The sequence below is a fragment of the Nocardioides massiliensis genome, from assembly GCF_030811215.1.
Classification (GTDB): Bacteria; Actinomycetota; Actinomycetes; order Propionibacteriales; family Nocardioidaceae; genus Nocardioides_A; species Nocardioides_A massiliensis.
This window is the reverse complement of sequence record NZ_JAUSQM010000001.1, coordinates 3,967,165-4,082,221: the sequence shown is the minus strand read 5'-3', so window position 1 is coordinate 4,082,221 and position 115,057 is coordinate 3,967,165. Positions and strand designations below refer to the sequence as shown.

Genomic DNA, 115,057 nt, shown 5'->3' with positions numbered 1-115,057 from the left:
CTCCATGCCCGCGACGCTAACCGGCGGACCCCAGCGCGCGGACGGCCGCGGCGACCGCGTCGGGGCGCTCCTGCGGGACGAAGTGCCCGGCGCCCGCGACGATCTCGCCGAGGCCGGTGACGAGGTCGGGTCCCATGCAGCCGTCGTCGGCGCCGTGGAGGTAGCGGTAGGGGCCGCGGGGCACGCCGGTCCAGGTCCGGGCCCAGGTGCGGTACGCCGCCGGCACCCGCCAGGGTCGGGTGAGGCCGCGGTAGGTCTCGATCGCGGCCCGCTGCCTCGCCGGGGTGTCGAGCGCGGCGCGCACGTGGGCGAGGTCGTCGGTCGCGTCGAAGCCCGGCGACCACCGCGCCCACAGGCCCGGCACGCGCTGGTGCAGGGTGCGCTCGGGCAGGACCGGGAGCTGGTGGAAGGCGATGTAGCGGCTGCGCCACGCCTGCCGCGCCAGGGCGGCGGGACCCGGTGTCGGCATGGCGCCGATCGGGGGCACGGACAGGGCCACCGTGGCGGCGTACGGCGTGTCGGGGTGGGCCGCGAGGCCGTTGGCCGTGATCGCGCCCCAGTCGTGGCCGACCAGGACGGCGTCGGTGCCGGCATCGACCGCGGCGTGAACCGCGACGGCGTCGGCCATCAGCGCGGGGACGTCGAAGCACCCGTCGGCCGGCAGCTCGCTGGGCGCGTAGCCGCGGGCGAACGGCGCCACCACGCGCCACCCCTCGGCCGCGAGCAGCGGACCGACCTCACGCCAGGCCCAGGCGGTGTCGGGGAACCCGTGCAGGGCGACGACCACCGGGGCGCCCGGGTCTCCCCACGCCAGTGCCGCGGCACGGTGCGTGGGGAGCTCCAGGGTGAGCTGTGCGGGTTCAGCCACGCGCGGCGATGGCCTCGTGGAAGGCGAGGATGCGCTGGGCGTCGCGGACGTGCAGGTTCTCGATCATCTTGCCGTTGTAGGTCGCGACACCCTTGCCCTCGGCCTGGGCCTCCTCGAAGGCGGCGATCATGCCCTGGGCGGTCTCGACGTCCTTGGCCGACGGGGCGAACGCCTCGTTGGCCGGGTCGATCTGGCCGGGGTGGATGATCGTCTTGCCGTCGAAGCCCATCTCGCGGCCCTGGCGGGCCTCGGCGGCGAAGCCCTCGAGGTCCTTCACGTCGTTGTAGACGCCATCGAGGATGCTCAGGCCGTGGGCCCGGGCCGCGAGCAGCGCCCAGGTCAGCGACGGGATCAGCGGCGCCCGGCCCGGCACGTGCAGGGCGTAGGACTCGTTGACCAGGTCGTTGGTGCCCATGACGAAGACGGCGAGCCGGTCGGAGGCGGCGGCGATCTCCTCGACGTGCAGGATCGCGATCGGGGTCTCGATCATGGCCCAGAGCTTCGTCTTCTCCGGCGCCCCGGCCTTCTCGATCGCGGCGACCAGCGCGCGGACCTCGTCGGCGGAGTTGACCTTCGGGACCACGATCCCGTCGGGACCGGCCTTCGCGGCACGCGCCAGGTCGGCGTCGTGCCACGGCGTACCGATGCCGTTGACCCGGATCGTCAGCTCACGGTGGCCGTACTCCCCGGACTCCACGGCGGTGGCGACCCGCTCGCGGGCGTCGGACTTGGCGTCGGGGGCGACGGAGTCCTCGAGGTCGAGGATGAGCGCGTCGACGTCGAGGGTCTTGGCCTTCTCCAGCGCCCGCTCGTTGGCGCCGGGCATGTAGAGCACCGAGCGGCGCGGGCGCGGGCGCAGGTCGGGGCTGGTCTGGGGCGTGCTCACAGGTCGTACAGCTCCTTCAGCTCGGGGTCGCGCTCGGCCAGGGCCTGGGCCAGGTCGAGCATCACCAGGCACTGCTTGCAGGACGCGTCGTCCTCCATCTTCCCGTCGATCATCACCGCACCCGAGCCGTCGCCCATGGCCTCGACGACGCGCTTGGCGTGCGCCACGTCCTCCGGGGTGGGGGAGAAGACCCGCTTGGCGATGTCGATCTGCACCGGGTGCAGGCTCCACGCGCCGACGCAGCCGAGGAGGAAGGCGTTGCGGAACTGGTCCTCGCAGGCCACCACGTCCTTGATGTCACCGAACGGACCGTAGAACGGGAGGATGTCGTTGGCCGTGCAGGCGTCGACCATGCGCGCGATCGTGTAGTGCCACAGATCCTGCTGGTACGTCGTGCGCCCCTCGGTGAGGTCCTCGCCGACGGGGTCGGTGCGCACGAGGTAGCCGGGGTGGCCGCCTCCGACGCGGGTGGTCTTCATCCGGCGGCTGGCGGCGAGGTCGGCGGGGCCCAGCGAGATGCCCTGCATGCGGGGGCTGGCGGCGGCGATCTCCTCGACGTTGGCGACGCCGGCGGCGGTCTCGAGGATCGCGTGCACGAGGATCGGGCGGTCGAGGCCGGCGCGCGCCTCGAGCTGCGCGAGCAGCCGGTCGACGTAGTGGATGTCCTCGGCTCCCTCGACTTTGGGCACCATGATCACGTCGAGCTTGTGGCCGATCTCGGTGACGAGGGTGATGAAGTCGTCGAGCACCCAGGGCGAGTCGAGGCTGTTGACCCGGGTCCACAGCTGGGTCTGCCCGAAGTCGGTTGCCTGGGCGATCTCCACCAGGCCCTGGCGTGCGGCCTCCTTCTTGTCGGTCTTCACCGCGTCCTCGAGGTTGCCGAGGATGATGTCGACCTTGGCCGCGATATCGGGCACCTTGGCCTTCATCTTCTCGTTGCTCGGGTCGAAGAAGTGGATCATCCGGCTGGGCCGGAACGGGATCTCCGCAGCGGGCGTCGGGGCGCCGACGGCGAGCGGGCGGAGGAACGCACGAGGGTTGCGCACGGGCTCTCACTTCCTGGGGTGCGGGGGTGCGGCTCGGTCAGTCCGGGTCAGTATGTCGAGGGTCGCTACCGCCGGGTAGTGCGTGCGGCCTTTCTCACCTGCGTGGCAGTGTGGGCGTCATGTCGACGACACCGGTTGAGCTCGAGGCCATCCACGGCGCGCACAACTACCACCCGCTGCCCGTCGCCGTCTCTCACGGCGAGGGCAGCTGGGTCACCGACGCCGAGGGCAATCGCTACCTGGACTTCCTGGCGGCGTACTCCGCCCTCAACTTCGGGCACCGCCACCCGGAGCTGGTCGCGGCCGCCCACGAGCAGCTGGACCGGCTGACGCTGACCAGCCGTGCCTTCCACCACGACCAGCTGGGGCCGTTCTGCGCGGAGCTCGCCGCGCTGACGGGCAAGCAGAACGTGCTGCCGATGAACTCCGGTGCCGAGGGCGTCGAGACGGCGCTGAAAATCGCGCGCCGCTGGGGTTACGAGATCAAGGGTGTGCCCGAGGGGCAGGCGCGGATCATCGTGATGAACGACAACTTCCACGGCCGCACGATCAGCATCGTCAGCTTCTCCGGCGACCACGTCGCCCGCGCCCACTACGGGCCCTACACGCCGGGGTTCACCTCCGTGCCGTACGGCGACACCGCGGCGCTGGAAGCCGCCTTCGACGAGACCGTCGTCGCGGTGCTGGTCGAGCCGGTGCAGGGCGAGGCCGGCGTGATCCTGCCGCCCGAGGGCTACCTGGCCGACGTACGCCGCCTGTGCCACGAGCACCGCGCGCTGATGATCGCCGACGAGGTGCAGGCGGGGCTCGGCCGCACGGGGTTCACGCTCGCTTGCGAGCGCGACGAGGTCGTGCCGGACATGTATGTGCTGGGCAAGGCGCTCGGCGGCGGCATCCTGCCGCTGTCCGCTGTCGCGGCCGACCGCGACGTGATGGGCGTGCTGACCCCCGGCAGCCACGGCAGCACCTTCGGCGGCAACCCGCTCGCCTGCGCCGTCGGACGCGCAGTCGTCCGGCTCCTCGACCAGGGCGATGCGCAGGCCAACGCGCGTGCACTCGAGGACCACCTGCGCACGCGGCTGGAGAAGCACCTCGGGGCCGGGCTGGTCGGCGTACGAGTGCGGGGGTTGTGGGCGGGTGTGGACCTGGACCCGGCGCTCGGGTCGGGACGCGACCTGTGCGAGGCACTCCTGGCGCGCGGGGTCCTGGCCAAGGACACCCACGGCTCGACGATCCGGATCTCGCCGCCGCTGACCATCTCGCGCGAGGACCTCGACGACGGGCTGGACCGCTTCGCCGCCGCACTGGGCGACCTGGGCGCCGGCGCTGCGTAGCCCTGTCTAGGGTCGGGGCGTGAGCGAGGACTGGTTCGCACGGCGTACCCACCATTGGGACGAGCTGTCCCTGGACGAGCTCCTCGACCGCAAGCGCGCCACCGGCAACACCGTCAGCCTGGTCGTGCCCGCGCGTGACGAGGCGGCCACGATCGGCCCCATCGTCACGCGTTCGCGCGAGCTGCTGATGGACACCGCGCAGCTCGTCGACGAGGTGGTGGTCATCGACTCCGACTCCTCGGACGCGACCTTCGATGTCGCCGCCGACGCCGGGGCGGTGGTGCACCGGTGCAGCGACGTCCGGCCCGACCTCGGCACGGTGCCCGGCAAGGGTGAGGCGATGTGGAAGGCGCAGTTCGTCACCCGTGGTGACGTGCTCGTCTTCATGGACGCCGACCTGGTCGAGTGGGACACCCACTTCGTGCCGGGCCTGCTCGGGCCGTTGCTGACGACGCCCGAGGTGCAATTGGTGAAGGGCTTCTATGAGCGGCCGATGCTGGCTTCGGGCGGAGGTGGACCGTACGACGGCGGTCGTGTCACCGAGCTCGTCGCGCGGCCGCTGATCGCGCTCGACTGGCCCGACCTCGCGGGGCTGGTGCAGCCGCTGGCCGGGGAGTGGGCCGTGCGGCGCGACCACTTCGCGCAGCTGGCGGTGCCGACCGGGTACGCCGTCGAGCTCGCCGCGCTCATCGACACGCTCGAACGGCGTGGGGTCGACGCGATCGCGCAGGTCGACCTGGGTCGGCGCGCGCACAAGCACCAGACGTTGCACGACCTCGGCGCGATGGCGGTGCAGCTGCTGGCCGCGGCGCAGCGTCGGCGTACTGGTGGTGATGGTGGTGGCGCGGGCGCGTTGGACGACGTCGTGGCGCTGCGGCAGTACTCCGGCGCGGAGCGCGGGTTGCGGGTGCACGAGCGCACCGTGCGCACGGGGGAGCGGCCGCCGGCCGTGGCCGTGCCCGACGAGGAGGTGGCGTGATGCTGCGACTGGGGCGGCACAGCTTCGCCGGCGACGCGACCCTGATGATGGCGATCGTCAACCGCACCCCCGACTCCTTCTACGACCAGGGTGCGACCTGGGTGGAGGACAAGGCGTTCGAGCGGGTCGTCGAGGTGGTCGAGCAGGGCGCCGAGATCGTCGACATCGGCGGGATTAAGGCCGCACCTGGTGCCGAGATCGGCGTCGAGGAGGAGAAGGAGCGGGTGGTCGCCTTCGTCGCGCGGGTGCGCGAGGCGTTCCCCGACGTGGTGATCAGCGTGGACACCTGGCGGGCCGAGGTCGGTCGCGCGGTGTGCGAGGCCGGGGCCGACCTGCTCAACGATGCGTGGGGCGGCAACGACCCGGGGCTGGCCGAGGTGGCGGCGGAGTTCGACGCGGCACTCGTGTGCACGCACGTCGGCGGCGCCCGACCGCGGACCCGGCCCCACCGGGTGGCCTACGACGACGTGGTCGCCTCGGCGATCTCCCACACCGTCGGGGAGGCGGAGCGTGCTGTCGGGCTCGGCGTCGCCCGCGAGAGCGTGCTCATCGACCCTGCCCACGACTTCGGCAAGACCACGCGGCACTCGCTCGAGGTGACCCGCCGGCTCGACGAGATGGTGGCCACCGGCTGGCCGGTGCTGGTGTCACTGTCCAACAAGGACTTCGTCGGCGAGACGCTCGACCTCCCTGTCGGGGAGCGATTGACCGGCACGCTGGCGGCGACGGCGATCGCGGCCTGGCACGGGGCGCGGGTGTTTCGGGTGCATCAGGTGGTCGAGACAAGGCAGGTGGTCGATATGGTCGCCTCGATCGCCGGCACGCGTGCTCCGGTGCGGTCCGTGCGGGGGCTGGCATGAGCGGGCTCGTGCTGGCGCCGTCGGTGACCCAGGTCGTCGTCGTGCCTGCCGCGCCGCTGCTGCTGCCCGAGCACGCGGGCCAGGTCGACGCCGTACCCGACCTGCGGGCCGCGATCCGTGACGTGTTGTCGGGCCTGCCGTCCGACGAGGTGGCCCTCGTGCCCGAGCCGGCCTGGGGGCGCCGGGTCGGCGAGCACCTACTGGCGAACGCCGGGCTCGGCGCTGCCGCCGACGTGTTGTCGGCGCACGCGCTGGTGGTCGTCGGCGACGGCTCCGCCCGGCGTACCGAGAAGGCGCCCGGCTACCTCGACGACCGCGCCGCCGACTTCGACGCCGCGACCGAGGGCGCCCTAGCGGACGGGGACGCTGCTGCGCTGGCGAAGGTGGACATCGAGCTGGGCGTCGAGTTGCTGGCCGCCGGCGCCGGCGTGCTGCGCGAGGTCGGCGCCGCTGTCGTCGCCTCCGGCCGCGCGGTCACCCAGGCGGAGCTGGCGTACGCCGACGACCCGTTCGGCGTGCGGTACTGGGTCGCGCACTGGCAGCTCGGCTGAGGATCTGCCTGCAGGCATGCCTGTACGCCCGCCGGGTCCTCTGGACTCGAGTTGGTCGAGTCTGTCGAGACCCGCGCGGGCGGCGGTGCGGGGTAGCTAGGTCGGTGGGTCGGTGCCGCCGGGTCCGGCGTAGGTGATGAGGAAGTCGTGGAGGTAGATCTCGATGGCTGAGGTCGTTGTCGATCGAGCGACGTCGAGATCTGGTGCGTCGCCGTCTCGAACGGGCCGTCCCCACCGGTCCCACCATTGATAGCTGCCATCCGACCGGCGCTGGTAGCTCCACCCCATGTGGGTCTTGAGCCGGTGATGCGAACGGCAGAGCGGAGCCAGGTTCGCCAGTGACGTCTGGCCGGGTGGGCCGCCTTCGTCCATCGGGATGTACGGGTCGATGTGGTCGGCGTCGCAGGCGCGGGCGGTGGTGGTGCACCCGGGGAACACGCAGACCTCGTCGCGCAGGAGCATCGCCTCGCGCATCCACTGCGGAGGGTCGTGCTGGTCGACTGCTTGGTCGGTGTTGGTGTCGATCACCGGCCGGACGTTGATGCGTCCTGATCCGACGCCGCCGGGGCGGGTGAGCCACTCGCTCATCCGCGTCAGCGTGATGGGTCCGAGCTTCTCGATGCTCGCGCCGTGGTCGACCCCGGCGCTGGTCATGGTCGCGAGATCACTCAGTGAGCAGTGGACGTAGACGTTCGCGACCCGGCTCGTCGTCCCCGACGCCTTCGACTTCGTGGCTGTCCCGCACTGGTCCGGGAGCGTGCCGTTGAGGAAGTCCATCGCCAGTTGCGGATCGAGCAGCGTCCCGACCGCCTTGGCACGCCGCGCCTGGTGGTCGTCGGTGTCGCCGGCGGCCTTCAACCCTGCGGCGATGGTGTCGAGGGTCCGATCGAGCAACTCGGCGTCGGGTGCGTCCAGGGTCATGTGCACCCCACGCAACAGGCCTTGGCAGGTATCGGGATCCAGCCAGACCCCGCGGCCGTCCTGGCGGCGCTGCTCGCGCTGCGCGAACAACTCGGTGTCGAAACGCTTGATCGCCTCATCGACGAGCTGCGGGGCGGCGTTGTTGGGCTTGCGCTTCTGCGCCGCATGCACGAGCTGGGCATCGACCCAGGCGGCGGCTTCGAAACTCAGTGTGCGGGTCTCCTTGGCCACGGCCCGCACCCGCCACGCCTCGGTCTTCCCCTCAACCATCTGTTGCCACAGACGAGGCAGCCGGTGGGCGATCTCGATCGCGTCCCCCAACAGCTGCCGTGCGGACTGCAGTGGCATCCGCAGGTGGCCGGAGAGCTCGCTGGCGGCGTACTCGCTCACGATCGGTGCGCCCTCGCCCGCCAGGGCGACCATCCGTTCGGGGTCGTGACGGAACGCCTTCGTGGCCTCGGCCAGGGTGCCGGCTTCGTACAGGCCCGCGAGGTGGTTGGCGATGAGCAGGTCGTCGACGTCGAGGCGGTCGCGCATGGCGCGGTTCGAGCGCAGCGTCTCCCAGGCTTCGGCCTTGCCGAAGTTCTCCAGGTCGCCTCGATCGAGCATGGTCATAGTCTCCCAGGGCCCACCGACACTCGCCGGTCGTGAAGGTTCGTCGAGTGCCCCGAACGAAGTAAGGGGTATATCGAGACGGCCGCGGTTGACAGCGAAAGTCCCGCAGCGATGCGGTCGTGGTCGTGGTGGTTGGGCATGTTCAGATCATCCCAGCGAGGACCGACAGTCCCCGGTCGTGAAGGTTCGTCGAGTGCCCCGAACGGAGTGAGGGGTGTATCGAGACGGGCGTGGTTGACAGCGAAAGTCCCGCAGCGATGCGGTCGTGGTCGTGGTGGTTGGGCATGCTCAGATCATCCCAGCCAGGACCGACAGTCCCGGGCCGTCCTGGTTCGTCGAGTGCCCCGAACGGAGTGAGGGGTGTATCGAGACGGGTGGTTGACAGTGAAAGTCCCGGGTCTGGTCTCGATACACCGGTCTCGGCTAGCGCCTCGCCCGGCACACGACCACCATCACCAGCCCCGCGCACGGCATGTTCAGATCGTTCAGCGAGGACCGACAGTCCCGGGTCGTGAAGGTTCGTCGAGTGCCCCGAACGGAGTGAGGGGTGTATCGAGACGGGTGGTTGACAGGGAAAGTCCCGGGTCTGGTCTCGATACACCGGTCTCGGCTAGCGCCTCGTCCGGCACTCGACCACCCCCACGACGGCGCGCACGTGAAGGTTCGTCGAGTGCGCCGAACGGAGTGAGGGGTGTATCGAGACGGGTGTGGTTGACAGGGAAACCCCCGGTTCGGGCCTCGATACGCCGGTCTCGGCTAGCGCCTCGCCCGGCACTCGACCACCAACATCGCGGCACGCACAGTCCCGGGTCGTGAAGGTTCGTCGAGTGCCCCGAACGGAGTGAGGGGTGTATCGAGACGAGCGTGGTTGACAACGAAAGTCCCGGCTCTGGTCTCGATACACCGGTCTCGGCTAGCGCCTCGCCCGGCACTCGACCACCAACATCGCGGCACGCACAGTCCCGGGTCGTCCTGGTTCGTCGAGTGCCCCGAACGAAGTGGGGGGTGTATCGAGACGGGTGTGGTTGACAGGGAAAATCTCGGTTGTGGTCTCGATACACCGGTCTCGGCTAGCGCCTCGCCCGGCACGCGACCACCAACACCAGCCCCGCGCTCGGCTAGCGCCTCGCCCGGCACTCGACCACCGGGGCGCCGTTCGGCACTCGACCGCCGGAGTCGTGCCGTCAGCCGAAGATCTCCGGGAGGTCGGAGGCGGAGCCGGTGAAGCGGGGCGCGCGCTTCTCGAGGAAGGCGGCGACGCCCTCCTTGCCGTCACCGATGCTCGTGTAGAACATCGCGAGCGAGTCCGAGAGGTGCGCGTCGAGCGGGTGCGGGGCGGCGCTGTTGCGGTAGGCCAGCTGCTTGGTGAGGGCGACGGCGGCGGGGGAGCGGTCGCGGGTGAACTTCCGCGCCAGCTCGTACGCCGCACCCAACAGCTCGTCGGGCTCGTGGACCGAGCGGACGAGGCCATGGCCCAGCGCGGTGTCGGCGTCGAGGATGTCGGCGGAGTAGAGCAGCTCCAGGGCGGTGGGCAGCCCGACGATCCGCGGCAGGAACCAGGTGGAGCAGGCCTCGGGGACGATCCCGAGCTTGCCGAAGACGAACCCGATCCGCGCCTTCGTCGACGCCATCCGCACGTCCATCGCGAGCGTCATCGTCGCGCCGATGCCGACCGCGGGCCCGTTGATGGCCGCGATGACCGGCTTCGGGCACGCGTGGATCGCCAGCGTGACCCGGCCGCCGGTGTCGCGGACGCCGTCACGGATCTCGGGCTCGTCGAAGCGCTCGCGCACGTCGGCCGGGGTCGGGCGCTGTGTCTCGTCGAGCCCGAAGACGTTGCCCGGCGCGTTCAGGTCCATGCCGGCGCAGAACGCCCGACCACTGCCTGTCACCACGACGGCGCGCACGGCGTCGTCGGTCGCCGCCTGGACGAACGCCGCCTCGAGCTCGTCGGCCATCGTCACGGTGAACGCGTTGAGCTCGTCGGGACGGTGCAACGTGATCGTCGCGATCCCGTCGGCGTCCACGTGCCACTGCAGGGTCTCGTACGACGGCTCGCTCACCAAGGGTCCTCTCGGGGGTCTTCTCACGGTGGTCAGTCGGCCAGGCCGGACGGGCGGCACAGCCGGTTGGGGATCTCGTCGGTGCGGTCCTCGGCGATCAGCCGGAACAGCTGCTGGCTGCGCTCGGGGTCCCAGTTGACCGCCAGGTCGCGGATCGGCATCGAGCAGGTCAGCCCGCTCTCCCCATCGACCCGCGTCATCGCCCAGGCGAACCGCGCGGTGTTGATCGGTCCGGTGTCCTCACCCACGACCAGGAAGTCGGCCGCGGCATTGGCCAGGCGGTAGTAGCGCACCGGGTTGATGAACGACCACGGCGAGGCAGCCTCGCGACCCACGGCGCTGACCACCTCGCGCTGGCGCCGCGCGCGGTCGATGTCGCCGAGGTTGGACAGCTTGCGCGAGCGGGCGTAGCCCAACGCCTTGCGCCCCCCGGCCTCCTGGCAGCCGGCCTTGATGTCGAGGTTCGCCAGTGGGTCGCGCATATCCGTCTCGGGGCAGATCTCGATGCCGCCGACGGCGTTGACGAGCCCGACGAACCCGGCGAACCCGATCTCGACGTAGTTGTCGACCCGGATCCCGGTGGCCCGCTCGAGGGTTTCCACCAGCAGGGGTGCACCACCGAAGGCGTACGCCGCGTTGATCTTGGTGGTGCCGTAGCCAGGCACCTCCACGATCGAGTCGCGCGGGATCGACAGCAGCAGGTTGGGTCCGCTGCCGACGTGCAGCAGCATGATCGTGTCCGTACGCCGACCCACGTCGTCGCCGGTGCCGAAGCGCCGCCGCTGCCGTGCGGTGAGTCCCTCGCGGCTGTCGCTGCCGACGAGGAGGTACGTCGTCCCGGGCTGCTTGTCGGGGCGGTCGCCGGCGGAGGTCGCGTCGACCTTCTCCACCGACTGCCACGCCAGCAACGGCACCACGACCAGGAAGACGACCCACAGCGCCAGCACCGCGACGAGCACGCGCAGCCACCGCGGTCGGCGCCGACCCCCGCGGCCGCGACCGCGGGGTGCGGGCGCGGCGGGTGGGAGCCTGCGCGGGGGAGGGGGCGGCTGCTCGGCGCCGCGGCGCGGCTGCACCGGCAGCACGCGCGTCGGGTCCGGGTCACCCGGCGGCCCGTCCGCGCCGTACAACCAGTCGTAGTCCGGCGGCTCCTTGCCCATGAGCACGGACGGTACCGGCTGCGACTACTCGCGTCCGTTCCGGCGCGCCTGTCCCGCCGCCGGCCGCGTCGTGGTGATACTCGCCCAGACGACAGACGTCCCAAGAGAGGCCCGTCGATGCCGCCCGTCACTTCCCCCGGGTCGCGCGACGCTCGGATCAGGTTCCGCCGAGCCGTCACGTTGATGGTGATGACCCTCCTCATGCCCGGATCAGCCCAGCTGGTCGCCGGCAACCGCCGTGTCGGCCGCATCGCGCTGCGCACGTGGGCCGCCCTGTGGGGCGCCGCGCTCTTCACCGCGCTGCTCGTGTGGCTGTGGCCCGGACTCGCCTTCTGGGCCGCCTCCAGCACCGGCATCCTCGGCGTGATCCGTCTGCTGCTCATCGTGCTGGCGCTGGGCTGGGCCTACCTCTTCATCGACGCCTGGCGCCTCGGCGAGCCCCTGGAGCTGCGCCGCCAGCACCGGCTGGTGATCGTGGGCATCAACGGCGCGCTGTGCTTCTCGATGGCCGGCGCGCTGCTCTTCGGCGCCCACCTGGTCAACACCCAGCGCGACTTCGTCCTGACGATGTTCGGCGACACGATCGTGCGCGACGCCTTCGACGGCCGCTACAACGTGCTGCTGCTCGGCGGCGACGCCGGCGACGACCGCTGGGGCCTGCGACCCGACAGCCTCACCGTCGCCAGCATCGATGAGGAGACCGGCCAGACCGTGCTGTTCGGCCTCCCGCGCAACCTCCAGGACTTCCCCTTCCCGGACGGGTCCGTCATGCACGAGCAGTTCCCCGACGGCTACGACTGCGACGACTGCTACCTCAACTCCCTCGCGACCTGGGCGCGCGACCACGAGCAGCTCTTCGACGAGTACGACGACCCCGGCATCGAGGCCACGATCGAGGCCGTCGAGGGCATCACGGGCCTGCGCATCAACTACTTCGCCATGGTGAACCTGGCCGGCTTCAGCCGGATGGTCGACGCCGTCGGCGGCGTCGAGCTCAACGTTCGTGACCGGATCCCGATCGGTGGCATCGGGGCGCCCGTCACCGGCTACATCGAGCCCGGCCAGCGCAAGCTGAACGGCTTCGAGACCCTGTGGTTCGCCCGGTCCCGGGTCGAGGCCGACGACTACTCGCGCATGGCCCGGCAGAAGTGCGTCATGAACGCGATGCTCGCCCAGCTCAGTCCGACCAAGGTGTTGCGCAAGTTCGAGGCGATCACCAAGGCGAGCTCCGACCTGATCACCACCGACCTGCCCGCCTCGGAGCTCGACACCTTCGCGCAGCTGGCGCTGAAGGCCAAGGACCGGCCGATGCGCACCGTGTCGTTCGTGCCGCCGACGATCAACACCTCCGACCCCGACATCGACGCGATCCACGACCGGGTCCGCAAGGCCCTGGAGCGTTCCCGGGGCGAGAAGCCGGCGAAGCAGTCCGGCACCGCGCCGCAGAAGCAGGCACCGGCCCAGCCCCCCACCGCCGTCACCACAGGTGGCGCGGTCGGCAGCCTGGCCGAGGGGTACGCCGCCAACGACACCGACGACCTCGACGCGGTCTGCTGACGCGTGTCTCGGCCCGAGTAGGGTCGTCCGGTGCTCCCTGATCGGCCTGTCGCACCGGGCGACGACACCCGCGTCGTCGCGGTCGTGGTGACCTGGAACCGGCGCGCGCTGCTCGCCGAGTCGCTGGCAGCGGTCCGGAGCCAGTCGCACGCTCCCGTCACCGTCGTGGTCGTCGACAACGCCTCCGACGACGGGACGCCTGCGGACCTCGAGGCGCTCCGCGCCGACCCGGGCCCGCCCCTCGACGTGCTCCGCCTCGACGCCAACATCGGGGGCGCCGGTGGGTTCGCGGCCGGCATCCAGCGGGCGCTCACCCACCGCCCCGACCTGCTGTGGCTGCTCGACGACGACACGGTGCCCGAGCCGCCGGCACTCGCCGCCCTCGTCGCTGCCTGGAGGGGGTACGCCGACCAGCACGGCGAGCGTCCGCGCGCCGTCGCCAGCCGGGTCGTCTGGACCGACGGCCGCGACCACCCGATGAACACCCCGCGCCCGAAGCCGGGGGCCACCCCGGCCGAGCGCGACCGGGCACGGACCCTCGACTGCGTGCCGATCCGCTCGGCCAGCTTCGTCTCGGTCGCGTTCGACGCCGAGGTGGTGCGCGAGCGGGGCGTGCCGCTGGCCGACTACTTCCTGTGGAACGACGACTTCGAGTACTCCACCCGCCTCATCCGCGGGGGCGTCGGCCTCTACAGCCCCGCCAGCGTCGTGGTCCACAAGACCCGCACCTTCGGCTCCACCGACGCCGACCCCGGCGACCGGTTCTTCTACGAGGTGCGCAACAAGCTGTGGATGTTCACGCGCAGCCGTTCCCTGGCCCCCGTCGAGAAGCTCGTGTACGGCGCAGCGACCCTGCGTCGCTGGATGCGCACCGTCGCGGGCTCCTCGGACCGGGGCCGGCTGGCCCGCGCCGCCGTACGCGGGGTGCGGGCGGGGCTGCGCGGTCCGCGTCCGACCCCGGCCGTGCTGGCGGCCGCCGGCTGGTCCCCGCAGGGTGCCGAGCGCGCTCCCGAGCAGCGCGACCTCCCCTTCAGCCTCCTCATCAGCACCTACGCCGGCGACCGGCCCGACTACCTGCACCGCGCGTTCGTCTCCAGCGTCCAGGAGCAGACCCGCCCACCGGCCGAGGTGGTGCTGGTGCAGGACGGCCCCGTGCCCCCCGAGCTGGAGGCGGAGATCGCCACGTTGGCCGCCGAGAGCCCCGTGCCGGTGCGCCACGTCGTCTGCCCCGAGAACCTCGGTCTCGGGCCGGCGCTCGACCGCGGCCTGGCCGCGGCGTCCCACGAGGTCGTCGCCCGGATGGACGCCGACGACATCAGCCTGCCCGAGCGGTTCGCCCGCCAGCTGCCCGTCATCGAGGCGGGCGCCGACATCGTGGGGTCGGGACTGTGGGAGTTCACCGAGGACCCCGACCGCCCCGGCGACGTCGTGGGCCGGCGTACGCCCCCGGTCGACCCGGGTGAGATCCGGCGCGTGATCGGCTTCCGCGACCCGTTCAACCACCCGACGGTGGTCTATCGCCGTTCGGCGGTCCTGGCCGCGGGCGGCTACACCCACCTCGCGCTGATGGAGGACTACCTCCTCTTCGCGCGGATGGTGGCCAACGGCGCGGCGCCGGCCAACCTCGCCGACCCCCTGGTCTACTACCGGGTCGGCGACGGTGCCTACGCGCGGCGCGGGGGAGCGGCGCTGCTGCGCTCCGAGCTGGCGCTCCAACGCCGCTTCCGCAGCCTGGGCATCACCACCCGGCGCCAGTACGTCCGCAACGTCGTCGTGCGCGGCGGCTACCGCCTGGTGCCGGAGGGTGTGAGGAAGGTCGCCTACCGTGCATTGCTGGCGAACCGCTCGAGCGGCGCGGGCGCCGTACCTCCGCGCGGTTAGACTCGCCGCGGTCCGAACCGCCTAGCCGAGGAGTGTGCGTGAAGCCCGATCTCGTGGTTGTCGGGTCCGGGTTCTTCGGACTCACCATCGCCGAACGCTGTGCCGAGGAGCTCGGGCTGGAGGTGTTGGTCCTCGAGCGCCGCTCCCACCTGGGCGGCAACGCCTACTCCGAGAAGGACCCGGAGACCGGCATCGAGGTGCACAAGTACGGCGCGCACCTGTTCCACACCTCCAACGAGAAGGTGTGGGAGTACGTCAACCGGTTCACCAGCTTCACCGACTACAAGCACCGGGTCTTCGGCAAGTACCAGGGCCAGGTCTACTCGCTGCCGATGAACCTGGGTCTCATCAACCAGTTCTTCGGTCGTAGCCACACCCCCGACGAGGCCCGTGCCCTGATCAAGGAGCAGGCCAGCGAGATCGCGACCGAGGACGCCTCCAACCTGGAGGAGAAGGCGATCAGCCTCATCGGCCGACCGCTCTACGAGGCGTTCATCAAGGGCTACACCGCCAAGCAGTGGCAGACCGACCCCACCGAGCTGAGCCCGGACATCATCACGCGGCTGCCGGTCCGCTACACCTTCGAGAACCGGTGGTTCAACGACACCCACGAGGGTCTGCCGGTCGACGGCTACACCGCCTGGCTCGAGCGGATGGCCGACCACCCGAGGATCACGGTGCAGCTGGAGACCGACTTCTTCGACGTCGCCGAGGAGTTCAAGGGCAAGGTGCCGATCGTCTACACCGGTCCCGTCGACGAGTACTTCAACAACTCCGAGGGCCGGCTCTCGTGGCGCACGGTGGACCTCGAGGAGAGCGTCGTGGACGTCGACGACTTCCAGGGCACCGGGGTGATCAACTACAACGACCAGGACGTGCCCTACACCCGGATCATCGAGTTCAAGCACTTCCACCCCGAGCGGGAGAAGACCCACCTGCCCGGCAAGACGGTGATCGTCCACGAGTACTCCCGCTTCGCGCAGGAGGGCGACGAGCCCTACTACCCGATCAACACCGCCGAGGACCGGGCGAAGCTGCTGAAGTACCGCGAGCTGGCCAAGGCCGAGCCGATGGTGCTCTTCGGCGGCCGCCTCGGCACCTACAAGTACCTCGACATGCACATGGCGATCGGATCGGCGCTGTCGATGTTCAACAACGTGCTCACGCCGCACTTCACCGAGGGCGCGGAGCTGACCAGCGGGGGGATCGACGCGTGACCCAGTCCACGACCCAGACGCTCGAGCTGGGGGACACCACCCGCCGGCTGCTGCAGCGCCAGATCATGCCGGTCGACGGCGACACCGAGACGCTGCCGTTGTACGTCGACCCGGAGCCGGCGATCCTGGACGCCGACAAGTACGAGGTCGGCTCCAACCGCAACGCCAAGGCGATCAACGCCGTCTCGATGCGGCAGAAGGTCGGCAACAACGTCCGCGTGCACCCCGACCAGATCGTCGACCGGCACGCGTTCCGGGTCCCGTCGGGCGAGTCGCTGTCGTTCGGCACCTACTTCAACGCCTTCCCCGCGGCGTACTGGCGGCGGTGGACCGTGGTCGACCGCGTGCGCCTGACCATCGCGGTCGAGGGCGCGGGCGCTGACGTCACCGTCTACAAGTCGATGGCCAACGGGCGCTCCCAGCGCATCGAGTCCGCCTCGACGGGCGAGCAGGAGCAGGGGACCTTCGCGTTCGAGCTGTCCCTCACCCCGTTCGCCGACGGCGGCTGGTACTGGTACGACGTCGTGGCCGGTGATCAGGACGCGGTCGTCCGCTCGGCCGAGTGGAGTGCCGAGGTGCCGGCCGACCGGGCCGAGCACGGCACCGTGACCATCGGCATCACGACGATGAACCGTCCCGAGTTCTGCTCCGAGCTGCTCGCGCAGATCGGCAACGACGAGGACCTGCGCCCCTACCTCGACGAGGTGCTCGTCATGGAGCAGGGCAAGCAGAAGGTCGTCGACGCCGAGGCGTTCCCCGCCGCCCAGGAGGCCCTGGGCGCCACGCTGCGGGTGATCGAGCAGGGCAACCTCGGTGGCTCCGGCGGCTACGCCCGCGGCCAGTGGGAGACGCTGCGCAAGGGCAGCGCGACGTACTTCATGTGCATGGACGACGACGTCGTCTGCGAGCCCGAGGGCATCATCCGCGCCGTCACCTTCGGCGACCTCGCACGCCGTCCCACGATCGTGGGCGGCCACATGTTCAGCCTCTACGCGCGCTCGCGGATGCACAGCTTCGGCGAGATCGTCCACCCCTGGCGCTTCTGGTGGCAGTCCGCGCCGGGTGTGTTCACCGACTGGGACTTCGCCCACCGCAACCTGCGCTCCGCGCGCTGGCTGCACCGCCGCGTCGACGTCGACTTCAACGGCTGGTTCATGTGCCTCATCCCGCGGGTCGTGCTGGAGGAGGTCGGGCTGTCGCTGCCGCTGTTCATCAAGTGGGACGACTCGGAGTTCGGCCTGCGCGCGAAGGAGGCCGGCTACCCGACGGTGACCTTCCCGGGCGCCGCGGTCTGGCACGTGCCGTGGACCGACAAGAACGACGCGCTCGACTGGCAGGCCTACTTCCACCAGCGCAACCGGTTCGTCGCGGCGCTGCTGCACTCGGTCTACGAGCGCGGCGGCCGGATGGTGCAGGAGAGCTTCAACCACCAGGTGAAGCACCTGGTCTCCATGCAGTACTCCACCGTCGCGCTGCGCCACCAGGCGCTGCAGGACATCCTCGACGGGCCGCACGCGCTGCACGAGTCCCTCGGGACGCGGCTGGCCGAGGTCAACGCGTTCCGCAAGGAGTTCAGCGACGCCCAGCTGCAGGCCGACCCCGACGCCTTCCCGCCCGTACGCCGCACGAAGCCGCCGCGCAAGGGCCGCAGTGACGACGAGGTGCCGGGCCGGCTCTCCGTGCTGGCCCAGGCCGTGCTCGCACCCGTGCGTCAGCTGCGCCCGGTGAAGCCGTTGGCGAAGGAGCACCCCGAGGCTGCCATCCCCGCGATGGACGCCGCGTGGTACCGGATCACGAAGTACGACGCCGCGGTGGTCTCCATGCCCGACGGGACCTCGGCGGCGCTCTACCAGCGCGACCCGGACCTGTTCCGCGAGATGATGGCGCAGACCGTCGAGATCCACCTGCGGCTGCGTCGGGAGTGGCCGCGCCTGGCCCGGGAGTACCGCGAGGCGCTGGCTCACATCACCTCGCCGGACGAGTGGGCCAAGCAGTGGCAGAGCTGACGACCTTCCGGCCGGATCCCGACGAGTGGCCACTCAGCTCGCCGGCACCCAAGGGTGGCCTGGCCGAGGTCTTCCGACGTCGCTACCTGCTCAAGCTGGTGGTGAAGCGGCAGCTGGCGCAGCAGTACTCCGCCTCGGTGCTGGGGTTCATGTGGTCCTACGTCCAGCCGGCGATCCGGTTCCTGGTCTACTACTTCGCCGTCGGCATGGTGCTGAAGGCGCACGTGGACACGCCGTACTTCGCGATCCACCTGTTCACCGGACTGATCATGGTCCAGTTCTTCAACCAGATGGTCGGTGCCGGCACCCGCTCGGTGTGGGGCAGCCGGCGGCTGGTGAAGAAGATGGCGCTGCCGCGGGAGGTCTTCCCGGTCGCCTCGGTGCTGGTGGCAGGGTTCCACACCCTCCCGCAGGTCGGCATCCTGGCCTTCGCCTGCCTGATCATCGGCTTCAGCGTCGATGCGACCGGGCTGCTCGCCGGGGTGCTCGGCTACGTGATGCTGACGGTGTTCGGCGTGGCGTTCGCGCTGCTGTTCAGCGCGCTCAACGTGATGGTTCGTGACCTGCAGAACCTCGTCGGCACGATCACCTCGTTCATGCACTTCATGGTGCCGATGATCTACAGCTACGACCGCATCGCCGACAGCGCGATCGGCGGCACGATCTGGGAGGAGGTCTACCTCGCGAACCCCGTCGCGACCGCGGTGTTGCTGTTCCAGCGCTGCTTCTGGTCCGGGGTGGTGGACGACCCGTCCCAGACGCTCTACCCCGACCACCTGATGCTGCGCGGGCTGATCATGCTGGCCATCGGGCTGGTCTTCCTGGTGGTGTCCCAGCGGGTCTTCCGCCGGCTCGAGAGCAAGTTCCCGGAGCGCCTGTGACCGAGTCGATCGTGGTGGACAACGTCACCAAGAACTTCACCATGCGCTACCACCGCACCCTGAAGCAGATGGCGGTGGCGTCGGTGCGCGGCCAGCAGATCTCCGACACCTTCCGGGCCCTCGACGGGGTCAGCTTCACCGTGGAGCAGGGTGAGTCCATCGGGCTGATGGGGCTCAACGGATCGGGCAAGTCGACGCTGCTGAAGCTGATCAACGGAGTGATGCGGCCCGACGCGGGACAGGTCCTGACCCGTGGTCGGATCGCCGGTCTGATCGCCACGGGAGCGGGCTTCCACCAGCAGCTGAGCGGCCGCGACAACATCTACCTCAACGCCGCGATCCTGGGTATGACCGAGGCGGAGACGCGGCGCAAGTTCGACGACATCGTGGAGTTCGCCGACATCGGCCGCTTCCTCGACACCCCCGTGGCGGCGTACTCCTCGGGCATGAGCGCCCGCCTGGGCTTCGCCGTCGCCATCCACGTCGACTCCCACATCTTCCTCGCCGACGAGGTGCTGGCGGTGGGGGACCGGCCCTTCAAGCGCAAGTGCATGGAGCGCATGCAGCAGATCCGCAAGGAGGGGCGCACGCTGTTCTATGTCAGCCACGCCCCCGGGTCGGTGCGCAAGATGTGTGACCGCGTGATCGTCCTGGAGAAGGGCCGCGTCGGCTTCGACGGCGGCGTCAACGAGGGCATCCAGTACCTGAAGTACGACGCCGACGCGCCGGGCGACGAACCCAACGACGACGACCTCGGCGCCGATATCTGATAAACGCCGCGCCCCACAAACGCAGCGTTCGCATTTAAATACAACCGTGTAATTCACCGAATTACACGTGTGTATTTCTTGTCGCCGACTTGCCAGAATGCCTGTTACTGGTGTGAAAATTGAGCACTCGTGTGAATTCCTTCCCCTGGAGTGCCCCTGATGACGGCGTGGATCGATCGTTTCGTGACCGCGTGCCAGCAGTCCCTGGCGCTCGGTGTCGTGCTCGCTGTCGGCATCTCCGCGGCGGCGGTGACGTCGCTGGAGCTCGTCGAGCCCGGCGCCACGTCCGGAGCCTCGCCCAGCGTCACGCGGGCAGGTACGGAGGTCGCACTCGTGGCGTCCGCACCGACCCAGGCGAAGGTCTCCGAGCGGGCGCTCGATGCCCCCACCGTCCGTCTGCGTCCTGCTGAGGCCGCCCGCTCGCTCGTGGTCACCGGGGTCGACCACGAGCACGACCACGAGCACGGCGAGCAGCCGCAGGCGAAGGCACGGGGCATGCGCACCCAGGCGGTGCCGGCAGGGAAGGCCGGCACCGCCACCACCAGCACCCCTGCCGTCGAGCGGGTCGTGAGCGACCCGGAGCCGGCAAGCGGGTACGCCGCCGTGGGCGTCACCTGGTCGCCGCGCGACGCCGGCACCGAGGCGGTCTCGATCGAGGTGCGCACTCGCACCGACGGCGTCTGGACCGACTGGGAGCCGGTGCACTACGACGCCGACCACCAGCCCGACCCGGGCAGCGCCGACGCCGCACAGGCCCGACCGGGCACCGACGCGATCCTCGTCGGCGAGGTCGACGCGGTGCAGGTGCGCGCCGATGCGCCGGCGGGCCGGCTGCCGCGCGACCTGCGGGTCGCGGTGGTCGACCCGGGCGAGACGGTCGACCCGGTCCAGCAGACGCCGGCGATCGACACCGGCACCCTGGAGTCCGAGGGCGACGGGTACGAGGGCGACGCTGCGTCGCTGAGCAGCGCCGAGCCCGTCGCGCCGGTCGAGGCGGTGCCCGCGGCCTCGGCCACGCCGCGTCCGCAGATCTTCAGTCGCGCCCAGTGGGGAGCCGACGAGTCGATGCGCCGCTCGGCGCCGTCGTTCTTCGAGGTCCACGCCGGCTTCGTGCACCACACCGTCAACACCAACGACTACACCCGCGCCCAGGTGCCGGCGCTGCTGCGCAGCATCTACGCCTACCACACGCGCTCGCGGGGCTGGAGCGACGTCGGCTACAACTTCATCGTCGACAAGTTCGGACGCATCTGGGAGGGCCGTTACGGCGGCGTCGACCGTCCGGTCGTGGGGGCGCACACCTCGGGCTACAACGAGCGCTCGTTCGCAGGCTCCGCGCTGGGCAACTTCGAGACCGCGAAGCCGTCGCAGGCCGTGATCGACGCGTTCGGTGACCTCTTCGCCTGGAAGCTGGCGCTGCACGGCGTCGACGCCGCCTCGAGCGCGCAGCGGGTCGGCTCGCGTACCTTCCGCGCCATCAACGGGCACCGCGACGCGGGCTCCACCGCCTGCCCCGGTGCGCACCTCTATGCCCGGTTGGCCGACATCCGCACCGCCGCGAGCCTCGCCCAGGCCGGCTGGGGCGGACGCGACCGGCGTACCTCCCTCACCGGCGACGACCAGCCATCGTTCATGGTGCGCGACGCCACGACCAAGGAGCTGTTCTCGGTGACCACGGGCGGGGGTCAGCTGTCGTGGATCTCGCCGAAGGGCCTGCCGCACTACTTCACCGGCGCGCACGCGTTCGTTAGCCCGGTGGGCGACCTCAACGGTGACGGGTACGCCGACCTGATCGCCCGCAAGGTGGGGGAGAAGCGCTCCAGCCAGTACCTGGGCAACGGCAAGGGCTTCACCCGCGCGAAGAACCGTCCGACGCGCTTCGCGAAGGCCGACATGGTGGTGGGCGTCGGCGACGTCAACCGCGACGGCCACAACGACGTCGTCGCCCGCAACGGCAGCAACGGACGGCTCTTCCTCCTCCGCGGCAAGGGCAACGGCACCTTCGCCAACCCGGTGCTGATGGCGACGGGCTGGGATGCCTACAACGCGACCGTCGGCATCGGCGACCTCGACGGTGACGGGCGTCCCGACCTCGCCGCCCGCGACTCCGCCGGCCGGCTGTGGCTGTTCCCCGGCACCGGGACGGCCGCGCTCGGAGCCCGCGTGCAGCTGCCCGGTGGCTGGTCCGGCTTCGACGTCCTCACCTCCGGTGGCGACGTCACCGGCGACGGGCTCCCGGACCTCGTGGCCCGCAGCCGGGCGACGAAGCAGACTTATCTCTACCCCGGCGACGGCGCCGGGGGCTTCCAGGCCCGGCTCGGCCCGTACGCCGCCCCGCGCAAGCTGGTCGGGTTCATGGTCGCTGGCGACGTCCGGCGTACGGCGCACCCCGACCTCGTCGGGCTCGGTCCCCAAGGCCGGCTCGTCGTCGTCGCGCACCGGGGCACCACCGCCGGCGTCTCGATCAAGCCCACGGGCATCGAGATGCCGGGCACCCGCCTGATGACGATCGGCGACTGGGACAACGACGGTCGCGGCGACATCCTGCACGGCCCGCGGAACGGGCGGCTCTACCTGCGGCCCGGGCGCGGCGACGGCACCTTCGGCGAACCCGTGCTCATGGGGTCGGGCTTCCAGAGCGTCACCAACCTCGCAGCGGTCGGCGACATGACCGGCGACGGGATGCCCGACCTGCTCGGCCTACCCGCCAGCGGCGGCTACCGGCTCTACCCGAGCAACGGTGCCACCGGCTTCGGCGCGAGCTACGTCGCCCGCTCGCGGTTCACCGCACGCGACCACGTCGGGCTCGGGCTGTGGGACAGCGACGGTGCACCCGACAGCGCGTTCCGGGTCGGCAACTCGCTGGTGCTCTACCGGGGCAACGGTCCGGGCGGGCTGATCAAGGGCGCGACGATCGCGACGGGGCTGGCGCCGTACGACTGGCTGCTCAGCGTCGGTGACCTCAACGGCGATCGGCGTCCCGACCTGCTCGCGCGCGAGAAGGCCACCGGTCAGCTGTGGTTGCTGCCGGGCACCTCCTCGGGCTTCGGCGCCCCCCAGCTGTTCGCCGACGGGTTCGACCGCTTCGACCTCGCCGGCTGAGCCCGGCGGCGAGGCTCAGGCGCGCTCGACGCGGGCCGCGCGCTCCTGAGAGGCGCCTGACTCGCGCCACCGGGGTGTGTCACTAAGCGTCGATGCCGAGCGCGTCGATGATCGCCTCGGCGGCCGGGGTGATCGGGTCGGCGGCGATGTGTTCGTGGCCGGCGATCTGCACGCTGATCTGCTGGATCGGTCGCAGGGCCTGGACGATCTTCTTGATGCTCAGTCCGGTGAGGTTCTGCAGGTCGCGCGCGATCGCGAGGGCTGCGAACACGATGGTGAGGTGGGCCTCGATCGCGTCGCGGGTGTGGTGGAACATCGGTCGTGCTGCGAGGTCGGTCTTGGACATCCGGAAGGACTGCTCGACGTGCCACAGGTCGTGGTAGTTCGCGATCACCTCTCCCGCGGGCATGAGGGCGGCCTCGATGTTGGTGACGTAGCCCTTGAGCCCGACGAGGTCACGTGCTCTGGCCAGTGAGGTCTCGTCGAGCTCGGTGGCGCCGTTGCGGGTCTTGACGAACCGCGGCGTGCGGGCGGCCTTCTCGCCGGCGACGACGGCACGGGCCTTGCTCTCCTGCAACGTCAGCGTCTTGTTGTCCCGCGCTGCTCGCTTGGCCGAGTACGCCCACACCGCTCGCCACGACTTGGCATGCACCTTCGGATCCCACACGGGTTCGGCGCGTCGATGCGGGTCGCTGGACTTCACCGCGGTGCCGCGCTGATCGCGCGGGGTGATGGTGTCGATGACCTGGGCGTCGGTGAACGCGTTCCCGTGCCAACGGAAGTGCGACTCCAGATCCTTGGGGGCTTTGGTCACCCGGGACCCGACGATGAACCGCAGCCCGGCGTCGTCGAGCTCGCGCAGGTTGCCCGCGGACAACATCCCGGCGTCGGCGACCACGACCATGTCCGCGATGCCGTGGCGCTGCGCGAACTGTTTGACGATCGGGATGATCGTGGTGGTCTCGGCTTTGTTGCCCTCGAAGCAGCCGATCTCGAGGGGGAACCCGCGTCGATCCACCAACAGGCCCACGACGATCTGGGGGTCGACGCGGCGTTCCTTGGAGTAGCCGACCTTGCGGAGCTCGTCCTCGTTCTCGGCTTCGAAGTAGAGCGTGGTGACGTCGTAGAGCACCAGCGACACGTCCCCACTGGTCACGGCGTGGGTGAAGCAGGCGTCTGCGATCTGGCCCCGGTAATCAAGTTGCTGGGCGCGTTGCAGCGCACGGAACATCGTGCGCAACGACGCTGGCGCGACGCCGATCTCGTTCAACACGCGCACCGAGTCGGCCTTCGAGGTCGGCTCGACGATCCGCGCCAGCACGAGCTGGGCGAACGCGTCGTCATCGATGACGTCGAACCCGAGCCTGGAGTATGCCTCGGTCAGGACCTGCCACAGCAGCGCGGAGCGCTTGCTGGTGATCAGGCCAGGGCGTTGCGGCACGCCCTCATCTTCGAGCCCGACACCGTCGAGGTCGAGAGCCTCCTGACCCTCGTGCAGACGCCGGCGTGCTTGCGCCATCAGCACCGCTAACTCGGCATCGGTGCGAGCCGTGCCGACGTGCTCGAGGACCACGTCGCGTCCATCGTGGCGTTCGGCGAGCTGGACCTTCGTGCTGCCCGAGCGCCCCTGCGCCTTCCGCACGAACACCACCAGCGAAGGCTATCGAGCCCCGGGGTGTGTCAATCACGGCGTCCGCAAGCCCCTGACCTGCACAAACGGAGACGAGGTCAGCGATCTCCGCTCAAGTGGCACGAGTCAGGTCAACGGCGATCGGCGTCCCGACCTGCTCGCGCGCGAGAAGGCCACCGGTCAGCTGTGGTTGCTGCCGGGCACCTCCTCGGGCTTCGGCGCCCCCCAGCTGTTCGCCGACGGGTTCGACCGCTTCGACCTCGCCGGCTGAGCCCGGCGGCGAGGCTCAGGCGCGCTCGACGCGGGCCGCGCGCTCCTGAGAGGCGCGCGGCTCCCAGCCGGCGACGTCGGGGTGGCGCACCCACACCGTCGAGCCGCCGTGGGCGACGGCGCCGAGCAGCAGAGCCAGACCGCGGTCACTGGTGGGTGACAGGTCCGTAAGGACCCGCTCGGCGCTGGCGTCGCCCGCCTGCGCGAGGTCGGCGTGGGTGCGCGTGCCGTCGGCGGCCGCGAACGCGGGGTCCTCGGCGCTCGGCGGATCGGAGGGGATGAACGCGTCGGGCTGACCCGGGACGGCGATCGCGAAGTCCAGCACCCCGGGCGGCAGCGGTTCGGCGAACGGACCGCCGAGCGGGCGCAGGGACACCCCGATGACCTGTGCGCTGCCCGCGGACGCGGCCGCATGGTCGGCCAGCCGGTCCGGGCCGCTGACCACGACGACCGGGTCGGCACCCGCATCGGTGCCCGGCACGGCGACGACCGCGCCCACCGTCCAGCAGGCCAGGAGCCACACGGGGGTGAGCCAGTGGGTGGGGAGGTCCACCAACACCGTGTCGCCGCGCTCGACGTCGAGCTCCTCGACCAGCAGGCTCGCGGTCTTGGCGACCCAGTTGGCGGTCGTGACGACCGAGAGCTCCACCCGCTCGCCGGTCGCGTCGTCGTAGAAGGTCACCAGCGGCCGGGCGGGGTCGCGGCGCTGGGCCTCGGCGAGCAGGGCGGGCACGGTCGCGGCGGCGGGGAGCGGGCTCACGGCGGCCAGCGTACGGCGGCTGCTTGGATGTGCGGTCATGGAGACCACGAGGAACAGCGGGTTCGAGGCCGTCATCGTCGCCGGTGGTTTCGGCACCCGGTTGCTGCCGCTGACGAAGCACCGCCCCAAGCACCTCCTCGAGGTCGCCGGCGTGCCGTTCCTCGAGCACCAGATCGCCCGGCTGGCCCAGGCCGGTGCCGACCACGTCGTGCTGGCGACCAGCTACCACGCCGACCTGTTCGAGCCCATCCTCGGCGACGGCAGCCGCTGGGGGCTGCGGCTGAGCTACGTCCTCGAGGACGAGCCGCTCGGCACGGGCGGAGCGATCCGCAACGTCGCCGCCGCGCTGCGGCCCGACCCGGACGCGCCGATCGTCATCCTCAACGGTGACGTCCTGTCGGGCCACGACCTGGGCGGCCAGCTGGCCGACTTCGCCCGGCCGCGTGACGGCCGCCCGGTCGAGGTGTCGCTGCACCTGGTCGAGGTCACCGACGCGCGCGCGTTCGGGTGCGTCCCGACCGACGGGGCCGGGCGCGTCACCGCGTTCGTCGAGAAGTCCGACGACCCGGTCACCAACCAGGTCAACGCGGGGTGCTACGTCTTCCGTCGCGCCGTGATCGACACGATCCCCGCTGGTCGCGTCGTCTCGGTCGAGCGCGAGACCTTCCCCGGCCTGGTCGCCGACGGCCACGTGGTGGTCGGCTTCGTCGAGACGGCGTACTGGCGCGACGTGGGCACGCCCGAGGCACTTGTGGCAGCCTCCGCCGAGCTGGTCCGTGGCGTCGGTACGAGCCCGGCGACGCCGTCGTCCGACGGGGACCGCTGGGTCGCGACGGACGCCGACGTCGCGGGCGACGCAGTCGTCGACGGCGGCTCGACCGTCTGCGGCGGCGCCCGGGTCGGCGCGGGCGCCCTGGTGCGCGGCACGGTGCTGATGCCGGGTGCCGTGGTCGAGGACGGTGCGCAGCTGACCGACGCGGTGGTCGGCCCCGGTGCTCGGGTCGGAGCCGGTGCCCGGCTGGACCGGGTCACGGTGGGCGACGGGGTCGAGGTCCCCGCGGACGCTAGGCGGGAGGCGGGGTCCCGCCTGGAGTGACGCGGGGCGCCACGGCGAGCTCCACGGCGTTGTAGATCCCGGCGTCCACGAGCGTCGGGGCCCCCTGGGGCAGCCAGCCGCACGCGCGCAGCCAGGCGTCGCACGCACCGGCCACCTGGCCCAGCACGAACGCGTCGGGGATCGGTCCGGGCCCCGGCTCGACGCGCAAGCGCACGCGCCCGCTCCCGACCCAGCGGACCGTCCACTCACTCGGCCCGGGCAGCAGCCGGTGCAGCAGCTCGGTCACGACGGCGGTGGCCTCGGCCGGCAGGTCCTCGGGCGCGAGTGGGGCGCCGTACCCGACGAGGTCGTCGTCGCGGGTCGCCGCGGCTCGCACCGCGTCGCGCGCGCCGAAGCCGAACAGGTCCTGGTCCGGTTCGCGCACCAGCGCGCGAGCGCCAGGACCGTCCTCGCCGACCGGCAGGACCCGGTCGGCCAGGCCGCGCACGAGCGCGAACGGCCGACCGCTCAGCTTGCCCTTGACCAGGTCGCCCACAGCCGCGAGCTCGTCGGGCACGGCCGGGGCGGTGACCGCGAGCGTGTTGCCGTGGGCATCGGTCAGCCCGGCGTGGTCGTCGTACGGCGCGAGCCCGGCCATGCCGATCGCGATGTCGGTCTGGCCGTGGCGCCACGCGCGGCCCGCGGTGTCGGTGACGATCACCGCGACCCGGCGGCCCGTGCGCTCGGCGAGCGCGGCGCGCAGCACGCGTGCCGAGGCATCGGGGGCGACCGGCAGCAGCAGGACGCTGCCGGCGTCGGTGTTGGAGCTGTCGATGCCGGCGCCGGCCATCACCAGCCCGTGGCGGGTCCGCACGATCGTCGTCGGGCCACGGCGCGCGACCACGCGGACGGTCTCGTCGGCGAGCACCTCGTCGCGCCCACCGGAGCGCTGACGGTCCTCCGCCTTGGAGACCACCTTGCTCGTCACCAGCACGACGTCATCGTCGAGGAGGCGCTCGCCGTTCGCCTCCAGCGCGGTGAGCAGCAGATCGACCAGGTCGTCGCCGGGTCTGACCTCGCCGACGCCCTCGGGGGCGAACGCGGTCAGTCGGGTGGGCGGCGCAGGAAGGGGCACACCCCCAGTCTCCCCGGTGCTCAGCCGCGGGGTGCGGCCAGGTCCACGGCGGCCTGCACCATCGCGGCCGTCGCGACCGGGTCGGTCATCATCAGCGGCACTGCCGCCGCGCGGATGCCACCGTCCTCGAGCGCCGCGACCTCGGCCGCGTCGCGCTCGTCGACGAGCCACCCGTCGAGATGGCCGGCCGGGCGGGCGCCGTAGTGCAGCCCCACGCCCGCGGCCGAGACCGGGATCCCCCGCGCCTCGAGCAGCTGCTGGGCCATCCCGCGCACGTGTCGTCCGCCGACGATGGGGGAGAGCCCGACCACGGGTGCCGGCGTGCGTCGGACTGCCTCGCCCAGACCGGGCACGCCGAGGATCGTGCCGACCGACACGATTGGGTTGGACGGCGGGAGGAGCACCAGGTCCGCGCCCTCGATCGCCTCGACCACACCGGGGCCGGGCGTCGCGTCCTCGACGCCGACCGGCACCACGGCGAGCGCGGGCACGGCCGCCTGGAGCCGGATCCAGTACTCCTGGAAGTGCACGACGCGCTGTCCCGAGGGGGCCTGGTCGTCGGGGACGGCGACGTGGGTCTCCACCCGGTCGTCGGTCATGGGCAGCAGCCGCACCCCGGGCTGCCAGCGCCGGCACAGCGCCTCGGTGACCGCCGAGAGCGGGTAGCCCGCCTCGAGCATCTGGGTGCGCACCAGGTGGGTGGCGAGGTCGCGGTCGCCGAGGCCGAACCAGGTCGGCTCCACGCCGTACGCCTTCAGCTCCTCGACCGCGTGCCAGGTCTCGTCGACCCGGCCCCAGCCGCGCTCGGCGTCGATCCCGCCGCCGAGGGTGTACATCACCGTGTCGAGGTCGGGACACACCTTGAGCCCGTGCACCCACATGTCGTCGGCGGTGTTGGCCACGACGGTGACCTCGGCAGGCGTCCCGCCGGCCTCGACGCGGGCGGCCGACCAGTGCAGCAGTCCTTGGAGGAAGCGGGCACCGCCGACCCCGCCGGAGAGCACGGTGATGCGGGTGGGCGAGGCGGAAGCGGGCACGACGACTGCTCCTCGGTCGGGGATGCGGCGGGCGATTTCGTCCGGTATCGGTCTACCAGTCCGGTACGGATCCTCGTTCAGGGGGAGCCATTACCAGACATGGGCTTGACTCAGCGGCATTGACAGGCATGTAATTTCATCCATGTCCTTCGAGAACGGAGGACACATGATGGGGCCCGCAAGGGTCTCACGGGTCGAAGGGGCGATGGCCGTGCGAGAGCTCTATGTGCTCGACGGAGACGCCGAGGAGCTGGGTTGGCAGGAGCGCGCGCTGTGCGCGCAGACCGACCCCGAGGCGTTCTTTCCGGAGAAGGGCGGCTCCACGCGGGAGGCCAAGAGGGTCTGCCTGACGTGCGAGGTGCGTGATGACTGTCTCGAGTACGCCTTGATGAACGATGAACGATTCGGCATCTGGGGCGGACTGTCCGAGCGCGAGCGGAGGAAGCTGAAGAAGCGCGCTGTCTGACCGTTCACGGGGACCCTTAGGGTTGCTCCCCGTGACCGTGACCGCCGTGCTTGTCAGCCATGACGGCGAGCGATGGCTCCCGCGTGTGCTGGCCGGTCTGGCGCGCCAGACCCGGCGCCCCGACGCGACCTGGGCGGTCGACACCGGCAGCGCGGATGCCTCGCCGGCTCTGCTCCGCGACGCGGTGGGGGCTGACCGGCTCCTCGTCGAGGCCCCGACCACGCCGTACGCCGCAGCGGTGCGCGCCGCGCTGGACGCCGATGCCGCGACGACCGGCGCGGACGGGGACGACTGGATCTGGCTGCTGCACGACGACAGTGCCCCGGCCCCCGACGCGCTCGAGGCCCTGCTCGCGGCGGCCGAGCGGTACCCCGACGCCAGCCTGCTCACCCCGAAGCTGCGCGAGTGGCCGTCGTTGCGCCGGCTGCTCGAGATCGGGGTGACGGTCAGCGGGACGGCCAAGCGCGAGACGGGGTTGGAGCGCGGGGAGTACGACCAGGGCCAGCACGACCGGGTCCGTGAGGTCCTGGCCGGCAACACCGCGGGACTCCTGGTCCGCCGCCGCGTCCTCGACGAGATCGGGCTCGACCCCGCGCTGGGAGTCTTCGCCGCCGACCTCGACCTCGGTTGGCGGGCCGCCCACGCCGGCCTGCGGACCCTGGCGGTGCCCGCAGCGGTGGTCTTCCACGCCGAGGCGGCCCACCGCGGCCAGCGCACGGGTCCGTGGACGGCTCGTCCCCGGCGCGCGGAGCGGACCGGCCAGATCCGGACCGTCCTGGCCAACTGCTCCCCGGCGGCGCTCCCGTTCGTCTACCTGCGGCTCGTGCTCGGCACGTTGCTGCGCGCGCTCGGCTTCCTCCTGGTCCGCGCGCCCGGTGACGCCTGGGACGAGGCGGCCGCCGCGCTGGGCGTCGGACTGCGGCCCTGGCGCGTCGTGGCGAGCCGGCGGCGGCGCCGACGCACCCGTACGGTGTCGGCGCGCGAGGTCCGGCCGCTGCTGCCGTCGCTGTGGCTGCCGTACCGCCGCGGCTGGGACTCCCTGGGTGACCTCGTCTCCGAGCTGTGGCACCTCGCCCGCGAGGGGCTCGCGCGGCGCTCGCAGGAACGGTCGTGGGCCTGGGGGCTGGTCGCCGGCGTCGCACTGCTCGCCGCGGCGGCGCTCGCCGGGCGCGACCTGCTCGCCGGCGCGCTGACAGGCGGAGTCGTCGCGGGCGGTGCGCTGCTGCCCGCACCGGCCGACGTCGGCACCTGGTGGTCGGCGATCGGACAGCAGCCGGTCGCCGCCTGGCTGCTGCCCGCCGCCGCGGTGGCCACGCTGCTCCTGGGCAGTCCGGGACTGCTGGTGCACCTGGTGCTGGTGCTGGCCGTGCCGCTGGCGACGTTCGCCGCGCTGCGGTTCTTCCGCCAGCTCCTCGGGCCCGGGGTCGCCTGGTGGGCGGCGCTCGCCTACGGACTCACCCTCGGGGTGTCCGGTGCGGTCGGATCCGGCCAGCTCGGGACGCTGGTCGCCGGCATCGTGCTCCCGCTGCTCGGGCGTAGCGCGCTCGGGATGCTGCCCTTCGCCGCGCCCGAGCAGCGTCGCCGTGCGGTCTGGCGGGTCGCGGCCTGGCTCGCCCTGACGACGGCCTTCGCCCCGTCGGCCTGGCTGCTCGCCGTCCTCGTGACCCTGGTCGCGCTCGGGATCGGGCTGCGGCACGGCGCGGTGCGCGCGGTGCTCCCGGTCCTCGTGCCCGTCGTCATGACGCCGCTGCTGCTCCTGCCCTGGGTCGGGACCCGCCTCGAGACCCCCGGTCTGCTCCTGCTCGAGGCCGGCCTGCCCACGCCGTACGCCGGGCTCGACGCGCTGGAGGTGCTGACCGGTCGGGTGGGCGACGGAGCGCCGGCGTGGTGGGGCCTCGGCATCGCCGTCGCCGCACTCGTCGTGCTGCTGCGCGCCGACACCCGCGTCTACGTGGCCTGGTGCTGGGCCTTCGGCGGCCTGGCGCTCGTGCTGGCCGGCGTGCTCACCCGGGTCGCCGTGACGGTGCCCGGCACCGGGGAGACCCTCGTCCCGACGCCGACGTACCCGCTGCTGGTCGCGCAGGCGGCCCTGATCTGCGCCGCCGCTCTCGGTGGCGACGGCGCGCGGCGGCAGATCACCGGGGCGAGCTTCGGCTGGCGCCAGCCGGTGGCGGCCGTCATCGTCCTCGGTGCCGTCGCGAGCCCGCTGGCTGCGGCGGTGTGGTGGGTCTCCGGCCAGGCGACCGAGGACCTGCGGATCGACCCCCGCGACCCGGTGCCGGCGTACATGACCCAGATCTCCCAGGCCCAGGACGGCTACGACGTCCTCGTCCTGCATCCCGTCGACGAGTCGGGCGTGGGCTGGACGGTGCGGCGGGGGGCCGGCGTGCGGCTCGGGCTGGAGTCGGCCGCGCTCGCGACGCCGTACGACACCGGGACGGCCCGCGCCGTCGTCGACCTGCTGACCGACGGAGGCCCGGACGCGGTCGGCGCACTCGTCGCGCAAGGCGTGGGCTACGTGTACGCCGCCCCGCCCGCCCCGCGGCGCGTGGTCGCGACCCTCGACGCCACCAGCGGCCTGGCGCCGGCCTCCGCGCCCCAGCGGCGCGCCGCCGCCTGGCAGCTCGAGGGCGCCGGCACGGCGGAGCGCCCGCACGAACGGGTCCCGGAGCTGCCGTGGCTGCTGCTCGGGCAGGGGCTGGCAGTCGTCGCCGTCGTCGTGCTCGCCGCGCCCGGCCGGCGGTCGGCGTCGACGGAGACGGAGACGGCCCGATGAGCCCCCGTCGTGGCACGCGGTCCGTACGCGGCCTCCTCGTCGCGCTGGTCGGCGTCCTCGGCGTCGCCGCCGGCACCTGGCTGACCGCCGACGCCCCGCCCGGGCTGTCCGAGCGCGACGACGTCGCCAGCGCTGCGGTGGCCCCCGCGAGCGTGGTCTGCCCCGCTCCGGGGGAGGCCGGCCGGCTGTCGGCGGCGGCGCTTGCACTCACCACGGACGCGCCGACCGCCACGCTGCGGGTCGCGCAGAGCTCCGCGAGCGCGGCTGACGGGGTCCTCCAGGTGCCCGGCGAGGAGCTTGCCGAGGACCTGTCGGTGGTGACCGCCGATCCGGTCACCCCCGACCTGGCGGCGACCGTCGACCGCACCCGACCGCGACTCAGCGCCACCGCCTGCGTCGTGGCCGGCGGACGCGTCTGGTTCACCGGCGTCGGGGCCGAGATCGACCACGCGGCGACCCTGGAGCTCGTCAACCCCGAGAGCGGCCCGGCCGTCGTCCGCGTGCGGGTTCTCGGCCCCGAGGGCCCGGTGGAGACCGTCGACCTGCGCGAGGTGAGCGTCCCGGCGGGGGAGCGGGTCACCGTCGACCTCGCCGACGCCGCCCCGGCGATCGGTGAGGTCGCACTCGAGGTCCGCACCACCCGCGGGCGGGTCGCCGCCTTCGTCACCGATCGCGTCGGGACCCTCGGGGCGGGCCGTCCGGCGACGGAGTCGGTCCCGTCGCAGACCACGCCCCGGCGCCAGGTGGTGCTCGGCGGACTGCCGGCCCGGGCGGACGGCCACGTCCTGGTCGTCGCCAACCCCGGCGAGTTCGAGGCGTTGGGCACCCTGGCGGTGCTCGGCCCCGATGGCACCTTCGTGCCCGAGGCCGACGCCGAGCTGCGGGTCCCCCCGGGCGGGACCGTCGCGGTCGACGTCAGCGAGGCGGTCGGCACCGCGGCTGCTGCGATCCGGGTGACGGCCGACAGCGCCGTGACCGCGGTGGTGCGCTCGCAGGTGGGAGCGGACATGACGTACGCCGGTCCGGTACGCCCGCTCGGCGCGGCCTCCGGTGCCGTGCTGCCGGCCGGGGTGCGGTCCGTCGTGCAGCTGTCCAGCGACGGCGACGCCCGTGAGCTGACCGTGCAGCCGTACGCCGCGGACGGGCGTGTCCTGGAGGCGCAGCAGGTCACGGTGCCGGTGGCGGGGACCGTGGCGGTCACCCTGCCCGAGCGCGCCCGGTCGGTCGTGGTGCGCGACGGTGGCTCCGGCGTACGCGGGGCGGTGGTGCTGCGCAGCGACGCGGGTGTCGCGGTGCTCCCGTTGCGGCCGGGTGCGGCACGTGCCCCGGCGCCGGTGGTCGTCCCGGTCGTCCGCTAGGCGCTCAGTCGTCGCCGTAGCGGGGGTCGATCTCCTCGACCGGCACGCCGAGCAGCTCCGCGATCTGCTCGACCAACACCGCGTGCACCAGCGCCGCCAGGTCGACCGGGCCGTCGGCGCGGTGCTCGAGCGGGCGGCGGAACAGCACGATCCGGGTGGGCGTCGTCGGGGTCGCCGGGGCCAGCGCCGCCAGCGGCACCACGTCACTGGCCCAATCGTCGGGCAGCCACGGGGTCTCCTCGACCGCGAACTGCGCACCACCCAGGTGCTCACCCCAGCGCTGCTCGAGCTCCGCGGCCACGGACCCGACGATGCGGTCGAAGCGCTCGCGGCGCGACCGGTCGGCGGGCACCCCCGCCGGGGTCAGGGGTCCCGGCAGGAAGGCCGGTCCCCGCGGGCCGCGGCCCCGGCGCTCACGCACGGATCCACGACGCGGTTCGGGCAGGGGGGCGGGCACGACCGCGAGCCTACGACGCGCTGTCGGGGCCAGGCGGTACCGTCTGCGCCGTGAGTTCGAGCCGTCGTTGTTCGCGGACCGCTTGCGCGCGCCCGGCGGTCACCACGTTGACCTACGTCTACGCCGACCAGACCGCCGTCCTCGGCCCGCTGGCGACCTTCGCCGAGCCCCACGCCTACGACCTCTGCGAGGCCCACAGCGAGCGGCTGAGCGCGCCGCGGGGCTGGGAGGTCCTGCGGCTCGCGCCCGACCCCGACGCCGCCGGCCCCTCCAGCGACGACCTGCTCGCCCTGGCCGACGCGGTGCGCGAGGCGGCCCGACCGGTGCCCGACGCCGCCCCAGGCGGCTACGTCACCGAGCCCGCCGGCGAGACCGGGCGCGAGGTCGGCCGCCGCGGCCACCTGCGGGTGCTGCGCTACCCCGCCGACGACTGATCGCCCACGATCGCGCGCGGGCTCTACGCTGACGCCATGAGCGCCAGCCCTCGGAGCACCGACGCCGCCAACCTCGCCGCCATCTTCAAGGCCTACGACGTGCGGGGGACCGTCCCCGACCAGATCGACGAGGACCTCGCCCGCGCGGTGGGCAGCGCCTTCGTCCCGGTGACCGGCGCCACGACCGTGGTCGTCGGTCACGACATGCGCCCGTCCTCGCCCGGCATGGCGGCGGCGTTCGCGGACGGCGCGGCCGCCGCCGGCGCCGACGTGGTCCTGATCGGCCTGGCCTCCACCGACCAGCTCTACTACGCCTCCGGCGCGCTCGGGCACCCCGGCGCGATGTTCACCGCCAGCCACAACCCCGCGCAATACAACGGCATCAAGATGTGCCGGGCACACGCCGTGCCCCTCGGTGCCGAGTCGGGCCTGATGGAGGTCCGGGACCGGGTCGCCGCCGGTGAGACCCCGACCGCCGAGCGGCGCGGCACCATCACCGAGCGCGACGTGCTCGCTGACTACGCCGCGCACCTGCGCAGCCTCGCCCCGGTGAGCGGGCGCCGCCTCAAGGTCGTCGTCGACGCCGGCAACGGCATGGCGGGCCACACCGCTCCGGCCGTCCTCGACCCGCTCGACCTCGACGTCGTGGCGATGTACTACGAGCTCGACGGCACCTTCCCGAACCACGAGGCCAACCCGATCGATGCGGCGACCCTCGTCGACCTGCAGGCTCGGGTGCGCGCCGAGGGCGCCGACGTCGGGCTCGCCTTCGACGGCGACGCCGACCGGTGCTTCCTCGTCGACGAGCGCGGCGAGCTGGTGAACCCCTCGGTGCTCACCGCCCTGATCGCCGCCCGGGAGCTGGCCAAGGAGCCGGGCGCGACCATCATCCACAACCTGATCACGTCGAAGGCCGTCCCGGCGATCGTCACCGAGCTCGGTGGCACCCCGGTCCGCACCCGCGTGGGCCACTCGTTCATCAAGGCGACGATGGCGGAGACCGGAGCGATCTTCGGGGGCGAGCACTCCGGGCACTTCTACTTCCGCGACTTCTGGCGCGCCGACTCCGGGATGCTGGCCGCCCTCCACGCCCTGGCAGCCCTCGCGGAGCAGGGGGGCACGCTGAGCGAGCTGCTCGCGGAGTACTCCCGCTTCGTGTCCTCCGGCGAGATCAACTCGACCGTCGACGACCAGCAGGCCGTCCTCGCCCGGCTGCGCGAGCAGTACGCCGGGAGCGACGGCGTGGAGGTCGACGAGCTCGACGGCCTGACCGTCACGCACGCCGACTGGTGGTTCAATGTGCGCGCCTCCAACACCGAGCCGCTGCTGCGGCTCAACGCCGAGGGCGCGGACGAGGCCACGATGGCGCGGGTCCGTGACGAGGTCCTCGCGGTGATCCGCGGCTGATGCCGCACAATGCAGTCATGTCCGACCACGAATCCGCCTCCGGTCCCGCCAGCGACCTCGGTCTCGACCCGCTGCTGCTCGAGCTGGTGGCGTGTCCCGACTGCCACGGGAGCCTGGCCGTCGACACGGACGCCTCCGAGCTCGTCTGCACCGCGTGCGGCCTGGCCTACCCCGTGCGCGACCGCATCCCCGTCCTCCTCGTCGACGAAGCCCGCCGGCCGAGCTGAGCCCTCGGCCGATGTTCGACGACAGCCTCCTCGACGACGCCGCGGCCCTCGCCCGGGCCGACCGCTTCCTACGGCCCCTGGCCGAGGCCGGCCCGCGGGTCCGGCAGGAGGCTGCCCAGTCCACCGAGGCCTGTGACGCGGCGGTGGCCGCGGCCGCCGGACAGGGACGGCCCCGGGCGGTCATCGCCGCCGGCCCCGACTCCCGGCTGCTGCGCGCGGTCCTCGAGCCGTGGTGCCCGGTCCCGTTCGTCGCCTGGCCGAGCGCCGGCCTGCCCGGCTGGGCGGGCGGGCTCGACCTCGTCGTCGTGCTGGCCCCCGAGGGCAACGACCGGGAGGCGGCGTCGAGCGTCGCCGAGGGCGTACGCCGGGGCTGCCAGCTGCTCGTCGCCTGCCCGGAGGGCTCCCTGGTGGCCGACCACGCGGCCGGCCGCTACACCTCGATCGTCCCGACCGTCACCCGCGACCAGCTCGCCGTCGCGGTGGCGGTGCTCGACGTCCTGCACCGCTGGGGCCTGGGGCCGCTGACCGAGCCCGAGCGCGTCGCCGACGCCCTCGACGCCGTGGCGATCGCGTGCGCCCCACACCGCGACATCAGCGTCAACCCGGCCAAGGAGATCGCGCTCAACCTCGCCGACGCGCTCCCGCTCGTGTGGGGCGGCAGCCCGCTGGCTGCGCACGCCGCCCGCCGCGTCAGCGAGGCGTTGCGCACCGTCACCGGTCGCCCGTCACTCGCCGGTGACGTCGACCACCTCGTCCCCGTGCTCGAGGCCGCTCCGAGACGCGACCTCTTCGCCGACCCCTTCGACGACACCGGCGGCCACGACCCGGTCCCGGCGCTGCTGATGCTCGACGACGGCTCGACCGACGCGGCCGTCCGCACCCGGCGCAGCGAGCTGCTGGCGTCCGCCGAACGCGCCGGGGTCCGGGTGCACACGGTCGACGGCGGCGGCGACCCGGACTCGGCGCCGACGGCGGCGTCGGAGCTCGCGCGCTACGCAGCGCTGCTGGCCACCGGCCGCTGGGCTGCGGCCTATCTCGCACTCGCCTCGGGGAGATGGACATGAGCGCCGGACTGTTCGGCCTGTTGGACGACGTGGCCGCACTGGCCCGGCTAGCGGCCGCCTCGGTGGACGACATCGGCGCCGCCGCGGGACGCGCGAGCCTGAAGGCCGCGGGTGTCGTCGTGGACGACACGGCCGTCACCCCGCAGTACGTCCAGGGCGTCGCCGCCGAGCGCGAGCTGCCGATCGTGCGGCGCATCGCCACGGGCTCGCTGCGCAACAAGATGCTCTTCATCCTCCCGGCTGCGCTGCTGCTCAGCGAGTTCCTGCCGTGGGTGCTCACCCCGCTGTTGATGATCGGCGGGGCCTACCTCTGCTACGAGGGTGCCCACAAGGTCTGGGCCGTGCTGCCCTGGAGCGGCGGCCACGGGCACGGGGCCGGTGACACTGACGCCCACGGCGCACCCGCTGCCGACGAGGGCACCGTCGTGTCCGGGGCGATCCGCACCGACTTCATCCTCTCGGCCGAGATCATGGTGATCGCGCTCAACGAGGTGGCCGACGAGCCGTTCGTGAGCCGCGCGCTCATCCTGATCGTGGTGGCCCTCGGCATCACCGCGCTCGTCTACGGCGTCGTCGCGCTGATCGTGAAGATGGACGACATCGGCCTCTCGCTCGCGCAGCGCACGTCGAAGGCCGCCCAGCGGGTCGGGCGCGGCCTGGTGCGGGCGATGCCGCACCTGCTGATCGTGATCACGGTCGTCGGCACCGCCGCGATGCTCTGGGTGGGAGGTCACATCGTCCTCGTGGGCGCCGACGAGCTCGGCTGGCACGCGCCGTACGACGCCGTCCACCACCTCGAGGTCGCGGTCCACGACGCCACCGGCGCCGCGGGTGGCACGCTCGGCTGGCTGGTCAACACCGCGGGGTCGGCGCTGGCCGGTGCGGTGCTCGGCGGGCTGCTGCTTCCCGTCGTCGCCGCAGCCCGTCGACTGCGCCGCTAGGCTGGGTCACTGTCCGCGGGAGATCCCACCGAGCGCAGAGGCGCTGCGGACCCTGACTGCACGTGCACGTATTTGAGGACACACATGGACTTCAAGGTCGCCGACCTGACCCTGGCCGACTTCGGACGCACCGAGATCACCCTGGCCGAGCACGAGATGCCGGGCCTGATGGCGATGCGCGAGCGCTACGCCGACGCGCAGCCGCTGGCCGGGGCCCGCATCGCCGGATCCCTGCACATGACCATCCAGACCGCGGTGCTGATCGAGACGCTGATCGCGCTGGGCGCGGAGGTCCGCTGGGCCTCCTGCAACATCTTCTCCACCCAGGACCACGCCGCCGCCGCGATCGTCGTCGGCCCCGACGGCACTCCCGACAACCCCGCCGGCGCCCCCGTCTTCGCCTGGAAGGGCGAGACGCTGGAGGAGTACTGGTGGTGCACCCAGCAGATCCTGCAGTGGCCCGACGGCCCGGACGGCGAGAAGCGCTTCGCCAACATGATCCTCGACGACGGCGGCGACGCCACGCTGCTCGTCCACCTCGGCGTCGAGGCCGAGAAGAGTGGCCAGGCGCCCGACCCGGCCACCGCCACGAGCGCGGAGCAGAAGGTCGTCTTCGAGGTGCTCCAGGCCTCGCTCGCGGAGTCGTCGGACCGCTGGACCCAGATCGGGGCCGAGATCCGCGGCGTGACCGAGGAGACCACCACCGGCGTCCTGCGCCTCTACGACATGATGAAGGCCGGCTCGCTGCTCTTCCCGGCGATCAACGTCAACGACTCGGTCACGAAGTCGAAGTTCGACAACAAGTACGGCTGCCGGCACTCGCTCATCGACGGCATCAACCGCGCCACCGACGTGCTCATCGGCGGCAAGGTCGCGGTGGTCTGCGGGTACGGCGACGTCGGCAAGGGCTGCGCGGAGTCGCTGCGCGGCCAGGGCGCCCGCGTCATCGTCACCGAGATCGACCCGATCTGCGCACTGCAGGCGGCCATGGACGGCTACCAGGTCACGACGCTGGAGGAGGTCCTGCCGATCGCCGACATCGTGATCACGGCCACCGGCAACAAGGACGTCGTCACCCTCGACCACATGCGGTCCATGAAGCACCAGGCGATCGTGGCTAACATCGGTCACTTCGACAACGAGATCGACATGGCCGGCCTCGAGGCGCCCGGGGTCGCGGAGTGCAAGAACGTCAAGCCGCAGGTCGACGTGTGGACCTTCCCCACCGGCAACTCGATCATCGTGCTCTCCGAGGGTCGCTTGATGAACCTCGGCAACGCGACCGGTCACCCGTCGTTCGTGATGTCGAACTCCTTCACCAACCAGGTGCTGGCCCAGATCGAGATCTTCACGAAGCCCGCGGAGTACCCCGTCGGCGTCTACGTGCTCCCCAAGCACCTCGACGAGGAGGTCGCCCGCCTGCACCTGGACGCCCTCGGCGTGAAGCTCACCGAGCTGTCGACCGACCAGGCGTCCTACCTCGGCATCCCGGTCGAGGGGCCCTACAAGTCCGACCACTACCGGTACTGATCCCGGACCCGGCAGCCTGACAGCCCCGCGAGAGCGCTCCCGTGACCACACCCGAAGCACCGCGCGCCAAGGTGCTCGTCGTCGACGACGACGCGTCCCTGGCGGAGATGCTGACCCTGGTGCTGCGCACCGAGGGGTTCGACTCGCGGGTGTGCCCGACCGGTGACAACGCGCTCGCGCAGCTGCGGGACTACCGCCCGGACGTCGTGCTCCTCGACGTCATGCTGCCGGGCAAGGACGGCATCGAGGTGTGCAAGGAGATCCGCGCCGAGTCCGGCGTACCGATCGTCATGCTCACCGCACGCAGCGACACCGTCGACGTGATCGTCGGCCTCGAGTCCGGGGCCGACGACTACGTCGTCAAGCCGTTCAAACCGAAGGAGCTCGTCGCCCGGATCCGCGCGCGCGTACGCCGCTTCGAGGAGCCGGCCCCGGAGATGATCACCGTCGGCGACCTGGTCATCGACGTCGCCGGCCACCAGGTGACCCGCGACGGCCGGCCGATCGCGCTGACCCCGCTGGAGTTCGACCTGCTGCTGTGCCTGGCGCGCAAGCCCTGGCAGGTCTTCACCCGCGAGGTGCTCCTCGAGCAGGTGTGGGGCTACCGGCACGCCGCCGACACCCGCTTGGTCAACGTCCACGTCCAGCGCCTGCGGTCGAAGGTCGAGCACGACCCCGAGAGTCCCGAGATCGTGGTCACGGTGCGCGGCGTGGGCTACAAGGCCGGCTCGTCCTGAGGACGCCGGTGAGGTGCCGCAGATGACCCGCCGCCCGGTCCGCCGCGCCCTCACCGTGTGGCGCCGGTCGATCCAGGCACGCGTCGTGGTCAGCACGATGGTGCTCGCGGCGCTGGTCGTCGGGGTGGTGGGCTGGCTGCTCCTGCATCAGATCGCCGACGGGCTCCTCGACGACCACGTCGCGGCGTCGCAGGCGGAGGCGCGCAACGAGACCACGTCCGCGCTCGTGCGCCTGAGCGCCGCCACCGGCGGCGAGACCGACGCCGCCGGCCAGGTGGCGCAGCTCGCCGAGAGCCTGGTGCTGCGCGGCGACGCGCGCGGGTTCCAGGTCGCGGTCACCGGACCTGTCGGCGGCAGCGGACCCGCCGCGGTCGGCACGCGGTCCACCCCGGGGCTGGACACCCAGAGTGTCCCGCGCCGGCTGCGCGAGGAGATCGAGTCCGGCGCCGGCTTCGCCTGGACCTTCGCGCCGGTGCGCTACCTGCCCGAGACGGGCCAGGAGTCCGCCCCCGCCGTGGTCGCGGGGGCCAGCCTGCTCCTGCCCGCCGACGGCAGCACATACGCCGTCTACTACCTCTTCCCGATGGTCGAGGAGGCCGAGACGCTCTCGGTGGTCCAGCGTGCCCTCCTCACCGGTGGTGCCCTGCTGCTCGTGATGGTCGGTGGGGTCACCTGGCTCGTCACCCGGCAGGTCGTCGTGCCGGTCCGGATCGCGCGTCGGGTGGCCGAGCGGCTGGCCAGCGGCCGGCTGCAGGAGCGGATGCACGTCTCCGGTGAGGACGACCTGGCTCGCCTGGCCACCTCGTTCAACCAGATGGCCACGAGCCTGCAGCAGCAGATCCGCCAGCTCGAGGAGCTGTCCCGGGTGCAGCGCCGGTTCGTCTCCGACGTGTCCCACGAGCTGCGCACACCGCTGACGACCGTGCGCATGGCCGGGGACGTGCTCCACGAGGCACGCGACGACTTCGACCCCGTCACCCGGCGGTCGGCCGAGCTGCTGCAGACCGAGCTCGACCGGTTCGAGGTGCTGCTCGCCGACCTGCTCGAGATCAGCCGCTTCGACGCCGGTGCGGCCGTTCTCGACCTGGAGGACATCAACCTCGTCGACCTGGCGCACCGCGTCGTCGAGGCCGTCCGCCCGGTCGCGGAGGCCCACGGGACCCACCTGGTCGTCCGCGCCGTCGGGCCCTGCATCGCCGAGGTCGACCCGCGCCGCGTCGAGCGGATCGTGCGCAACCTCGTGCTCAACGCCATCGACCACGCCGAGGACCGCGAGGTCGTCGTCCAGCTCGCCCGCGACGACCAGGCCGTGGCGCTCGCGGTCCGCGACTACGGCGTCGGTCTGGCCCGTGGTGAGGCGGCGATGGTCTTCAACCGGTTCTGGCGCGCCGACCCGGCGCGCGCCCGCAGCTCCGGCGGCACGGGTCTCGGCCTGGCCATCGCGCTCGAGGACGCCCGGCTGCACGGCGGGTGGCTGCAGGCCTGGGGCGAGCCCGGGGGCGGCGCGCAGTTCCGGCTCACGCTGCCCCGCCGGGCCGGGGGAGCCCTCACCCGCAGCCCCATCCCGCTGGTGCCGCCGGACGCCTCGCGTCGGGGCCGGGTCGCCGGTGCGCGGCTGGGTGTGGCCGGGACGGGAGGGACGCCGTGAGGATGCCCGCGTTCCTTGCCGGGGTCGTGGCGGCGCTGGCCTCGCTCGTGTGCGCCGGCTGCGTCGCGCTGCCGGAGAGCGGCCCCGTGGAGACCGGCCGAGCGGTCGCCGGGCAGGAGATCGGCGACGCGCCGTACTTCTCCCCGCCGCCCCCGCTGACCGGGGCGACGCCGGCGCAGCTCGCGGCCGGCTTCATCCGGGCGATGGAGGCCAACCCCGTGACGACCGCGGTCGCGCGCGGCTACCTCACGAGCGAGGCGGCCCGTGCCTGGCGACCCGACCGCGCCACGATCGTCTACTCCAGCTTCACCGTCCTCCCGGCGGCCGGGAGCGAGGCCGACGGCGTCGAGATCGTCCTGAGCGACGCGCGGCGTCTCGACCGGCGCGGGGCCTGGGAGGGCACCACCGGCGCCGGCGAGGAGACGCTGCGGATCCCCGTCGCCCGCGAGAGCGGGGAGTGGCGGATCACCGACCCGCCGGACGCGCTGATCGTCCCCGAGACGTTCTTCCGTGCCCGCTTCGAGCGCGTCGCCCTCTACTACTTCGACCCGTCGCTGCAGGTGCTCGTGCCGCAGATCGTCTATGTCCCCGGGGGGGACCAGATGGCGACCCGGCTCGTGCGCGGCCTGCTCGAGGGTCCCCGCCCCGGCGCCGACGACGGACTGCGCACCCTGCTCCCGCCCGGCATGGACGTCGAGCTGTCGGTCCCGGTCACCCGAGGGCGCGCGGAGATCTCGCTGGTCTCGACCGGCGGGGTCCGCGCGCAGCCCGATCTCGACGCGGAGGCGACCAAGCTGCTGGCCGCGCAGCTCAGCTGGACGCTGCGCCAGGTGCCCGAGGTCGACCGCGTGAGCGTCCTGGTCGACGACACCCCGCTGACCTTCCCCGGAGGCGCGACCGAGGTCCCCGTGACCTACGGCGCCGACTTCGACCCGGCCGTGCTCTGGGCGTCCCGGTCGCTGTTCGGCGTCCGCGACGACCTGGTCGTGGAGCTCGTGGACGGCCGCGAGCGACCGGTGACCGGGTGGTTCGGCGAGAATCCCGGCAGCTACCGCAGCCTCGGTGTCAGCCTGGCCGGCGGCGATGTCGCGGCGGTGACCGCCGACGGGAGTCGGATGCTGCTCGGCGCGGCGCAGCGCAGCGCGGGCAGCGCGGACCCGGCCCCGCCCGCCCAGGTGGCCGGGGTGGAGTTCCTGCCGCCGGCCTGGGACCACCAGCGGACGCTCTGGCTGGTCGACCGCCGGGCCGCGGGTGCACGGGTCCTCGCCGGCCGGCCCTCGGGCGGCGCCGGCGGACTGGCCCCGGTCGACGTCCCCGGGATCAGTGGCGAGGACGTGGTCGCGTTCCTCGTCTCGCGCGACGGCAGTCGGCTGGTCGCCGCGATCGACGGTCCGGCCGGTACGCCCGACCGGGTGGTCGTCGCCCGGCTGGTCCGCGATGCGCAGGGCAGCGTCGTCGACGCCCGACCAGCACGTGCCCTGGAGTCGGTGGGCGCCGCCGGGCTGACGGACGTGGTCGACCTGGGCTGGGTCACGCCCACCACGATCGCGGTCCTCGACCGCCCGGCCGACGGCGTCTCCCACGTCCACGTCGGGCCGTTCGACGGGTCCACCGGGGTGGGGGAGGAGACGTTCGCCCCGCGCGTCTTCCGCAACGTCGCCCAGGGACTGGTCACCGCCCCGACCCCCGGCGTACCCCTGCTCCTGGACTCGGCGGAGGGCCAGCTCTACCAGGTCTCCTCCGCCGGTCGGTGGTCCCTGGCCGACCTCGGCTCCGGGGTCGGCCTGCCCACCTTCGTCGGCTGACCCGGCGCGCGTCCCCAGCCGGCGTCGGCTGACGGGTTCCCCCAGGCCGAGCACGGGGCGAGCGGCGCGGGCGCCGTCCATCGAGGCTGGGTGCGTGGAGCCCCGCCAGCTGTACGACGCCTGGGTCGACCTCGCCCTCGGCGGCGCCTGCGTCGGGTGTGGTCGACCCGGCCGGCTGTGGTGCCCGGCGTGCGCGCGCAGCACCCTGGCCGACGCCACCCGCACTGTCGGACCGGTGCGTCCGACACCGTGTCCGGACGGCCTCGTCCCGGTCCATGCCAGCGGCCCGTACGCCGACCCGGTGCGCGCCGCGGTGCTCGCCCACAAGGAGCGGCGAGCCTGGTCGCTGGGCAGACCGCTCGGGCAGCTGCTGGCGCTCGCGGTGCAGGACCTGCTGGTCACCGAGGGTGCGGCGGGCACGACGTACCCGGTCCTGCTGGTGCCGGTGCCCTCGCGTCCGAGCAGCGTGCGTGAGCGTGGGGTGGACGCGACTGCGCGGCTGGCGCGACTCGCCGTGGGCCCGCTGCGTGCCGTCGGCGTACGCGCGCAGCCGGTCCCGTTGCTCCGGCTCGCCGGGCAGGTGCAGGACCAAGGTGACCTCGACGCCCACGCACGGCTGGCCAACCTGGCGGGTGGGATGCGCGTGCGGCCCCGGGTCCGCGCCCGCCTTCCTCGCCTCGGACCGGTGCACGTGGTGGTCTGCGACGACGTGGTCACCACCGGGGCGACGGCCCGGGAGGCGCAACGCGCGCTGGAGGTCGCGGGGGTCCCGGTGCTGGGTGTGACGGCCGTCGCGGCCACCCGGCGGCGGGCCTGGCTACCGTTTCTGGACCCGGCCGACTAGCGTCTGTGTATGGAGACCATCCCGGCCCGTGCGACACGTTCTCGGGGTGCTCTGCCCCGGGCGTCGACACGTTCCGCCGGGGTGGCTCACCCGCCGAGGTAGCCGACTGCAGGAGGTTCACGTGGACGTCGTGGTCAACGCCAGGAACTGCGAGGTGACCGAGAGGTTCCGCGCGCACGCTGAGGAGAAGCTGACCAAGCTCGAGAAGCACGACCACCGCCTGATGCGCGTCGAGGTCGAGGTCGAGGCAGAGCGGAACCCGCGCCAGCACGACCGCGCGGTGCGCGTGGAGCTGACCGCGTTCAGCAAGGGCCCCGTCATCCGGGCCGAGGCGGCCGCCGAGGACAAGATGGCCGCGCTCGACCTGGCGCTGGACAAGATGGCGACCCAGATGCGACGCGCCGCCGACCGGCGCCGCGTCCACCGCGGCCGGCACCGCCCGACCTCGGTCGCCGAGGCGCTCGCCGACACGGCGCCGCCCTCGTCGGGCAGCCTCGTCGACGAGCTGACCTCCGCGAAGGACGACGACGCCGAGACCGCCCGTCAGGTCGGCTCGATCGCCGTGCTGGGCGACGGCCCGCTCGTCGTGCGCGAGAAGACCCACACCGCCGCGCCGATGACGCTCGACCAGGCGCTGTATGAGATGGAGCTGGTCGGGCACGACTTCTTCCTGTTCATCGACAAGGAGTCCGAGCGTCCGTCGGTGGTCTACCGCCGACGTGGCTACGACTACGGCGTGATCTCGCTCGAGCTCACCTGAGTCACGGCGCCACCCTGACGACGATCGCGGGGGCCCAGGCGTTTGCGCTCCGGTGCCCCCGCGGTCGTGTCATGATGCACCCCGTGTCCCCGACCCTCGCCGCCAGCGCCACCGGTCCCGTGGAGCCCGTACGCGTGATCGTCGTCGACGACCAGGAGCTGTTCCGCCGCGGGTTGACGATGCTGCTGGCCGCCGAGGACGACATCGAGGTCGTCGGCGAGGCCAGTGACGGGACGTCTGCCGTCGAGCTCGCGACCGCCACGGTCCCCGACGTCATCCTCATGGACGTGCGGATGCCCAAGGGCTCCGGCATCGAGGCGTGCGTGTCCATCAAGCAGGTGGCGCCGTCGGCCAAGATCATCATGCTCACCGTCAGCGACGAGGAGGGCGACCTCTACGACGCGGTGAAGAGCGGCGCCTCCGGCTACCTGCTCAAGGACTCCTCGATCGACGAGGTCGCGCAGGCCGTCCGCGTCGTGGCCGACGGGCAGTCCCTGATCAGTCCGTCGATGGCGGTGAAGCTGATCGACGAGTTCAAGCAGATGGCGCGCGCCGACCGCGACCAGGTCCCGACGCCGCGGCTCACCGAGCGCGAGCTCGAGGTGCTGCGCAAGGTCGCCGAGGGCCTCAACAACCGCGAGATCGCCAAGCAGCTGTTCATCAGCGAGAACACCGTCAAGAACCACGTCCGCAACATCCTCGAGAAGCTCCAGCTGCACTCGCGGATGGAGGCGGTCATGTACGCCGTGCGCGAGAAGCTCCTCGACATCTGATCGGTCGGTGCGAGCCTCCGTGCGTCCCGTGCAGCTGTCCTCCGCGCAGGCGCGCCGGGTCGCGCTGGCGGCCCAGGGGTTCGCCGACCGGCCGCACGAGCGCCCGACGATGCGCACGCTGCAGCGCACCGTCGCCCGGACCGGCGTCCTGCAGGTCGACTCGGTCAACGTCCTGCAGCGGGCGCACTACCTGCCGCTCTACTCACGCATGGGTCCCTACGAGGTCGACCTGCTGCATCGGGCGGCACAGAGCCGGCCCCGGCGGTTGGTGGAGTACTGGGCACACATGCAGGCGATCATGCCGGTCGAGCTGTGGCCGGTCATGCAGCACCGCATGGCCCGGCTGCGCGAGCAGCGGGGCAAGTGGTGGCGCACGACCTCCGACGAGCTGGCCGCCGCGGTGCTCGCACAGGTCCGGGACCGCGGACCCGTCACCGCGCGCGACCTCGACGACGGCGCCCCACGTGCGCGCGAGCACTGGGGCTGGAACTGGTCCGAGGCCCGTCAGGTGCTCGACTACCTCTACTCCGCCGGCGACGTGGCGATCGCCGGTCGCAACGCGCAGTTCGAGGTGATGTACGACCTCCCGGAGCGGGTGCTGCCGGCCGCCGTGCTGGCGATGCCCACCCCGTCGCGGGACGACGCCGCGCGCGAGCTCGTCCGGCGCGCGGCGCGCAGCCACGGCGTGGCCACCGTCGGCTGCCTGGCCGACTACTACCGCATGGGCAGGACGGCAGCGCGCACGGCAGTCGAGGAGCTCGTCGAGGCCGGCGAGCTGGTCCCGGCCACGATCGAGGGCTGGGACCGCCCGGCGTACGTGCACGTCGATGCCGCCCGGCCGCGCCGGATCGCCGCGCGCACCCTGCTCAGCCCCTTCGACCCCGTCGTGTGGGAGCGCGAGCGCACCGAGCGGCTCTTCGGCTTCCACTACCGGATCGAGATCTACGTCCCGGCGGCGCAGCGCCGCTACGGCTACTACGTCCTGCCGTTCTTGCTGGGCGACCGCCTCGTCGCGCGCGTCGACCTCAAGGCCGACCGGGCCGTCGGCGTACTGATCGTCCGGTCGGCCCACCGGGAGTCGCACGCGCCGGCCGAGACTGCCGAGGAGCTGGCCGCCGAGCTCGCCCGGATGGCCGGCTGGCTGGGACTCTCCGACATCGTGGTCGAGGACCGCGGCGACCTCGCCCCTGCCCTGGCGCAGGAGGTACGCCGATGAGCGCGGGGCGGGGCTCCAGCGGCGTACGCCACCCGATCTTCGGTCGGTTCTACCGCCGACTCGCCGCCGGGATGGAGGGGCGCACACCCCGGTGTCACCCCACGTGTCGGCGCGGCTGCGCGTGCGGTCCGTGGCGGGACCGGCGTGGTGACGTAGGTAGCATGATCCGCGGCCGGCTGTGTCCATCCGGTCGGCCCGTTCGCGAACCATCGACGCAGTACCCAGGAGTAGACGCTCGTGCCTGCCATCATCGACAAGATCCTCCGCATCGGCGAAGGCAAGATCCAGCGGCAGCTCGAGGGCATCGCCCGCGCGGTCAACGCCATCGAGGACGAGTTCGTCGACATGTCCGACGAGGACCTGCGCAACCAGACCGCGCTCTTCCGCGAGCGGCTCGCCGACGGCGAGACCCTCGACGACCTCATGATCGAGGCGTTCGCGGTCGTCCGCGAGGCGGCCAAGCGGGTGCTGGGGCAGCGGCACTACGACGTGCAGATCATGGGCGGCGCCGCGCTGCACCTCGGCAACATCGCCGAGATGAAGACCGGTGAGGGCAAGACGCTGGTCGCGACGCTGGCGGCGTACCTCAACGCGCTGGCCGGTGAGGGCGCCCACGTCGTCACGGTCAACGACTACCTCGCCCGCTACCACGCCGAGTGGATGGGCCGGGTCTACGGGTTCCTCGGCATGACCACCGGCAAGATCCTGTCGGACATGCGCCCCCACGAGCGGCGCGAGGCCTACAACTGTGACATCACCTACGGCACCAACAACGAGTTCGGCTTCGACTACCTGCGCGACAACATGGCCTCCTCGCTCGACGAGTGCGTCCAGCGCGGGCACTTCTTCGCCGTCGTCGACGAGGTCGACTCGATCCTCATCGACGAGGCGCGGACGCCGCTGATCATCTCCGGCCCGACGCAGGACGAGGTGCGCTGGTACGGCGAGTTCGCCAAGATCGCGCGCACGCTGACCAAGGACGTCGACTACGAGGTCGACGAGAAGAAGCGCACCGTCTCCATCCTCGAGCCCGGCATCACCAAGGTGGAGGACCACCTCGGCATCGAGAACCTCTACGACTCGGTCAACACCCCGCTGATCTCGTTCCTCAACAACTCGATCAAGGCCAAGGAGCTCTTCCGCAACGACAAGGAGTACGTCGTCATGAACGGCGAGGTCCTCATCGTCGACGAGCACACCGGGCGCATGCTGGCGGGCAGGCGCTACAACGAGGGTCTCCACCAGGCGATCGAGGCCAAGGAGGGCGTGCAGATCCGCGAGGAGTACCAGACCCTCGCCACCGTCACGCTGCAGAACTACTTCCGGCTCTACAAGAAGCTCTCCGGCATGACCGGTACGGCGATGACCGAGGCCGCGGAGTTCGACAAGATCTACAAGCTCGGCGTGGTGCCGATCCGCACCAACCGTCCGATGGCGCGCGTCGACCAGCCCGACCTCGTCTACCGCACCGAGATGGCGAAGTTCAACGCCGTCGTCGAGGACATCGCGGAGCGCCACCAGACCGGTCAGCCGATCCTCGTCGGCACGACGTCGGTCCAGAAGTCCGAGCTGCTCTCGACCATGCTGACGAAGCGCAACATCCCGCACACCGTCCTCAACGCCAAGCACCACGACGACGAGGCCAAGATCGTCGCCCTGGCCGGGCACAAGGGTGCGGTCACGGTCGCGACCAACATGGCCGGTCGCGGCACCGACATCATGCTCGGCGGATCGGTGGAGTTCCTCGCCGACCAGGAGCTGCGCAAGCGGGGTCTCGACCCGCTGGAGAACGCCGACGACTACAACGCCGCCTGGCCCGAGGCGCTCGAGCGGATCAGCGCGCAGGTGAAGGCCGAGCACGACGAGGTCAAGGCGCTGGGCGGTCTCTACGTGCTCGGCACCGAGCGCCACGAGTCGCGCCGCATCGACAACCAGCTGCGCGGTCGTTCGGGCCGGCAGGGTGACCCGGGGGAGTCGCGGTTCTACCTCTCCCTCGAGGACGACCTCATGCGGCTGTTCAAGTCCGACTGGGTGGACCGCGTCCTCACCACGCTCAAGGTGCCCGACGACGTGCCCATCGAGGCGAAGTCGGTGACGCGCTCGATCGCGTCGGCGCAGTCGCAGGTCGAGGCGCAGAACTTCGACTCCCGCAAGAACGTCCTCAAGTACGACGACGTGATGAACCGCCAGCGCGAGGTCATCTACGCCGAGCGGCGCGCGGTGCTCGAGGGTGCCGACCTGCAGACGCAGGTGCGCGGCATGATCGACGACGTCGTGGCGGGCTATGTGCAGGGCGCGACGCTCGACGCCGTGGACGAGTGGGACCTCGACGCACTCTGGACGGCGCTCAAGACGCTCTACCCGGTCACGCTGACCATCGAGAAGATCGAGGCCGAGGCCGGGGGCCGCAACGCGATCAGCCGCGACCAGCTGATCGAGGACCTCAAGGTCGACGCACAGCAGGCCTACGACCGGCGCGAGGCCGAGGTGGGCGCAGAGGTCATGCGCGAGCTCGAGCGGCGCGTCCTGCTCTCGGTGCTCGACCGCAAGTGGCGCGAGCACCTCTACGAGATGGACTACCTGCGCGAGGGCATCGGCCTGCGGGCGTACTCGCAGCGCGACCCGCTGGTGGAGTACCAGCGCGAGGGCTTCGACATGTTCGCCGCGATGATGGAGGGCATCAAGGAGGAGTCCGTCGGCTTCCTGTTCAACCTCGAGGTCCAGGTCGACCACGACCACGACCACGACCACGGGGACGAGGAGGGCGTGGAACACATCGAGGTCGACGACGCCGTCGACGCGCCGAGCTTCGTGGCCCCGGGCCTGACCGCGCCCAAGCAGCCGACCAACCTCACCTACACCGCTCCCAGCGAGGACGGCGAGGCGGAGGTGCAGCAGGCGCCGGCGCAGGCCGCGGCCGACGACCCGTTCGCGGGGGTCAGCCGCAACGCCGAGTGCCCCTGCGGCTCGGGCAAGAAGTTCAAGAAGTGCCACGGCGCGCCGGGCGGCCCCACTGGGCTGACCGCGCGGGTCAACTGAGCGACCGCCTCACCCGATCTCGAGGGCCACGCAGCGCCAGTGCCCACGGAAGCGCTCCAACCGGGCAGCCATGCACCGGGAGCGCTGTCCGTGGCGCACGTGGACGCTGACCTCGGCGATCTGGTCGTGCGGGCACATCACGTGCACGCTGCGCACCTGCGGGCGCACGCGCAAGGTCGGCACGCCGCCGATGCGGCGCAGCAGGTCGGCACGTCGCTGCAGCTGCGCGTAGACCTCCTCGTCGGTCCAGCGGATCAGCTGGGTCACCGACCGGTCGCCGCTGAGGACCTCCACCACCGCCTGGGCGAACCGCGCCGCCCACGGCTGGATGCGGGCAGGATCCTCGGTCGGTGCGACCAGCCGCAGCTCCGGGGTCTCGGGCAGCGGTAGGGGCAGCGGCGCGAGGTCGAGCGCGAGCGCGCCCTGGGTCGAGGCCATCGCCACCCGGCCGTCGGCGTCGACGGGTGGACGGTCGATCCGGGTGACGCTGGCGAGCGCGGCGGTGCGCGGACGTGGCGGGCGGGTGACGTGCGGGGTCATGACGGACCTTTCCGGGAGGGGGTGGAGGGGAAGCTCACGACGGTGCCGGGGTGGATGAGGTCGGGGTCGCGGCCGATCGCAGCGACGTTGGCGGCGTGGATGTGTCGCCAGCGGGTGTCGACCTCCGCAGGCGTCGCGCTCGGGCCGAGCTCGCCGGCGGCGATCGACCAGAGGCTGTCTCCGGGCCGGACCACGTGGCGACGACTCCGGTCGTCGGCGACCGGACGGCTCGGCAGCGGCAGACCGTGCAGGACGCTGACGGTCGAGACGGTGCGGCCCACGTCGGTACGGCTCTCCTGCGCGGTGGCCGGCGTGATCGCGAGCCCGAGCCCGCACGCGGCGGCGACCAGGGTCGCCACGCGTCCCGGGGTCCGCGACGGCGTACGCCGGATGGTCGGGTGCCGTAGCAGCGGGACGGTGGCGACCAGCACCAGCACGCACAGCCAGGCGACCGCCAGCACCACGAGGCCCGCACAGGCGGCCACCAACAGCTCGGCGAACCCGAGCGTGCCGACCTCGCTCGACCGTGCCGCGCCGCGGCGTACCGCCTGCACGCAACCCGCCAGGACGCCGAGCGTGGCGAGGGTGAGGAGCAGGGCGCGGACCCGCACCTGCCACGGTTCCCGAGAGTGGATCATGGCCAACCTTTGCGTTTGCGTGTGTTTGCATGTTGTACGCCGAGTTGGCTTCGGTCGTCAACGGGTGGCTGTGGACAACCCGGCCGTCGGCGCGGGAGGGTCGGAGCCATGGGCGGTGTGCACCGGGGCGGTGACCCCGACGGCCTCGGCGGGCTCTTCGAGGACCTCGAGCAGCAGGCCGAGGCGCTGGAGCTGGCCGAGCGCGAGGCCGAGGTCGCGGACCGTGCGCACACCGAGTACCGCGCCGTCGGACTGGTCGAGCGCCTGCAGGCGAGCGTGGGTGCCCGGGTGCGGCTCGAGGTGACCGGACCCGGCACGGTGGCCGGTCGGCTGACGCGCGTGGGCGCGGACTGTGCGTTCGTGACCGAGGAGTCGGACGCCCTGCGCGCGCGCAGCTGGGTGGTGGCGCTCGCCCACGTCACCGAGGTCGCCGGCGCCGTCGCCGGGGCGGTCGCGCCCGACGCTTGGCCCGTCACCGCCCGCCTGGGGTGGGCCGCCGCGCTGCGCCGGATCGCCGAGGATCAGCAGCCCTGCGTGCTCGTGCGCACCGATGCCCGGGTGGTCGCCACCCGGTTCACGCGCGTCGGTGCGGACTTCGTCGAGCACCTGCCCGACACCTCGCCCGACCGGACGCCGCTGCTCACCCCGCTCGCGGCGATCGCCGCGGTGCGGAGCGTGGGCTGATCAGTCGGTCCTCGTCAGTCCTCGTCGCTGCGTCCGGACTCCACGAACGGGTGCTCGTCGAGGAACGCGGAGGTCTCGTCGTACATCCGGGCGATGAACTCCTCCAGCACCGACGCCTCCACGCGCCACTGGCCCCGGCCACCGATCTTGATCGCCGGCAGCTCCTTGCGGCGCACGAGGGCGTAGACCTGCGCGCTGGAGGTGTTGAGGATCTCGGCGACGTCCGACAGCTGGAGGAACCGGGGTGAGCCTCCGGGTGCGTTCATGCGTCCCACTGTGCCACCGCGGACCGACGGATCGGTGCAGCAGGTGCCGTTTGCCTGTGGATGAAGGGCTATGGCTGGGAGCCGAAGACCGCCATCATGTCCCGCATGAGCGATCCCTCCTTCGCCCGTCGCGGCACCCGTCCGGGGTGGCGCGACCCCCGCATGGCGCTCGGCGTCCTCGTCCTGGCCGGCTCCGTGGTGCTGGGAGCCGTCGTGCTCGACCAGTCCGACGAGACCGTCCCGGTGTGGGCGATGACCGCCGACGTGGGCGTGGGGCAGGCGCTCGAGCCCGCTTCGCTGGAGCAACGCCGGATCCGCTTCGCCGACGCCGACCTGGCCGACCGCTATCTCTCCGCCGCCCAGGCTCCGCCCGAGGACGTCGTGCTGACCCGCGCGGTCGGGGCGGGGGAGCTGCTGCCCCGCGCTGCCCTCGGGACGGCCGACGACACCGTCGAGGTCGTGGAGGTGCCGGTGGCCGCTCCCGTCGAGGCGGTGCCGACGACGGTGCGCGCCGGGTCGGTCGTCGACGTGTGGGTGAGCCCGGAGGGCCGCGTCGAGCCGGGCGCAGACGGGGCCGAGCAGGTGCTCGACGACGTCACCGTGATCGCGGCACCGGCGGCAGCCGAGGGGTTCACTCCCAGCGGCACGCGGCAGCTGATCCTCGCCGTCCCCGCCGAGCAGGCGGACACCGCGCTGCCCCGTTTGCTCGCCGCCGTCGGTGGCACCGGCGTCGTGATCACCCGGGAGCCCTGATGGACCTCGCCGGACCCGGCAACCGGGTCGCGGTCGTGCTCGCGGCCGCCGGGGCGGCGTGGGAGTCCGCGGCTCTCGCCGCGCTGGGCCGCAGCCGCGACGCCGTCGTGCTCAAGCGGTGCGTCGACCTGCCCGACCTGCTCGCGACGGTCGAGACCGGCCGGGTCCGCGTCGCCGTGCTCGACGCCGACCTCGGCGGGGTCGACGCCGCCGCCGTGAGCGCCCTGCGGGCCCGCCGCGTGGTCCCCGCGGCGGTCACCGCCGACCCCGTTGCGGCCTCCCGGATGCGCGCCGTCGGCATCGACGTCGTCATCGACCCGGAGGAGACCGCCTGGGCGCAGGCCGTGAGCACGGCCGCCGCCGACGTCACCGACCCGGACCCGGCGGACGCCTGGCCCGCCGAGGCGCCGGCGGCACCCGAGCTGCCGGAGCACCCGGTAGTCGCCGTCTGGAGCCCGCCCGGCGCTCCCGGCCGGACGACCGTGGCGGTCGCCCTGGCGGCGTACGTCGCCCGGACCCGCGCGTGCGTCCTGGTCGACGCCGACCCGGTCGGCGGTGCGGTCGGGCAGCACCTCGCCGTCCTCGACGACGTGTCGGGCCTGCTCGCGGCGGCTCGCCTGGTCAACCAGGGCCAGCTGGACGACGAGCGGTTCGCGGCAGCCCTGCGCGCCGTCGAGCTGCGGACCCGCGGCGTCCTGGAGGTGCTGACCGGCCTGCCGCGACCCGACCGCTGGGCGGAGGTGCGCGAGGGCGTCGCCACCGACGTGCTCGACCGGGCCCGGCGGCGTGGTGTCGTGGTGGTCGACGCCGGTGTCCGCCTGGGCGTCGATCCTGAGAGACGCGCTCGGTCCCGTGACGACGTCACCCGTGAGGTCGTCGAGGCCGCCGACGTGAACCTCGTGGTCGCCGCGCCCGACGCGGTCGGGCTGGCGCGGCTCTCGCGCAGCCTCGTCGCCCACACCGAGCGCGGCCACACCGACCCCGGTCGGACCGGCACGCTGCACGTCGTGGTCAACCGCATGCGGCCCGGGGTCGGCTGGGGTGAGCACCAGGTGCGGGCCATGGTCGAAGGGTTCGTCGGTCCGGTGTCGTTGTCGTTCCTTCCCGACGACCAGGCCGGCGCCGACCGGGCGCTCGCCGAAGGACGTGCCGTGGGCGAGGCGGGCGAGGGTCCGCTGGCCGCCGCCGTCGCGGACCTCGCCGGGGCGCTCGGCCTGGTCGCCGGTCGACACCGGCCGGCGCGCCGGCGGCGCGAGCGCCGGCGGTTCGGCTCCGCGTGAGGCGGTCCCTGTCACAATCCCTGTCACAATCCCAGGTCTGGACACCCAGCCCCTCCCTGTCGCCCGGATCAGCAAGATCGGAGTCCGCATGCCCGAGCGCCTGCGCCCCAACGACGTGACGTTCCTCGGTGAGGAGACCGCGCACGCGCCGCTGCACAACGCGACGCTGGAGATCTTCGACGCCCTGGACGAGGCCGGGGAGCAGCGGTTCGGCTACGAGGCGCTCGTGTCGCTGATCGCCGACCGCATCGACTTCGTCCCCCGCTACCGCCAGCGCATCCGGCAGGTTCCTGGCCGGCTGGCGATGCCGGTCTGGGTCGACGAGGACGACTTCGACCTCGGCTACCACGTCCGCCGCTCGGCGCTGCCGCGGCCGGGCTCGATGGAGCAGCTGTGGGAGCTGGTGGCCCGGATCATGTCGCGGCGGCTGGACCCCCAGCGTCCGCTGTGGGAGCTCTACGTCGTCGAGGGGCTCGAGGGCGACCGGGTCGCGCTGCTGTCGAAGTCGCACCAGGCGCTGGTCGACGGGATCTCGACCGTCGACCTGCTGCAGGTGCTCCTCGACACCGATCCCGACCCGCGCGACGTGCCCTGCCAGCACTGGGAGCCCGAGCGCGAGCCGAGCAGCTCGGCGCTGTTGGTCGAGGCGCTGCGCGACTCGGTGCGCCGCCCCCGGGTGGTGCTCGACGGGGTGCGGGTCAACGCCGAGGCCGTGGGCCGCACCGCTCGCGGCGCGCTGGCCATGCTGGGGGAGCTCAGCGGCGCCGCGCGCCGGCCGCACCCGGAGACGCCGCTCGCCGCGGAGCTCTCCGCCCAGCGTCGGGTCCTGACGGTGAAGACCGACTTCGCCGCCCACCGGGCGGTCAAGGAGTTCCACCACGCGTCGATCAACGACGTCGTGCTCGCGACCGTGACCGGTGCGCTGCGGGCGTGGCTGATGACGCGAGGCGAGGCGGTCAACGCGGGGCGCTCGCTGCGGGCGATGGTGCCGATGAGCGTCATCGACGACGAGGCCGAGCCGACGTCCCTGGGCAGCCAGGTCGCCGGGCACCTGCTCGACCTGCCGGTCGGCGAGGCCAGCCCGGTGGTCCGGCTGCACCAGGTCTCCTATGCGTTCCGCGCCCACAAGGACACCGGCCGTGCGGTCAGCGCCGACAAGATCGCCGGGGTGTCCGGGTTCGCCCCCACGACCTTCCACGCGCTCGGCTCGCGGGTGGCCGTGGAGCACCGTCGCCGCAACTACGACCTCGTCGTGACCCACGTGCCAGGGCCACAGTTCCCGCTCTACGCGGCCGGCGCGCGGATGGTGGAGACCTACCCGGTGCCCCCGCTGCTCCCCGGGCGTGCGCTGGCGATCGGCGTGACGTCGTACGACGGCCTGGTCAGCTACGGCATCACCGCGGACCGGGACGCCATCTGGGACATCGAGGTCCTGGGCCAGTGCATCACCGAGGCGCTGGAGGAGCTGGTCGACAGCGCCAGCGAGACCCGCCAGCGGGCGCCGCGGGGCAGGGCCCGGCCTGGAGCGAAGGAGAAGTCATGACCACGCGCGTGTTCGTTCCCCTGACCCGGGGCGACCTCCAGGTCCTCGCCCGTGACGGGGTGCTGCCGCTGCCGGCCGGTGGGGTGCGTGCGGCGCACGCGTCGACCTCCGCGCTGCAGGCGTCCTGGCCCGACGGGGACGAGGAGGAGTGGGAGTACGCCGCCCTGCTCACCGCTGCCCAGGAGTCGCTGGAGCTGGTCGCCGCTGCGGGGGAGGACGCGGCGTCCGCCCGTCGGCGGGTCGCGGTGCTCGATGTCGCGGCCACGGTCGCCTCGCCCGACCCGGAGGCGCCGGAGACGGGCGTGGGGCTCCCCGAGCCGTTGCGCCTCGACGACGTCGACGCGTGGCACGTGGACGACGACGAGGCGGTCGCGACGGTCGCTGCCGCGGTCACGGCGATCCGGCAGGGCGCCGGCGACGACGATCTCATCGTGCGGCTCGAGGCCTGCCTCGACCACGACCTCGGGTGGTACGCCCCCCAGGAGCTCGACCAGCTGCTCTGAGGTCCGGGGGCGAAGGGCTTGGAGCAGCTGGCGCGCTCTGACACCATCGCCAGCATGGACGGACGCACGCGCACCCCGGCCCCGCTCAACGAGCCGAACCTCGACTACGCGCCGGGGAGTCCGGAGCGCGCCGCGCTGGAGGCCGAGATCGCGCGGCTGGAGGCGACCGAGCACGACTTCACCGCCACGATCGGCGGGGAGCGGCGCTCCGGCCGCGGTGCGGAGATCGCCGTGGTGCAGCCGCACGACCACCAGCACGTGCTCGGCACGCTGCGCAACAGCACCAAGGCCGACGCCCGCGCCGCGATCGCCGCGGCCGCCGACGCCGCGCCGGCGTGGCGGGACCTGCCCTTCGACGAGCGCGCCGCGGTGTTCCTGCGGGCAGCGGACCTGCTCGCCGGGCCGTGGCGCCAGCGGCTCAACGCCGCCACCGTGCTCGGGCAGTCGAAGACCGCCTGGCAGGCCGAGATCGACGCGGCCTGCGAGCTGATCGACTTCTGGCGCTTCAACGTCCACTTCGCCCACGAGCTCCTGCAGATCCAGCCCGTCGCCAACGCCCGCGGCGTGTGGAACCGCCTCGACCACCGGCCGCTCGAGGGGTTCGTCTATGCGGTCACCCCGTTCAACTTCACCGCGATCGCCGGCAACCTCCCGACGGCGCCCGCGCTGATGGGCAACACCGTGCTGTGGAAGCCCTCGCCGACCCAGCAGCTGGCGGCGCACCTCACGATGCAGCTGCTCGAGGAGGCGGGACTCCCGCCCGGTGTCATCAACCTGCTCCCCGGCGACGGGTTGGAGGTCTCCGAGGTCGCGCTCGCCCACCCCGACCTCGCCGGCATCCACTTCACCGGGTCCACGCCGACCTTCCAGCACCTGTGGCGCACGGTCGGCGACAACATCGCGTCGTACCGCACCTACCCGCGCGTCGTGGGCGAGACCGGCGGCAAGGACTTCGTGCTCGCCCACCCGTCCGCGGATCCCGACGTGCTGAAGGTGGCGCTCATCCGCGGGGCGTTCGAGTACCAGGGCCAGAAGTGCTCCGCCGCCTCCCGGGCCTACGTCCCGCGGTCGTTGTGGAAGGGCATGCGCGACGACTTCCTCGCCGAGGTCGAGTCGCTGAGCATGGGCGACCCGCGGGACCTCTCGCACTTCATGGGTGCCGTCATCGACGACCGCGCGTTCGCCAAGCACCGCAAGGCGATCGCGCGCGTCAAGCGATCCAAGACGCTGAGCCTCGTGGCCGGCGGGCAGACCGACGACTCCGTCGGGTGGTTCGTCCGCCCGACCGTCGTGGAGGGCACCGACCCCGGAGACGCCATGTTCTCCACCGAGTACTTCGGGCCGATCCTCGTCGTCCACGTGTACGACGACCGCGACTACGACACCGTCGTCGGCCAGCTCGAGGCGGTGGCGCCGTACGCCCTGACCGGTGCGGTGATCGCCCGGGACCGGCACGCGATCGCCGAGGCGAGCCACCGGCTGCGCTTCGCCGCCGGCAACTTCTACGTCAACGACAAGCCGACCGGTGCCGTGGTGGGCCAGCAGCCCTTCGGTGGCGGCCGGGCGTCGGGCACCAACGACAAGGCGGGCGCGCCGCAGAACCTGCTGCGCTGGGTGTCACCGCGCTCGATCAAGGAGACGTTCGTGCCGCCGACGACCCACCGCTACCCGCACATGGGCTGAGCGCGCCTCGGCCCGGGCTCAGGAACCGGCGAGCCAGGCCCGGCCGACGCGGTTCTCGGCGCGCAGGGCGGAGCCCAGGAGCTGCCCGATGAGCTTCTCCAGCTTGCCGCCGACGACGGGGATCGAGACCTTGACGTCGCCCTCGACGACCTCGCGGGTGCCCGACGCCGTCTCCTCGAGCCGGATGGTGCCGCTGAGCCGGCCGGGCTTGCCGGGGATCGTGACGAGCAGGTCGGCGGAGGTGGCGTCGTGCCAGGTCTCCTCCTGGACGATGTCGATGGTGCGGCCGACGATCTTCTGCGCGAAGGCGGGGATCTTGTCGGCCGGCTGCTGCTGCTCGACCCGCACCTGCATGCCCGCGCCGTCTCCGTGAGGGGTGATCGACACGGTGCGGGCCAACACGTGCTGGGCGTCGCAGACCTGAGCGCGGAAGTCCTCCTCGGCGAGCATCGCCCGCACCCGGGCGACGTCGGCGTCGTAGGTCAGCTCCTCACGGAACTTCATCGGCTGCTCCTCGTGGTCGGCACGGACGCCATCATGCCCGTCACGACCCCCGCCTGCGGCCCACCACGCCTACAGTGGCGCCATGGCCGAGCCCCGAGACGACCTGCACTTCGGCGAGCAGGGTGCGCGCCTGACCTACGGGTCCTACCTGCGCATCCCCGACCTGCTGGCGGCCCAGGTGCTCGAGTCCGACCCGCCGGTGCACGACGAGCTGCTCTTCATCACGATCCACCAGGCCTACGAGCTGTGGTTCAAGCAGCTGCTGCACGAGACGACCGCGGTCCGCGACGCGATGCTCGCCTGCACCCGCCCGGCGGCTGCGGACTCCCAGCTCTGGTGGGCGCTGCACCTGCTCGACCGGATCCACGTCATCGAGCGCCTGCTCGTCAACCAGGTCGACGTGCTGGAGACGATGACGCCGCAGGACTTCCTCGCCTTCCGCACCCACCTGGAGCCGGCGAGCGGGTTCCAGTCGGTGCAGTTCCGCGAGCTGGAGTTCCTCTCCGGCGCCAAGGACCCCGCGTTCCTCGAGCGGTTCCGCGGGCTGACCGACGACGAGAGGGCTCGCCTGGACCGGAGACTGGCCGAGCCGACCCTGTGGGACGCCTTCTGCCACGTGCTGACCGTGCACGACCTGCCGTGCGGCGACGACGCCGAGGTGCTGCAGTCACTGCGCACGGTCGCGCACGACCGGTCGTCGTACGCCGTGGTGTGGTCGCTGGCCGAGGGGTTGCTGCAGCACGACGAGCTTGCTGCGGCGTGGCGGGCACGTCACGTGGTCATGGTCGAGCGGATGATCGGCGCGAAGTCGGGCACCGGCGGCTCGTCGGGCGCGGCCTACCTGCGCACCCGCGTACCGATGCGCTACTTCCCGTTGCTGTGGGAGCTGCGCCAGCACCTGTGACCGGCTGATGTGACCGGGCTAACCTCGGGTCGCATGCGGACGACGTTGGACCAGGCCAAGGACGATCTCGTCGGGAGGGCTGTCGCACTGGCCGACGGGGCAGCAGACGGGGCGGCAGATGGGGCGCCTGACGGAGCGGGCGATCCGGGGGAGTGCGCGCGGCTGATCCAGTCCTTCTACCGCCACGTCGCGCCCGAGGACGTGGTCGGGCGCAGCGAGACGGACCTCTACGGCGCGGCCGTCTCCCATCAGCTGCTTGCCGCCGAACGCCCCCAGGGGCGACCGCTGCTGCGGGTGTTCACCCCGACGGTGGCCGAGCACGGGTGGTCGGCCCAGGGCCACACGGTGGTGGAGGTCGTCACCGACGACATGCCCTTCCTCGTGGACTCGGTGACGATGGATCTCACCGAGCGGGGTCACGACGTGCACGTCGTGGTCCACCCGCAGCTGCTCGTGCGCCGTGACGTCACGGGCAGGCTGGTCGACGTCGTGAGCGAGGAGGACGCCTCCCGGACGGCCGGCGGCACGGCTGCGGTGGCCGAGCGCGCAGCCGCGGCGGGCCACCACCTGCTGCGCGAGTCGTGGATGCACATCGAGATCGACCGGGAGAGCGATGCAGCCGACCTGGCCGAGATCGAGTCCTCGCTGCACAAGGTCCTCTCGGACGTGCGCGAGGCGGTCGAGGACTGGGAGCGCATGCGCGAGCGGGCGCTCGCGGTGGTCGAGGAGCTCGAGACCGCGCCGCCGCCGCTGCCGGCCGACGAGGTCGCCGAGGGAGCGGCCCTGCTGCGCTGGCTGGCCGACGACCACTTCACGTTCCTCGGCTACCGCGAGTACGCCCTCGACGAGGTCGATGGGGAGGAGGTGCTGCGTGCCGTCCCGGGCACGGGCTTCGGGATCCTGCGCTCCGACCCGGACCTCTCGGTGCCGCTGGCCGCACTTCCGGCCCTCGTGCGGGAGCGGGCGCGGGAGAAGGTCCTGCTGGTGCTGGCGAAGGCCAACTCCAAGGCGACCGTGCACCGTCCCGTCCATCTCGACTACGTCGGCGTCAAGACCTACGACGAGCACGGCGAGGTGGTCGGCGAGCGCCGGTTCCTGGGGTTGTTCTCGTCGGCGGCCTACACCGAGTCGTTGACGCGGATCCCGGTCATCCGCACCAAGGCGCGCGACGTGCTCGAGCGCGCCGGGTTCGCGCCGTCGAGCCACTCGGGCAAGGCGCTGATGGACGTCTTGGAGACCTATCCGCGCGACGAGCTCTTCCACACGCCGCTCGAGGAGCTCGTGCCGATCGCGATGCAGGTGCTCTACACCCGCGACCGCCGTCAGGTGCGGCTGTTCGTGCGCCCCGACACCTACGGGCGCTACTACTCCTGCCTCGTCTACCTCCCGCGTGACCGCTACACCACCACCGTCCGGGAGCGGATCGCGTCGATCCTGCAGCACGAGCTCGGTGGCGCCTCGGTCGACTACACCGCCCGGGTCACCGAGTCCCTCCTCGCTCGGCTGCACTTCGTCGTGCGGCTGCCCGAGGGCGCGGTGGCCGAGCCCGTGGAGGCCGAGCGGCTCGAGCAGCGACTCGCCGAGGCGGCGCGGTCGTGGCGCGACGACTTCGTCGCGGCGGTGTACGCCGAGCACGGCGAGGAGCGGGGTGCCCGGTTGGCCAAGGCCTGGGCCGATGCGTTCCCGGAGGCCTACAAGGAGGACTACGCCCCGCGCGCCGGGGCGGCCGACCTCGCGACGATCGAGGGCATCACGTGCGGTGACGACGGCACGGGTCTGGGGTTGTCCTTCCTCCAGCCGGTCGGAAGCGCGCGAGGCGATGCTCGGCTGAAGGTCTTCCGCATCGGACCGCCACTGTCGTTGAGCGTGATGCTGCCGATGTTGTCGAGCCTCGGGGTCGAGGTCGTCGACGAGCGGCCCTACCTGCTCGAGGGGCGTGCGGGTGACGGGTCGCCCCGGAAGGCCTGGATCTACGACTTCGGGCTGCGCTTCCCGGGACCGGTGCCGGACGGCGCGCGCGAGCTCGTGCAGGACGCGATCGCGGCGGTCTGGGAGGACCGCAACGAGGTCGACGGCTTCAACGCCCTGGTGCTCGCGGCCGGTCTGACCTGGCGGCAGGTCACGATGCTGCGCGCCTACGCGCAGTACCTGCGCCAGGCCGGCACGCCGTTCGCGGTGGACTCGATCGTGGGGGCGTTGCGCGGCAACGTCGACATCGCACGGCTGCTGGTGCAGCTGTTCGAGGCGCGCTTCGACCCCCGTGGTGGCGAGCTGGCCGCGGACGCCGAGTCCCGGGTCGCCCTCACCGACGACCTGCGGGCGCGGATCGACCGCGCGCTGGAGGAGGTCGTCAGCCTCGACCACGACCGGATCCTGCGGTCCTACCTCGACGTCCTCGCCGCGACGCTGCGCACCAACTACTTCCGTCCGATGGGCGACGAGCTCGGGGGCGCCCCGCGTCCCTACCTGGCGCTGAAGCTGCGTCCCTCCGCGATCCCCGGGCTGCCCGAGCCGCGACCGGCGTACGAGATCTTCGTGCACTCGCCACGCGTGGAGGGCGTCCACCTGCGTTTCGGGGCGGTGGCGCGCGGCGGCCTGCGCTGGTCGGACCGGCGCGACGACTTCCGCACCGAGGTCCTCGGGCTGGTCAAGGCGCAGATGGTGAAGAACGCCGTGATCGTGCCGGTCGGGGCGAAGGGTGGGTTCTACTGCAAGCAGCTGCCGGACCCGAGCGACCGCGACGCCTGGATGGCCGAGGGCAAGGCGTGCTACACGTCGTTCATCTCCGGGCTGCTCGACGTGACCGACAACCGCGTCGGCGGCGAGACGGTGCCGCCGCCCTTCGTCGTGCGTCACGACTCCGACGACTCCTACCTCGTGGTGGCGGCCGACAAGGGCACGGCGAGCTTCTCCGACCTCGCCAACGCCGTCGCCCAGGACTACGGGTTCTGGCTCGGTGACGCCTTCGCCTCGGGCGGGTCGGTCGGCTACGACCACAAGGGGATGGGCATCACCGCGCGCGGTGCGTGGGAGTCGGTGCGCCGGCACTTCCGCGAGCGCGGCGTCGACTGCCAGAGCGAGCCGTTCACCTGCGTCGGCATCGGCGACATGTCCGGCGACGTGTTCGGCAACGGGATGCTGCGCTCCGAGCACACCCGGCTGGTCGCGGCGTTCGACCACCGCGACATCTTCGTCGACCCGGATCCCGACCCCGCGACGTCGTACGCTGAACGCCGCCGGCTCTTCGAGACACCGCGCTCGTCCTGGCAGGACTACGACGTCAGCCTGATCTCCGAGGGCGGTGGGGTGTGGTCGCGTTCGGCGAAGTCGATCCCCGTGAGCGCGCAGATGCGCACGGCGCTCGGGCTGCCGGACGGGACCAGCTCGCTCGCCCCGACCGAGCTGATGCGCGCGATCCTGACCGCGCCCGTCGACCTGCTGTGGAACGGCGGCATCGGCACCTACGTCAAGGCCGAGCACGAGTCGCACGCCGACGCTGGCGACAAGGCCAACGACCCGATCCGGGTCAACGGTGGGGATCTGCGCTGCGCCATCGTGGGGGAGGGCGGCAACCTGGGCTTCACCCAGGCGGGCCGGATCGACTACGCCCGCACGGGCGGCAAGATCAACACCGACTTCATCGACAATTCCGCCGGCGTCGACACCTCCGACCACGAGGTCAACATCAAGATCCTCCTCGACCGGCTCGTCGCCGAGGGCGACCTCACCGGCAAGCAGCGCAACGAGCTGCTCGCGTCGATGACCGACGAGGTCGGCACGCTGGTGCTGGCCAACAACTACCAGCAGAACCTCGCGCTGGCGAACGCCCAGCGACACGCGCCGGCGCTGCTGCACGTGCACGAGGACTGGGTACGCCGACTCGAGCGCGGCGGTCGGCTCGACCGGGAGCTCGAGGGACTGCCGTCGTCGAAGGAGATCGCGCGCAGGCGCGACGCGGGGGAGGGTCTCACCACGCCCGAGCTCGCCGTGCTGCTGGCCTACACCAAGATCGTCCTGGCCGAGGAGCTGATCGACACGGCGCTGCCCGACGATCCGTTCCTGCGCAGCGAGCTCTACGGCTACTTCCCGCAGCCGATGCGCGCGGCTCATCGCGCCGCCATGGACGAGCACCCGCTGCGCCGCGAGATCGTGGTGACGCAGGTCGTCAACCAGCTCGTCAACGACGCGGGGATGACGTTCTTCCACCGGCTGTCGCTCGAGACCGGTGCCGGGGCCGAGGAGCTGGTGCGCGCCCACGTCGTCGCGCGCGAGATCTTCGGCGCCCGCAGCCTGGCGCAGCAGATCGCTGGCCAGGACCACCACGTCGACGCCGCGGTCCAGACCCACATGCGCGTCGAGCTGCGCACGCTGGTCGAGCGGGCCACCCGGTGGCTGGTCACCCACCGGCGCCCGCCGCTGGACCTGGAGGAGACCGTGAGCGCGTTCGAGGTCGTGGGTGAGCAGCTCGTCGCCGCGCTGCCCGAGCTGCTCAGCGGGCACGAGCACGAGCAGTTCGTGGCGCGCCGCGACGAGCTCACCGGTGTCGGTGTGCCCGACGACCTCGCGACCCACGTCGCGGTGCTACCGCCGGCCTACCAGGTCCTGGGGGTGCTCGACACCGCCGTGCGCGAGGGCCACGACCCGCTCGACGTCGCGCGGGTGCACTTCACGCTCGGCGAGCGGCTCGGCCTGCCCACGTTGGTGGGGCGGATCCTGGCGCTGCCCCGGGACGACCGGTGGCAGTCGATGGCGCGGGCGGCGCTGCGCGACGACCTGCACACCCTGCACGCTCAGCTGACGGCGCAGGTGCTGGCCCGCACCGACGGCAGCGCGGGCGCTGCTGCCCGCGTCGCGCAGTGGGAGGGCCAGGAGGCGGTCGTGGTGCAGCGGGCGGTCAGCACGCTGCAGGAGATCACGGCCGACGACGTCGCCGACCTCGCCCGGCTCTCGGTCGGGCTGCGGGTCACCCGCACGCTGCTCGCCGCCGGCTGAGTGCCCCAGTGCCGAACTTGCGACATCTGGCACCGCTTGGGTCGCTCAGGTGGTGCCAGATGTCGCAATTCGGAACCCAGCGCCGGCGTCAGCGCCCTTCGAACACCGGTGCCTGCTTGGTGACGAACGCCTCGACGGCGTGCTGGTGGTCGCGGGTGGCGCCGGTGAGGTTCATCAGCTCGGCCTCGCGGGCGAGCGCCTGCGGGATGTCGAGCGAGGCCGACTCGCGGACGGCGCGGCGGATGGCGCCGTACGCCACGGTGGGGCCGGCGGCGAAGCGGGCCGCCAGCTCGCCGACGGTGCTCTCGAGCTCCGCGGCCGCCACGACCTGGGTGGCGAGACCGAGCTCGAGGGCCTCGGCGGCGGGGACGGTGCGCGGCATGAGCAGCAGCTCCAGTGCCTTGGCCTGCCCGACGAGCCGGGGGAGGGTCCAGGAGGCGCCCGTGTCACACGACAGTGCGATGCCGGCGAACGCCAGGTTGAACCCCGCCGAGTCGGCGACGATGCGCAGGTCCGCCGCGAACGCCAGGCTCGCCCCCGCCCCGGCCGCGACACCGTTGACGGCCGCGATGACGGGCTTCGGCATCGTCAGCACCGTTTCCACGATGGGGTTGTAGTGCTCCTCGACGGTGGTGAACAGCTGCTCGCTTCCGGCCTCGTCCGCCAGGAGCCGCACGTGCTCCTTGAGATCCTGCCCGACACAGAACGCGCGCCCGGAACCGGTGAGCACGACGCAGCGCACGGCGTCGTCGCTCGCGGCGTCGGCGAGGGCGTCGCGCAGCGCTACCTTCGTGGCGATGTCGAGGCTGTTCATCGCCTCGGGTCGGTTCAGCCGGATCGTGCGTACGCCGTCGGCGGTCTCGACGAGGACGGGCTGATCGGTCACGGTTCCTCCGTTGCGGTGGCGGTGTGGGTGGGGGAGCTGATGGACGACACGAGGTCGTCACCGGGCGGGTCCAGGACGGAGTCCACGAACCGACGAGCGGCCGGCAGCAACCGGGCCGCCTCGTCCTCGAAGAGCCGCCGTGCGTCATGTCCGGGCCAGTCGGCCGGCAGCAGCGCCGGGGGGAGACCGGGGTCGGCGAAGAGGAACTTGCGCCACGAGTGCAGCAGCCGGGAGCGGACCGCGAAAGCTGCTTCGTCACCGTCGCCCACGCCACCGCCCCCGGCGCTCAGCAGGGCCCGCGCCTCGTCCTGCCAGGTCACGTAGTCGCGTGCCAGCGTCTCGAGATCCCACAGTCCGCGCACGGTCGCGAGGTCGCTGTCGGCGACCGTGGCCCGCAGCTGGACGCACGAGACGCCCTCGTCACCCAACACCCCCCGCACCTCCGACGAGGCGCGCGCCGCGATCCAGGTGCCGTCGGCCAGCGGTGCATAGCCGAGGAAGCCGAGGGCCCGGCGTACCCGGTCGCGGGCACCGCGTCCCGGGAAGCGGCCGAGCGTCACCACGTCCCAGGTGCCGTCCCAGTCCTCGGTCTCGCTGCGGTAGATCCGTGCGGCCGTCGCGACCAGCCGCTCGCGCGCCCGCTCGGTGACGGCGTACCCCGCCCCGGCCGGCAGCGCGACGGGCGTGAGCCAGCCCTGGCGCACCATCCGCGACACCGCCGTGCGCACCGCCGGAGCCGCCACGTCGAGGGGTGCGAGCAGGCGTACGAGTGCCGCCACCGGCGCCTGTCCGCCCCGGGCGAGCAGGTGATCGCCGTACAGGTCGAAGAGAGCGGACCGGGCATGCATGGGTCGAGTCTGCCGTAGATAGGGGATAATGGTCCCGCCGTGGTCGTTCACGGTGAGGACACGACGGAAGAGGGGTACGCATGGCGGCCATGAAGCCGCGGACGGGTGACGGTCCGCTCGAGGTGACCAAGGAGGGCCGGGGCCTGGTCATGAGGGTCCCGCTCGAGGGCGGTGGTCGTCTCGTCGTCGAGCTCAACGCCGAGGAAGCGTCGGCTCTGCACGAGGCTCTCGCGGGCGTCATCAGCTGATTTCCGCACTGACCCACACGTCCCCGGCAGCTCATCGAGCAGCCGGGGACGTGTCGTAGGGTCGGGGGGTGGCTTTTCCCTCCCAGGTCAACCCTCCGCAGATCGGGCTCCGCGAGGCTTCCCTGGTCGACCCGGACGCGCGCCGGGCGGTCGCCGGGACGTTGGCGGTGCCGGTCCTCCCTGCTGAGCCGGCCGACGCCGGCGACGAGTCCGGTACGCCGGTCCTCGGTCCCGGGACGGCGGTGGTGCTCGACCTGCTCACCGAGCACGGCATCACGGGCGACGACGTCTTCGCCGTGCTCGAGTCCGCCGGCGCGCGGGGTGCCGCCGGCGAGGTGACGGTGCTGCCGCTGCACCGCGGCGTGGTCGAGGAGGTGCTCCTCGTCGGCGTCGGAGCCCTCGCCCCGGCCGACCTGCGCAAGGCGGGTGCCGCGATCGCGCGCCGCACGCGCGACCGCGAGGCGGTGGCGACGTCGCTGCCCGCACTCGCCGACCCCGAGGGCTTCCGGGCGCTCGTCGACGGTCTGATCCTCGGCTCCTTCGGCTTCCACTGGCGCTCCGAGGGCCCCGAGCACCGGCCCGTGGGCCGGGTCGTGCTCACCGACGTCCCCGACGAGGCGGCGTACGTCGACCTGCTGGGCCGCGCGACGGCCGTCTCCGGCGCGGGGTGGTACTCGCGGATGCTCGCGCTGATGCCCTCGAACGTGAAGAACCCGCAGTGGCTGGCCGACCAGGCGGCCGAGGTCGCGGCTCGCACCGGCCTCGACCTGGAGGTCTGGGACGAGACCCGGCTGCGCGCCGAGGGCTTCGGAGGCATCGCGGGCGTCGGGCAGGCCTCCGACTCACCGCCCCGGTTGATCCGGCTCGGCTACACCCCGGCGGGCGCCGGCGCGACCTCCGACCTGCCCCACGTGGTGCTGGTCGGCAAGGGCATCACGTTCGACACCGGCGGTCTGTCGATCAAGCCAGCCGAGGCGATGGCCACCATGAAGCGCGACATGACCGGTGGTGGCGTCGTCCTCGCGGTGCTCAGTGCGCTGGCCGATCTCGGCTGCCCGGTCCGCGTGACCGGGCTGATCGCCGCGGCGGAGAACTCCATCAGCGGCTCCGCGCTGCGTCCCGGCGACGTCATCACCCACTACGGCGGGCGCACCAGCGAGGTCACCAACACCGACGCCGAGGGCCGACTGGTCATGGCCGACGCCCTGGCGTACGCCGCCGCGGAGCTCGCGCCGACGGTGCTCGTCGACGTCGCCACCTTGACCGGGGCGATGAAGGTGGCGCTCGGGCAGCGCACCGGGGGCATGTTCGCCAACGACGACGCACTCGCCGATCAGCTGCGCGCGGCCGGCGAGGTCGCCGGCGAGGTGCTGTGGCGGCTCCCGCTCGCCCAGGAGTACGCCGAGCTGCTCGACTCGCCGACCGCCGACGCCGACAACGCCCCGGGCGGACCCGGTGCGATCACCGCCGCGTTGTTCCTCGAGCCGTTCGCGGCAGGTCTGCCGTGGGCGCACCTCGACATCGCCTCGGTGGGGGACTCCCCGGTGGATGCGTTCGAGTGGACCTCCGGCGCGACCGGCTTCGGCGCGCGCCTCCTGCTGCGCTGGCTGGAGGACGCCGAGATCGGCTGATCGCCCGAGCCAGGCGGATCACTCCTCGGGCGACCAGACCTTCTTCGCCACCAGCAGGCCGTCGCCGACCGGCAGCAGCAGCGGCAGCAGGTCGTCGTGGTCGCGGACGGTGCGGCCGAGCTCGCGGATCGCGACCGTCTCCTCATCGCGCTGAGCGGGGTCGGCGACCCGGTCGTGCCACAGCGCGTTGTCGAAGATGACCAACCCGCCGGGACGCAGCAGGCGCAGCGCAGCGGCGAGGTAGTCGGCGTACTCGCGCTTGTCGCCGTCGCAGAAGACCAGGTCGTAGTGGCCGTCGGTCAGGCGGGGGAGCACGTCGAGGGCCGCACCCGGGATCAGTCGGAAGCGGTTGGAGGTGATGCCGGCCTCGGCGAAGGTCTGCTTGGCGAGACGCTGGTGCTCGGCCTCGGTGTCGACGGAGGTGAGGACGCCGTCGGCGCGCATGCCGCGCAGCAACCACAGCCCGGACACGCCGGTGCCGGTGCCGACCTCGACCACGGCGCGGGCCTCGGTGCAGGCGGCGAGGAAGCGCAGCGTGGCGCCGGCCCCGGTCCCGACGGGGACCACCCCGACCTCGTCGGCACGGGCTCGCGCGGCGACGAGCACCTCGTCCTCGCCGACGAAGTCCTCGGCGTAGGTCAGGCTCGCAGCGGTCAGCGGCGTCGTCGTGGGGATGGTCGTACCTCCGGCTCCGGGCGCTCGCGTCCGAGCGCGTCGAGGACGACCCTAAGCCACCGGCATGCTCGACGACGGGAACGGCGCGGGAACACCCCGGCCTCCCGGACCGTTGGGATTCTCGAGGGCTTCCTTCAGGGTGCTCTCAGTCCGACTGTCTAGCGTGACGGACCAGGAGACCAGGCATGGAACGGCAGCAGCACTTCTGGATGCTCGCGCTGATGCGCACGCGTTCTGGCCGTGGTCGTGACCGGCGCGAGGAGGCAGCCGTGGACGCAGATGTGGAGCGCTGGACCGAGATCGTCGAGCAGCATTCCGCCCGGGTGTTCCGCCTCGCCCTGCGCCTCACCGGCAACCGGCACGACGCCGAGGACCTCACCCAGGAGGTCTTCGTGCGGGTGTTCCGCTCGCTCGACTCCTACACGCCGGGCACGTTCGAGGGCTGGCTGCACCGCATCACCACCAACCTCTTCCTCGATCAGGCCCGCCGCAAGCAGCGGATCCGCTTCGACGCCCTCGCCGAGGACGCCGACAACCGACTCCCCAGCCGGGTGCCGGCACCCGACGCGGCGTACCTCGACCACACCTTCGACGCCGACGTCGAGACCGCGCTGGCCGCGCTGAGCCCGGAGTTCCGCGCCGCGGTCGTGCTGTGCGACATCGAGGGACTCAGCTACGAGGAGATCGGCGACGTGCTCGGGCTCAAGCTCGGCACCGTCCGCTCCCGCATCCACCGCGGACGCGCCCAGCTACGCACCGCGCTCGCCCACCGCGCACCCCGCGGTGACCGGGCCCGCTACCTCGGTGCCCTCGCCGAGGAGGTCGCGCGATGAGGATCTTCACGCTCGGCGGACATCTCGGCGAAGCGGTCAGTGCGCTGGTCGACGGCCAGCTCGACCCCCGCGACGAGGAGCGCGCCTGGAGCCACGTCATGACGTGCCCCGGCTGCCGTCGCGCGGTCGAGCACGAGGGCCAGGTCAAGTCGCGGCTCGCCACGCTGCGTGGGGAGACGTGCCCGCCCCAGCTGCACGGAGCGTTGTACGACGCCCGGGCCTGGGCGACGGCGGACGCGATCGCCCCACCGGCCTCGCGCCGTCGCAGCCTGGTCGCACTCGGTGCCGGCTCGGTGGGTGCGGCGTTCCTCGGGTTGACCGCACTCGCGGGGGTGCCGGTCAGCACCACCAACACCCCGCCGCCCGCGCCCGTCACGTCGATCAAGGGCTCCGTCGGTGGGGGACCGGCGTCGGGGCCGACCACGCCGGCACCGCTCTTGCGAGCTAGGACAAGATAGGTCGGGTGAACCCCGCCCCCGGCCACCCCGACGGCACTCCCGACGGGCGACCCGACGACGCGCACCTGTTCGCGCCGTACCCGTCCCCGCTCACCCAGGCCTACGCGCCGCCGGCACTGCGCGCGCCCGCGGAGGCCCCGCGTACGCCGCGCTTCACCCGCGCGACCTGGGCGTGGCTCGGCGCCGGGGTGGTGCTGTTCGCGCTGGTCGCCGGTGCAGCCGGCGCCCAGCTCGGCGGCGGTGGCGGCGGCCTGCTCGAGCTCGAGACCCGCACCGCGGTGCCGCTGCCCGACGACAACGGCAGCGTCGCGGCGGTGGCCGACGAGCTGCTGCCGAGCACGCTGCAGATCGCCGCGCAGTGGGGTGAGGACGACGGGGCCACGGGGTCCGGGTTCGTCCTCGACGAGGACGGACACGTCATCACCAACAACCACGTGGTCGCGGACGCCGCCCGCGGGGGCCGGATCGCGGTCATCGACGCCTCCGGCGAGCGCTACCAGGCGCGGATCATCGGACGCAGCGAGACCTACGACATCGCGGTCCTCCGGGTCCGTGGGCTGCGTGACGCGCGCCCGGCGGCGATCGGCGCCTCGCAGCAGATGCGGGTAGGCGAGACCGTCGTCGCGATCGGTTCTCCGCTCGGTCTGGGCTCGACGGTGACGTCGGGGATCATCTCCGCGCTCGACCGCCCCGTGACGGCCGGACCGGCGGCGGCGGCGTCCTACATCAACGCCGTGCAGACCGACGCCGCGATCAACCCCGGCAACTCCGGCGGCCCCCTGGTGAACCTGCAGGGCCAGGTCGTCGGTGTGAACTCCGCGATCGCGACCGCCGGCGGCTTCGGCGGTGGCCGCGGCAGCATCGGTGTCGGGTTCGCCATCCCGATCGAGCAGGTGCAGATCACCGCCGACCAGATCCTGCGCACCGGTGAGGCGCGCTACCCGGTCATCGGTGCCAACGTCGACGTGCGCGGCAACGACGACGGTGCTCGCGTGGCGGAGGTGCCCGCGAGCGGGCCCGCCGCCGAGGCCGGACTGCAGCCCGGCGACCTCGTCACCCGGGTCGAGGGCACGCGCGTCACCGACGGGGTCGGCCTGATCGTCGCCATCCGCTCGCGTCAGCCCGGCGAGACGGTCACGCTGACCGTCGAGCGCGGCGACGAGGAGCTCGAGCTGCAGATCGAGCTGGACTCGCAGGTGGGCTGAGGCTCAGGTCGCCTCAGGTCGCCTCAGGTTGCCTCAGCGTCGTACGGCGGGAGCTCGCCCTCGGCGAGCGGGCGGAGGCCCGGCGCGACGGGGGTCGCGTCGTCGTCCTCGTCCATCGCCTCGAGGATGTGCTTGCGGATCGCCTTGCGCGGGTCGAGGTCGGTCAGCTCGAGGTCGGCGAACTCGGGGCCGAGCTCACGGCGCAGGTCGTCGCGGGTGCCGTCGGCGAAGCGCTTGACCTGGCGGACGAACCGGCCGGCCTGGCGAGCGAGGTCGGGCACCTTGTCGGGGCCGAACACGATGACCGCGACCAGCGCGATCACCGCGAGCTCCATCAGGCCGACGTCGAACACGGGCGTGAACCTACCGTGCCGCCGCGCTCCTCTAGAGCTTGGCGGTCGGGGTGAGGCCGAGCTGCATGCCGGCCAGGCCGCGTCCACGACCGGCGAGCTTCTCCGCCGCGCCGCGCAGCGCCGTGGCCGCGGGGCTCTCGGCGTCGGTGACGACGATCGGGTCGCCGCTGTCGCCGCCCGCCCGCAGCGCCTCGGTCAGCGGGATCTCGGCGAGCACCGGGACGTCGTACCCGAACCGGTTGCCCAGGGTCGAGGCGACACGCGCACCGCCGCCGGAGCCGAAGACCTCGAGCCGGTGCTCGGGGCCGCAGTGCGGGCAGGGGAGGAAGGACATGTTCTCGATGACGCCGACGACGCGCTGGTGCATCATCGAGGCCATCGTGCCGGCGCGCTCGGCGACCTCGGCGGCAGCCTCCTGCGGCGTGGTCACGACGACCACCTCGGCACTGGGGAGGTGCTGACCCAGTGAGATGGCGATGTCGCCGGTGCCGGGCGGCAGGTCGAGCAGGAGGGCGTCGAGGTCGCCCCAGTAGACGTCGGAGAGCATCTGCACGAGTGCCCGGTCGAGCATCGGGCCGCGCCAGGCGACGACCTGGTCGCGGCGGGGCTTGAGCATGCCGATGCTGATCACGGACAGCTCGCCGCCCTCGACCGGCACGGGCACCGGCATGATCATCTCCTCGACCTGGGTCGGGCGGACGTCGCCGACTCCCAGCATCGCGGGGACGGAGTGGCCGTAGATGTCGGCGTCGACGATGCCGACCTTGAGGCCGCTGCGCGCCATCGCCACGGCCAGGTTGACGGTGACAGACGACTTGCCGACCCCGCCCTTGCCGCTGGCGATGGCGAAGACCTTGGTGAGCGAGTCGGCGCGGGCGAAGGGGATCTCGCGGGCGGCCTGGCCGCCACGCAGCGTCTCCTGGAGCCCGGCGCGCTGCTCGGCGCTCATGACGCCGAGCTCGATGTTGACGTTGCGGACGCCTGCGACCGCGCCGACGGCAGCGGTCACGTCGCGGTTGATGGTGTCCTTCATCGGACATCCGGCGACGGTCAGCAGCACGCGCACGTCGACGTCGCCGTCGGGGCTGACCTCGACCGCGTCGACCATCCCCAGCTCGGTGATGGGACGGCGGATCTCGGGGTCGTTCACCCGCGCGAGGGCAGCGCGGACCTGCTCGAGGTCGGGGGAGCTCATGGGAATCAGCCTACGTTGTGGACCTCAGCGGTTCAGGCCCGGTCGTCATGGCTCTCGTCACGGCCCTCGTCGCGCTCGTCGTCGCGGTCCCAGCCCCGCTCCTCGGCCCGCCGTTCGTCGAGCTCCGCGAGCAGCGCCCGCAGCTCCGAGCGCAGGTAGTCGCGGGTGGCGACCTCACCGACCGCCAGGCGCAGCGAAGCGACCTCGCGGGCCAGGAACTCCATGTCGGCCCGGGACCGGGCCGCCGCCCGACGGTCCTGCTCGGCGACCACCCGGTCGCGCATCTCCTGCCGGTTCTGCGCGAGCAGGATCAGCGGAGCGGCGTACGACGCCTGCAGGCTGAGCATGAGCGTCAGGAAGATGAAGGGGTAGGCGTCGAACTCCCACTCCGCCGGCACGAGAGAGTTCCAGCCGAGCCAGATCGCCACGAACAGCGTCATGTAGAGCAGGAACCGCGCGGTGCCCATGAACCGGGCGAACGTCTCGGCGAAGGACCCGAACCGGTCGGAGTCGTACGACGGGCGCCGGACCAGGGCGCGGCGCAGCTCGCGCGGCGTGTCCAGGCGGCTGCGGGACTCCTCCGCGCGGCGCTCAGCCATCGAGGGCTCCGGTGGAGAGCGGCCGGTCGCGCCAGTCCTCGGGCAGCATGTGGTCGAGCAGGTCGTCGACGGTGACCGCGCCCAGCAGGCGCCCCTGGTCGTCGACCACGGGTGCGGCGACCAGGTTGTAGGCCGCGAGGTGGGCGGCCACGTCCTCGATGGAAGCCTCCGCACGGAGATAGTCGATCCCGCTGTCGAGCGCACCGGCGACCAGGCTCGAGGGGGGCTCGCGCAGGAGCCGCTGGATGTGGACGACGCCGAGGAGCTTGCCCGTCGGCGGCTCCAGCGGTGGGCGGCACACGTAGGCCAGCGCGGCCAGCGACGTGGTCAGCTCGGGGGCGCGCACGTGCGCCAGCGCCTCGGCGATCGTGGCGTCGGGCGGGAGGATCACCGGCTCGGGCGTCATCATGCCGCCGGCCGTGAGCTCCTCATAGCTCATCAGCCGCCGGACGTCCTCGGCCTCCGACGGCTCCATGAGCCCGAGCAGCCTCTCGGCGGTCTCGGGCGGCAGCTCGGCGATGAGGTCCGCGGCGTCGTCGGCACCCATCTCCTCGAGGATGTCGGCGGCGCGCCGCGAGTCGAGGATGCCCATGATCTCGACCTGGTCCTCGTCGGAGAGCTCCTCGAGCACGGCGGCGAGCCGCTCGTCGTCGAGCGCGGCGACGACCTCGCCCCGACGCTTGGCGGGCAGGTCGTGGATCACCGTCGCGGCATCGGCCGGACGCATCTCGTTGAGGGTCGCGACCAGGTGGATCGCGCCCTGTCCCTCCTCGGTGCGCAGGAGCCCCTCCACGTCGCGCCAGTCGACGACGTGGGTCTGCCCGTGGCGGCGGAACCGCTTGCCCGGCTCGGTGACCGCGACCCGGCTGAGCACCCAGTCGCGGGTGCGGGTCTGCTCCAGCCCGACGTCGTACACGGTGCCGTTCACGATCTCCTCGCCGCTGTGGATCCGCACGGAGCGGTCGAGCAGCTGTGCCATGACGAGCGTCTCGGTGTGGCGCTGCTCGAACTTGCGGACGTTGAGCAGGCCGGTGGTCACGACCTGGTCGGCGTCGATGGCGGTGATCCGGGTCATCGGCATGAAGACGCGGCGCCGGCCCAGCACCTCGACGACCAGACCCACGACGCGCGGCGGGCTGGCGTCGGCGCGCATCGTCACGACGACGTCGCGCACCTTGCCGACCTGGTCGCCCTGGGGGTCGAAGACCGGCAGGCCGACGAGGCGCGCGGCGAAGACGCGGGGCGGGGAGGTCGTCACGAGTGGCAACGGTAGCGCTCGCGCCGACGCTCACGCGGGGCCCGCGCCGGGGCGCCTCGTCGCTACGCTGGGCGCCGTGTCCGCCCCCCACCAGTCCGCCGCCCGTGTGCACGAGGTGCGGGTGACGCCGTCGGCCGTGCACGTCCGGACCGAGGACGAGGTGATCCTCGACGTCTGCTTCGACGGTCGCCGCGTCTGGTCGTTCTGGGTCATGCGCGACGCCCGTCCGGACGCCGACGGCCAGGGCTGGACCGCGCCGTGGCCCTCGTCGCTGCACCGCTACCTCGACGGGCGGGCCCGGATCACGGTGCGCGCCCACGTCAGCGGTGCCGAGCTCTTCGACGAGGAGCTGTCCTTCGGCAGCGGTGCGGGGCGCATCGCGGTCGTCGACGCCGAGGGGCGCCCGCTCGGGATCGACAAGTCCGGGCGTCTCGCGCTCACCTTCGACACCCGCACCCCCGATCAGGTCGCGCCGCTGCTGGACTCCATCGGCGAGGTGCTGGCCGCGCTGCGTGCGGCGGGGGCCGACGCGTTCCTGGCCTACGGCACCCTGCTGGGCGCGGTGCGTGAGGGCGCCCTCATCGGTCACGACTCCGACGCCGACCTCGGCTACGTGAGCCGGTTCACCCACCCGGCCGACGTGGTCGCGGAGTCCTTCCGGCTGCAGCGCCGCCTGGTCGCCATGGGCTACGCCATCAGCCGCTACAGCGGTGCCGCCTTCAAGGTCGACGTCCTCGAGGCGGACGGGTCCGTGCGCGGGCTCGACGTCTTCGGCGGGTTCCTGTGGGACGGCCACCTGCACCTCATGGGCGAGATCCGTACGCCGTTCCGCGCCGAGTGGGTCCACCCGCTCGGCACCGCCACGCTGGAGGGTCGCACCTTCCCCGTGCCGGCCGACACCGACCGCTTCCTCGCCGCGACCTACGGCCCGTCGTGGCGCGTGCCCGACCCGGCGTACGTCTTCGAGACCCCCGAGTCGACCCACCGCCGACTCAACGGCTGGTTCCGCGGGATCCGCGTCAAGCGCCAGGAGTGGGAGCGCACCTGGTCCGGCGAGCGCCTGGCCGAGCCCGCGCTCGAGCCCACCGACTTCGCCCGCTGGGTGTACGCCGAGGAGCCCGCGCTCGACCACATCCTCGACGTCGGCTGCGGGCGGGGGGTCGACGCCTACTGGTTCGCCACGCAGGGCGTCCAGACGCACGGGCTCGACTTCGTCCCGCGCGCGGCAGCCCGGCTCGCCGCGCGCGCCGCGAGCGAGGGCGTGCCGGCCGAGTTCGGGTCCTTCAACCTGCTCGAGCTGCGCTCGGTCCTGGGGTACGGCGCGCGTGCGGCCCGGCTCGAGGGGCGGCGTGCCGTCACCGCCCGGCACGTGGCCGACGCGACCGACGCGTGGGGCCGACGCAACCTGTGGCGCTACGCCTCGATGGCGCTGCACGAGGGTGGCAACCTCTACCTCGAGTTCCTGGTGCAACCCGGCGGGGATGGGCGCGGACGCGAGCACTTGCGTACGCTGCCGGTCGGTCTGGTCGTCGAGGAGCTGGAAGCCTGCGGCGCCCGGATCCGGCACCACGAGGTGCTGGAGGTGCCGCCGGTCGACGCGTCCGGGCAGCCCCGGCGGACTGGTCGGTTGGTAGCGACGTGGGAACGGTGAACCGAATGAACGAGCGGGTCAAGCACAGCGGTGGCGGCATCGTGCGCCGGATCAAGCAGGCCGCGTGGGGGCGTGAGGTCGACGACCTGCGCGCCCGCGTCGAGGAGCTCGAGGCCGAGGTGCAGGAGTGCCGCAAGCTCAACCTGCGCATCGCCGAGCTCACCGACGTCGTCACCGAGCTCCTCGTGCCGGTGGTGCAGCAGGACCCGGAGCGGGCGCAGGCGTTGCTCGCCGACTACACCAAGAGCCTGGGCTGAGCCGTGGCACGGCGGGTGTTCGTCCACATCGGTCTGCCCAAGACGGGCACGACCTACCTGCAGACGATCATGTGGGCCCACCGTCCCGAGATGCGGGCGGCCGGGATGCTGCTGCCCGGACGCGAGCGACGCGACCACCTGTGGGCCTCGTGCGTCGTGCGCGACGACCCGGGAGTCGGCAAGCGCAGCCCCAAGGCGCCGGCGTCCTGGGACGTGCTGCAGGAGGAGATCGCCGCCTGGGACGGTGACGCGATCGTCTCCCACGAGTTCCTCGCCTCCGCCAGCGCTGAGCAGGCCCAGCGCATGGTCGCCCAGCTGGCACCTGCCGAGGTGCACGTCGTGGCCACCGCCCGCGACTTCCTCGGCCTGTTCACCTCCAGCTGGCAGGAGTCGCTGAAGACCGGCTACACCCAGCCGATCGAGGACTACGGCCGCGAGGAGTCCGACAACCCGCTGAAGATCTGGGACTGGCGCTGCCTCGACCTCGGCCTCGTGCTCGAGCGGTGGAGCACAGCGGTGCCCGACGAGCGCGTGCACGTCATCACGACGCCCGGCTCCGACCAGCCGCGCTCGGCGCTGTGGGACCGGTTCTGCGGCGTCGTCGGACTGGACCCGGCCACCTGCTCGACCGAGGGCAACTTCCCCAACGAGTCGATGGGTGTGGTGGAGGCCGAGCTGCTGCGGCGGGTCAACGAGCGCCTGGTCGGGTTCACCAGCGCCCGTGACCGCGGGGTGTGGATCCGCACCTTCCTCGCCGACGAGCGGCTGGTCCCGCGCAAGGGCGAGCGGTTCTGGCCCCCGGCCGACCACGTTGCCGACAGCCGCCGGCGCGCCGAGCGCGCGATCACCCTGATCGAGCAGCGCGGCTTCGACGTCGTAGGCGACCTCGACACGCTGCGTCCGCCGGCCGAGCTGCCCCCTCGGCGCGAGCCGTCATCGGTGACCGACGCCGAGGTGGCCGACGCGGGCGCCGACCTGGTCGCGCAGCTGCTCGGCGACGTTCGTCAGCTGCGCCAGGACAACGCCGCCCTCACGCGCCAGTTGCGGCGCGCCCAGGCCACGGCGATCCCGGTGCCGCGCGGCGTCCGCTCCGCTCTGGGGCGTGTCTGGCGCCGGCTGCGTCGGTTGCGCCGAGGAGGACCCGGTGCCACGGCGTAGTCCCACCGTGGTGGGCACCTTCCCCGGCGCGGCAGAGCTCGACGTCGCCGACGCCGGACGGCTCGGGCTGCGCGGTCCGCAGGCCGTCGTCGTGGCGACCGAGCCGACCCAGGCTCTGCTCGCCCGGTGGGCGGCAGGGCTCGCCGACGACCCGCAGCCGCTCGCCCGGGCCCGCCCCGGCGGCGAGGTGCTGACCGCGGTCCAGCGGCACCAGCGACAGCGCGGGGGTCGCCGTACGGTGCTGTGGGTCGTGGCTCCGCCGGCGCCGTTGAGCGCGACCGCGGTCGCGGTGCTCGAACGGGTCGCCCACCTGCTGGCCGCCGACCCCGACGTGGTGCCGTCCGCCGACCGTGGCGCGGTGCTGGACGAGGTGCGCGCCCGGCTCGTGGACGAGGGGCCCCCGCCCGTGCTCGACCCGGAGGTCCAGGAGGGGCTGCGCCGAGAGCACGCTGCGCTGGAGGCCTACCTGGAGAGCAACCGCGTCGTCGTCCGTGGGGACCGCGACCTGCTGCGCCCGGCCGCGCCGGCCGGGGAGCAGCCCGACCCCGAGGTCGTGCTGGAGCGCACGGCGACGATCGTCGCCGACCTCGTCCAGGACCTGCGCACCGACGTACGCCGGACGACCGGGACAGCCCCCGACCCCGCGGTGGTGGCCCGTGGCTGAGCGCGTCGTCGTCCACGTCGGGCAGCCGAAGACCGGGACGACCTACCTGCAGACGATCGCCTGGCACCACCGCGACCGGCTGGCCGAGCTCGACGGCGTACGCCTGCCGGGGGACCAGCGCGTCGATCACCTGTGGACCTCGCTCGCGGTGCGCGAGGACCCGAAGCTGGCGGCGCGTCGTCCGTCCGCGGCGACCGCGATCGACCGGGTGCTCGAGGGGATCGCGTCGTGGCCCGGCACCGCCGTGGTGAGCCACGAGTTCCTCGGTGCCGCGACCAGCGAGCAGGCCCGGCGGTTCCTCGGCCGCATGCGAGCCGACCGCGTCGAGGTCCTGGTGACCGCCCGGGAGCCGGTCTCGCTGATGGCCGCCGCCTGGCAGGAGTCGCTGAAGCTGCGCCGCACGACGCCGCTGCGCGAGTTCGCCGACGGACCGACCGACGACACCGGCGCCGTGTGGTCGCTGCGCTCGCTCGACCTGGCCGGCGTGCTCGACCGCTGGGCCCCGCACGTCGCGCCCGGTGACACCCACGTGATCGTCCTGCCGCGCAAGCGCGGCGCCCCCGACGAGCTGTGGCACCGGTTTGCCGAGGTCGTCGGTCTCACCGCCGACGCCTACGACACCGGCGTGGCCGCCTCCAACCGGTCGATGGCGCTGCCCGAGACCGAGTTCCTGCGCCGGCTGCAGCCGCACCTGGCCGGCATCGAGGGCAACCTGCAGCGCAACTGGTGGGTGCGGCGCTACCTCGCCGAGGGTCATCTCGCCGGCCGCGAGGGCCCGCGCATCGGGTTGTACGCCGACCAGGTCGAGGCCTGCCGGGTCCGTGGCGAGGAGGCGGTCGCGGCGGTCGAGCGACACGGCGTACGCGTCCATGGGGCCGTGGACGACCTGCGCGCGCCCGCCGACCTGCCCGCCCAGGTCACCCCGGACGACCTCCCCGTCGACGCCGTCCTCGACGCCGGGGTGCGCACGATCCTCGACGTCGCCACGGACCTCGTGCGGACCCGACGGGTGGCCGACGCGTAGTGGGATGCCCCACAACCGTCGACGCTGGGCCTACCGCTCAGTAACATCCATGCTGGCCGCACCACCGAGGGAAGGAAAGACCACATGGGTCGCCTCTGTCAGACCGACGGGCTCTCCGACATCCAGACCGAGATCCTCAAGACCGTGCGTCAGTTCGTCGAGGCGAAGGTGATGCCGGTCGCCACGGAGCTGGAGCACGCGGACGAGTACCCCACCGAGATCGTGGAGGGACTCAAGGAGCTCGGGCTGTTCGGGCTGATGATCCCCGAGGAGTACGGCGGGCTGGGCGAGTCGCTGCTCACCTACGCCCTGTGCGTGGAGGAGATCGCGCGCGGGTGGATGAGCGTCTCCGGCGTCATCAACACCCACTTCATCGTCGCCCACATGCTGCTCAAGCACGGCACCGACGAGCAGAAGCAGAAGTACCTGCCCAAGATGGCCACCGGGGAGATCCGGGGCGCGTTCTCGATGTCCGAGCCCGGCCTGGGCAGCGACGTCTCGGCGGTCTCGACCAAGGCCACGAAGGGTGACGACGGGTCCTACTCGATCACCGGCCAGAAGATGTGGCTGACCAACGGTGGCAGCTCCAACCTGGTGGCGGTGCTGTGCCGCACCGACGATGGCGTGGACGAGGGAGCCTCGGTCTACAAGAAGATGTCCACGTTCTTGGTGGAGAAGGAGCCTGGCTTCGGCGAGACCGCGCCCGGCGTCACGGTGCCGGGCAAGATCGACAAGATGGGCTACAAGGGCATCGACACGACCGAGATGATCCTGGAGAACCACCAGATCTCGGCCGACCAGATCCTCGGTGGCGAGCCCGGCAAGGGCTTCTTCCAGATGATGGACGGCGTCGAGGTCGGCCGGGTCAACGTCGCGGCTCGCGCCTGCGGGATCGCGCTGCGCGCCTTCGAGCTCGGCATCGGCTACGCCCAGCAGCGCCACACCTTCGGCAAGCCCATCGCCGAGCACCAGGCGATCCTGTTCCGCCTCGCGGAGATGGCCACCAAGGTCGAGACCGCCCACAACATGATGGTGCGCGCGGCCCGGCTCAAGGACTCCGGCGAGCGGATGGACGTCGAGGCCGGCATGGCCAAGATGGTCGCGAGCGAGTACTGCAACGAGGTCGTCGAGGCGTCGTTCCGCATCCACGGTGGCTACGGGTACTCCAAGGAGTACGAGATCGAGCGGCTCTACCGCGAGGCGGCGTTCATGCTGATCGGCGAGGGCACCTCCGACATCCAGAAGATGATCATCGGACGCGCCCTGCTCAAGGACTACAAGGCCTGACCCCGGCTCCCTAGCGGGTGCTGTCGATCGTGGCGAGGAGCTGGCTGAGCCGCTCCTCGTCGCGGTCGACGGCCGGCACCAGCACCTCGACCATCACGTCGAGCACCTCCGACAGGCGTTGGTTGAGCCGGCGATTCTCCTCGACGGACTCCTCGAGCCGCTCGATGCGGCGCAGCAGATCGGCCGTCGACGGGCCACTGAGGCGGCGCTGCACGCGCCCCTTCACGCGGCCGGCCAGCGAGCGGGCCGTCGAGCTCTTGGCGTTGGCTGCCATCAGTGCCACCTCACGATCATCCTGCAGACATGGGGGTTCTCGTCACCCAGTGGCGCCAGGTCGCGCCCGGTGACGACCTCGACGACGGTGCCGCCGTGGCGTTCGATCTCGGCCCGCACCCGGGCGGGCACGGGGTAGAAGCGTCGCCGCGGCCCGAAGTGCTTGGGCTCGCCGCGGGACTCGGGGGTGCGGAACTCCAAGAACAACCACCCGCCACGCCGCTGCGCCAGGCGGCACAGCCGCCACAGGTACGGCCGGCTGTCGGGCGGGAGGTTGTCGAGCAGCCCGCGGGCATAGACGTGGACCGGCCCGGGCAGCCGCGCCAGCTGGGCGCCGCGGATCAGCACGTCACGCGGCGAGCCGGCCGAGAAGTCGGTCTGGTTGATGGTGACGCCCTTGCGCCGCGCGAGCTGGCGCGCGAGCAGGCGTCCCTTGGAGGAGTAGTCGTAGGCGCGTACGTCGTAGCCGCGCTTGGCGAAGAAGACCGCGTCGCGGCCGTTGCCGGAGCCGACGTCGACGAGCGTGCCCTCGGCCAGACCGTCGGCGACGAGCCGCTCCTGCGCCCAGCGGGCGAACGACGACGGTGTGGTGGGGACCTTCGGCCCGTTGCCGCCCGCGTAGAAGTTCTGCCAGTGCGCCAGGCCGCGCCGCGTGCCGCGCCACCAGCTGGTCATCCTGGTGACGTTCTCGGGCGGGTGGTCGAAGTGGAACGCCGGGTCGGGCACCCGCCAGCCCGGGCCGTAGGTGTAGGCGAGGAAGGCGTCGACGTCGGCGGGCGCCGGCATCTCCACGCCCTCGAGCGCGATCGTGCCGAACGGGACGACGGCCTCGCGGGGGAGACGGCCGCGCAGCGAGCCGGTGAGGTGGAAGTGGTCGCCGATGTAGAAGGAGCCGAACACGTCGACGCCGGCCTTGGCGCCGTTGGGCAGTGACACCCAGACCTTGAAGTTGGCCGCCGACATGCGCGCCACCGACCAGCCGCGTCGGCGCATCTGCTCCTCGGCCGCCCGGCACTCGCGCACGATGTCGAAGGGGTGCGTGAACTTGCTGAGGTAGGCGACGTCGGTGTCGGAGTCGTGACCGATCATCCGGCCGTCGCGGCGCGCGCCCAGCAAGGCGCCGTACGCGAGGTAGGCGTCCATGTCGCACACGTCGCGCAGGTCGTCGAGCACCCGCTTGGTGGCCTCGACCAGGTGCCGGCGCGACTCCTCACCGATGCGGTCGAAGGTGCGCTGCAGCTTGCCGGTCTTGTCGACCGACAGCGGGTTGCCCTCGTGGTCGACCAGCGACAGTGGCTCGCTCACCCCGGCGAAGGCGATGGTGCGCTCGAGCAGGACCTCGCCACCGTTGTGGGGGACCAGGCGCACGGCCGCCGTGCCGCGCAGGCGGTCGGCGAGCGAGCGCGGCCACTGCACGCGGACGGTGCGTCCGTCGGGGGTGCCGTCGCGCGCGGGGTTGAAGGACCAGACGCGCGCGCCGTCGAACTCGATGTCGAGGGGCTCCGCGAGGTGGCGCGGGACAGTGACGCCGACGTCGTCGACGTCGACCTCACTCATCGACGAGCCACTTCCACGACCCGAGCAGGCCCTGCAGGATCGCCTGCCGCACCCGAGCGGGGGTCTCGGCGGCGTACGTCATCGTGAGGAGGTACGTCGTGCCCTCGCGCGCCGTGACGACCTGGTCGTAGACGAGGTCGCGGCCCTGCTGGGTGGTGGTCGCGGTCTGGCGCAGGCCGATCTCGCAGGCGACCTCGACGTCCTCGCGCGGCTCCACGTCGCTGGCGACCTGGCGCAGCTCGGTGGAGAACTGGTCGCGCAGCTGCCCGATGTCCTCCACGCCGGAGTCCTCGGTGACGATGACGTTGAGGTTGTCGGCGAAGCCGCCGCTCGCGCCGGCGCGGTCGGCCCAGGCGATGCCGCTGACGTTGCCACCCGTGAGCGCCGCGGTGAGCTGGTCGCTGACGTCGCTCCAGCCGTCCGGGGGCGTCAGGGCGAACCCGACGCCGGACGCCTGGTCGCTCCCGGGTGCGTCGGTGACGCAGGGGTCCTCCGGCTCGGGGGCGTCGCTGATCCCCAAGGAGCTGGGACTGCTGGGACTCTCGGCCGGCTCGCCGGCGCTGCTCTCGGCGCGCGGAGTGTCGCTCCCGTCGTCGCTGCCGCCGTCGCCACCACAGGCCGTGCCGGCGAGGACGAGCACGGCCGCGAGGGCCAGCGCGCGCAGGGAACCGAGCGGGCCGCGGGGGGATGCCATGACCGCCACCCTAGTGAACGCACCCGCGCTTAATCACTCGACCCGGAGCCCGCCCGCTGCCATGGTGGGGGTCCGAGGCAGCGTCGAGAGGCACGACGAGAGGAGCACCCGATGACGGGACCGGACGAGGGCGCACCGCAGGACGTGAAGGCGAAGATGCGCGAGGCGCTGGCGCGCAAGCAGGGCAACGACCGGGGCGTGCCGCACCCGGCCGGCGCCACCGACAAGACGCACGGACCCGAGGTGGTCGGCGGCGCCCCGAAGATGCACCGACGCAAGGCCGGTGGTGGCGGGTCCTGAGCCCGACGGTCGACTCACGCGGATCTCAATCGCCGGTGTCCCCCTGAGCGGGGGCGCCGGCGGTTGGCATGATGGCGCCGTACCCGCCGGTAATGGACGCGCCGGCGCTCACCAGGACAGGAGTGGCGCACATGCAGTTCGGTCGTAGCTACGAGGAGTTCGAGGTCGGAGCGACCTACAAGCACTGGCCCGGCAAGACCGTCACCGAGTACGACGACCACCTGTTCTGCCTGCTCACGATGAACCACCACCCGCTGCACCTCGACGCCAACTACGCCGAGGAGACCACGCAGTTCGGCAAGAACGTCGTGGTCGGCAACTACGTCTACTCGATCCTGCTGGGCATGAGCGTCCCGGACATCTCGGGCAAGGCGATCGCCAACCTGGAGATCGAGTCGCTGCGCCACGTCGCGCCGACCTTCCACGGTGACACGCTCTACGGCGAGACCCGGGTGCTCGACAAGTGGGAGAGCACCTCGAAGGACGACCGGGGCGTCGTGCACGTCGAGACCATCGGCTACAACCAGGACGGCAAGGTCGTGTGCATCTTCCGCCGCAAGGTGATGGTGCCGAAGGAGAACTACCTCGAGGCCCGCGGCGGCGAGCAGCCCGGCCGCCCCGTCCCGCAGCCCGACAAGAACTGGCCCGGTCCCGACGCCGCAGCTCAGGCGTGACGCCGGCGCCCACGGCTACCCTCCTGCTGTGACGCTCACGGCCGGTTGCCCCCGCTGCCCCGCCCCCGCCCCGGAGGGCGGCACGCTCGTGGCGGGGGAGTGGAGCTGCCCCGACCACGGGGTGATGCCGCCGCTGTGGCGCCCGGTGGAGTCGTCGTACGACGCCTTCGTCGAGCACCTCGACCGCAGCCCGGACTTCCCGACCTACCTGCCGTGGCCGCTCGGTCCGGGGTGGACCGTCACCGACTTCGGGTGCGTGGTCGACCCGGGTCCGGCGGGGGTGCGCGCGACGGTGACGACCTGTGTCGGCACGACCGACCTGGACGGTGTCGTCGAGGTGATGGTGGTCGCCGAGGAACCCGGCACCGGTCTGGGTCGCCGCGTCGCCGGCACCCACCACGACGACCCGGGTGAGGAGGTCGGCGCCGGGCCGCCGGCCGTGCGCGTGCGCATCGACACCTTCAGCGTCGCGCTCTGGGCGGTCTCGACCAGTGCCAACGACGTCGAGTTCGACCGCTCGGTCTTCGCCGGTGAGGCCGGCGGGCGGTGGCTGTGGCTGGTGCTGCGGCCGGCGTCGGCGGCGCTGCTGCTGCGCGACGACTGGATCCTCGCCGACGTCGGGCGCCTGGGCCCGCAGCTGGTCGAGATGACCTTCGGCGGGAGCCCGCCCGCATGGTGAGGTGCGGGGTGAGGCGCGCGTGAGGATCGACCTCCACACCCACAGCTCCCGCTCCGACGGCACCAGCCCGCCCGCGCAGCTGATCGCGCAGGCGGCAGCCGCGGGCCTCGACGTCGTCGCGCTCACCGACCACGACACCGCCGAGGGCTGGGACGAGGCCGCGGCGGCAGCGGTCGAGCACGGCGTACGCCTCGTGCCCGGCATGGAGGTCAGCTGCCGTTTGGGCAACCGCGGCGTCCACCTGCTCGGCTACCTCCCCGACCCCACCCACCCCGGGCTCGCCACGGAGCTGACGCGCATCCTCGACGGGCGCGACGGCCGGATGCCCCAGATCGTCGCCAAGCTGCAAGGTCTCGGCATCGAGATCGTCGAGGACGACGTCCATGCGGTGTCCGGCGACGCCGCCGCGAGCGGGCGACCCCACGTCGCCGACGCGCTGGTGCGCGCCGGGGTGGTCGACGACCGCGACCAGGCCTTCGCCCGCTACCTCGGTCCCTCCGGCCCGGCCTACGTGCGCCGCTACGCCACCCCGCTGGAGGACATGATCACGCTCATCCGCGAGGCCGGCGGTGTGAGCGTCCTGGCCCACCCCTGGGGCCGCGGCGGACGGCGCCACCTCGACCCGGAGACGATCGCGCGCCTCGCTGCCCACGGCCTGACCGGCATCGAGGTCGACCACCAGGACCACCGCCCTGAGGACCGCGAGACCCTGCGCGCCCTCGCGCACGAGCTCGACCTCGTCTTCACCGGCTCCAGCGACCATCACGGCACCGGGAAGATCGACCACGACCTCGGCTGCCACACCACCCATCCCGAGCAGTACGAGCGGCTGCTCGCCGCTGCCGCCGACGCCTCCCGCGCCTCCGGCCGCCGCACCCCCTCGGTGGCCTGAGAATCGGGGGCAGTTTCACCGCCCGACTAACGACACGCCCGCTCGTCGAACGAAGCTGACGCCCTCGACGCCCGGTTTCGTACGACGAGTGGTGCGGGTGTGACGCCTGGGGTCAGCGCCGACCGAGCTTCTGGAACCCGCTCAGGAGCCCGCGCGGGATGTAGCGCTGCGCCGTGACGATCACCTTGTAGGCCGCACCCGGCACCGACACCCGACGGCCGCGCTCGAGGTCGCGCAGCGCGTCGCGCACGAGCGCCTCGGGCTCGAGCCACAAGAACCCCGGCGCGGAGGAGCGCTCGACGCCCATGCGGCCGTGGAACTCGGTCTTGGTGAAGCCCGGGCACAGCGCCATCACCCGCACGCCGGACTCGCGGTAGGTCAGGTCGGCCCACTCGCTGAAGCTGGTCACCCACGCCTTCGCCGCGCCGTACGTCCCGCGCGGCAGGTAGCCCGCCACGCTGGACACGTTGACGACCGCGCCGTCGCCGCGCTGCACCATCGCGCCGAGAGCGGCGTGGGTCAGGCGCAGGACCGCGGTGACGAGGACGTCGAGCATCTCCTGCTCGGTCTCGAGGTCGTTGGCCAGCAGCGGCTGCTTGAGCCCGAAGCCGGCGTTGTTGACCAGCAGGTGCACCGGTCGCTCGGGGTCGCGCAGCCGGTCGGCGACCCGGTCGACGTCCGCACGCCGAGCGAGGTCGGCGACGACCACCTCGACCTCGACCCCGTGGGCGGCCCGCAGCTCGCCCGCCAGCTCCTCGAGCCGGTCCGCCGAGCGGGCGACGAGCACGAGGACGTCGTACGACGAAGCCAGCTGCCGGGCGAACTCGAGCCCGATCCCCGAGGTGGGGCCGGTGACGACGGCGGTGCGCGCGGGGGCGTTCATGGCGGCACTATCGCATGGTCGACATCACCGGCGCGGCGGGCGCCCGTGGGGCACAATGAGGCCCAAATGAACGCTCCCTCCCGCATCCTCGCCGTCGCCAACCAGAAGGGCGGCGTCGCCAAGACGACCACGGTCGCCTCGCTCGGCGCGGCGCTGGCCGAGGCCGGGCACCGCGTGCTGCTCGTCGACCTCGACCCGCAGGCGTGCCTGACGTTCTCCCTCGGCATCGACCCCGAGGACCTCGAGCTCTCGGTCCACCACGTCCTGACCCAGGGCAAGGCGGCGGCCGACGTCCTGATCAGCACCGACGACGGTGTCGACCTGCTGCCGGCGACGATCGAGCTGGCGCGCGCCGAGGCCGACCTGCTCACCCGCACCGGACGCGAGCACGTCGTCCGGATGATGCTCGAGGACGTGCCCGACTACGACTGGGTGCTGCTGGACTGCCCGCCGTCGCTCGGTGTCCTCACGGTCGCCGCGCTGACGGCCGCCGACTCTGTCCTGATCCCGCTGCAGTGCGAGACGCTGTCGCACCGCGGTGTCGGTCAGCTGCTCGACACCGTCCACGACGTACGCCGCTACACCAACCGCGCGTTGCGGGTCGAGGGCGTGCTGCCGACGTTGTACGACGGGCGCACCAACCACGCGCGCACGGTGCTGGAGACGATCTCGGAGACCTACGAGCTCGACGTGATCGAGCCGCCGATCCCCAAGTCGATCCGGTTCGCCGAGGCACCCGCCGCCGGCCGCTCGATCCTCGCGACGACGCGCAAGCACCGCGGCGCCGAGGCCTACCGGGCCGTCGCCGAGAACCTCGTCCGTCGGGCCGCCGCGCGCTGATGGCCAGAGCAGCTGGTCGGCACCGCGCGGAGCGGACGGCTCGCGCGACGCGGGTCCGTTGGGGCCGCTCGCTCGCCGTCCTCAGCGCAGCCGCGATCACCGTGGTGACGATCGGCGCCGGGGTCGGGCTCGGTCCGTCCGGGGGCGGGGAGGCGGCGTACGCCGAGGGGCCCGAGCGCAGCGCCGCCGTGATCGCCGAGGCCGTACGCCGGACGGTGCCGGAGCCGACGCCCGAGGAGGTGGCGGCCCGCAGCGAGGCCGAGCGGCAGGCGCTACGCGACGACACCACCCTGCCGGCCGCCAGCGGTCGTGGGCGGCGCGTGGTCTTCGACGCCGAGCGCCAGCGGGTCTGGCTCGTCGCCGGGGGAGCAGGCGCCGACTCGCGCGTGCTGCGGACCTACCTGGTGTCGGGCAGCACGCTCGACAACCTCCAGCCCGGCACCTACGAGGTCTGGTCGCGCTCGGAGCGCGCCACCGCCATCGACGACGCCGGCACCATGCGCTGGATGGTGCGCTTCGCCCGCGGCAAGCGGGCCGCGATCGGCTTCCACGACATCCCCATGCACCAGGGCCGCCGGGTCCAGACCCGCGCCGAGCTGGGCACCGCGCTCTCCAGCGGCTGCATCCGCCAGGCCACCCCCGATGCCAAGGCGCTGTGGCGCTTCGCCCGCCTCGGCACCCCGGTCGTCGTCACCAGCTGACGCTCGGTCGCTGATTCGCTACACGTGTAGCGAATTGTGCTCTGTGTAGGCGTTCCAGTCGGCGTGTCGCGCAAGAACGTCTACAAAGTACGCCGCCCCGGAGCGGTCGGCTCCGGGGCGGCGTGGGCAGATCAGCTGCAGGTCACTCGCTGGCGGCAGCGCTCTCCTGCGGGGCGGACTCCCCGCCACCGGAGCGACGCCGACGCCGACGCCGGGGGGCACCGGAGCCCTCGGCCCCGTTCGACGACGCAGCGCTCGAAGCAGCGGCGTCGCCGCCGTGCGCCTCGCCCTGCGACGCGGTGGACGCGCCTTCGCCCTCGACCGGCTGGCCGCTGCGGGTGCGCGAGCGGCTCCGGTTGCGGCTGCGCCGCGGCTGGTCGCCGGAGCCACCGGCGCCGCCGGATCCACCAGAGTGTCCCCCGTCGCGTCCACCCTCGCGCCGGGCCTTCGGCTCCGGCGGGGTCTCGGGCACGACCCGGCCCTTGGTGCCGGCGGGGATGCCCTGGTCGGTGAAGAGGTGCTCGGAGGTGGAGTAGGTCTCGACCGGCTCGTCGAACGGCAGGTCGAGCGCCTTGTTGATCATCTTCCACCGGGCGAGGTCCGCCCAGTCGACGAAGGTGATCGCGGTGCCCGTGGCGCCGGCGCGACCGGTGCGACCGATGCGGTGCACGTAGGTCTTCTCGTCCTCGGGGCAGGTGTAGTTGACGACGTGCGAGACGCCGCTGACGTCGATGCCGCGGGCGGCCACGTCGGTGGCGACGAGCACCTTCAGCTTGTCCTCGCGGAACTTCGCCAGCGCCCGCTCCCGCGCGGTCTGCTGCATGTCACCGTGCAGCGGGCTGCTCGGGAAGCCACGCTCGGCGAGGTCGTCGGCGACGCGCTGCGCCTGGCGCTTCGTGCGGCAGAAGACGATGAACTTGTCCGCGCCCTCCGACTGCAGCAGCCGGCCGATGATCTCGGTCTTGTCGAGGTCGTGGGCCTGGTAGATGAACTGCGCGGTCGCCGGCACCGTCTGGTTGTCGGTGCTCGACTCGGCGCGGATGTTCATCGGGTGGCGCATGTGGGTGCGCGCGAGCGCCACGATGGCTGACGGCATGGTCGCCGAGAACAGCATCGTCTGACGCGAGCTGGGGGTCTTGGCCAGCAGCCGCTCCACGTCGGGCAGGAAGCCCAGGTCGAGCATCTCGTCGGCCTCGTCGAGCACGACGGCCTGCACGTGGCTCAGGTCGAGCGCGCCGCGGTTGGCCAGGTCGAGCAGCCGGCCCGGGGTGCCGACGACGACGTCGACGCCGGCCTCCAGCGCGTCCAGCTGCGGCTCGTAGCCGACGCCGCCATAGACCGTCAGGACGCGGCTGCCGAAGTCCTTCGACGCCACGGACATGTCGTTGGAGACCTGCAGCGCCAGCTCACGCGTCGGCGCCACGATGAGCGCCTGCGGCTTGCCGGGGGTGGGGTGGTCGGCGTACGCCGGGCTCGTCGGCGGCACGGTGCGCTGCAGCAGCGGGATGCCGAAGGCCAACGTCTTGCCGGTGCCCGTGCGGGCTTGGCCGATGAGGTCGGTGCCCTGCAGGGCCACCGACAGCGTCATCTCCTGGATCGGGAAGGGGGTCACGATGCCGGCGCGCTCAAGGGCGTCGGCGATCTCGGGGTGCACCCCGAGCTCTCGGAAGGTGGTCAGGATCTTGCCTGTTCTCTGTGGGTTACTCCGGACGTACGGCGGCCCTGGTCCGGGTCACCGCGATGCGTACGGGACGACGTCGACACCTCACCGCCAGCGAACCTGCAGGCGCCTCGCGTACGCCGTGAGCGGCACCGCGAGCCTCGGCGCACAGCGGCGGGAGACATCGTCCTGAGGGTGAGTCTATCGCCCGCAGGCGCGAAACCCGCACGGATAGGGTGACGGCCATGGAGCCAGCAGCGTCAGCAGCCGCGTCGGGAGCCGCGTCGGGAGCATCCGCAGCGATGCCGGAGGCCTTCGCCGACCCGCAGTATCTCGCCGCGGTGGTCGACCTGCTCGGCGCGATCGGCTACGGCCAGCTGTCGGCATTCGAGCGGTTGGCCGAGGACGCCGCGATGGCGCCGTCGATCGCCGACAAGGTCGCCGTCGCCACGCTCGCCGCGCGCGAGGTCAACAACGTGACGCGGCTGCGCGAGCGGCTGGGCGAGCTGGGCGCCGACCCCGACGAGGCGATGGCGCCCTTCAAGGCTCCGCTCGAGGCGTTCCACGCCCACACCAAGCCGCGCGACTGGTGGGAGGGCCTGGTCAAGGCGTTCGTGGGCGACGCGCTGGCGACCGACTTCTACCGTGAGATCGCGGCGTTCCTCGACGTCGACACCCGCGAGCTGATCATCGACACGCTGCGTGACACGGGCCACGCCGAGTTCGTCGTCGACCGCGTCACGACCGCGATCGCGGCCGACCCGCGTCTCGGCGGGCGGCTGGCGCTGTGGGGCCGGCGGCTGATGGGGGAGGCGCTCACCCAGGCCCAGCGGGTCGCTGCTGAGCGGGACGCGCTGGTGGCGCTGCTGTCCGGCGGCGTCGACCGGCCGGGCATGGACCTGGCCGCGGTCGGGCGGATGTTCGCCCGGCTCACCGAGCGGCACGCCCAGCGCATGGCGGACCTCGGCCTCGACAGCTGACGCCGGGTCAGGAGCGCGAGCGGCTCGAGCGCGTCAGAGGTGGAACCCCACCGCGCCGGTGACCTCGCGGCCGATCTCGACGTACGCGATCTTCGACGCCGGCACCAGGACGCGGCGGCCCTTGGTGTCGGTCAGCGGGAGGACCGAGTCGGACTGCACTGCCGCGGTGACCGTCTTCTCGAACTCCTCCTGCGAGGTGTCGATGTCGAGTACCAGCTCCCGGGGGGCGTTCTGCACGCCGATCTTGACCTCCATGCCCCTCAGCCTAGGAGACGTCCCCAGCGCCGGCCTCGCCGGACCGCGGATAACCGCCGATCCCGCGCCACGCGAGCGACGCGACGAGGTCGGCGGCCTCCTGCCGGGTGATGTCGGTGCCCTCGGCGAGCCAGAACCGCGCACTGACCTGCGCCATCCCGACCAGCGACACCGCGAGGAGCTGGGACTGCTCGTCGCTGAGGCCGGTGTCCTCGTGGATGACCGAGGCGATCGCCTGCGCGCACTCGTTGGTGACCCGGTCGACCTGGGCGCGCACGGCGGCCTCGTTGGTGAGGTCGGACTCGAAGACGAGCCGGAAGCCGCCCTTGTCGTCGGCGACGTAGTCGTAGAAGACGTCGATTGCGGCCTGCACCCGCTGCTTGTTGTCCTGCGTCGAGGTCAGCGCCGCGCGGGTGGCGTCGATGATCGTGTCGCACGACTGGGCCAGCAGGGCGAGGTAGAGGTCGAGCTTGCCCGGGAAGTGCTGGTAGAGCACCGGCTTGGAGACACCCGCACGCTCGGCGATGTCGTCCATCGCGGCGGCGTGGAAGCCCTGGGCGACGAAGACCTCGAGCGCCGACTCGAGCAGCTGCGCCCGGCGCTCGCCGCGGGGCAGGCGACCGCCCCGGGGGCGCTCCACACGTACGTCGTTCTCGCTGGTCGGCTCGCTGGTCACGGCGGCAGACTACTCCCGGGTAGCGGTCGGGGCGGCACCTGTCCCGGCGTGCGGGGACCGACGAGGAACAATGCGTACGCCGGGGTGGTTCACCCTGCACGACGCCTCGCCCCACGGCGACGTCGCTCGCCTGTTGATCGTGTCGCCCGAGTCCGAGGAGAACCCGTGTCCTTCGCCCCGTTGGTCGAGCCCGCCGCTGAGCTCAGCGTCGACGAGGTACGCCGCTACAGCCGGCACCTGATCATCCCCGACGTCGGGATGGCGGGGCAGAAGCGGCTGAAGAACTCCAAGGTGCTGGTGATCGGCGCCGGCGGTCTCGGCAGCCCTGCGCTGCTCTACCTGGCCGCGGCCGGGGTCGGCACGATCGGCATCGTCGAGTTCGACGAGGTCGACGAGTCCAACCTGCAGCGCCAGGTGATCCACACCCAGTCCGACATCGGTCGCCCGAAGGCGGAGTCGGCCCGCGACAAGATCAACGGCATCAACCCGCTGATCGACGTCGTGCTCCACCAGGAGCGGCTCGACAACGACAACGTCTTCGACGTCTTCCGCGGCTACGACCTCATCGTCGACGGCACGGACAACTTCGCCACCCGCTACATGGTCAACGACGCGGCGTACTTCCTCCAGATCCCCTACGTCTGGGGCTCGATCTACCGTTTCGACGGTCAGGCGTCGGTCTTCTGGCCGCACGCGACCACCGAGGACGGCGCCAGCGCCGACGCGCCGTGCTACCGCTGCCTCTACCCCGAGCCGCCGCCGCCGGGGATGGTCCCCTCCTGCGCCGAGGGCGGCGTACTGGGTGTGCTGCCGGCGTCCATCGGCGCCATCCAGGGCACCGAGGCGATCAAGCTGCTGACCGGCATCGGCGACCCGCTGGTCGGCAAGCTGATGATCTACGACGCGCTGGAGATGGAGTACCGCAAGCTCAAGGTCCGCAAGGACCCCAACTGCGCGCTGTGCGGGGAGAACCCCACCGTCACCGGCCTCATCGACTACGACGTCTTCTGCGGGGCCGTCTCGACCGAGGCCGCCGACGCCGCGGCCGGGTCGACCATCTCGGTCAAGCAGCTCGAGGAGATGCTCGGCGAGCGGGAGAAGGGCGAGCGCGACTTCGTGCTCATCGACGTGCGCGAGCCCAACGAGGCCGAGATCAACCACATCCCGGGCGCCGTCCTGGTGCCGAAGGGCGAGTTCCTCAACGGCAACGCCCTGGGGACCCTCGGTGAGCTCGGCGCCGGGAGCGGCGACAAGCCGGTCGTGCTGCACTGCAAGACCGGTGTGCGCTCGGCCGAGGTGCTGGCGATCCTCAAGGGCGCGGGCTACTCCGACGCCGTGCACGTCGGCGGTGGCGTGGCGGCCTGGGTCAGCCAGATCGACCCGGCCCAGCCGGCGTACTGACCGCTGGACTGATTGACTGCTGGGCTGACCGAACGGGTGAGGCGCGGGTAGTCCGGACGGGCTACTCGCGCGTAACCCCACCGGGTCGCCTTCGTTGGCAGGAGTGACAGCGCTCACATGCCGACTCGGAAGGCCACCCTCCATGATCGTCCGACCCTCCCGCCGCAGTCGTCGCGGCGTCCGCACCACGCTCGCCGCCCTCGCGGCGACCGCTCTCGCCGGGGCTGCGGTTCTCGCCTCCGCCGGCTCCGCGACGGCCGCCCCGCAGTGGGCGCCCGCCGGCGACGCCACGATCCACCCCGGCGTGCAGATGTACACCGGCGGCGGCCAGTGCACGGGCAACTTCGTCTTCAGCGACGCCGCCGACAACGTCTACGTCGGGTACGCCGCCCACTGCGCGGGCACCGGTGCCGCGACCGACACCGACGGGTGCCAGGCGGGTTCGCTGCCGCTCGGCACGCGGGTCGAGTTCGTCAAGGGCGGCAACCTGCTGTTCCCGGGCACGGTCCTCGGCGAGGGCACGCTGGCGTACTCCTCCTGGCTGGCCATGGACGAGGCCGGCACCACCGACGCCAACACGTGCGCCTACAACGACTTCGCGCTGGTGAAGGTCGACGCCGACGACCTCGGCAAGGTGAACCCGTCGATCCCGTTCTTCGGCGGACCCACCGGCATCAACACCACCGGCACGCGGCCCACCGACCGCGTCTACTCCTACGGCAACTCCAGCCTGCGCGCCGGCATCACGCTGCTGTCGCCGAAGATCGGCCTGAGCCTCGGCACCAGCGGCGGCGGTTGGACCCACTCGGTCTACACGCTCACCCCGGGCGTCCCTGGTGACTCCGGCAGCGCGTTCGTCGACGGCCAGGGCCGCGCCCTCGGCACCCTGTCGACCCTCGCGCTCGCACCGCTCCCGGCCAGCAACGGCGTGGGCGACCTGTCGCGCGAGCTCGCGTTCGCCAAGCAGCACTCCGGCATCGCCGGGCTGAGCCTGGTCGACGGCACCGAGCCGTTCAAGCCGCTCCTGCCCTGATCTCGGTCACGGCCCCGGGCGTCTCTAGCCTGGGGCCGTGACCGCACCAGGCCCCGATCCGGAGGCGTACGTCGAGCAGGTGCTCGCGCTGGTCGAGCAGGTCCCGCCCGGGCACGCCACGTCGTACGGCGCCCTGGCCTCGGCCGTGGGCTGGGGCGGCCCGCGGCGGGTCGGTGCGGTGCTGGCGCAGTGGGGCGGCAGTGTCGCGTGGTGGCGGGTCGTGCGGGCGGACGGGTCGCTGCCGCCGAGCCACGGCCTGGAGGCCCGGGCGCGCTACCGCGAGGAGGGCACGCCGCTGCTGGCGTCGGGCAAGGTCGACCTGCGCCGGTGCGGCTGGTGGCCCGAGGCGCCCGAGGACGCCGGCGCTCGGTAGGTTGCGGCGCGTGAGCGTGCTCTACGAGACCCTGCACCGGGTCGTCCCGCCCGCGGCCCGCGCGGTGTGGCGACCGCGCGTCCGCGGCCTCGAGCACGTGCCCGCCACCGGGGGCGTGATCCTCGCCAGCAACCACCTCAGCTTCGCCGACAGCGTCGTCATCCCGATCGTCGTCCCGCGGCGGGTGTCGTTCCTCGCGAAGTCGGAGTACTTCACCGGCGCCGGGGTGAAGGGCCGCGTGTCGAAGGCGTGGTTCGAGGCGCTGGGCATGCTGCCGATCGACCGCGACGACCCGCGCGCGGCGCTCACCAGCCTCGAGATCGCGCGCGGCGTTCTCGACTCCGGGGGAGCGTTCGGCATCTACCCCGAGGGCACCCGCTCGCGCGACGGCCGGCTCTACCGGGGCCGCACCGGGGTCGCCGAGCTCGCCCTCGGCGCCGGCGTCCCCGTCGTGCCCGTCGGCCTGCGCGGCACCGAGGAGCTCCAACCCGTCGGCGCCCGGCTGCCGCGCGTCGTCCCCATCGAGATCGCCTTCGGCGAGCCCCTCGACTTCCGCGGCGCCTTCGACGGCGTCGCCCGCGGCCGCGCCCGCCGCGAGGCCACCGACGCGATCATGGCCGCCATCGCCGCCCTCTCCGGCCAGGAGCTCGCCGGGGTCTACAACGAGCGCCCCGTGGGGTGAGGGGGCGCCAATTCGCCACAGATGTGGCGACTTCGGCGCTCCCGACACGTTCCAGCCGGCGTGTCGCGCAAGAACGCGTCGGCAGTGTGACGCCTGGGGCTTGCGTGGCGGGGGCGTCCGGCTCGTCCGCGCCGCCGACGGACCTGCTGCCGAGCCGGTGTCGGAGGCGTCTGCTTGCATGAACCCATGTCCCGCCACCGCCTCGTCGTCCCGCCGGTCACGCCGGGCGTCGCACCCGTGCTCGACGCCGACCAGCAGGCGGTCGTGGCGCACCCGGGCGGTCCGCTGCTGGTGCTGGCGGGGCCCGGCACGGGCAAGACCACGACGCTGGTCGAGGCGGTCGTCGACCGCATCCAGACCCGGGGCGCCGACCCGGCGTCGGTGCTGGTGCTCACGTTCAGCCGCAAGGCCGCCCAGGAGCTGCGCGACCGCATCACCGCGCGACTGGGCCGCACCCTCAGCACCCCGCTCGCGGCGACCTTCCACTCCTTCGCCTACAGCCTCGTGCGCCAGGCCACCCCGCCGGAGCTGTACGCCGCCCCGCCGCGGCTGCTGACCGCACCCGAGCAGGACGTCGTCGTGCGCGAGCTGCTCGCCGGCACGGCCGAGGCAGTGCGCTGGCCCGAGGAGCTCAAGGAGGCGCGCGGCACGCGGGGGTTCGCCCGTGAGGTCGCGGCCGTCCTCGCGCGCGCCCAGGAGAAGGGGCTCGGCGTCGAGGGGCTGCGGGCGCTCGGGGAGGCCGAGGGACGCCCGGAGCTGGTCGCTGCGGCGCACTTCCTGGCGCAGTACGACGAGATCCTCGAGGCCCAGAACCTCCTCGACTACCCCGGCATCATCGCCCAGGCGGTCGCCCTCGCCGAGGATCCGGTCACCGGGCTGCGCGAGGAGCTGCGTGCCCGCTACCGCTACGTCTTCGTCGACGAATACCAAGACACCGACCCCGCCCAAGTCGGCCTGCTCCGAGCGCTCGCCGGCGACGGCCGCGACCTGGTGGCCGTCGGCGACCCCGACCAGTCGATCTACGCGTTCCGCGGCGCCGACGTCCGCGGCATCCTCGAGTTCCCCGACAGCTTCCGCACGATCACCGGTGCGCCCGCCCCGGTGGTCGCGCTGCGCCACACCCGCCGATTCGGCCCGCGGCTGGCCGTTGCGTCGCGCCGGATCGCCGCCGGCATCGGCACCCGGGGTGCCATCGACCCCGGCACCTTCGACGCGTTCCGCAACCCCGTCGCCCAGCCCGGGGCGTACGGCGAGGGCCGGGTCACCGTCGCCACGTTCGACACCGTCCGAGCCGAGACCGAGCACATCGCCGACCTGCTGCGCCGCGCCCACCTCGAGGACGGCATCCCGTGGGGGGAGATGGCCGTGCTGGCGCGCTCGGGACGCGCGACCCTGCCGGGCCTGCGGCGCGCCCTGGCCGCTGCGTCGGTGCCGGTCGAGATTGCCGCCGACGACACCCCGCTCGTCCACGACCCCGCGGTGCTGCCGCTGCTCGACGCGCTGCGGGTGGTGGTCCACGGCCACCTCGACGACGCCGAGCACCGTGACTACGTCGACGCCGAGCGTGCCCGTGGCGTGCTGCTGTCGCCGCTCGTCGGTCTCGACGCCACCGACCTGCGCGTGCTCGCCCGCGCCCTGCGCGCCCGTGACCTCGTGCAAGCGGCCGACGACGGGCGTGCGCCGCACTCCTCCGACCAGCTCGTGCGCGTCGCCGTCGTCGACCCCGCCTTCCTCGACGGGCTCGAGGGCCCGGTCATCGAACGGGTCCGCAGCTTCGGCGTCCTGGTCGAGCGGGCCCGGGCGCTGCTCGCCACCGGCACGGCCGAGCAGGTGCTCTGGGAGCTGTGGGACGGCACCCGCTGGCCGGCGCGGCTGCGCGCGGGCGTCGACGCCGGCGGTGCAGCGGCCCGCAACGCCCACCGCGACCTCGACGCGCTCTGCGCCTTCTTCGAGACGGCCGCGCGCGGCGAGGAGCAGGGTGGCCACACCAGTGCCGAGACGTTCCTCGCGACCCTCGCCGCCCAGGAGTTCCCCGCCGACACCCTCGCCGAGCGTGGCGTGCGCGGCGACGCCGTACGGCTGCTCACGGCCCACCGCAGCAAGGGCCTCGAGTGGCGCCTGGTCGTGCTCGCCCACGTCCAGGAGGAGGGCTGGCCCGACCTGCGTCGGCGCGCCACCCTGCTCGGCGCCGACCGGCTCTCGCGCGACGGTCTGCTCCCGCCGGTCGGGGTCCGCACCCTGCTCGCAGAAGAGCGCCGGCTCTTCTACGTCGGCTGCACCCGCGCCCGCCAGCGCCTCGTCGTCACCGCCGTGAAGTCGCCCGACGACGACGGCGAGCAGCCCAGCCGCTTCCTGACCGAGCTCGGCGTCGAGATCGAGCACGTCGTCGGCCGCCCCCGGCGCCCGCTGTCCCTCGACGGTATCGTCGCCGAGCTGCGCCGCCGGGTCGCCGACCCGGAGACCTCGCCGGGTCTGCGCGCCGCGGCCGCCGACCGGCTGGCCCAGCTCACCACCACCGAGGTCGGTGGCCGCCCGCTCGCCCCTGCAGCCCACCCCGGCCGGTGGTGGGGCACCCGTGCGCGCACCCGCGCCGACGTCCCGGTGCGCCCGGCCGAGCAGCCGGTCGCGCTCAGCGCCAGCGCCCTCGACGCGCTGCTCACCTGTCCGGCGCGCTGGTTCCTCGAGCGAGAGGCCGGGGGAGCGAGCCTGAGCTCGCAGGCCCAGGGCTTCGGCAACCTGGTGCACGCGCTGGCCGACCAGGTCGCGCGCAACGAGATCACCACCGCCGACGGCTCGCCCCTGCGCTCCGCCGACGACCTGATGCCCCACGTCGACGCGGTCTGGAGCCGGATCCCGTTCCGCACCCCGTGGTCGGGTGCGCGCGAGCGGGAGGAGGTGCGCGCGGCGCTGCAGCGGTTCCTCGACTGGCACCACCGGATGGGCGGCGAGCGCACGCTGCTCGCCACCGAGCGGAGCCTCAGCGCAACGGTCGACCTGCCCGGTGGCGGCACGGTCACGTTGCGCGGCTTCGCCGACCGCATCGAGCTCGACGCCGAGGGTCGCGTCGTGGTCGTCGACCTCAAGACCTCGAAGAACCCGCCCACCCAGGCCGAGGTCGACGAGCATCCCCAGCTCGGGCTCTACCAGCTCGCCGTCGAGCACGGCGCCGTCGACGACCTCCACCCCGACGCCCGGGTCGGCGTCGCCGAGCTCGTGCAGCTGCGCAAGGAGACCCGGGGACAGGTCAAGGTCCAGGGCCTGCCACCCCAGCAGCCCGACGACGACGGCACCCGCGCCGTCGAGCGCCAGCTGGTCCAGGCCGTCGAGCGGGTGCGCTCCGAGGAGTTCCCCGCCCGCCCGAGCAAGGCGTGCGACCACTGCGCCTTCATCCGGATGTGCCCCGCCACCGGCGCCGGGACGGTGCTGTCGTGACCGTGCTGGCCCACCGCGCCATCGAGTCCCCGGAGGACCTCCGGCTGGCGACCGGTGCCGACTTCACGTTCTCCGACCAGCAGTTCGCCGCGATCACCGCGCCGCTCAGCCCGGCTGTGATCGTCGCCGGTGCCGGTTCGGGCAAGACCGCGGTGATGGCCGCCCGGGTCGCCTACCTCGTCCTCACCGGCCAGGTCCGCCCCGACGAGATCCTCGGGCTCACCTTCACGACCAAGGCCACCGCGGAGCTCGACCACCGCATCCGCGCCACCCTGCGCGCCGCCGACCCCACGCCGCCGGAGCCGGGGGAGGAGCCGCTCGAGCCGACGGTGTCGACCTACAACGCCTACGCCGCCTCGCTGCTGGTCGACCACGGCCTGCGCATCGGCCACGAGCCCGACAGCCGGGTGCTCGCCGACGCCTCGCGCTACCAGCTCGCCGCCCGCGCGATCGCGCGCTACCCCCACCCGGTGCGGTTGCTGAGCGACCACCCCGAGACGGTCATCACCAACCTGCTCGCCCTCGACGGCGCCATGAGCGAGCACCAGGTCTCCCTCGACGCGCTGCGCGACTTCGACGCCGCCCATGTCGACCGGCTGCTCGCCGCGCTGGAGACCGAGCGCGCCCAGGACGACCTCAAGAAGGCACTCAACGCCACCCAGCGCCGCCAGGAGCTCCTGGGTCTGGTCGCCTCCTACCGCCGCCTCAAGGCCGACCTGGGCCTCATCGACTTCTCCGACCAGGTCGAGCGGGCCGCGCGGCTCGCGGCCGAGCATCCGGACGTCGGAGCGGAGCAGCGCGGCCGGTTCCGCGTGGTGCTGCTCGACGAATACCAGGACACCTCCGTGGCCCAGGCGCGGATGCTGAGCCGGCTCTTCTCCGGACCGACGCCGGAGGCCGGGCGCGGCCACGCGGTCACCGCGGTCGGCGACCCCAACCAGGCGATCTACGGCTGGCGAGGCGCCTCGGTGTCCAACATCCTGCACTTCGGAGAGGACTTCCCGACCGTCGACGGCCGCACCGACGCCCCGGCGCTGGCCCTCACCGTCAACCGTCGCTCGGAGGCCCGCATCCTCGAGGTGGCCAACAGGCTGGCGGCGCCGCTCTACGCGAAGTACCCCCAGGTCCGCCCGCTCGAGCCGAAGCCCGAGGCCGGCCCGGGTGTGGTCCGCGCATGTGTCCACGAGACCTACGACGCCGAGCTCGCCTGGCTGCCCGGCGAGGTCCACGCCGCCTACGCCGCCCTTCCCGACACTCCCGACAAGCCGCGCCGGTGGAGCAGCATCGGCGTCCTCACGCGCGACAACGCCACCGCGGCCGACGTCTTCGACCACCTCTCGCGCGCCGACATCCCGGTCGAGATCGTCGGTCTGCAGGGCCTGCTGCGCCTGCCCGAGGTCGCCGAGGTGGTCGCGACCCTCGAGCTGCTCCACGACGTCACCGCCAACGCCGCCGTGCTCGCGCTGCTCAGCGGCGCCCGCTGGGCGATCGGCCCCCGCGACCTCGCGCTGCTGGGCAAGCGCGCGCAGGAGCTCAGCCTGCGCCGGCGCGCCGACGCCTCCGAGCGTGACCTCGCCGCCGCGCTCGACGAGGCCGTGGCGGGCGCCGACCCGACCGAGGTGCTGGCGCTGTGCGACGCGCTCGACGACCCGGGCGAGCTCTCCTACTCCGCCGAGGCCCGCGAACGCTTCGGGCTGCTGGCCGGTGAGCTGCGCTACCTGCGCGCCCACGCCGGGGAGCCGTTGCTCGACCTGGTGCGCCGCATCGTCGACGTCACCGGCATCGACGTCGAGCTCGCGTCCTCCACCAGCCCGTCGGCAGCCGCCCGCCGCGACAACCTCGACCTGTTCCTGCGCGCGGTCGCGGACTTCCAGGCCGTCGACGGTGACGTGACCCTCCCCGCCCTGCTGGCCTACCTGCAGGCCGAGGACGACATGGGCACCGGCCTCGACATCGCCACACCCACCGACGCCGACTCGGTCAAGCTGCTGACGGTCCACCGCGCCAAGGGTCTGGAGTGGCACACCGTCTTCTGCGTCGGCGTCGCCGAGGAGCGCTTCCCAACCAACCGCACCCGGCCGCTGTGGACCACCAGCCCGGCCGTCCTGCCCACCGAGCTGCGCGGCGACGCCCGCGACCTCCCGGCGCTCGGCGAGCTCACCCGCAAGGGGCTCGTCGCGCTGCGTGACGACACCCGCGCCCACGAGGCGGAGGAGGAGCTGCGCCTGGGGTACGTCGCCTTCACCCGTGCCGCCCACCAGCTCGTCGTGTCGTCCCACTGCTGGACCGAGGGCCGCAAGAAGCCGCTCGGCCCGTCGGCGTATCAGAAGGTCGTCAAGGAGGCGCTGGAGTCGTGGGGGGAGCCGGTGGAGGCCTGGCTCGACCGCCCCGAGAAGGACGAGGTCAACCCGCTCGACGGCATCGACCGCTCGGTGGCGTGGCCGCACCCCGACCACACCCCCGAGGTCGAGCGCCGGCTCGCTGCCGCCGAGCTGGTCCACGCCGCGATCACCCGGCGGGAGGCGGGCACGCCAGACCCCGAGCACGACCTCGATCTGACCGAGCAGGCCGTGGTGGCGCAGTGGGATGCCGACCTGACCCGGCTGGCCGACGAAGCCGCGCGCGACCGCGCGCCGATCGTCGAGGTCGAGCTGCCGCGCGCGCTGTCGGCCACGACCTTGTCCCGGCTGCGCGGCGACGGTGCGCAGCTCGCCGCCGACCTGGCGCGCCCGATGCCCCGCAAGCCGTCGGCCGCAGCACGCTTCGGCACCCGGTTCCACGCGTGGGTGGAGAGCCGGTTCGGCCAGCAGCAGCTGCTCGACCCCGAGGACCTCCCCGGGCGCGCCGACCTCGGCATCGGCGACGACGCCGAGCTGGCGGCGGTGATCGAGGCCTTCGAGCGCGGACCGTTCGCTCAGCGCGTCCCCGTCGCCGTCGAGCAGCCGTTCTCCCTCGTCCTCGCCGGACGCGTCGTGCGCGGCCGGATCGACGCGGTCTACGCCGAGGACCATCCCGACGGTCCGGGCTACCTCGTCGTCGACTGGAAGACCGGCCACGCCGAGACCTCCGACCCGCTGCAGCTCGCGCTCTATCGCCTCGCCTGGGCCGAGACCGCCGGCGTCGACCCTGCGCGGGTGCGTGCGGCGTTCTGCTTCGTCCGCACCAGCAAGGTCGTGGAGCCGTCGGCCGAGGAGCTCCCCGACCGCGCGACGCTCGAACACTGGCTCGGCGACCCGGGGTCGGTAGCCTCGCAACCGTGACCAGCGACGAGACGACCAGCACCTCCGCCGACCTGACCCCCCTGCAGCTCCCGGGCGACGCCGACGCCTCGGCATGGCAGCAGGTCCTCGACGATCGCTGCACCCAGCAGGTGGCGCGCGCCGAGGCGTTCGTCGACCGGCTGGTCGGCCACGACGCCGGCGACCCGGCCATCCTCGGCACCTGGAACGACGTCGGCGTCGCCCTCAGCAACGCCGCGGCCGCCGCGTCGCTGCTGTCGCAGGTCCACCCCGACGCCGGGTTGCGTGAGGCCGCCGAGCGGGCCGAGGTCGCGATCGATGCGTTCCGCACCGACCTGATGCTCGACGCCCGGGTCTTCGACCAGCTCGCCTCGCTCGACCCGAGCTTCTTCGACGCCGGTGGCCGGCGCGTCCTCGAGCACTCGCTGCGCGACTTCCGGCGCGCCGGCGTCGACCGCGACGCCGACACGCGTGCGCGGCTCAAGGAGATCGCCGAGCGCGAGACCGAGCTGGCCCAGACGTTCTCCCGCAACATCCGCGACGGACGGCGTACGACGATGGTGCCCGTCTCCGCGCTCGAGGGACTCCCACAGGACTGGCGCGACGCCCACCCGGCCGACGCCGACGGCATGGTCGCGATCACCTCGGAGTATCCCGACACGCTGCCGTTCCTGACGTTCTCCCGCGACGCCGCCGCCCGGCGCGAGGTCGCTACCAACTTCCGCAGCATCGCCTGGCCCGACAACGACACCGTCCTGGGCGAGCTGCTGCGGCTGCGCCACGAGCACGCCACGCTGCTGGGCTACTCCGGCTGGGCCGACTTCGACGCCGAGGTGAAGATGATCGGCTCGGGCGAGGCGATCGCGGAGTTCATCGAGCGCATCGCCGCCGACGCCGAGCCGGCCGGGCGTCGCGACCTCGCCGTGCTGCTCGAGCGCGCCCAGGCCGACGACCCGAGCATCACCGAGATCGACGTCTCCCAGCTGGCGTTCTACGAGGAGACCGTCCGCCGCGAGCAGTACGACGTCGACGCCCAGCAGGTCCGGACCTACTTCGACTTCGCCAAGGTCCGCCAAGGCCTGCTCGACGTCACCGGCCGGCTGTTCGGCCTGGTCTACACCCCGGTCACCGACGCCGGCACCTGGCACCCGGAGGTCACGACGTACGACGTGAGCCTCGCCGCCGCGGACGGTGACGACGACGCCGACCTCGTCCCGCTCGGGCGGATCCACCTCGACCTGCACCCGCGCGAGGGGAAGTACAACCACGCCGCGCAGTTCGACCTCGTCCCCGGCGTGCTCGGCCAGCAGCTGCCCGAGGGCGTCCTGGTCTGCAACTTCCCGCGCGGGCTCATGGAGCACTCCGACGTCGTCACGCTGTTCCACGAGTTCGGCCACCTCATGCACCACGTCCTGGCCGGTCGCCACCCGTGGGTGCGGTTCTCTGGCGTCGCGACCGAGTGGGACTTCGTCGAGGCGCCCAGCCAGATGCTGGAGGAGTGGGCCTGGGACGCCGACGTGCTCGCGACGTTCGCGACCAACGAGGCCGGTGAGCCGATCCCGGCCGGGCTGGTCGCCAAGATGCGCGCGGCCGACGAGTTCGGCAAGGGCTACCAGGCCCGCACCCAGATGTCGTACGCCGCCATCTCCTACCGCCTCCACGAGGAGCAGCCCGCCGACCTGCACACGCGGGTCCACGAGCTGTCGCACGAGTACGCCCTCGTCCGGCTCCTGCCCGAGCAGCACTTCCACACCGGCTTCGGACACCTCGTCGGCTACACGAGCGGCTACTACACCTACATGTGGTCGCTGGTGATCGCGAAGGACCTGTTCTCCGCGTTCGATCCCGCCGACCTCTTCGACACCGAGGTCGCCACGCGCTACCGCGACCGCGTGCTTGCCGCCGGCGGCAGCAAGGACGCCGCGGAGCTGGTCGAGGACTTCCTCGGCCGTCCCTACAACTCCGACGCCTTCCGGGCCTGGTTGGAGCGCTGAGCGTGACGTCCTCCCCGACGACCCAGGTCGCGCTGTCGCAACGCGCCCACGAGCGCATCGGCGGGCGGCGCACCGACGAGGCGTGGCTCGCCGAGGTCTGGGACGACGCGGCCACCCGGGTGCTCGTCCTGGGCGGCACGAAGCTCGCGCCGACGAGCGAGCGCCGGTGGGTCTCCCCGCAGGACGCCCCCGCCGGCACCCGGATCCTGCTCGGCGAGCAGGACGGGGTGGTCCACTTCGCGCTGCAGGCCGGCGACGAGGCGGCCCAGGACGACTGGGTCTTCCTGCGGGCGCTGCTGCAGGACCTCGAGCCGGCGGAGGCCGACCTGCTGGTGCATGCGGTCGCGCTGGCGGAGTGGATGCGCGTCCACCGGTTCTGCGGCCGCTGCGGCGCAGCCCTCGAGCCGAGCCACGCCGGCCACGAGCAGGTCTGCACCGGCTGCGGGCGCCACCACTTCCCGCGCACCGACCCGGCCGTGATCATGCTCGTCACCGACGGACCCGGTCACGAGGGGGCGGGTGGCGAGCGCGCGCTGCTCGGCCGGCAGCCGTCGTGGCCGCCGGGGCGCTACTCGACGCTGGCGGGGTTCCTCGAGCCGGGCGAGTCGCTGGAGGACGCCGTACGCCGCGAGGTGCTCGAGGAGGCCGGCATCCACGTCGGCGCCGTGCACTACTTCGGCAACCAGCCGTGGCCGTTCCCGGCGAGCCTGATGGTGGGGTTCGTCGCCGAGGCGACGTCGGTCGAGATCGACGTCGACGCCGACGAGATCGAGGACGCGCGCTGGTTCACCCGCGAGGAGATGCGCGCCGAGGCCGAGGCCGGCACGCTCGTCCTGCCGGGCGGCATCTCCATCTCGCGGTCACTCATCGAGCACTGGTACGGCGGGGAGCTGCCCGGCCGCTGGTGAGCCGGCTACAGGGCGTCGTCGCCGACGTCCAGCGGCGCATTCCCCCGCGGGCTTGATCTGCGTCAAGGAGACCGCCGCCCGTCCTGCGTAGCTTCAGGATCGTCCCCCGGAGAGTGGGGACGAGAAGCCACACAGGAAGGCCCGATCATGAACACCACCACCGCCCTCACCACCACCGTCCTGCGCGCCGAGGGGTTCTCCTGCCCCTCCTGCGTGGCGAAGATCGAGAAGCGGGTCGGGCGGCTGCCCGGCGTCGACTCGGTCACGGTGCACTTCGCCTCCGCGCGCATCGAGGTCCGCCACGACGCCGCGCTCAGCGACGTCGACGCACTGATCGACGCCGTCGCCAAGGCGGGCTACGTCGCCCGCCCGGCTGCGTTCTGACCCGCAGAAACGTCGAGGAGTCGTCATGAGCATGAGCATGAGCATGAGCACCATGGGCACCCGGGTCCGTCGCTGGATCGGACACCGCTGGGCTGTCCCCACCGTGTCCGGCACGGCGATCCTGGCCTCGTTCGCAGTGTCGCGACTGGCCGGCGCCACTGGCTGGGCCGACGCGCTGATGATCGCCGCAGCCGTCATCGCTGGTACGCCGGTGGTGGTCAAGGCCGCGCGAGCGCTGACCGTGCGGGTCGTCGGCATCGACCTGCTCGTCTCGGTCGCCGCGTCTGGCGCCGTCGTCATCGGCAACTACTGGGAGGCCGCCGCGGTGACCTTCCTGTTCGCCGTCGGTCACGCGCTGGAGAGCGCGACGCTCGCAAAGACGCGCTCGGCCCTCGCTGAGCTGATCGCCGTGGCTCCCGACGTCGCCGTGGTGCTCCGCGCGGGCGAGCAGGTCGAGGTGCCGGCCGCGACCGTCGAGGTGGGCGAAGTCGTGCTGGTCAAGAGCGGCACGAAGGTCCCGGTCGACGGGGAAGTCGTGGCCGGAAGCGGCGCGGTCGACGAGGCCTCGATCACGGGTGAGTCCATCCCCGCGGAGAAGGTCGAGGGCGACCGCGTCTTCGCCGGCACCGTCTCCACCGGGGGATTCCTCCAGGTGCGGACCACGGGCGCCGGCGCGGACACGACGTTGGCGCGGATCATCCACCGCGTGGAGGAGGCGCAGGACGCCAAGGCCCCGACCCAGGCGTTCATGGACCGGTTCTCGGCCTGGTACACCCCGGCGATCATCGTCCTGGCCGTCGTCGCCGGGCTGGTGACCCGCGACGTCGTGCTCGCGCTGACGCTGCTGGTGATCGCGTGCCCCGGCGCGCTGGTCATCTCGATCCCCGTCTCTATCGTGGCGGGCATCGGTCGCGGTGCGAAGGACGGCATGTTGATCAAGGGCGGGGAGTTCCTCGAGACGTCCGCGCGGATCGACGCGGTGGCGCTCGACAAGACCGGGACGCTCACCGAGGGACGCCCCCGACTGACCGACGTCGTCGCGCTACGACCGGGCTGGGGTCGCGCCGACGTGCTGGCACTCGCTGCCCGTGCCGAAGCCGGCTCGGAGCACCCGCTCGCGCGACCGATCCTGGAGGCGGCGGCTGCCGAGGGACTCGCGGTCCCCGGCCTGCCCGAGCACACGGAGCCGGTGGCCGGCAAGGGGATCGTCGCGACCCTCGATGGTCGTCGCGTCGCGGTGGGCAACCTGGCGCTGATCGCGGCGGAGCGCGCCGATCACGACCTCGGAGGACAGGTCGCCGAGACCGTGGCGGAGCTCGCCGAGGCCGGGCGTACGCCGATGGTGGTCGCCGTGGACGGCGACGTAGTGGGCGTCGTCGCAGTGGCCGACCGGGTCCGTCCCGAGGCCGCCGAGATGGTGCGGCGCCTGCGCCGGGTCGGCGTACGCGAGGTGGTCATGCTGACCGGCGACATCGAGCCGGTGGCTCGGGCGGTCGCCAGCCAGGTCGGCATCGACCAGGTGCGCGCGAGCCTGCTGCCCGAGGCGAAGCTCGAGGCGGTGGCCCAGCTGCAACGCGAGGGCCGCACGGTCGCGATGGTCGGCGACGGGGTCAACGACGCACCTGCCCTGGCGACCGCCGACATCGGCGTCGCGATGGGGGCAGCCGGCAGCGGGGTGGCGATCGAGACGGCCGACATCGCGCTGATGAAGGACGACCTGCTCAAGCTGCCCGCTGCGGTCGGTCTCGCCCGGCGCACGGTCGCGAACATGCGCCAGAACATCACGATCGCGCTGGTCACCGTCGCGGCTCTGGTCGCCGGCGTGCTCCTCGGCGGCGTCACGATGGCGATCGGGATGCTCGTCCACGAGCTGTCGGTGCTGCTGGTCATCGTCAACGCGATGCGCCTGCTGCGACCGGCCCAGCCGGCCGAAGACCGCAACCCGCCGCAGCGACCCGGTCAGGACGCCGACAACGCCTCGCTCAGGGCTGCTCCGACAGCCGCATGAGGGCGTCGGGGTCGGCGATCAGGAGCCGACCCCCGGCCAGCTCCCGCACCACCCCGGAGTCCCGCAACCGGCGCAGCTGCCGGCTCAGGGACTCCGGGGTGGTGTCGAGCAGGGAGGCGATGTCCTTCTTGGCGATCGGCAGCTGGACCTGGAGCCCCTGTTCGTCGTGGCGCCCGGGCAAGGAGAGCAGGTATCCCGCCAGCCGCGCGCTCACGTCGCCCGAGATCACGGCGGCCAACCGGGTCTCGGTCTCCAGCAGCCGGTCGCTGACCGTGCGCAACAGCTGCCAACCGATCGAGGGGTGCTCGGTGATCAACCGGTGCAGGTCGTCGTGGTGGAAGGTGCACATGCTGGCCGGCTCCACTGCAGTGACGAAGTGCTCCGACCTGCTGCCGGTGAGGAAGCCGGACTCGCCGAAGAAGTCCCCGGGACCGAGCAGCCGGACGATCTGCTCGTGGCCGTCTGCGGTGATCCGCGCGACCTTCACCATGCCGGTGTGCGCCACCAGCAGCTGCCGCAGCGGCGCGCCGGCGGCGACGACCTGCTCACCCTTGGTCAGCGTGACCGGGCGGGCCACGGCCGCGACAGCCACCTGGTCGGCGTGATCGAGGCCGCCGAAGATCGGCACCCGGGCGACGCAGAGGTCGGACCCGGGCTCCTCGACCAGCGGCAGCAGCGGGCGGCTCACGCCAACTCGGCCAGCTTCTCCTTGACCTGCTTGAGCGACGGGTTGGTCTGCGCCGACCCGTCGGCGTAGACCAGCGTCGGGACGGTCTGGTTGCCGTTGTTGACCTTCTCGACGATCTGCGCGGCCTCGGGGTGCTGCTCGATGTCGACGACCTCGTAGCTGATGCCCTCGCGGTCCATCTGGGACTTCAGCCGGTGGCAGTAGCCACACCACGGGGTCGAATACATCGTCACGGACGCAGCAGTCACAGCGGGTCTCCAGGGTCGGGTGCGGACAGCGATGTCGGGGCCGCGCTCTAGGCTCGGGCCCGTCTGACGAGAACGCTACGACCCGAGGAGTTGTTCCACGCTGTTGCCCACGTCCGGCACCTCTCCCGACGCCCTGCTCGAGGGTCTCGACCCCGAGCAGCGCGCGGTCGCGACGACCCTGCGCGGACCGGTGCGCGTGCTCGCCGGTGCCGGCACGGGCAAGACCCGCGCCATCACCCACCGCATCGCCTACGGCGTCGCGAGCGGCGTCTATGCGCCCAACGAGGTCCTGGCCGTCACGTTCACGACCCGGGCCGCCGGGGAGATGCGTGGGCGGCTGCGCGGGTTGGGCGCTGCCGGGGTGCAGGCGCGCACGTTCCACTCGGCGGCGCTGCGCCAGCTGCGCTACTTCTGGCCGCACGTCTACGGCGGGGAGCCGCCGCAGCTGATCGAGTCCAAGCTCGGGATGCTCGCCCAGGCCGCGCGCGGGCTGCGGGTCCAGGTCGACCAGGCGACGCTGCGCGACCTGGCCTCGGAGATCGAGTGGGCCAAGGTCTCCAACGTGCGCCCCGACGACTACGAGCGCGCGGCGAAGGCGCGCAACCGCGAGGTCAGCGGCCAGGCGCCGAGCGTGATCGCGCGGGTGTTCGCCGGCTACGAGGAGGTCAAGCGCGGCCAGGGCCGGATGGACATGGAGGACGTCCTGCTCATCACGGCCGCACTCCTCGAGGACGAGCGGGTGGGGGCGCAGGTGCGCCGGCAATACAAGTGGTTCGTCGTCGACGAGTTCCAGGACGTCAGCCCGATCCAGTGGGCGCTGCTCGAGCTGTGGCTCGGCGGTCGCGACGAACTGTGCGTCGTCGGCGACCCCGCCCAGACGATCTATTCCTTCGCCGGCGCCCGGGCCGACTACCTGCGCGACCTCGGCTCCCGCTTCCGCGACGTCACCACCGTCGAGCTGGTGCGCAACTACCGCTCCACGCCGCAGATCGTCGAGGCCGCCAACACCGTCCTCGGCACGGGTCCCGAGCGCGGGGGAGCGGTACGGCTGGTCGCCCAGCAGCCCGCCGGTCCCGACGTGGCCTACGTCGAGCACCCCGACGAGGTCGCCGAAGCCGAGGCGACCGCGGCCGAGATCCTCGCGGCCCAGCGCAACGGCGTCCCCCTGCGCGAGATCGCGATCCTGTTCCGCATCAATGCCCAGTCCGAGGCGTTCGAGGAGGCGCTGGCCGCGCGCGGACTGGCGTACGTCGTGCGCGGTGCCGCCCGCTTCTTCGAGCGGCCCGAGGTCCGCCAAGCCGTCACGATGCTGCGCGGGCGCGCCCGCGGCGGCGAGCCGGTCGCGGCCGAGGACCTGGTGGTCGAGACCAAGGCCGTCCTCGCCGGGATGGAGTGGACCGAGCAGGCCCCGACCGGCCGTGGCGCCAAGCGCGACCGCTGGGAGTCCCTGCACGCCCTGGTCACCCAGGCCGAGGAGTTCGCGCAGGACCCGGCCGCCACCCTGGATGCGTTCGTCGACGAGCTCGACCGCCGCGCCAGCGAGCAGCACGCCCCCGTCGCCGAGGGCGTCACCCTGGCCACCCTCCACGCCGCCAAGGGCCTGGAGTGGGACCGCGTCTTCCTGTGCGGCATGCAGGAGGGCTCGATGCCGATCGTCTACGCCGAGGGGCCCGAGCAGATCGGCGAGGAGCGCCGGCTGCTCTACGTCGGCATGACCCGCGCGCGCCAGCAGCTCACCGTCTCCTGGTCGCAGTCGCGCTCGCCCGGCGGTCGCGCCTCGCGCAAGCCGTCGCGGTTCCTCGCCGACGTCCGCCCCGAGGTCGGCTCCGACCGCGCGCCCGGCAAGCAGCGCACCCGCCGCAAGGGCCTGGCCACCTGCCGCTCGTGCGGCATCTCGCTCACCACCACCGCGGAGCGCAAGGTCGGGCGGTGCGAGAACTGCCCCGCGACGTACGACGAGGCGTTGTTCGAGCGGCTGCGGGAGTGGCGGGTGGAGCGCGCCACCACCGACAAGGTGCCGGCCTTCGTGGTCTTCACCGACCTCACCCTGCAGGCGATCGCGGAGCAGAAGCCCGCCGACGAGCGCGCCCTGTTGGCGATCAGCGGGGTGGGGCGCTCCAAGATCGACAAGTACGCCGACGAGGTGCTCGCGATCGTCAATGACTCCTGAGTAGGTTTGCGCCCATGCGTCGCACTCTCTACAACGAGGACCACGAGTCCTATCGCCAGACCATCCGCCGGTTCATCGAGGCCGAGGTCGTGCCCCACTACCCGGACTGGTTCGAGGCCGGTCAGGTCCCCACGGAGCTCTACACCAAGCTCGGCGAGCTGGGTGTCTGGGGGATCGAGGTCCCCGAGGAGTACGGCGGGGCCGGCATCGATTCGTTCAAGTACTCCGCGATCCTCACCGAGGAGGCGTGCCGGGCGGGGGTCAACCTCGGCGCCGCGGGCGTCCACACGGAGCTCTGCCTGCCCTACCTGCTCAAGCTCGGCACCGAGGAGCAGCTGCAGCGGTGGATGCCCGGTTTCGTCTCGGGCGAGACGATGTTCGCCATCGCGATGACCGAGCCCGGCACGGGCTCCGACCTCGCCGGCATGCGCACGACCGCCGTGCGCGACGGGGACCACTACGTCCTCAACGGGGCCAAGACCTTCATCACCGGCGGCGTGCTCGCCGGTCGCGTCATCGTCTGCGCCCGCACCGCCCCGCCGCGCGAGGACGACCGCCGCTTCGGCATCTCGCTGCTCGTCGTCGACACCTCGCTCCCGGGTTGGGAGGTCGGCCGCAAGCTCGACAAGATCGGTCTCAAGGTCTCCGACACCGCGGAGCTGTCCTTCACCGACGTCCGGGTCCCGGCCGAGGACCTGCTCGGCGAGGAGAACATGGGCTTCTCCTACCTCGGGCAGAACCTCCCCCAGGAGCGGCTCGGCATCGCCGTCGGCGCCTACGCCCAGGCCGCGGCAGCGCTGCGGTTCGCCGTCGACTACACCAAGCAGCGCGAGGTCTTCGGTCAGCCGGTCGCGGCCTTCCAGAACACCAAGTTCGAGCTGGCCGCCTGCAAGGCCGAGCTCGACGCGTGCCAGGCCGTCGTCGACCGCGCCATCGAGGCCCACGACGCCGGTGAGCTCACCGCGGTCGAGGCCGCGTCGGCCAAGCTGTTCTGCACCGAGACGGCCAACCGGATCATCGACCGGTGCCTGCAGCTGCACGGCGGCTACGGCTACATCAACGAGTACCCCATCGCCCGGCTCTACGCCGACAACCGGGTCACCCGGATCTATGGCGGCACCTCCGAGGTTATGAAGATGATCATCGCCAAGGACGTCCTGGGCTGATCAGCCCTCGGCACGACCAGCGGCAGCTTCAGCGCCGGGCCAGCGCAGCACGCGCGGCCCGGCGCACTGCGTTGGTGAGGTCGTCCAGCCCCGCGCTCTCCAGGCGCCAGCGCTGCCAATGCAGGGGTACGCCGCTCCACGTCGTGCCCGGCAGCCGCACCAGCTCGCCGTCGGCCTCGACCGCCGTGAGCTGCGGCTCCGGCACCATGCCCCAGCCCAGGCCCCGGCGTACGGCCTCGAGGAAGTCCGCCGAGCTCGGCACCCGGTGGACCACCGGCGGACGCGCGTGCCCGCGTGCAGCGAGCGCGTCGTCCTGCAGTCGGTCCTTCTCGTTGAACACCACCACCGGCATGGCCGCCCAGTCGACGCCGCGTCCGCTGCGGTGGCGCTCGAGCAGCCCGGGTGCGGCGGCCGGGCGGTAGCGCAGCGTCCCGAGGTGCTCCACCGAGCACCCCTGGACGGGGTCGCTGCTCGCGGTGATGGCGGCCTGGACGTCGCCGCGGCGAAGCAGGTCGCTGGAGTAGGCCTGGTCCTCCACGTGCAGGCGCAGCGCGGTCGCGGGTCGGGCGGCGATCTCGTCCAGGACGGGGCGGAACCAGGTCGCCAGCGAGTCGGCGTTGACCGCGACGGCGAGCTCGGTGACCACGGGCTCGGCGCCCGGCGCGGTGGGCAGGAGGGTGCCGGCCTCCGCGTCGAGCAGGTGCAGCTGCCGCGCGAGCCGGAGCAGGGGAGCGCCGGCCTCGGTCACCTCCGCGGGCGTCGTACGCCGCACGAGCACCTGGCCGGCGGTGCGCTCGAGCGCTCGGATGCGCTGGCTCACGGCGCTCGGCGTCACGCGCAGTCGACGTGCTGCCGCCTCGAACGTCCCCTCCTCGGCGATGACGCGCAGGGTCTCGAGGTGCTCGGGGTCGAAGCGCATCGGGCCAGTCAAGCAGCGATCGGGCCGTGATGAAGCCATGCTTCATGATGTGTAGGAAGTTTCGTTGGTGTGATGGAGTCTCGCGCGGTTAGGTTCCGACGGTGCTCACCGCCCTGACCCCCGCTCTGGCCGGCTTCCTGACCGGCGGTTCGCTGATCATCGCGATCGGCGCGCAGAACGCCTTCGTCCTGCGTCAGGGACTGGCGCGCCACCACGTCGGCGCGGTGGTCGCGCTGTGTGCCGTATCCGACGCCGTGCTGATCGTTGCCGGTGTCGGCGGGCTCGGGGCGCTCGTCGACCGCGCCGGCTGGCTCGTCGACGTCGTGCGCTGGCTCGGGGTGGCCTTCCTCCTCTGGTACGCCGCCGGGTCGCTGCGCCGCGCCTTCCGTCCCGAAGCCCTCGGTGCCGACGGCGTCGCCGCGGCGCGCGCGGAGTCGCGCCGGACCGTCCTCGGCCGTGCGGCCGCACTGACCTGGCTGAACCCGCACGTCTACCTCGACACGGTGCTCCTCATCGGCTCCATCGCCGCCACCCACAGCGCGGGCGCCGACCCCGGTGGCCTCGACGGGCGGTGGTGGTTCGCGATCGGTGCGGTGACGGCGAGCCTGGTCTGGTTCTCCGGACTCGGGTACGGCGCGCGGCTGCTCGCGCCTGCGCTCGCCCGACCGCGCGCATGGCAGGTGCTCGAGGTGCTGATCGCGGCGACGATGATCGCCATCGCGATCAAGCTCGCGCTGGGCTGAACGAGAGCCGCGATCGGGTTGGCAGAAAACTTGCGATGTAAGGACCAGAAATTGACTTGGCACTGACGCGCCGAGAGCGATAGGTTCTCGCTCAGTCCTTAACAGCCCGCGCATCACGGTCCTGGCACGACCGGCGCTCGAAGAACCAGAAGGAGGTGCGGAGATGTTCACCACGACCACGTGGCTTACCGGCAGCAAGCCGGCCTTTGGCATGTCCGCACCGGCGTGCATCCAGGGGACCGCTGTGTCTGCTGCGCGTCTGCGCCACATCGATGCTCTCGACATCACGGGAGCGACCTCGGGGACCTCTGCCTGGAGCCCACCTGACTGGTGACACCACCAGCAGGCGACCTCCAGGCCGCGGAACCCGAATCCGGGATCCGCGGCCTTCGTGTTTCTCGGACCCAGATCGACCACCACCACACGAGATCACGCACGAGGAGGTGCGACGCATGACCATCAGCGTCCTCACCCCGCCGGTCGCCACCGCGACCCACGGGTTGGGTGCAGGTGAGCCGGGAGAGCTGCCCTGCCGGGCAGCTGACGCGGAGCTGTTCTTCGCCGAGTCGCCGGCGGACGTCGAGACCGCGAAGGCGCTGTGCCTGGACTGCCCGGTCCGGGCCGAGTGCCTGGCCGGAGCGCTCGAGCGCCGCGAGCCCTGGGGCGTGTGGGGCGGTGAGCTGTTCCTCCAAGGAGTGGTGATCCCCCGCAAGCGTCCCCGCGGCCGTCCGCGCAAGAACCCGGTCGCGGCCTGACGCTCACCGGCACACCCACAGAGAAGACCGATCACATGACCAAGAACGCTTTGAAGCCCAGGAGAATCCTCATGTATCTCATGAACGAAGAACTCGCTCGCGCTCAACAGCACGAGCGGCTGGAGGCCGCCCACACGCACATGTTGGTGCGCCAGGCGAAGACCGCTCGCAAGGCCGCCCGCAAGGCCGAGCGCGCCGCCCAGCAGGCACGGCTGGCCATCGCCCGACAGTTGTAGGTCAGCTCTCGGCGCAGAAGGACCCGCTGAATCCGCCCGACCCGTCAGCCCCGGAAGCCCCACGCTTCCGGGGCTGGCGCTACTGTCAGCGCCCGTGAGCGTACCCACGCAGCCGCCCCCGAGCCGGGCCGTCGACGCCTCGTGGCGCAAGCGCCTGGCCAACCGGATCGTCCAGCGGGCGTGGCACTGGGTCGACCGGGCCGGCGAGATCGTTCCTGGCACCGCGGCCGCAAGCCGATTCGGTGCCCTCGGGCCGGGCAGCTGCATCGGGTTCCCGCACGCGACCTTGATGAACGTCGGCTCGATCCACATCGGCGCCGGCACGCTCATCGGGCGCAACGCGACGCTCAGCGTCGGCTACGGGCCGACGGCCACGCAGCTCCCCGAGCGCGGCCTCGTGATCGGCGACCGGTGCGTGCTCGGCGCGCGCGTCAGCCTCACCGCGCACTCCTCGATCGAGATCGGCGACGCGGTCTGGTTCGGCCAGTCGGTCTTCGTCTCCGACGCCAGCCACGGCTACCAGGATCCCGAGAGCCCGATCGGCGAGCAGCTCGGCGACCACCAGCCGGTGCGCATCGGCTCCGGCTCCTGGATCGGGCACGGCGCGATCATCCTGCCGGGCACCACGATCGGCCGCAACGTCGTGGTCGCGGCCGGCTCGGTCGTGCGCGGCACGATCGACGACCACGCAGTCGTCGGAGGAGTGCCGGCCAAGCTGATCCGGCGCCTCGAGCCCGGCGTGGGCTGGGTCGGCAACGGGGGCGACGTACGCCCGGTGTGGTCCCACGACGAGCTCGTGATCCGCGGCCTGCGACGCGCAAGGGTTGCCCATGACTCGTGACCTGCTTCCCTCCGAGGAGCTGTGGCCCGCCGTGCACGCCGCCCGGCGCAGCCTCGCTGAGGACCTGGCGACGCTGTCGGAGGCGCAGTGGCGGACGCCGTCGCTGTGCGACGACTGGGACGTCGAGCATGTCGTCGCCCACCTCACGGCGGCAGCGAGCGTCGGGCAGTGGCGCTGGCTGCGCAGCATCGTCGCGGCCGGCTTCC

106 protein-coding genes (2 of these 106 running past the window's edge) are annotated in these 115,057 nt (G+C 72.5%); 73 read left to right on the top strand and 33 right to left on the bottom strand.

Translation table 11 applies throughout. The features are described from left to right. The 4 genes in view from J2S59_RS20075 to J2S59_RS20060 are tightly spaced (at most 10 nt apart) and all read right to left on the bottom strand, a layout consistent with a single transcriptional unit that may run on beyond the window. Positions 1-6: the start of a serine hydrolase domain-containing protein gene (locus J2S59_RS20075; RefSeq protein ID WP_306825443.1), read on the bottom strand. Its footprint begins 951 nt before the window's first position; only the first 6 of its 957 coding nucleotides appear in the window; its start codon is at positions 4-6; its stop codon lies off the left edge, out of view. A 10-nt stretch (positions 7-16) separates the two neighbouring features. Further along, positions 17-868 carry an alpha/beta fold hydrolase gene (locus tag J2S59_RS20070; protein WP_068123324.1) on the bottom strand — a complete coding sequence of 284 codons (852 nt, stop codon included), beginning with the start codon at positions 866-868 and terminating at the stop codon, positions 17-19. Next, the gene (locus J2S59_RS20065) at positions 861-1,754 is read right to left on the bottom strand and encodes an HpcH/HpaI aldolase/citrate lyase family protein (RefSeq protein WP_281366786.1); all 894 of its coding nucleotides are present in this window, start codon (positions 1,752-1,754) and stop codon (positions 861-863) included. The genes J2S59_RS20070 and J2S59_RS20065 overlap by 8 nt, the downstream gene beginning before the upstream one ends. Beyond that, complete coding sequence (locus J2S59_RS20060; protein WP_068123325.1) at positions 1,751-2,800, bottom strand: HpcH/HpaI aldolase/citrate lyase family protein; 1,050 nt, start codon at positions 2,798-2,800, stop codon at positions 1,751-1,753. The genes J2S59_RS20065 and J2S59_RS20060 overlap by 4 nt, the downstream gene beginning before the upstream one ends. A gap of 119 nt (positions 2,801-2,919) precedes the next feature. Here J2S59_RS20060 and rocD point away from each other — a divergent pair, with 119 nt between their 5' ends. Genes rocD through J2S59_RS20040 form a run of 4 tightly spaced genes read left to right on the top strand, consistent with a single transcriptional unit; the run spans position 2,920 to position 6,524 of the window. Further along, positions 2,920-4,134, top strand: a complete 1,215-nt coding sequence (gene rocD / locus J2S59_RS20055; RefSeq protein ID WP_068123327.1) for an ornithine--oxo-acid transaminase — start codon at positions 2,920-2,922, stop codon at positions 4,132-4,134. Positions 4,135-4,153: 19 nt separating this feature from the next. Continuing rightward, positions 4,154-5,113: a glucosyl-3-phosphoglycerate synthase gene (locus J2S59_RS20050; RefSeq protein ID WP_068123330.1), complete on the top strand. Its 960-nt coding sequence runs from the start codon at positions 4,154-4,156 to the stop codon at positions 5,111-5,113. Beyond that, on the top strand, positions 5,113-5,973 hold the full coding sequence (folP, locus tag J2S59_RS20045) for a dihydropteroate synthase (RefSeq protein ID WP_068123341.1): 861 nt from the start codon (positions 5,113-5,115) through the stop codon (positions 5,971-5,973). The genes J2S59_RS20050 and folP overlap by 1 nt, the downstream gene beginning before the upstream one ends. Further along, the gene (locus tag J2S59_RS20040) at positions 5,970-6,524 is read left to right on the top strand and encodes a hypothetical protein (protein ID WP_181642429.1); all 555 of its coding nucleotides are present in this window, start codon (positions 5,970-5,972) and stop codon (positions 6,522-6,524) included. Before folP ends, J2S59_RS20040 begins: the two co-directional genes overlap by 4 nt. A 96-nt stretch (positions 6,525-6,620) precedes the next feature. Here the strand turns inward: J2S59_RS20040 and J2S59_RS20035 are convergent, their stop codons facing one another. From J2S59_RS20035 to J2S59_RS20025, 3 genes are all read right to left on the bottom strand, one after another. Beyond that, positions 6,621-8,054: an HNH endonuclease signature motif containing protein gene (locus J2S59_RS20035; protein WP_306825442.1), complete on the bottom strand. Its 1,434-nt coding sequence runs from the start codon at positions 8,052-8,054 to the stop codon at positions 6,621-6,623. Positions 8,055-9,244: 1,190 nt separating this feature from the next. After that, positions 9,245-10,123: a crotonase/enoyl-CoA hydratase family protein gene (locus tag J2S59_RS20030; RefSeq protein WP_068121692.1), complete on the bottom strand. Its 879-nt coding sequence runs from the start codon at positions 10,121-10,123 to the stop codon at positions 9,245-9,247. A gap of 32 nt (positions 10,124-10,155) precedes the next feature. Beyond that, entirely contained in the window at positions 10,156-11,283 is a 1,128-nt protein-coding gene (locus tag J2S59_RS20025) for an LCP family protein (RefSeq protein WP_068121688.1), read from the bottom strand. Positions 11,284-11,472: 189 nt separating this feature from the next. Here J2S59_RS20025 and J2S59_RS20020 point away from each other — a divergent pair, with 189 nt between their 5' ends. The 7 genes from J2S59_RS20020 (at position 11,473) to J2S59_RS19990 (ending at position 22,697) form a co-directional block, all read left to right on the top strand. After that, a complete protein-coding gene (locus tag J2S59_RS20020; RefSeq protein WP_246360382.1) occupies positions 11,473-12,840 on the top strand; it encodes an LCP family protein in 1,368 nt (455 codons plus the stop codon). A gap of 30 nt (positions 12,841-12,870) precedes the next feature. After that, positions 12,871-14,721, top strand: coding sequence for a glycosyltransferase (locus J2S59_RS20015; RefSeq protein ID WP_306825441.1), 1,851 nt, complete (start codon positions 12,871-12,873; stop codon positions 14,719-14,721). Positions 14,722-14,759: 38 nt separating this feature from the next. Beyond that, positions 14,760-15,938 (top strand): UDP-galactopyranose mutase, encoded by a 1,179-nt coding sequence (gene glf / locus J2S59_RS20010; RefSeq protein ID WP_181642603.1) that lies wholly within the window; start codon positions 14,760-14,762, stop codon positions 15,936-15,938. Next, positions 15,935-17,944, top strand: coding sequence for a glycosyltransferase (locus tag J2S59_RS20005; RefSeq protein WP_246360610.1), 2,010 nt, complete (start codon positions 15,935-15,937; stop codon positions 17,942-17,944). Before glf ends, J2S59_RS20005 begins: the two co-directional genes overlap by 4 nt. Then, a complete protein-coding gene (locus tag J2S59_RS20000; protein ID WP_068124665.1) occupies positions 17,932-18,825 on the top strand; it encodes an ABC transporter permease in 894 nt (297 codons plus the stop codon). The genes J2S59_RS20005 and J2S59_RS20000 overlap by 13 nt, the downstream gene beginning before the upstream one ends. Beyond that, positions 18,822-19,595, top strand: a complete 774-nt coding sequence (locus J2S59_RS19995; RefSeq protein WP_246360609.1) for an ABC transporter ATP-binding protein — start codon at positions 18,822-18,824, stop codon at positions 19,593-19,595. The genes J2S59_RS20000 and J2S59_RS19995 overlap by 4 nt, the downstream gene beginning before the upstream one ends. Before the next feature lie 159 nt (positions 19,596-19,754). Next, a complete protein-coding gene (locus tag J2S59_RS19990; protein WP_306825440.1) occupies positions 19,755-22,697 on the top strand; it encodes an FG-GAP-like repeat-containing protein in 2,943 nt (980 codons plus the stop codon). A gap of 82 nt (positions 22,698-22,779) precedes the next feature. On the opposite strand, the gene J2S59_RS19985 is transcribed toward J2S59_RS19990, so the two are convergent. Then, positions 22,780-24,348, bottom strand: a complete 1,569-nt coding sequence (locus tag J2S59_RS19985) for an IS1634 family transposase (protein WP_306825439.1) — start codon at positions 24,346-24,348, stop codon at positions 22,780-22,782. Here J2S59_RS19985 and J2S59_RS19980 point away from each other — a divergent pair. Then, entirely contained in the window at positions 24,308-24,598 is a 291-nt protein-coding gene (locus J2S59_RS19980; protein ID WP_306825438.1) for a hypothetical protein, read from the top strand. The two genes, J2S59_RS19985 and J2S59_RS19980, sit on opposite strands and share 41 nt — an antisense overlap. A 15-nt stretch (positions 24,599-24,613) precedes the next feature. Here J2S59_RS19980 and J2S59_RS19975 read toward each other — a convergent pair whose 3' ends face one another. Continuing rightward, the gene (locus tag J2S59_RS19975; RefSeq protein WP_306825437.1) at positions 24,614-25,357 is read right to left on the bottom strand and encodes a TIGR03089 family protein; all 744 of its coding nucleotides are present in this window, start codon (positions 25,355-25,357) and stop codon (positions 24,614-24,616) included. A gap of 37 nt (positions 25,358-25,394) precedes the next feature. Between J2S59_RS19975 and J2S59_RS19970 the strand changes: the two genes are divergently transcribed. After that, on the top strand, positions 25,395-26,453 hold the full coding sequence (locus J2S59_RS19970) for a nucleotidyltransferase family protein (protein ID WP_068123156.1): 1,059 nt from the start codon (positions 25,395-25,397) through the stop codon (positions 26,451-26,453). Here J2S59_RS19970 and cofE read toward each other — a convergent pair. Beyond that, the gene (gene cofE / locus J2S59_RS19965; RefSeq protein ID WP_068123153.1) at positions 26,422-27,528 is read right to left on the bottom strand and encodes a coenzyme F420-0:L-glutamate ligase; all 1,107 of its coding nucleotides are present in this window, start codon (positions 27,526-27,528) and stop codon (positions 26,422-26,424) included. The genes J2S59_RS19970 and cofE overlap by 32 nt on opposite strands. Before the next feature lie 20 nt (positions 27,529-27,548). Next, positions 27,549-28,565 carry a 2-phospho-L-lactate transferase gene (gene cofD, locus J2S59_RS19960; protein WP_068123152.1) on the bottom strand — a complete coding sequence of 339 codons (1,017 nt, stop codon included), beginning with the start codon at positions 28,563-28,565 and terminating at the stop codon, positions 27,549-27,551. A gap of 211 nt (positions 28,566-28,776) precedes the next feature. On the opposite strand from cofD, the gene J2S59_RS19955 reads away from it, so the two are divergent. From J2S59_RS19955 to J2S59_RS19945, 3 genes are read left to right on the top strand one after another with little or no spacing between them, the layout of a single operon-like run. Then, positions 28,777-29,031 carry a WhiB family transcriptional regulator gene (locus J2S59_RS19955; protein ID WP_068123164.1) on the top strand — a complete coding sequence of 85 codons (255 nt, stop codon included), beginning with the start codon at positions 28,777-28,779 and terminating at the stop codon, positions 29,029-29,031. 31 nt (positions 29,032-29,062) lie between these two features. Beyond that, a complete protein-coding gene (locus tag J2S59_RS19950) occupies positions 29,063-31,807 on the top strand; it encodes a glycosyltransferase (RefSeq protein ID WP_068123149.1) in 2,745 nt (914 codons plus the stop codon). Beyond that, positions 31,804-33,165 carry a DUF5719 family protein gene (locus tag J2S59_RS19945; protein WP_068123146.1) on the top strand — a complete coding sequence of 454 codons (1,362 nt, stop codon included), beginning with the start codon at positions 31,804-31,806 and terminating at the stop codon, positions 33,163-33,165. Before J2S59_RS19950 ends, J2S59_RS19945 begins: the two co-directional genes overlap by 4 nt. A gap of 4 nt (positions 33,166-33,169) precedes the next feature. Here J2S59_RS19945 and J2S59_RS19940 read toward each other — a convergent pair whose 3' ends face one another. Beyond that, positions 33,170-33,622 (bottom strand): metallopeptidase family protein, encoded by a 453-nt coding sequence (locus J2S59_RS19940; RefSeq protein WP_181642410.1) that lies wholly within the window; start codon positions 33,620-33,622, stop codon positions 33,170-33,172. Between the two features lie 50 nt (positions 33,623-33,672). On the opposite strand from J2S59_RS19940, the gene J2S59_RS19935 reads away from it, so the two are divergent. The 14 genes from J2S59_RS19935 to secA all read left to right on the top strand — a co-directional run bounded on the left by J2S59_RS19935 (position 33,673) and on the right by secA (position 50,047). Beyond that, positions 33,673-34,056 carry a DUF3499 domain-containing protein gene (locus J2S59_RS19935; protein WP_068123143.1) on the top strand — a complete coding sequence of 128 codons (384 nt, stop codon included), beginning with the start codon at positions 33,673-33,675 and terminating at the stop codon, positions 34,054-34,056. Positions 34,057-34,092: 36 nt separating this feature from the next. Then, positions 34,093-35,463, top strand: a complete 1,371-nt coding sequence (locus tag J2S59_RS19930) for a phosphomannomutase/phosphoglucomutase (protein ID WP_306825436.1) — start codon at positions 34,093-34,095, stop codon at positions 35,461-35,463. A gap of 17 nt (positions 35,464-35,480) precedes the next feature. Continuing rightward, complete coding sequence (locus J2S59_RS19925; protein ID WP_068124207.1) at positions 35,481-35,690, top strand: Trm112 family protein; 210 nt, start codon at positions 35,481-35,483, stop codon at positions 35,688-35,690. A gap of 11 nt (positions 35,691-35,701) precedes the next feature. Then, positions 35,702-36,754 (top strand): SIS domain-containing protein, encoded by a 1,053-nt coding sequence (locus J2S59_RS19920; protein WP_068124190.1) that lies wholly within the window; start codon positions 35,702-35,704, stop codon positions 36,752-36,754. Then, the gene (locus J2S59_RS19915) at positions 36,751-37,695 is read left to right on the top strand and encodes a DUF808 domain-containing protein (RefSeq protein ID WP_068124192.1); all 945 of its coding nucleotides are present in this window, start codon (positions 36,751-36,753) and stop codon (positions 37,693-37,695) included. Before J2S59_RS19920 ends, J2S59_RS19915 begins: the two co-directional genes overlap by 4 nt. Positions 37,696-37,779: 84 nt before the next feature. After that, positions 37,780-39,225, top strand: a complete 1,446-nt coding sequence (gene ahcY / locus J2S59_RS19910; RefSeq protein ID WP_068124194.1) for an adenosylhomocysteinase — start codon at positions 37,780-37,782, stop codon at positions 39,223-39,225. Positions 39,226-39,266: 41 nt separating this feature from the next. Beyond that, positions 39,267-39,962 carry an MtrAB system response regulator MtrA gene (gene mtrA, locus J2S59_RS19905; protein WP_220138590.1) on the top strand — a complete coding sequence of 232 codons (696 nt, stop codon included), beginning with the start codon at positions 39,267-39,269 and terminating at the stop codon, positions 39,960-39,962. 22 nt (positions 39,963-39,984) lie between these two features. Further along, positions 39,985-41,610 carry an MtrAB system histidine kinase MtrB gene (gene mtrB / locus J2S59_RS19900; RefSeq protein WP_068124211.1) on the top strand — a complete coding sequence of 542 codons (1,626 nt, stop codon included), beginning with the start codon at positions 39,985-39,987 and terminating at the stop codon, positions 41,608-41,610. 2 nt (positions 41,611-41,612) lie between these two features. Then, positions 41,613-43,415 (top strand): LpqB family beta-propeller domain-containing protein, encoded by a 1,803-nt coding sequence (locus J2S59_RS19895; RefSeq protein WP_068124196.1) that lies wholly within the window; start codon positions 41,613-41,615, stop codon positions 43,413-43,415. Positions 43,416-43,509: 94 nt separating this feature from the next. Further along, on the top strand, positions 43,510-44,259 hold the full coding sequence (locus J2S59_RS19890; RefSeq protein ID WP_246360578.1) for a ComF family protein: 750 nt from the start codon (positions 43,510-43,512) through the stop codon (positions 44,257-44,259). Between the two features lie 121 nt (positions 44,260-44,380). After that, complete coding sequence (gene hpf / locus J2S59_RS19885; RefSeq protein ID WP_068124201.1) at positions 44,381-45,019, top strand: ribosome hibernation-promoting factor, HPF/YfiA family; 639 nt, start codon at positions 44,381-44,383, stop codon at positions 45,017-45,019. A gap of 83 nt (positions 45,020-45,102) precedes the next feature. Next, the gene (locus J2S59_RS19880; protein WP_246360579.1) at positions 45,103-45,792 is read left to right on the top strand and encodes a response regulator; all 690 of its coding nucleotides are present in this window, start codon (positions 45,103-45,105) and stop codon (positions 45,790-45,792) included. 28 nt (positions 45,793-45,820) lie between these two features. Beyond that, positions 45,821-47,008: a winged helix-turn-helix domain-containing protein gene (locus J2S59_RS19875; RefSeq protein WP_306825435.1), complete on the top strand. Its 1,188-nt coding sequence runs from the start codon at positions 45,821-45,823 to the stop codon at positions 47,006-47,008. Between the two features lie 237 nt (positions 47,009-47,245). After that, on the top strand, positions 47,246-50,047 hold the full coding sequence (gene secA / locus J2S59_RS19870) for a preprotein translocase subunit SecA (RefSeq protein WP_068124095.1): 2,802 nt from the start codon (positions 47,246-47,248) through the stop codon (positions 50,045-50,047). 9 nt (positions 50,048-50,056) lie between these two features. Here the strand turns inward: secA and J2S59_RS19865 are convergent, their stop codons facing one another. Together J2S59_RS19865 and J2S59_RS19860 are read right to left on the bottom strand one after the other, a co-directional pair. After that, positions 50,057-50,587 (bottom strand): Rv3235 family protein, encoded by a 531-nt coding sequence (locus J2S59_RS19865; protein WP_306825434.1) that lies wholly within the window; start codon positions 50,585-50,587, stop codon positions 50,057-50,059. Next, on the bottom strand, positions 50,584-51,225 hold the full coding sequence (locus J2S59_RS19860) for a LysM peptidoglycan-binding domain-containing protein (protein ID WP_068120826.1): 642 nt from the start codon (positions 51,223-51,225) through the stop codon (positions 50,584-50,586). Before J2S59_RS19860 ends, J2S59_RS19865 begins: the two co-directional genes overlap by 4 nt. Positions 51,226-51,333: 108 nt before the next feature. On the opposite strand from J2S59_RS19860, the gene J2S59_RS19855 reads away from it, so the two are divergent. Next, entirely contained in the window at positions 51,334-51,909 is a 576-nt protein-coding gene (locus J2S59_RS19855; RefSeq protein ID WP_068120825.1) for a hypothetical protein, read from the top strand. Between the two features lie 14 nt (positions 51,910-51,923). Here the strand turns inward: J2S59_RS19855 and J2S59_RS19850 are convergent, their stop codons facing one another. Beyond that, entirely contained in the window at positions 51,924-52,175 is a 252-nt protein-coding gene (locus tag J2S59_RS19850) for a helix-turn-helix domain-containing protein (RefSeq protein WP_068120823.1), read from the bottom strand. Positions 52,176-52,280: 105 nt separating this feature from the next. Between J2S59_RS19850 and J2S59_RS19845 the strand changes: the two genes are divergently transcribed. From J2S59_RS19845 to pruA, 5 genes are all read left to right on the top strand, one after another. Then, the gene (locus tag J2S59_RS19845; protein ID WP_181641962.1) at positions 52,281-52,928 is read left to right on the top strand and encodes a hypothetical protein; all 648 of its coding nucleotides are present in this window, start codon (positions 52,281-52,283) and stop codon (positions 52,926-52,928) included. Further along, positions 52,928-54,208 (top strand): CpaE/TadZ family protein, encoded by a 1,281-nt coding sequence (locus J2S59_RS19840; RefSeq protein ID WP_068120819.1) that lies wholly within the window; start codon positions 52,928-52,930, stop codon positions 54,206-54,208. The genes J2S59_RS19845 and J2S59_RS19840 overlap by 1 nt, the downstream gene beginning before the upstream one ends. A gap of 88 nt (positions 54,209-54,296) precedes the next feature. Continuing rightward, positions 54,297-55,751: a WS/DGAT/MGAT family O-acyltransferase gene (locus J2S59_RS19835; RefSeq protein WP_068120830.1), complete on the top strand. Its 1,455-nt coding sequence runs from the start codon at positions 54,297-54,299 to the stop codon at positions 55,749-55,751. After that, on the top strand, positions 55,748-56,254 hold the full coding sequence (locus J2S59_RS19830; RefSeq protein ID WP_068120817.1) for a DUF6912 family protein: 507 nt from the start codon (positions 55,748-55,750) through the stop codon (positions 56,252-56,254). The genes J2S59_RS19835 and J2S59_RS19830 overlap by 4 nt, the downstream gene beginning before the upstream one ends. Positions 56,255-56,308: 54 nt before the next feature. Beyond that, entirely contained in the window at positions 56,309-57,937 is a 1,629-nt protein-coding gene (pruA, locus tag J2S59_RS19825; RefSeq protein ID WP_068120828.1) for an L-glutamate gamma-semialdehyde dehydrogenase, read from the top strand. A gap of 18 nt (positions 57,938-57,955) precedes the next feature. Here the strand turns inward: pruA and J2S59_RS19820 are convergent, their stop codons facing one another. Beyond that, a complete protein-coding gene (locus J2S59_RS19820; RefSeq protein WP_068120815.1) occupies positions 57,956-58,441 on the bottom strand; it encodes a DUF2505 domain-containing protein in 486 nt (161 codons plus the stop codon). Positions 58,442-58,523: 82 nt separating this feature from the next. Here J2S59_RS19820 and J2S59_RS19815 point away from each other — a divergent pair, with 82 nt between their 5' ends. Beyond that, a complete protein-coding gene (locus J2S59_RS19815; protein WP_306825433.1) occupies positions 58,524-59,345 on the top strand; it encodes a tryptophan 2,3-dioxygenase in 822 nt (273 codons plus the stop codon). A gap of 33 nt (positions 59,346-59,378) precedes the next feature. Further along, a complete protein-coding gene (locus J2S59_RS19810; protein WP_306825432.1) occupies positions 59,379-64,337 on the top strand; it encodes an NAD-glutamate dehydrogenase in 4,959 nt (1,652 codons plus the stop codon). Positions 64,338-64,425: 88 nt separating this feature from the next. Here the strand turns inward: J2S59_RS19810 and J2S59_RS19805 are convergent, their stop codons facing one another. Continuing rightward, on the bottom strand, positions 64,426-65,223 hold the full coding sequence (locus J2S59_RS19805; protein WP_068118603.1) for an enoyl-CoA hydratase/isomerase family protein: 798 nt from the start codon (positions 65,221-65,223) through the stop codon (positions 64,426-64,428). Beyond that, the gene (locus J2S59_RS19800; protein ID WP_068118605.1) at positions 65,220-66,071 is read right to left on the bottom strand and encodes a PaaX family transcriptional regulator; all 852 of its coding nucleotides are present in this window, start codon (positions 66,069-66,071) and stop codon (positions 65,220-65,222) included. Before J2S59_RS19800 ends, J2S59_RS19805 begins: the two co-directional genes overlap by 4 nt. Before the next feature lie 80 nt (positions 66,072-66,151). Between J2S59_RS19800 and J2S59_RS19795 the strand changes: the two genes are divergently transcribed. Then, positions 66,152-66,319: a DUF3117 domain-containing protein gene (locus J2S59_RS19795; RefSeq protein WP_181641662.1), complete on the top strand. Its 168-nt coding sequence runs from the start codon at positions 66,152-66,154 to the stop codon at positions 66,317-66,319. Between the two features lie 68 nt (positions 66,320-66,387). Continuing rightward, positions 66,388-67,950 carry a leucyl aminopeptidase family protein gene (locus J2S59_RS19790; RefSeq protein WP_068118607.1) on the top strand — a complete coding sequence of 521 codons (1,563 nt, stop codon included), beginning with the start codon at positions 66,388-66,390 and terminating at the stop codon, positions 67,948-67,950. 18 nt (positions 67,951-67,968) lie between these two features. On the opposite strand, the gene J2S59_RS19785 is transcribed toward J2S59_RS19790, so the two are convergent. Then, complete coding sequence (locus J2S59_RS19785) at positions 67,969-68,556, bottom strand: O-methyltransferase (protein ID WP_306441226.1); 588 nt, start codon at positions 68,554-68,556, stop codon at positions 67,969-67,971. A 254-nt stretch (positions 68,557-68,810) separates the two neighbouring features. On the opposite strand from J2S59_RS19785, the gene sigE reads away from it, so the two are divergent. The 3 genes from sigE to J2S59_RS19770 are packed head-to-tail and all read left to right on the top strand — an operon-like array spanning position 68,811 to position 71,121. Further along, positions 68,811-69,458, top strand: a complete 648-nt coding sequence (sigE, locus tag J2S59_RS19780) for an RNA polymerase sigma factor SigE (RefSeq protein WP_306825431.1) — start codon at positions 68,811-68,813, stop codon at positions 69,456-69,458. Beyond that, a complete protein-coding gene (locus tag J2S59_RS19775; RefSeq protein ID WP_068121641.1) occupies positions 69,455-69,916 on the top strand; it encodes a zf-HC2 domain-containing protein in 462 nt (153 codons plus the stop codon). The genes sigE and J2S59_RS19775 overlap by 4 nt, the downstream gene beginning before the upstream one ends. 5 nt (positions 69,917-69,921) lie before the next feature. Next, a complete protein-coding gene (locus tag J2S59_RS19770) occupies positions 69,922-71,121 on the top strand; it encodes a S1C family serine protease (RefSeq protein ID WP_068121643.1) in 1,200 nt (399 codons plus the stop codon). A gap of 23 nt (positions 71,122-71,144) precedes the next feature. On the opposite strand, the gene J2S59_RS19765 is transcribed toward J2S59_RS19770, so the two are convergent. From J2S59_RS19765 to J2S59_RS19750, 4 genes are read right to left on the bottom strand one after another with little or no spacing between them, the layout of a single operon-like run. Continuing rightward, a complete protein-coding gene (locus J2S59_RS19765) occupies positions 71,145-71,474 on the bottom strand; it encodes a sec-independent translocase (RefSeq protein WP_306825430.1) in 330 nt (109 codons plus the stop codon). 31 nt (positions 71,475-71,505) lie between these two features. After that, positions 71,506-72,669 carry an Mrp/NBP35 family ATP-binding protein gene (locus tag J2S59_RS19760; protein WP_068119291.1) on the bottom strand — a complete coding sequence of 388 codons (1,164 nt, stop codon included), beginning with the start codon at positions 72,667-72,669 and terminating at the stop codon, positions 71,506-71,508. A 32-nt stretch (positions 72,670-72,701) separates the two neighbouring features. Then, on the bottom strand, positions 72,702-73,268 hold the full coding sequence (locus J2S59_RS19755; protein WP_068119286.1) for a DUF1003 domain-containing protein: 567 nt from the start codon (positions 73,266-73,268) through the stop codon (positions 72,702-72,704). After that, positions 73,261-74,526 (bottom strand): magnesium transporter MgtE N-terminal domain-containing protein, encoded by a 1,266-nt coding sequence (locus tag J2S59_RS19750; protein ID WP_068119283.1) that lies wholly within the window; start codon positions 74,524-74,526, stop codon positions 73,261-73,263. Before J2S59_RS19750 ends, J2S59_RS19755 begins: the two co-directional genes overlap by 8 nt. Positions 74,527-74,602: 76 nt before the next feature. Between J2S59_RS19750 and J2S59_RS19745 the strand changes: the two genes are divergently transcribed. The 6 genes from J2S59_RS19745 to J2S59_RS19720 all read left to right on the top strand — a co-directional run bounded on the left by J2S59_RS19745 (position 74,603) and on the right by J2S59_RS19720 (position 80,567). Then, positions 74,603-76,177, top strand: coding sequence for a LicD family protein (locus J2S59_RS19745; RefSeq protein WP_306825429.1), 1,575 nt, complete (start codon positions 74,603-74,605; stop codon positions 76,175-76,177). 5 nt (positions 76,178-76,182) lie between these two features. After that, positions 76,183-76,434 (top strand): DUF6752 domain-containing protein, encoded by a 252-nt coding sequence (locus J2S59_RS19740; RefSeq protein ID WP_246360432.1) that lies wholly within the window; start codon positions 76,183-76,185, stop codon positions 76,432-76,434. A gap of 3 nt (positions 76,435-76,437) precedes the next feature. Further along, entirely contained in the window at positions 76,438-77,592 is a 1,155-nt protein-coding gene (locus tag J2S59_RS19735) for a hypothetical protein (protein ID WP_306825428.1), read from the top strand. Further along, on the top strand, positions 77,579-78,256 hold the full coding sequence (locus J2S59_RS19730; RefSeq protein ID WP_181641469.1) for a hypothetical protein: 678 nt from the start codon (positions 77,579-77,581) through the stop codon (positions 78,254-78,256). The genes J2S59_RS19735 and J2S59_RS19730 overlap by 14 nt, the downstream gene beginning before the upstream one ends. Further along, complete coding sequence (locus J2S59_RS19725; protein ID WP_068116766.1) at positions 78,249-79,280, top strand: hypothetical protein; 1,032 nt, start codon at positions 78,249-78,251, stop codon at positions 79,278-79,280. The genes J2S59_RS19730 and J2S59_RS19725 overlap by 8 nt, the downstream gene beginning before the upstream one ends. 84 nt (positions 79,281-79,364) lie before the next feature. Then, entirely contained in the window at positions 79,365-80,567 is a 1,203-nt protein-coding gene (locus J2S59_RS19720) for an acyl-CoA dehydrogenase family protein (protein WP_068116765.1), read from the top strand. Between the two features lie 10 nt (positions 80,568-80,577). On the opposite strand, the gene J2S59_RS19715 is transcribed toward J2S59_RS19720, so the two are convergent. The 3 genes from J2S59_RS19715 to J2S59_RS19705 are packed head-to-tail and all read right to left on the bottom strand — an operon-like array spanning position 80,578 to position 83,091. Then, positions 80,578-80,841: a DUF6752 domain-containing protein gene (locus J2S59_RS19715; RefSeq protein WP_181641468.1), complete on the bottom strand. Its 264-nt coding sequence runs from the start codon at positions 80,839-80,841 to the stop codon at positions 80,578-80,580. Beyond that, positions 80,841-82,397 (bottom strand): class I SAM-dependent methyltransferase, encoded by a 1,557-nt coding sequence (locus J2S59_RS19710; protein ID WP_068116762.1) that lies wholly within the window; start codon positions 82,395-82,397, stop codon positions 80,841-80,843. Before J2S59_RS19710 ends, J2S59_RS19715 begins: the two co-directional genes overlap by 1 nt. Continuing rightward, positions 82,390-83,091, bottom strand: coding sequence for a hypothetical protein (locus tag J2S59_RS19705; protein WP_181641467.1), 702 nt, complete (start codon positions 83,089-83,091; stop codon positions 82,390-82,392). The genes J2S59_RS19710 and J2S59_RS19705 overlap by 8 nt, the downstream gene beginning before the upstream one ends. Positions 83,092-83,202: 111 nt before the next feature. On the opposite strand from J2S59_RS19705, the gene J2S59_RS19700 reads away from it, so the two are divergent. The 4 genes from J2S59_RS19700 to J2S59_RS19685 all read left to right on the top strand — a co-directional run bounded on the left by J2S59_RS19700 (position 83,203) and on the right by J2S59_RS19685 (position 85,636). Further along, the gene (locus J2S59_RS19700) at positions 83,203-83,391 is read left to right on the top strand and encodes a DUF5302 domain-containing protein (protein ID WP_068116758.1); all 189 of its coding nucleotides are present in this window, start codon (positions 83,203-83,205) and stop codon (positions 83,389-83,391) included. A gap of 131 nt (positions 83,392-83,522) precedes the next feature. Beyond that, the gene (locus J2S59_RS19695; protein ID WP_068122417.1) at positions 83,523-84,065 is read left to right on the top strand and encodes a MaoC family dehydratase; all 543 of its coding nucleotides are present in this window, start codon (positions 83,523-83,525) and stop codon (positions 84,063-84,065) included. A 28-nt stretch (positions 84,066-84,093) separates the two neighbouring features. Beyond that, positions 84,094-84,744 (top strand): DUF6758 family protein, encoded by a 651-nt coding sequence (locus J2S59_RS19690; RefSeq protein WP_306825427.1) that lies wholly within the window; start codon positions 84,094-84,096, stop codon positions 84,742-84,744. Positions 84,745-84,763: 19 nt separating this feature from the next. Then, complete coding sequence (locus J2S59_RS19685) at positions 84,764-85,636, top strand: PHP domain-containing protein (RefSeq protein WP_068121840.1); 873 nt, start codon at positions 84,764-84,766, stop codon at positions 85,634-85,636. Positions 85,637-85,748: 112 nt separating this feature from the next. Here the strand turns inward: J2S59_RS19685 and J2S59_RS19680 are convergent, their stop codons facing one another. Next, positions 85,749-86,519, bottom strand: coding sequence for an SDR family NAD(P)-dependent oxidoreductase (locus tag J2S59_RS19680; RefSeq protein ID WP_306825426.1), 771 nt, complete (start codon positions 86,517-86,519; stop codon positions 85,749-85,751). Between the two features lie 66 nt (positions 86,520-86,585). Between J2S59_RS19680 and J2S59_RS19675 the strand changes: the two genes are divergently transcribed. After that, the gene (locus tag J2S59_RS19675; RefSeq protein WP_068121299.1) at positions 86,586-87,359 is read left to right on the top strand and encodes a ParA family protein; all 774 of its coding nucleotides are present in this window, start codon (positions 86,586-86,588) and stop codon (positions 87,357-87,359) included. Next, positions 87,359-88,060: a L,D-transpeptidase gene (locus tag J2S59_RS19670; protein ID WP_068121302.1), complete on the top strand. Its 702-nt coding sequence runs from the start codon at positions 87,359-87,361 to the stop codon at positions 88,058-88,060. The genes J2S59_RS19675 and J2S59_RS19670 overlap by 1 nt, the downstream gene beginning before the upstream one ends. Positions 88,061-88,202: 142 nt before the next feature. On the opposite strand, the gene J2S59_RS19665 is transcribed toward J2S59_RS19670, so the two are convergent. Next, complete coding sequence (locus J2S59_RS19665) at positions 88,203-89,714, bottom strand: DEAD/DEAH box helicase (protein ID WP_370871525.1); 1,512 nt, start codon at positions 89,712-89,714, stop codon at positions 88,203-88,205. 251 nt (positions 89,715-89,965) lie between these two features. On the opposite strand from J2S59_RS19665, the gene J2S59_RS19660 reads away from it, so the two are divergent. Further along, positions 89,966-90,700, top strand: a complete 735-nt coding sequence (locus J2S59_RS19660) for a ferritin-like fold-containing protein (protein ID WP_068117204.1) — start codon at positions 89,966-89,968, stop codon at positions 90,698-90,700. Between the two features lie 33 nt (positions 90,701-90,733). On the opposite strand, the gene J2S59_RS19655 is transcribed toward J2S59_RS19660, so the two are convergent. After that, complete coding sequence (locus J2S59_RS19655; RefSeq protein WP_068117201.1) at positions 90,734-90,955, bottom strand: DUF3107 domain-containing protein; 222 nt, start codon at positions 90,953-90,955, stop codon at positions 90,734-90,736. A 10-nt stretch (positions 90,956-90,965) separates the two neighbouring features. Continuing rightward, positions 90,966-91,631 carry a TetR/AcrR family transcriptional regulator gene (locus tag J2S59_RS19650; protein ID WP_246360104.1) on the bottom strand — a complete coding sequence of 222 codons (666 nt, stop codon included), beginning with the start codon at positions 91,629-91,631 and terminating at the stop codon, positions 90,966-90,968. Positions 91,632-91,796: 165 nt separating this feature from the next. Here J2S59_RS19650 and moeZ point away from each other — a divergent pair, with 165 nt between their 5' ends. The 10 genes from moeZ (at position 91,797) to J2S59_RS19600 (ending at position 107,085) form a co-directional block, all read left to right on the top strand. Further along, positions 91,797-93,032: an adenylyltransferase/sulfurtransferase MoeZ gene (gene moeZ, locus J2S59_RS19645; protein WP_068117199.1), complete on the top strand. Its 1,236-nt coding sequence runs from the start codon at positions 91,797-91,799 to the stop codon at positions 93,030-93,032. Positions 93,033-93,174: 142 nt separating this feature from the next. Next, the gene (locus J2S59_RS19640) at positions 93,175-94,065 is read left to right on the top strand and encodes a S1 family serine peptidase (RefSeq protein ID WP_306825425.1); all 891 of its coding nucleotides are present in this window, start codon (positions 93,175-93,177) and stop codon (positions 94,063-94,065) included. 37 nt (positions 94,066-94,102) lie between these two features. Then, positions 94,103-94,438, top strand: a complete 336-nt coding sequence (locus J2S59_RS19635) for an MGMT family protein (RefSeq protein ID WP_068125201.1) — start codon at positions 94,103-94,105, stop codon at positions 94,436-94,438. Positions 94,439-94,448: 10 nt separating this feature from the next. Then, a complete protein-coding gene (locus J2S59_RS19630) occupies positions 94,449-95,120 on the top strand; it encodes a lysophospholipid acyltransferase family protein (RefSeq protein ID WP_246360673.1) in 672 nt (223 codons plus the stop codon). Positions 95,121-95,306: 186 nt separating this feature from the next. Further along, a complete protein-coding gene (locus J2S59_RS19625; RefSeq protein WP_306825424.1) occupies positions 95,307-98,552 on the top strand; it encodes an ATP-dependent helicase in 3,246 nt (1,081 codons plus the stop codon). Beyond that, the gene (locus J2S59_RS19620; RefSeq protein WP_246360299.1) at positions 98,549-101,812 is read left to right on the top strand and encodes an ATP-dependent helicase; all 3,264 of its coding nucleotides are present in this window, start codon (positions 98,549-98,551) and stop codon (positions 101,810-101,812) included. Before J2S59_RS19625 ends, J2S59_RS19620 begins: the two co-directional genes overlap by 4 nt. Then, a complete protein-coding gene (locus tag J2S59_RS19615) occupies positions 101,809-103,785 on the top strand; it encodes a M3 family metallopeptidase (protein ID WP_246360300.1) in 1,977 nt (658 codons plus the stop codon). The genes J2S59_RS19620 and J2S59_RS19615 overlap by 4 nt, the downstream gene beginning before the upstream one ends. A gap of 2 nt (positions 103,786-103,787) precedes the next feature. Continuing rightward, the gene (gene nudC / locus J2S59_RS19610; RefSeq protein WP_306825423.1) at positions 103,788-104,693 is read left to right on the top strand and encodes an NAD(+) diphosphatase; all 906 of its coding nucleotides are present in this window, start codon (positions 103,788-103,790) and stop codon (positions 104,691-104,693) included. Positions 104,694-104,840: 147 nt separating this feature from the next. Continuing rightward, the gene (locus tag J2S59_RS19605; protein ID WP_068121695.1) at positions 104,841-105,077 is read left to right on the top strand and encodes a heavy-metal-associated domain-containing protein; all 237 of its coding nucleotides are present in this window, start codon (positions 104,841-104,843) and stop codon (positions 105,075-105,077) included. A 25-nt stretch (positions 105,078-105,102) separates the two neighbouring features. Beyond that, positions 105,103-107,085, top strand: a complete 1,983-nt coding sequence (locus J2S59_RS19600) for a heavy metal translocating P-type ATPase (protein ID WP_220138481.1) — start codon at positions 105,103-105,105, stop codon at positions 107,083-107,085. Here J2S59_RS19600 and J2S59_RS19595 read toward each other — a convergent pair. Then, complete coding sequence (locus J2S59_RS19595; protein WP_181642077.1) at positions 107,060-107,773, bottom strand: Crp/Fnr family transcriptional regulator; 714 nt, start codon at positions 107,771-107,773, stop codon at positions 107,060-107,062. The genes J2S59_RS19600 and J2S59_RS19595 overlap by 26 nt on opposite strands. Next, positions 107,770-108,000, bottom strand: a complete 231-nt coding sequence (locus J2S59_RS19590; protein ID WP_068121699.1) for a mycoredoxin — start codon at positions 107,998-108,000, stop codon at positions 107,770-107,772. The genes J2S59_RS19595 and J2S59_RS19590 overlap by 4 nt, the downstream gene beginning before the upstream one ends. Positions 108,001-108,124: 124 nt before the next feature. Between J2S59_RS19590 and J2S59_RS19585 the strand changes: the two genes are divergently transcribed. Together J2S59_RS19585 and J2S59_RS19580 are read left to right on the top strand one after the other, a co-directional pair. Then, positions 108,125-110,191: an ATP-dependent DNA helicase UvrD2 gene (locus J2S59_RS19585; RefSeq protein WP_306825422.1), complete on the top strand. Its 2,067-nt coding sequence runs from the start codon at positions 108,125-108,127 to the stop codon at positions 110,189-110,191. A 14-nt stretch (positions 110,192-110,205) separates the two neighbouring features. Then, positions 110,206-111,357: an acyl-CoA dehydrogenase family protein gene (locus tag J2S59_RS19580; RefSeq protein WP_306825421.1), complete on the top strand. Its 1,152-nt coding sequence runs from the start codon at positions 110,206-110,208 to the stop codon at positions 111,355-111,357. A 28-nt stretch (positions 111,358-111,385) separates the two neighbouring features. Here the strand turns inward: J2S59_RS19580 and J2S59_RS19575 are convergent, their stop codons facing one another. Next, positions 111,386-112,276: a LysR family transcriptional regulator ArgP gene (locus tag J2S59_RS19575; RefSeq protein ID WP_068121526.1), complete on the bottom strand. Its 891-nt coding sequence runs from the start codon at positions 112,274-112,276 to the stop codon at positions 111,386-111,388. A 101-nt stretch (positions 112,277-112,377) separates the two neighbouring features. Between J2S59_RS19575 and J2S59_RS19570 the strand changes: the two genes are divergently transcribed. From J2S59_RS19570 to J2S59_RS19550, 5 genes are all read left to right on the top strand, one after another. Further along, positions 112,378-113,019 (top strand): LysE/ArgO family amino acid transporter, encoded by a 642-nt coding sequence (locus J2S59_RS19570; RefSeq protein ID WP_246360367.1) that lies wholly within the window; start codon positions 112,378-112,380, stop codon positions 113,017-113,019. A gap of 452 nt (positions 113,020-113,471) precedes the next feature. After that, on the top strand, positions 113,472-113,774 hold the full coding sequence (locus J2S59_RS19565) for a WhiB family transcriptional regulator (protein WP_306825420.1): 303 nt from the start codon (positions 113,472-113,474) through the stop codon (positions 113,772-113,774). Further along, positions 113,771-114,010 (top strand): putative WhiB-interacting protein, encoded by a 240-nt coding sequence (locus J2S59_RS19560; protein ID WP_497547666.1) that lies wholly within the window; start codon positions 113,771-113,773, stop codon positions 114,008-114,010. The genes J2S59_RS19565 and J2S59_RS19560 overlap by 4 nt, the downstream gene beginning before the upstream one ends. A 94-nt stretch (positions 114,011-114,104) precedes the next feature. After that, on the top strand, positions 114,105-114,851 hold the full coding sequence (locus J2S59_RS19555; protein ID WP_246360324.1) for an acyltransferase: 747 nt from the start codon (positions 114,105-114,107) through the stop codon (positions 114,849-114,851). Further along, positions 114,841-115,057, top strand: the start of a protein-coding gene (locus J2S59_RS19550) for a maleylpyruvate isomerase family mycothiol-dependent enzyme (protein ID WP_068120887.1). It continues 428 nt past the right edge of the window; 217 of the gene's 645 nt are visible here — the first part of the coding sequence; the start codon lies at positions 114,841-114,843; the stop codon falls past the right edge of the window. Before J2S59_RS19555 ends, J2S59_RS19550 begins: the two co-directional genes overlap by 11 nt.

Excerpts from the sequence above, each read along its gene's own strand:
- rocD (WP_068123327.1), top strand. The coding sequence starts at position 2,920 with ATGTCGACGACACCGGTTGAGCTCGAGGCCATCCACGGCGCGCACAAC.
- folP (WP_068123341.1), top strand. The coding sequence starts at position 5,113 with ATGCTGCGACTGGGGCGGCACAGCTTCGCCGGCGACGCGACCCTGATG.
- J2S59_RS20040 (WP_181642429.1), top strand. The coding sequence starts at position 5,970 with ATGAGCGGGCTCGTGCTGGCGCCGTCGGTGACCCAGGTCGTCGTCGTG.
- J2S59_RS20035 (WP_306825442.1), bottom strand. The coding sequence starts at position 8,054 with ATGCTCGATCGAGGCGACCTGGAGAACTTCGGCAAGGCCGAAGCCTGG.
- J2S59_RS20025 (WP_068121688.1), bottom strand. The coding sequence starts at position 11,283 with ATGGGCAAGGAGCCGCCGGACTACGACTGGTTGTACGGCGCGGACGGG.
- J2S59_RS20020 (WP_246360382.1), top strand. The coding sequence starts at position 11,473 with ATGACCCTCCTCATGCCCGGATCAGCCCAGCTGGTCGCCGGCAACCGC.
- J2S59_RS19990 (WP_306825440.1), top strand. The coding sequence starts at position 19,755 with ATGACGGCGTGGATCGATCGTTTCGTGACCGCGTGCCAGCAGTCCCTG.
- J2S59_RS19970 (WP_068123156.1), top strand. The coding sequence starts at position 25,395 with ATGGAGACCACGAGGAACAGCGGGTTCGAGGCCGTCATCGTCGCCGGT.
- J2S59_RS19945 (WP_068123146.1), top strand. The coding sequence starts at position 31,804 with ATGAGCCCCCGTCGTGGCACGCGGTCCGTACGCGGCCTCCTCGTCGCG.
- J2S59_RS19930 (WP_306825436.1), top strand. The coding sequence starts at position 34,093 with ATGAGCGCCAGCCCTCGGAGCACCGACGCCGCCAACCTCGCCGCCATC.
- J2S59_RS19925 (WP_068124207.1), top strand. The coding sequence starts at position 35,481 with ATGTCCGACCACGAATCCGCCTCCGGTCCCGCCAGCGACCTCGGTCTC.
- J2S59_RS19920 (WP_068124190.1), top strand. The coding sequence starts at position 35,702 with ATGTTCGACGACAGCCTCCTCGACGACGCCGCGGCCCTCGCCCGGGCC.
- J2S59_RS19915 (WP_068124192.1), top strand. The coding sequence starts at position 36,751 with ATGAGCGCCGGACTGTTCGGCCTGTTGGACGACGTGGCCGCACTGGCC.
- ahcY (WP_068124194.1), top strand. The coding sequence starts at position 37,780 with ATGGACTTCAAGGTCGCCGACCTGACCCTGGCCGACTTCGGACGCACC.
- mtrB (WP_068124211.1), top strand. The coding sequence starts at position 39,985 with ATGACCCGCCGCCCGGTCCGCCGCGCCCTCACCGTGTGGCGCCGGTCG.
- J2S59_RS19895 (WP_068124196.1), top strand. The coding sequence starts at position 41,613 with ATGCCCGCGTTCCTTGCCGGGGTCGTGGCGGCGCTGGCCTCGCTCGTG.
- J2S59_RS19865 (WP_306825434.1), bottom strand. The coding sequence starts at position 50,587 with ATGACCCCGCACGTCACCCGCCCGCCACGTCCGCGCACCGCCGCGCTC.
- J2S59_RS19860 (WP_068120826.1), bottom strand. The coding sequence starts at position 51,225 with ATGATCCACTCTCGGGAACCGTGGCAGGTGCGGGTCCGCGCCCTGCTC.
- J2S59_RS19855 (WP_068120825.1), top strand. The coding sequence starts at position 51,334 with ATGGGCGGTGTGCACCGGGGCGGTGACCCCGACGGCCTCGGCGGGCTC.
- J2S59_RS19850 (WP_068120823.1), bottom strand. The coding sequence starts at position 52,175 with ATGAACGCACCCGGAGGCTCACCCCGGTTCCTCCAGCTGTCGGACGTC.
- J2S59_RS19845 (WP_181641962.1), top strand. The coding sequence starts at position 52,281 with ATGAGCGATCCCTCCTTCGCCCGTCGCGGCACCCGTCCGGGGTGGCGC.
- J2S59_RS19840 (WP_068120819.1), top strand. The coding sequence starts at position 52,928 with ATGGACCTCGCCGGACCCGGCAACCGGGTCGCGGTCGTGCTCGCGGCC.
- J2S59_RS19835 (WP_068120830.1), top strand. The coding sequence starts at position 54,297 with ATGCCCGAGCGCCTGCGCCCCAACGACGTGACGTTCCTCGGTGAGGAG.
- J2S59_RS19830 (WP_068120817.1), top strand. The coding sequence starts at position 55,748 with ATGACCACGCGCGTGTTCGTTCCCCTGACCCGGGGCGACCTCCAGGTC.
- pruA (WP_068120828.1), top strand. The coding sequence starts at position 56,309 with ATGGACGGACGCACGCGCACCCCGGCCCCGCTCAACGAGCCGAACCTC.
- J2S59_RS19820 (WP_068120815.1), bottom strand. The coding sequence starts at position 58,441 with ATGAAGTTCCGTGAGGAGCTGACCTACGACGCCGACGTCGCCCGGGTG.
- J2S59_RS19815 (WP_306825433.1), top strand. The coding sequence starts at position 58,524 with ATGGCCGAGCCCCGAGACGACCTGCACTTCGGCGAGCAGGGTGCGCGC.
- J2S59_RS19810 (WP_306825432.1), top strand. The coding sequence starts at position 59,379 with ATGCGGACGACGTTGGACCAGGCCAAGGACGATCTCGTCGGGAGGGCT.
- J2S59_RS19800 (WP_068118605.1), bottom strand. The coding sequence starts at position 66,071 with ATGCATGCCCGGTCCGCTCTCTTCGACCTGTACGGCGATCACCTGCTC.
- J2S59_RS19795 (WP_181641662.1), top strand. The coding sequence starts at position 66,152 with ATGGCGGCCATGAAGCCGCGGACGGGTGACGGTCCGCTCGAGGTGACC.
- sigE (WP_306825431.1), top strand. The coding sequence starts at position 68,811 with ATGGAACGGCAGCAGCACTTCTGGATGCTCGCGCTGATGCGCACGCGT.
- J2S59_RS19775 (WP_068121641.1), top strand. The coding sequence starts at position 69,455 with ATGAGGATCTTCACGCTCGGCGGACATCTCGGCGAAGCGGTCAGTGCG.
- J2S59_RS19760 (WP_068119291.1), bottom strand. The coding sequence starts at position 72,669 with ATGAGCTCCCCCGACCTCGAGCAGGTCCGCGCTGCCCTCGCGCGGGTG.
- J2S59_RS19755 (WP_068119286.1), bottom strand. The coding sequence starts at position 73,268 with ATGGCTGAGCGCCGCGCGGAGGAGTCCCGCAGCCGCCTGGACACGCCG.
- J2S59_RS19740 (WP_246360432.1), top strand. The coding sequence starts at position 76,183 with ATGAACGAGCGGGTCAAGCACAGCGGTGGCGGCATCGTGCGCCGGATC.
- J2S59_RS19720 (WP_068116765.1), top strand. The coding sequence starts at position 79,365 with ATGGGTCGCCTCTGTCAGACCGACGGGCTCTCCGACATCCAGACCGAG.
- J2S59_RS19715 (WP_181641468.1), bottom strand. The coding sequence starts at position 80,841 with ATGGCAGCCAACGCCAAGAGCTCGACGGCCCGCTCGCTGGCCGGCCGC.
- J2S59_RS19710 (WP_068116762.1), bottom strand. The coding sequence starts at position 82,397 with ATGAGTGAGGTCGACGTCGACGACGTCGGCGTCACTGTCCCGCGCCAC.
- J2S59_RS19705 (WP_181641467.1), bottom strand. The coding sequence starts at position 83,091 with ATGGCATCCCCCCGCGGCCCGCTCGGTTCCCTGCGCGCGCTGGCCCTC.
- J2S59_RS19700 (WP_068116758.1), top strand. The coding sequence starts at position 83,203 with ATGACGGGACCGGACGAGGGCGCACCGCAGGACGTGAAGGCGAAGATG.
- J2S59_RS19695 (WP_068122417.1), top strand. The coding sequence starts at position 83,523 with ATGCAGTTCGGTCGTAGCTACGAGGAGTTCGAGGTCGGAGCGACCTAC.
- J2S59_RS19680 (WP_306825426.1), bottom strand. The coding sequence starts at position 86,519 with ATGAACGCCCCCGCGCGCACCGCCGTCGTCACCGGCCCCACCTCGGGG.
- J2S59_RS19675 (WP_068121299.1), top strand. The coding sequence starts at position 86,586 with ATGAACGCTCCCTCCCGCATCCTCGCCGTCGCCAACCAGAAGGGCGGC.
- J2S59_RS19670 (WP_068121302.1), top strand. The coding sequence starts at position 87,359 with ATGGCCAGAGCAGCTGGTCGGCACCGCGCGGAGCGGACGGCTCGCGCG.
- J2S59_RS19660 (WP_068117204.1), top strand. The coding sequence starts at position 89,966 with ATGGAGCCAGCAGCGTCAGCAGCCGCGTCGGGAGCCGCGTCGGGAGCA.
- J2S59_RS19655 (WP_068117201.1), bottom strand. The coding sequence starts at position 90,955 with ATGGAGGTCAAGATCGGCGTGCAGAACGCCCCCCGGGAGCTGGTACTC.
- J2S59_RS19640 (WP_306825425.1), top strand. The coding sequence starts at position 93,175 with ATGATCGTCCGACCCTCCCGCCGCAGTCGTCGCGGCGTCCGCACCACG.
- J2S59_RS19625 (WP_306825424.1), top strand. The coding sequence starts at position 95,307 with ATGTCCCGCCACCGCCTCGTCGTCCCGCCGGTCACGCCGGGCGTCGCA.
- J2S59_RS19605 (WP_068121695.1), top strand. The coding sequence starts at position 104,841 with ATGAACACCACCACCGCCCTCACCACCACCGTCCTGCGCGCCGAGGGG.
- J2S59_RS19600 (WP_220138481.1), top strand. The coding sequence starts at position 105,103 with ATGAGCATGAGCATGAGCATGAGCACCATGGGCACCCGGGTCCGTCGC.
- J2S59_RS19590 (WP_068121699.1), bottom strand. The coding sequence starts at position 108,000 with ATGTATTCGACCCCGTGGTGTGGCTACTGCCACCGGCTGAAGTCCCAG.
- J2S59_RS19580 (WP_306825421.1), top strand. The coding sequence starts at position 110,206 with ATGCGTCGCACTCTCTACAACGAGGACCACGAGTCCTATCGCCAGACC.
- J2S59_RS19575 (WP_068121526.1), bottom strand. The coding sequence starts at position 112,276 with ATGCGCTTCGACCCCGAGCACCTCGAGACCCTGCGCGTCATCGCCGAG.
- J2S59_RS19565 (WP_306825420.1), top strand. The coding sequence starts at position 113,472 with ATGACCATCAGCGTCCTCACCCCGCCGGTCGCCACCGCGACCCACGGG.